The following is an 89841-nucleotide window of genomic DNA, read 5'->3' as shown; positions in this document are numbered from 1 at the left end:
GCAATTATCCGATTGCCGCTCGACTATCCGAAGCGGCAATCGGGAGTCTGCTTACCGACCAGACAGCGTTGACCGTCTCAGCTGAATGCGGTGATGCACGCACTCATGATCAAGCCGGGAGCAAGCCCCAGCACCAGAACAGCGAGACCATTCACGGCCAGTCCGGCAGTGACATCGCCTGCCGGGCTCACTTGCAGCTCGTCCACCGGCTCATCGAAGAACATGATCTTGATGATACGCAAGTAGTAGAACGCACCAATGACCGACATGATGACGCCGAGAATTGCCAACCAGGTGAATCCGGCACTGACAGCTGACTCCAATACCGTCAGCTTGGCGTAGAAGCCTACTGCCGGTGGAACACCCGCCAGTGAAAACATCGCCAGCAACATCACGCTGGCCAGTAATGCATTACGCTTGCCCAGCCCTGCCAGATCGGTCAACTCCTCCACCTCGAACCCTTCACGCGAGACTGCCAGCAGAACACCGAAAGCCGCCAGCGTCGTGAACGCATAGCTGATGGCGTAGAACATCGAGGCACTGTAGCCAGCACTGGTTGCGGAGACCATGCCCATGAGCAGAAACCCTACATGTGAAATCGTGCTGTAGGCCAGCATGCGTTTGATGTTGGTTTGCGCAATCGCAATCAGATTGCCGACAACCATGGACAGGGCCGACATGATGGCCAGCATCTGTTGCCAGTCGGCATTGAGCGTTTCCAGCCCTTCCACCAGCAGACGAACCAGCATGGCAAATGCCGCAATCTTCGGAGCCGTGGAAATGAACATCGTGACCGACGTCGGGGCACCTTCGTAGACATCCGGAACCCACATGTGAAACGGGACAGCACCCAGCTTGAAAGCGATACCCACGATCAGGAATGTCAGTCCAAACCGCGCACCGATAGTCCGTTCGGCGCTCAGCACATCGGAGTTACCCGCCAGGATATCGGCAATGATGTTCAGGTTCAGCGACCCGGTAGCACCGTACACCATGGACATGCCATACAGCAGCATTCCCGACGCAAGCGCCCCCAGCACGAAATACTTCATGGCCGCTTCCGCCGCCCTGCCGTTATCCCTGTGCAATGCCACCATCGCGTATTGCGACAGTGCCAGCAGTTCCAGGCCCAGGTACACGGTCAGCATGTGCGTGGCCGACACCATGATCATCATGCCCGATACGGCAAACAGGCCGAGTACGAAATACTCGCTGCGAGCTATCTTGCGATTGCCCACGTAATCGCGAGAGTACAGAAAGATGCCGATGGCCAACGCCAGCACCCAGCTCTTGAGACTGGCACTGAGCGCATCCAGGGTATAGGCGCCACTGAGTCCGGTGATCGCCGCATCACCGATCTGCGTCAGCGACATGATCAGGGTGATGAGCAGCGATAGCTGAGAGAGCCAGTAGACGGTGTTCGATTTCGCCTGTGTAAACAGGCCGACGACCAACACCGCACAGGTGGCCGCCAGCAGAAAGATCTCGGGCGTCGCGATCTGCAGGTTGTCCATGAGGCGCTCAGTACTTGGAAGTTGAAATTTGATTCACGAGATTCTCCACCGAAGCGTGCATGACGCCACCGATGAGATTCGGCCAGACACCTATCAGCAATACCAGAATCGCCAATATCGCCAGCATCCAGAACTCGCGGGAATTGATGTCAGTCAGCGCTGCCACCTTGTCGTTGCCGATCGGTCCCATGATGACGCGCTTGACCATCCAGAGCGTATACGCCGCTCCGAGTATCAGTGTTGATGCCGCAAGGAAAGCGATCCAGAAATTGGTCTTGAAGCTGGCCAGAATCACCATGAATTCACCCACGAAACCGGATGTACCCGGCAAGCCGGCATTGGCCATGGCGAAGAACACCATGAAGGCTGCGAAGATCGGCATGGTATTGATGACCCCGCCATAATCGGCGATTTCGCGACTGTGTATACGGTCATACATGACACCCACGCACAGGAACATCGCGGCGGAAATGAATCCATGGGATACCATCTGCATGATGGCTCCCTCGATGCCCAGTGCCACGCCGCTCGCATCGTCTTTCGCAAGCAGGCGAAAGGCAATGAAAATGCCCAGCGTCACGAAGCCCATGTGCGAGATCGAGGAATAGGCAATCAGCTTCTTCATGTCACGCTGAGCCAATGCCACGAATCCGATGTACACGACAGCGACCAGGGAGATGGCGATCATGAAGGTATCCATCTGAGCACTGGCGTCTGGCGTGACCGGCAGGGAGAATCGCAGAAAACCGTACCCACCCATCTTCAACATGATGGCTGCCAGTACGGCAGAACCGGCGGTTGGTGCCTCGACGTGTGCATCAGGCAACCAGGTGTGTACCGGCCACATCGGGATCTTGACGGCAAACGCCGCCAGAAAGGCCAGGAAGATCCAGAACTGCTGATCCTTGCTCAGGGCAAGCGCGTGCAGATCGGCAATGGCGAACGAACCGCCCTGGTTGTACATGTAGATCAGAGCGATCAACATGAACACCGACCCCAGGAAGGTGTACAGGAAGAACTTCACCGTGGCGTAAACGCGTCGAGGCCCACCCCAGATACCAATGATCAGAAACATCGGTATCAGTGTCGCTTCGAAGAAGATGTAGAACAGAATGGCATCCATCGCCGAGAACACGCCGATCATCAGCCCCGTCATGATCGAAAAAGCGCCCAGATAAACAGAGGGCCGGTCCTTGATCACTTCCCAGGCAGAAATCACCACGATGACGTTGATGATCGTCGTCAGGATGATCAGCGGCATGGCGATGCCGTCAATCCCCAATGCATAGTTGATCCCGAAGCTCGGCAACCAGGCCAGAGACTCCTGAAACTGCATGGTGGCCGTACTCGAATCGAAACCGAAATACAACGGCAGGCTCACCAGGAAGGTCAGGATGGAGGCAATGCCGGCCACTTTGCGCGCCGGTCTATCGCCCATGGCAATAATCAGAAAACCCGCCAGTATGGGCAACCAGATCGTCAGACTCAGGATAGGAAAGCTCAATGTATCGATCTCAATCGGGCGTGATAATCAGACGAAAAGAAACCAGGTCAGCATGGCCAGCAATCCGAGGATCATGGCAAATGCATAGTGGAACAGCATGCCGCTTTGCACATGACGCGCAATCCCGGCAAGTAATCCGACACTGTTGGCAGTCCCGTTGACCACCGCTCCATCAATGACCTTGATGTCTCCCTTTTCCCACAACTGGCGTCCGAGGTTGACACTGCCACGCGCAAACACCGCTTGGTTGAAGTCGTCAAATCCGTACTTGTTTTCGAGAATGCGACGAAGGAAACCCAGCTTCGAATCCAGAAATGCCGGAATGGATGGCGCCACTATGTAGAACAGGAACGCCGTGGCTACCCCGATCGCCGCGATATAGACAGCAGGAGCATGGAAGGCGTGGCTGATGAACTGCATCGGGCCGTGATATTCCTCGGCCAATGCACCCAGTACATCATGCGCTTCCGTCACGAAGATCACGTCCTTGAAGTAGTCACCGTAGACCACCGCCGACACCGCCACGAACCCGATGATCACGGAAGGGATGGCCAGCAGTATCAGGGGCCAGGTGACTACCCCGGGGGACTCCGTGGCATGTTCTGCCGTGTGCTTGTCCATGCGCGTCTCGCCATGGAACACCAGGAAGAACAGTCTGAATGAGTAGAACGCAGTGACAAACACACCGCCCAGCACCGCCCAGTAGGCAATGCCGGCACCAGGGATGGATGAGGCGTGCACCGCTTCGATGATGATGTCCTTTGAGTAGAACCCGGCAAACCCGGGAAATCCGATCAGGGCAAGTGAACCGATCAGTGATGTCCAGTAGGTGATGGGCATGATCTTTCGCAAACCACCCATCTTCCGGATGTCCTGCTCATGATGCAGGGCGATGATGACCGAACCGGCCGCAAGGAACAGCAATGCCTTGAAGAACGCGTGAGTCATCAGGTGAAACATTGCTGCCGAATACGCTGACACACCCAGTGCCACCGTCATGTAGCCCAGCTGAGACAGCGTCGAGTAAGCCACTACCCGCTTGATGTCGTTCTGTACCATGCCGATCAGCCCCATGAAGAACGCGGTGAAGGCACCGATGATGAGGATGAAGCTCAGCGCAGTCTCGGACAGTTCGAACAGTGGTGACATGCGCGACACCATGAAGATGCCGGCCGTGACCATGGTCGCGGCATGGATCAGTGCCGAGATCGGGGTCGGACCTTCCATGGAATCCGGCAGCCAGACATGCAAGGGTGCCTGAGCCGATTTACCCATCGCGCCAATGAACAGCAGAATGCACAGGACAGTCAGGACATCCCATTCCGCACTGCCCACGATGTTGATGGTCTGCCCAACCAGTCCGGGTGCGGCAGCAAAGGCATCGGTATAGGCCAGGCTGTTGGTGTACATGACGATTCCGGCGATACCCAGTACGAATCCGAAGTCACCCACCCGGTTGACCAGAAACGCCTTCATGTTGGCGAAGATGGCGGTTTCCTTCTTGTAGTAGAAGCCGATCAGCAGGTAGGACACGGTGCCCACCGCTTCCCAGCCGAAGAACAGCTGCAGGAAGTTGTTGGACATGACCAGCATGAGCATCGAAAAGGTGAACAGCGAGATGTAGCAGAAGAACCGCTGGTAACCGTCATCATCGTGCATGTAGCCGATGGTGTAGATGTGCACCATCAGGGAAACGAAATTGACTACCAACAGCATCATCACCGTCAGGTTGTCGACCAGAAATCCGATTTCGAATCGGATATTGCCGCTGATCAGCCAGGTGTAGAGCGTTTCATTGAACGGCGCGGCATTACCGATGACCACATGAAAAAACGCAACGCAGGACAACAGCAGTGAGAACGCCACGCCGGCGATGGTCACACGATGGGCGTTGATGCGACCGATGCGCCGACCGAACAGGCCGGTGACGATAGCAGCGAGTAGCGGTGCCAGCGGAATGAGTGTGTAGAGTAGCTTCACGTTGGCTAGCCTTTGAGTGCGTCGAGATCGGCAACGTTGATGGTGGAGCGATTACGGAACAACACCACCAGGATGGCCAGCCCGATGGCTGCCTCTGCCGCTGCAACGGTCAGGATGAAGAAAACGAAAATCTGTCCGGCACCATCACCCAGAAAATGGGAAAAGGCCACGAAGTTCATGTTGACTGACAGCAGCATCAATTCGATGCACATCAGCAGGATGATCACGTTCTTGCGATTCAGGAAGATGCCAACCACGCTCAGGCAGAACAGCACGGCGCCGAGGGCCAGATAATGAGACAGGGAAATCATGATGTCTGTATGGCCCTCAGGATGAACGCTTTTCAGCCGGCATCTGAACCACGCGCAGACGATCCTGCTTGCGGACTTCCACCTGGCTGGACGGGGACTGATACTTGGTATTGGCTCGCCGACGCATGGTCAGCGCAATGGCCGCAACAATCGCCACCAACAGGATGATGGCGGCGATCTCGAACTGGAACAGGTACTCACTGTAGAGCAGTCGTCCCAACGACTCGGTATTGCTCAGTGCATCGGCACTGACGCGTTCCGGCACCGGAAACTGCTCGGCCTTGTAGTACTTCTGAGTAATCAGGAACACCATTTCCACGAGCATGATCACGCCCACCAGAATGCCGACAGGCAGATACTTCACGAATCCTTCCCGCAATGGCTCGACGTTCACATCCAGCATCATGACCACGAACAGGAATAGCACCATGACCGCTCCAACGTAGACCAGCACCAGAGTGATGGCGAGGAATTCAGCCTCCAGCAACAACCAGATGGCAGAACAGGTAAAGAAGGTCAGCACCAGAAACATGGCGGCATGTACCGGATTGCGCGCGGTGATGACACGCGCCGCCGCGAACACCATGATGGCCGCAAACAGATAGAAAATGAACAGTTCAAATGTCACTGGATTGATCCTTCCTGTCGGTTTGCGCAAACCGGTGTTGCGCAGGCACTGTTGAGGCTTGGGTGACGGCGCATCAGCGGAAAGCAGCGTCTGCAGCCCGATCAGCGGCAATCTGTTCTTCGTATTTGTCACCGATGGCCAGGAGCTTGTCCTTGGTCATGATCTGCTCGCCACGATTTTCGAAATGGTATTCGAATATGCGCGTTTCGACGATGGAGTCCACGGGGCAGGCTTCTTCGCAGAAACCGCAGAAGATGCACTTGAACAGATCGATATCGTAACGCGATGTTCGGCGAGTGCCATCTTCGCGCTGTTCCGAGTCTATGGTAATGGCCAGAGCCGGGCACACCGCCTCACACAGTTTGCAGGCAATGCAGCGCTCCTCGCCGTTCGGGTAACGACGCAACGCGTGCAGACCACGGAAACGATGCGACTGAGGTGTCTTCTCTTCCGGGTACTGGATCGTGATATTGCCCGAAACGAAGTACCTGCCGGTCAGGCTCAGGCCCTTGAGAAGCTCCCACAGTGTGAAGCTCTTGATGTATTTGCTGATTTGTCCTGTCATGTCTGCTGCTCGCCTCTAAAGACCGCCGGAACGCACAGTGCTGAACCACGGGCCCACTTCGAAGTAGATGGCAAAGCCGATCACGGCAATCCACACGATGGTCACGGGAATGAATACCTTCCAGCCGAGTCGCATGATCTGGTCATAGCGATAGCGTGGGAAGGTGGCACGCAGCCACAGGAAAACGAACAGCAGGGCTGCCGTCTTGATCAGAAACCAGTGAATACCGTCACCCCAGCCATCAATGGGTGACATCCAACCGCCCAGAAAGAGGATGGCAGTCAGGGCGGCAATCATGATCATGTTCGCGTATTCGGCCAGAAAGAACAGCGCAAAGCCGAAACCTGAATAATCGACGTGAAAGCCTGCAACGATCTCGGATTCGCCTTCTGCCACATCAAACGGTGCCCGGTTGGTCTCGGCCACACCGGAGATGAAGTACACGATCGCCAGAGGAAACAGCGGAAACAGGTACCAGTTGAAGAACCCGCCGGTTTGCGCTCGCACGATGTCACCCAGGTTCAGGCTGCCGGACATCATCAGCACACCCACGAGGGCAAATCCCATGGCGATTTCGTAGGCCACTATCTGGGCTGCCGAACGCATCGCCCCCAGAAACGCGTATTTCGAATTCGACGCCCAGCCGGCCAGGATGACGCCGTATACGCCCAGCGAGGTCATCGCCAGTACATAGATCAGTCCCGCGTTGATATCGGCAATCTGCCAGCCATCGGCGAACGGAATGACCGCCCAGGCGGCCAATGCCGGGGCAAGCGACAGAATGGGTGCCGTCAGAAACAGAAAGCGCGAAGCATTGGTCGGAATGATGACTTCCTTGCAAAGCAGCTTGAATACATCGGCAAACGGTTGACCCAGCCCCTTGAAGCCGACCCGGTTGGGACCGACACGAACCTGCATGGAGCCGATGACCTTGCGTTCGGCCAGTGTCAGATAGGCAACACACAGAATCAGTGGTACCAGTACCGCGACGATCTTGACCAGCGACCATACCGTGAGTATCAGTGCATCCATCAGGCTTTACTCACCTCGATAGCGCCGAAGAGCTCGCCCAGGGCGGCGGTCTCGGGCAGTCCGGTTGGCACCCAGACGCAACCGTCAGGCACATTGTTGTCGAGCTTGACCGGCAGCGTCACCGCCGAGCCATTCTGTCGGACGCTGACGGGATCACCATCAGCAAGTGACAGTTTCCGTGCCACGGAATCTGCCATGCTGGCAAATGCCTGCTTGCCGTCCAGTGACTTCTGCAGTGGTTGTGAACGACGCACCACGGGGTCGGTCGCATAGATCGGCGTCTCCCCTGCCCGCAGCAACTCGGCATCACGCATTGTCGCAAAGGCTGGTGCTGTCGCAAATTCGGTCAGATTGCCCAACTGGATTCCGCCGCAACGGGATTGCAGTTCTCGTGTGATGTCTTCGGGACTGTCGTACTCGAAACCATCGATCTCCAGTTCGGAGGCGAGCACACGAAAGATCTTCCAGGCAGGACGCGCATCACCTGGCGGATTGGTCACACCACGTGCACTCTGCCAGTTGCCGGTGGCATTGACGTAGGTACCGAAAGTCTCGGTGAAGGTAGCTGCCGGTAAAACCACATCAGCGACCTGACTCAAACCCTCGGACAGGTAGGCTGAAATGGCGACGACACCATTGCAGGCTTGCAGTGTCTTGAGGGCCCGGGCAGGGTTGGCGGCATCCAGCTCGGGCTCGACGCCAACCAGCAGATAGGATTGCAAAGGCTCATCAAGCATCTGCGATGCGTTCATGCCGGTATTGCCATCCTGCACGACACGGCCGCCGGCCTCCCGGTGCGGAACCGCGCCAGCCAGCCAGGCACCTGCCGTATTTGCGCGCTCCGGAAGCATGGACAGTGTCGCGCCAGTGGCTTTCGACAGCGCATTGGCCAGATACTGCAACTGCGCGTAGTCAGGGTGCTGCACCGCCATGTTGCCCAGAAAAACGGCGGCGCGCTCACCACTCTTCAGGCTCTCCGCGATGCGTTGATGACGCTCATCCGTTTGCACTTCGGGAACGTCCTGCATGGCCGAGATGTCGGCACCGGCAGCTCTTGCCACCGCATACAGCTCGGTGACCATGCGATCGAACCGCGTGGCGATATTCTCGGCTGCCTCGAAATGCAGCGGGAAGTTACGCGGATTGATGAAACTGATGGCAGCACCCTTGAGAGCCGACTTGCGCAACCGCAACGCCGCAATGGGCTGATCCTTGCGAATGTTGGACCCGACCAACAGGGCGGCATCAAGGGTTTCCAGATCGTTGAGCCCCATGCCCAGCCAGGGCATGACCGGTGCGGCATCCTGTGCACTGAAGTCCGATTGCCCCAGTCGATGATCGATATTCCTGCTGCCCAGCGCCCGACCGAGCTTCTGCGACAGGTAGAGCTCTTCGAGCGTGTTGTTCGCAGAAGCCAGCACACCCAGAGAGTCGCACTTGAGCCTTGCTGCGGCAGCGGCCAGCGCTGTTGTCCAGTCCGTGGGCTGCAGTTGGCCGTCAACACGAACCAGCGGGGTGCTCAGTCGCTCTGCACTGTTCAGTCCCTGGTAGCTGAAACGGTCACGATCGGCGATCCAGACCTCATTGATGGATTCGTTGTCTCGCGGCACGACGCGGTTGACCGTGGTTCCATCCATGTGAATGAAGATATTGGAGCCCACCGAATCGTGCGGTGATACGCCGGATTGCTGAGACAGTTCCCAGGCGCGTGCCGTGAAGCGCGACGGTCGAGCGGTCAATGCGCCAACGGGACAGATGTCGATGACATTGCCGGATACTTCCGAGACCACCGATTTCTCGATATACGTGCCGATTCGAACATTCTCGCCGCGTCCCGTGGCACCCAGTTCACGAATACCGGCAATCTCTTCGCCGAATCTCACGCAACGGGTACAGTGAATGCAGCGGGTCATTTCGGTGGCAATCAGCGGACCAATGTACTTGTCGAACACCACGCGCTTGCCTTCGGTGTACTGCGAGGCGCCACTGCCATAACCCATGGCAACGTCCTGCAACTCACACTCTCCTCCCTGGTCGCAGATCGGGCAATCCAGCGGATGATTGATGAGCAGGAACTCCATGGTGCCTTTCTGGGCGTCACGGGCGAGCTTTGAATCGGTATGCACGACCATATCGGGCATGCAGGGAGTGGCACAGGCCGGTAACGGCTTGGGGGCTTTCTCCACTTCAACCAGGCACATGCGGCAGTTGGCCGCGACCGATAGCTTCTTGTGATAACAGAAACGTGGAACATCGATACCTGCGGCATCGGTGACCTCGATCAGCATCTGCCCGCGCTTCGCCGTCAGCGGTGTTCCGTCAACGGTTATCTGGATTGTGTCGTCACTCATTTACGCTGTTTCGTCGGGATAACACGAGGGGCCTGAAGACAATCAGATCAGGCAACTGCGCCCAGTTTCTCGGACACGATGCTGCGCCCGTTCTGGATGTAATATTCGAACTCGTGACGATAGTGCTTCACGAAGCTCTGCACGGGCATGGCGGCCGCATCGCCCAACGCACAGATGGTGCGTCCTGCAATCTTGCCAGCCACGTCTTCAAGTTTTTCGATATCTTCCGGCATGCCCTTGCCTTCCACGATGCGAGTCAGCATGCGGTATAACCAACCGGTTCCTTCGCGACACGGTGTACACTGCCCGCAACTCTCCGAATAATAGAATCGCGAGATCCTGCGCAGCGCCTGCACCATATCGGTGGTTTCATTCATGACGATGACAGCCCCGGAGCCCAGCATGGAACCACCAACCTTGGAAATGGAGTCGTAGTCCATATCGGTCTTCATCATGATGTCACCGGGCACTACCGGTACCGATGAGCCTCCCGGGATGACCGCCTTCAAGGGTATGCCGTCTTTCATGCCACCACACAGCTCCAGCAGCGTGGCGAATGGCGTACCGAGATTGATCTCGAAATTGCCGGGCTGGGCCACATGACCGGAAACGGAGAAGCATTTCTGCCCGCCTGCAGTCTCGATACCCATGTTCTTGAACCATTCCGCACCATTGCGGATGATTGCCGGAACGCTGGCTACCGATTCTGTATTGTTGATGGTTGTTGGACGACCATACAGACCGAAGCCTGCCGGGAAAGGCGGCTTGAAACGCGGTTGTCCCTTCTTGCCTTCCAGCGATTCGAGCAGAGCCGTTTCTTCGCCGCAGATGTAGGCCCCTGCGCCCAGTGTACCGATGACCTCGATATCGATACCCGAGCCCTTGATGTCCTTGCCGGCCCAGCCATTGGCATAGGCATCCTTGATGGCTTGCATGAAATTCCTGTACACCTCGTCCATGAACTCGCCACGCATGTAGTTGTAGCTGACAGAGGCACGAATGGCATAGCTGCCAATCAACATGCCTTCCACCAGCGCATGCGGATTGAAACGGATGAGGTCACGATCCTTGCACGTGCCCGGCTCCGATTCATCGGAATTGATGACGAAATAGCTCTGCCCGCCGTTCTTCGGCATGAAGCTCCACTTGAGACCGGTGGGAAATCCCGCACCACCGCGTCCGCGCAGGCCAGAGTCCTTGACGATCTGCACGACATCATCGGGCGAGAGTTTCTCGTCGAGAATCTTCTGCCATGCCTGATAGCCACCGATCTTCAGGTAATTTTCATACGTCCAGGGCTCATCGAACTGCAAGGTCGTGTAGCAAACCTGGTTCATCGGCGCCAGGGACGCAGGTATCTGTCGGTCGCTCATCGAGTTTTCCCGTTCTCCCGTTCGTCGAAGTTATCAGTCAAGCCCATCCAGAATCTCATCCACTTTCTGTGGCGTGAGCTGGGTGTGGTAGACGTGGTCCACCTGCATCATCGGACCGCCGGCGCAGGCAGCCAGACACTCCTCTTCGACCTTGAGGTAGATCCGCCCGTCTTCTGTGGATTCACCCAATTTGATACCGTACTTCTCCTGCACGTGATTGACGATGGAGTCCGATCCCATCAGCATGCAACTGATGTTGGTGCAGATTGCCACGCAATGACGGCCCACCGGCTTCGTCTCGAACATGGAATAGAAACTGGCCACTTCGTACACTGCAATGGGTGGCATGTCGAGCTTGGCTGCCACAGCGTCCATCAGTTCGGTCGACAACCATCCCTGATTCTGATGCTGGGCAATGCTCAGCGCAGCCAGCACGGCGCTTTGCTTGCGATCTTCCGGGTAGCGCGTCAGCCATTCATCGATTTCATGAATCGAATGCTCGCTCAACACCTTCTCGGGGTCGGGCAGCTGGACGTCGGCAGGTACAGAACTCATGAATTTTCTCCGGCAATCACGCTAGCGGTCAATCTCACCGAAAACGATATCCTGGGTACCGATAAGGGCAACGACATCAGACAGCATATGTCCCCGGGCCATTTCGTCGAGTGAGGCGAGATGAGTGAACCCCGGTGCCCTGACTTTCAGACGATACGGCTTGTTGGCGCCATCGGAGACAAGAAAACAACCAAACTCACCTTTCGGGTGCTCCACGGCTGCATAGGCTTCGCCTTCGGGCAGACAGAACCCTTCGGTAAACAGCTTGAAGTGATGAATCAGGGATTCCATGTCACCCTTCATCTCGCCGCGGCGTGGCGGTGCAATCTTGTGATCCTCTGTCAGAACCGGACCTTGGTTGACTCGCAACCAATCCACGCACTGCTTGATGATGCGGTTGCTCTGGCGCATTTCTTCCACGCGTACCAGATATCGATCATAACTGTCCCCATTGGTACCCACAGGAATGTCGAAATCGAGCTGGTCATACACTTCATAAGGTTGCTTCTTGCGCAAATCCCATTCGATATTCGACCCGCGCAACATCGGACCGGTGAATCCCAATTGCAAGGCGCGCTCGGGAGTGACCACGCCGATGCCAACGGTACGCTGCTTCCAGATGCGGTTATCCGTCAGCAGGGTCTCGTATTCATCGACATACCCGGGAAATCGCTTCGTGAAGTCTTCAATGAAATCCAGCATGCTGCCCTGGCGAGTCTCATTGAGTTTGGCAGCGGCCGATTTACTGGTAAAGCGGGAAGCCTCGTATTGCGGCATGCGATCCGGCAAATCACGCGCGACGCCACCGGGGCGGTAGTAGGTAGCATGCATACGTGCACCGGAGACGGCTTCGTAGCAATCCATGAGATCTTCGCGTTCACGGAAGCAATACAGAAACACGGTCATGGCACCGATATCCAGCCCGTGGGCTCCCAACCACATCAGGTGATTCAGGATTCGGGTGATTTCGTCGAACATGACGCGGATGTACTGGGCACGCAATGGCACCTCGACACCCAGCAACTTCTCGATGGCCAGAACATAGCCATGCTCGTTGCACATCATGGAAACGTAGTCCAGACGATCCATGTAACCGATACTCTGATTGTACGGTTTGGACTCCGCCAGTTTTTCAGTACCGCGATGCAGCAATCCGATATGCGGATCGGCACGTTCCACCACCTCGCCGTCCATTTCCAGCACCAGTCGCAACACCCCGTGGGCTGCCGGGTGCTGAGGACCGAAGTTCAGCGTGTAATTGCGTATCTCAGGCATCGTCTTTCTTCGGGGTTTCACCAGCGACATAACGCGAATCCTCACGGATGACTCGCGGTACCAGCACTCGAGGTTCGATACTGACCGGTTCGTAGATCACGCGCTCCTTGACCGAGTCATAGCGCATTTCCACATTGCCGATCAACGGGAAATCCTTGCGGAACGGATGACCGATGAATCCGTAATCAGTCAGTATTCGACGCAGATCCGGATGCCCGTCGAACAGGATTCCGAACAGATCGAATGCTTCTCGCTCGTACCAGTTGGCGTTGTTCCAGATGGCAATGACCGACGGCACCACCGGCATGGCATCATCAGGAGCGGCACAACGCACACGCAGCCGCACGTTGTGATCCAGCGACAACAAGTGATACACCACGACAAATCGCGGCCGATCACTGGGCGGCAGTTCCAGACCTGTATTGAAGGTCAGACTGCCAGTTGAAGCCGCGTTCACTGCCCGACTGAAGCTGGCATTGTTTTCCGTATCGGTGGCCCATTCATCGTGACCGTAGGTCGCGTAATCCACACCGGCAAGATCGCTCAGTTGCCGAAAGGACAGCGTCTCGTTGTCGCGCAGCTCTGTCGCCACGGCAATCAGCTCCGACGGGGCGACATCCATGACAATCAGATCGAGGGAGTGCTGGATACTGGCGTTGTCGGGAAATACCGCCTGCAGAGCTTCCAGCATGTTCTGTTCACGATTTGCCATGGTGATCAGCGCGCAATGGTGTTGGTGGTGCGAATCTTGTTCTGCAGTTGCAGAATACCGTAGAGCAACGCCTCGGCTGTTGGTGGACAACCAGGCACATAGACGTCTACCGGTACGATGCGATCACAGCCACGGACCACTGCGTAGGAATAATGATAATAGCCACCCCCGTTGGCACAGCTCCCCATGGAGATGACCCATTTGGGATCTGGCATCTGGTCATAGACCTTGCGCAAGGCAGGAGCCATCTTGTTGACCAGGGTACCCGCCACGATCATGACATCCGACTGGCGTGGACTGGGTCTGAATATGATGCCGAATCGATCCAGATCATACCGGGCAGCTCCCGCATGCATCATCTCGACCGCGCAACAGGCAAGACCGAAAGACATCGGCCACATGGACCCGGTGCGCGCCCAGTTGATCAATTTGTCGGCTGAAGTGGTGACAAACCCTTCTTCAAGAACGCCTTCTATACCCATGATGCTATTCCCACTCGAGTGCGCCTTTCTTCCATTCGTAGATGAAACCGATCACCAGAATGAACAGAAAGATACCCATGGCGGCGAATGCCGTTCCTGAAATGGCATCCAGCGAGATGGCCCAGGGAATCAGGAAGGCGATTTCCAGATCGAAAATGATGAAGAGGATGGCAACCAGATAATAGCGAACGTCGAACTTCATCCGCGCATCCTCGAATGCCTCGAAGCCACATTCGTACGGGGAGTTCTTGTCCTTGCCCGGATTGGAGGGCCCGACCAGACGCCCGGCCGTGAGCAACAGAATGCCCAGTCCGAGACCTATCAGGATGAACAGCAAAACCGGGAAATAGTTGGCTAGCACTGTAGGCTCCGCACGCAACCACCCAAAGGCAGCTACCTGGCTGTTTGTGGCTTGAAACCGAATAATCGTGGACGTCGCGCCTGACAGAACTGACACAACGCGGAAGATTCAACACAACAATTATCGCAGATATCCAACCACTTTGGCTTCCAAACAGGATCGGATTTCTTTACCTGCCAGACCGAATGTGCCAAAGATCCCTTATGGTGCCGTCACCCGGACTCGAACCGGGACAGCTTGCGCCACTACCCCCTCAAGATAGCGTGTCTACCAATTCCACCATGACGGCATAAGGGAAAAAGGCCTGCAAGGCCAGCCGAAGATGATAACGCATATCTTCGGAAAAGTGGTATTACTCAGCAGCTTTTGGCAAATCGGATTCAGCACCGGTTGCCCCTGCCTCGTCGGCAGCCGCATCACCAGGGAGATCCGAGACCGGAGCTGGCACATCGTCCTGCACACCACCCGGCAGATCGGTCGAGACAGCAGGCGCCTCTTCCACAAGCCCGGGAACATCAGTCACTGACCGAACCGAACCATCACGATGCGCGGCAAGATAGAACAGAAAGATGCTGGTGGCAAAAAACAGCGAAACCAGGATGGTAGTGGCGCGTGTCAGAAAGGAAGCCGAGCCACGAGCGCCGAACACCGTGGCTGATGCGCCACTGCCAAACGCCGCACCGGCATCAGCACCCTTGCCATGCTGAATGAGGACAAGACCGATGACACCAACGGCCAGGATCACGTGAATTACTAACGCCAGGGATTGCATACTTGATCAGATATCTCTTGGATCCGCCTTCAGGAGGCAGTTTTTTCGACTGTAGAGGCAGCTGCCTCACAAATGGCCAGAAAGGACGTTGCATCCAGCGCAGCACCACCGACAAGACCACCGTCGATATCTGCCTGACCAAAAAGACTGGCCGCATTGTCGGCCTTGACACTTCCACCATACAGAATGCGCAGTGCGCTTGCGATATCGGCATTCTGCGACGATATCTTCTGGCGAATCATGGCATGTACGGCCTGCGCTTCTTCAGGCGAAGCCGTCTTGCCGGTACCGATGGCCCACACGGGCTCGTAGGCAACGACCATCTGTCGGAAGGCATCAACCCCACCCGCTTCGAGCATGGCGTCGAGCTGCGCAGCAATGACAGCCTCGACCTGCCCTGCTTCACGCTCCTCCAGGGTTTCACCCACACAAAGCACGGGGGTCATACCCGCCTGCTGCACCGACAGGCACTTCTGCGCAATCTGCTCACTGGTCTCGTGATAGAGCGCTCGGCGCTCGGAATGACCCAGGATCACGTATTCGCACCCGAACTCCTGCAGCATGTCGGCAGACACTTCACCGGTATACGCGCCCGTCCTGGCCTCCGAACAGTTCTGTGCTCCCAGATGAACCGGGGAGTTGCCGACGACAGCCAGCACATCGGCCAGATGCACGACAACCGGGCACACAAGCACCTCGACCGGAAGGCTTGCAGCTCCTGCGGAAATCTCGCTGGCCAGCTCGACAACGGAATTGCGTGTACCGTTGAGCTTCCAGTTTCCTGCTATGAGTGGCTGGCGAATGGCCAAGACAATCTACCCCCTTGAGTTAACCGCAGGATCATACCTTCTCGGCAGCCCTTAGTCCAGCGCATCGCCAACCACATTGGCGACGCGCTGACAGATTTCCTGCACGTCATTGGCCACCTTTCCCTCGACCATGACTCGAACCAGCGGCTCGGTACCCGATGGCCGGAGCAACACTCGCCCATTACCATCCAGATCCTGCTCCGCCTGCCGGACTGCAGCCTGAATCACTTCGTTGTCATCCAGATTCACTTTCTTCGCCACGGGCACGTTGAGCAACACCTGCGGGTACAGCTTCATGTCTGCACGCAGACCTTCGAGCGTCTCCCCTGTCGACCGCATGACGGCCAGTACCGCCAGAGCCGCCACGATGGCATCTCCCGTGGTAACCCGATCCAGACAGATGATGTGTCCGGAGTTCTCGCCACCCAGCTCCCAACCACGCTCACGCAGCAGCTCCATGACATAGCGATCTCCCACACCGGCCCTGGCAAACGGGATTCCCAGCGCATCAAACGCGTGCTCCAGCGCCAGATTGGTCATCAGCGTACCGACAACGCCGCCCTTGAGCGTACCTGCCTGGTGACGGGCCTTGGCCAGCACATACAGAATCTCGTCACCATCGACGATATCTCCACGATGATCCACCATGATGAGTCGGTCGCCATCACCATCCAGAGCGATACCGACATCCGCCCGCTCCAGCAGCACGTGAGCGCGCAGATTGTCAGGCGCAGTGGCGCCACACTCCTTGTTGATATTCATGCCATTGGGGTCAGCTCCTACCGCAATCACATCCGCACCAAGCTCATCGAAAACCTCACGCGCTATGTGATACGCCGCGCCATTGGCAGTATCGACCACGATTTTCATGCCGTCGAGACGCAACGAAGACGGGAAGGTGCTCTTGCAGAACTCGATATAGCGACCGGAGGCGTCCTCAACTCGTCGTGCACGCCCCAGATCCTTGGAGTCGACCGTGGTCATCTCTTCCTTCATCATTGCCTCGATCTCGAGCTCCAGCTCGTCCGGCAATTTCGTTCCTTCCGTGGAGAAGAACTTCAGACCATTGTCGTAGAACGGATTGTGCGAGGCACTGATCACGATACCGGCCGCGGCTCGGAATGTGCTGGTCAGATAGGCCACTGCCGGCGTTGGCATCGGACCAAGCATGCGACTGTTGATACCCGCCGATGCCAGGCCGGCTTCCAGCGCAGACTCGAAGAGATAGCCTGAAATTCGCGTGTCCTTGCCGATCAGAACCTCACGATTGCCTTTCGATGCCAGTACCTTGCCTGCTGCCCAGCCCAGCTTCATGACGGTCTGTGCTGTCATGGGGTATTGCCCGACACGGCCTCTAATGCCGTCGGTTCCAAAAAACTCTCTTGCCATTGTCATCAGTCCTGTAGTCCAGCTATCGGCACTCTTGCACCGCCTGTAGTACTGCCAGCGCCTGTACGGTTGGTGCAACATCATGCACGCGTACGATAGACGCACCGCGCTCCACACAAAGCAACGCCGCACTCACGGATGCCGCCACCCTGTCCGTGGAATCGTCACCCAGAATCTGGGCAAACATGCGCTTCCTTGACAGACCGACAAGCAATGGTGAATTGCCGCAAAACCCGGAAAGATGTTTGAGCAATTGCAGATTGTGAGCCAGCGTCTTGCCAAATCCGAAACCCGGATCCAGCAGAATCTGGGAAGCGTCCATACCGGCATCGATACAAACCTGTCGGCGTTGTATCAGAAATTCTCCGACTTCGGATACCACATCTTCATAAACCGGCTCGCGCTGCATGCTGCGAGGCTGTCCTTGCATATGCATCAGACATACCGGAAGCGCAGAATCCAATGCGACCTCCAGAGCACCTGGTTCACGCAGTGCCCTGACATCGTTGATCAAGCCCACACCGTGAGCCGCGCCTTCACGCATGACGGCTGCCTTGCTGGTGTCCAGCGAGATGATGGTGTCAAAGCGACTGTTGATACCTTCCACAACGGGAAGCACCCGGTCCATTTCTTCCTGTTCGGACACATCCTCGGCACCCGGACGAGTCGATTCTCCACCGATATCGATGATATCCGCACCGGCCGCCAGCATCGCTTCCACTTGTTCCAGCGCCTTGCCCAGTTCGTCGAAGCGCCCACCGTCGGAAAAGGAATCGGGCGTGACATTGAGAATGCCCATGACTCGTGGCCTGTCCAGACTCAGCAAATGTCGGCCGCAGCGTAGGTCGGGTTGCACTGTGAAGAAAATCCGAAAGGGGAACGAGAAAAAGGTCCGCCCGAATCAGGCAGACCCTTGAACAGTTTGCATCAGAGAAAAATCCTGTCCGGAACGGCAGCTACACCGTTCCGGATTCGATATCAATGCAGACTCGGTGTCGGATCGGCCGCGTCGTCATCCGCAGACTTGTCATCTGCATCACCCGACTTTCCTTCCACCTTCTTGTCGGCCTTGTCATTGGATTCCGTTGCAGGCTTGCCGGAAACCGACTTGCCACTGGAATCGTCGCCACCCCAGTCAGCTGGTGGTCCCGGCTCGCGGCGATCCATCAGACGATCGATCTGACCCAAGTCGATGGTTTCGTACTTCAGCAAGGCCTCCGACATGGCATGCAGAATATCCATGTTGTCCTTCAGAATCTTTTCCGCAGCCTGGTAGTTATCGTCGATCAGCTTGCGAATCTCGATATCGATGCTCTGCACGGTTTCACCAGACATCGGGTTCTGCTTGGACGATGAACGACCCAGGAAGACTTCACCTTCCTCCTCACTGTAGGCCAACGGCCCCAACTTGTCCGACAGCCCCCAGCGAGTGACCATATTGCGGGCAATTTCGGTGGCTCGCTCGATATCGTTAGAAGCGCCGGTGGTGACCATGTCTTCACCGAAAATCAGCTCTTCCGCAATCCGCCCACCGTAGAGCGTGGCAATCTGGCTCTGCAACTTGCGCTTGCTGTGACTGTAGCGATCTTCCTCTGGCAGGAACATGGTGATACCCAGAGCCCGTCCTCGCGGAATGATGCTGACCTTGTACACGGGATCGTGCTCCGGTACCAATCGACCGACAATGGCGTGACCCGCCTCGTGGTAAGCCGTCAGTTTCTTTTCCTGATCGTTCATGACCATGGACTTGCGCTCGGCACCCATCATGATCTTGTCCTTGGCGCGCTCGAAATCACCCATGTCCACCTGACGCTCATCGGCACGGGCTGCAAACAGCGCGGCCTCATTGACCAGGTTGGCCAGGTCTGCACCGGAAAAACCGGGCGTGCCACGGGCAATCAGCTCAGGCCGTACGTCATCAGCCACCGGCACCTTGGCCATGTGAACTCGCAGAATCTGTTCGCGACCACGAACGTCGGGCAATGGCACCACGACCTGTCGGTCGAAACGACCCGGACGCAACAGGGCAGGATCGAGTACATCCGGTCGGTTGGTCGCAGCAATGACAATGACACCTTCATTGCCTTCGAAGCCGTCCATTTCGACCAGCAACTGGTTGAGAGTCTGTTCACGCTCGTCATGACCACCACCCAGACCCGCGCCACGATGCCGACCGACCGCATCGATCTCATCAATGAAGATGATGCACGGAGAATGCTTCTTGGCCTGCTCGAACATGTCGCGCACGCGACTGGCACCCACACCGACGAACATTTCGACAAAGTCGGAGCCCGAGATGGTGAAGAAAGGCACCTTGGCTTCGCCGGCAATGGCCTTGGCCAGCAGGGTCTTGCCCGTACCGGGAGAGCCGACCATGAGCACACCGCGCGGGATCTTGCCACCGAGTTTCTGGAACTTGCCCGGATCTCGCAGGAACTCCACCAGTTCCGACACTTCCGACTTCGCCTCCTCGACACCGGCAACATCCGCAAAGGTGACCTTGACCTGGTCTTCATTCAGCAGACGCGCCTTGCTCTTGCCGAATGACATGGCACCACGACCACCGCCGCCGCCTTGCATCTGGCGCATGAAGAAAACCCACAGACCTATGAGGAGTATGAACGGGAACCAGCTGATCAGTATGCTCAACAGCATGCTGGGGTTTTCCGGAGGCACACGCTCGAATTCGACATTGGCGCGGTTCAATTCGCCGATCAGTGAGCTGTTGTCGGTTTCCGGGCTGTATGTGGTGAACGGCTGGCCGCCACTTCGCGTGCCGGTGATTTCCACACCATCGAACTTGACCTGATCCACCTGGCCACTGTTGACGCTCTGCAGGAAGTCCGAATACGCGATGGTATCCGTCGCCTGTCGCTGCCCGCCGAGGTTCTGAAAGACAGTCATCAGGATGACCGCTATCACTACCCACAGCAGAACGTTTTTCAATAGATCGCTCAAAGACTTACCTCGCAGTTCGGCGTCAGCCGCTTGTTCCGTTGACCACTGAATGACGGTCTCGCCATCATGATATCAATTTCCTTGCTACTACATAGACTTCACGACTGCGCGCGCGCGAGGCAGCCGGCTTGCGTACTTTTACGTTACGGAAACTATTTCGTACCTCTTTCATGTACGAATCGAAACCTTCACCCTGAAAGACCTTGACAACGAAGGCCCCTTCCGGTTGCAAAAATTCTCTGGCGGATTCCAGTGCCAGCTCCACGAGCCCCATGGCACGGGCCTGGTCAGACACACCTACTCCACTCAAGTTGGGAGCCATGTCAGACAAAACAAGGTCTGCCTTGCGATTTCCCATGGCTTCACTGATGGCGTCGGCAGTTTCCTGCTCGGTGAAATCACCCAGCACGAAACTAACATCTGGTAATGAATCCATCTGTAAAATATCCGAGGCGACAATGACAGCCTGCCCACCGGCGCGCCGGGAAAGATATTGAGTCCAACCACCGGGCGCAGACCCCAGTTCCAGTATGACGGCGCCCGGTCTTATCAGTTTGTCCTTTTCATCAAGCTCGATGAGCTTGTAAACTGCACGCGACCGGAACCCGTCGATCGCTGCCTGTTTGACGTACTGATCGCTGGCATGTTCCTGCAACCAGCGATTGCTGCTCTTGCTGTTTGCTCGACCCACGACACCCCAGCCCATTAGAATGACCACCCCATGGCGGCCTGCAATCCGTGATTGTAGGGCGTTTATCGCCTTCCGCCACACAATCAGACCTTCACATGACTAAAAAACGCGAACTCGACAAGCCTACAGTGAAATATCTGCGCTCATTGGCACATGCTCTCAAGCCTGTCGTTCGTCTGGGCCAGCACGGCCTGACCGATGCAGTGACTCGCGAACTTGACGGTGCCCTGAGCCACCATGAGCTCGTCAAGGTGAAACTGAGCGAATCCGGCAAGGAGGCCCGTCAGGAGCAGCTCGACAAACTGTGTGAATCGGTAGACGCGGTCAGTGTGCAACAGATCGGGCATACCGCTACGCTGTTCCGACGCAACCACAAGAAGCCCGTCATCGAATTGTCGCTGGCGAAACGCTAGCGACTGCGTGCCGGTAGAAAGACGGTAGCGCGCAGACCGCCCAGGCGAGTCGAGGCCGCCAGTTCCAGGCGCCCCTCATACATGTCCACGATATCCTTGACTATCGACAAGCCGAGGCCGTGACCTGAAACGGACTCATCCAGGCGTACGCCCCGCTGGGTCAGCCGTCCCAGCTCTTCCGCGGAGCACCCGGGGCCGTCATCCTCGACATCGATGAGAATGCCTCTGGCGCTCCGCAGATTGACAACCACCACCGATCGGCTCCATTTCACCGCGTTGTCCAGCAGATTGCCTATCAGCTCCAGCATGTCCTGCCTATCGTGCACCAGCTCCACACCCGGTCCGATGTTGTAGCGGACATCCACCGATTTTTCGGAATAAACCTGTTCCAGCAGACCTATCAGCGCCGGCAGTTCGGTGTCCAGGTCGAAGCGCTGCCCGACGGTGCCTCGCCCAGCCAGTCGGGCACGCTTGAGCTCGCTCTCGATCAGCTGCCGTATGGCTTCCGCGTTCTGTCCGATGACGTCACGCTCGTGTTTTTCGACACGGACCGACTCGGTCTCCCGCAGCAGCAGGTTCAGAGGACCCTTGAGCGAGTGTGCCAGATTGCCCACGGCGTTGCGCGACTGGCGCAATCGCTGGTCGTACCGCCTCAGCATCCGGTTGAATTCACGTACCAGCGGCAACACCTCAGCCGGGACATCCTCTGACAAGGCCACCGCCTTGCCATGCTCCAGGCGCTTCATGTCGCGACGAATGGTGTCGAGCTTGTCCACGGAGCGCTTGACGATCAGGCGCTGAACCCCCAGCAATGCCAGCAGCAGCACCAGTGCAATCGCAGCAGAGAACCACTGGAACACCTGCAATTTGCTCTTGATGTCACTGACGTCCTCAGCAACGGCAATGGTGAATTCCAGTCCGTGACGCGAATACCCGCCGTACCAGAACAGCAACGGCTCCCCGGCAACACCCGTCCCACGCCTCAGCCGCTGCTCACCCGGGGCCAGCAGCGGCACCCGGAAGAACTGCTCCCAGGCAGACCGGGAAGACACTGTCCGATCAGCCGTCTGCACCACGAAATAGTGACCTGAGGCGGGTTTGCCGTAGGCTGGATCGAGCCGGTAATTGCCCAGCTGGATACCCGGTGTCAAAGGATCCTGAACCAGTACCGATTCGACACTGCCGGCCGAGGCTGCCAGCCGCTCGAAAACGAACCGTTCGGTCAACAACCTGCTGGCGAGCGTGGCACTCCACCAGAAAATGAACATGATGATGCACAGGCTGCTGACCAGCCCGATCTGCAGACTTCGTTCGAGAGAAGAATTCAAACGGATGGATCGTTGAAAATGTAGCCTTGGCCACGCTTTGTCAGAATCATCTGCGTACCGATCTTTTCACGAAGTCTTCGAATGTAGACCTCTATCAGATTGCTGTCCCGTTCAGAGTCCTGATCGTAGACATGCTCGGACAGATGCGTCTTGGAGAGAATGCGCCCGCTGTTGAGCATCATGTAACGCAACAGTCGGAATTCTGTCCCCGTAAGCTGATGTGTCACATCACCGACCTCGACCTGCTGCACGTCTTCGTCCAACCGCAGACAGCGCGTCTCGATCTTGTGCGAAGTACGTCCGTGTCGTCGGTAGATCAGCGCTCGAATGCGGGCAATCAGTTCCTCGATATGGAATGGCTTGCCAAGATAGTCATCGGCTCCGGCCTTGAACCCGTCAACTCGCTCGTACCAGGCATCTCGAGCAGTCAACACGATTACCGGTACGCGGTTGCCTGCGGTTCTCCAGGCCTCCAGCACCTCCATTCCGGGTTTCTGAGGCAGCCCCAGGTCGAGTACCACGGCATCATAAGGCTCCGTATTGCCCAGATGCTCGGCATCAATGCCATTGTCTGCCACATCAACGGCAAAACCGGCGCGTACGAGGTCGCTGCGTACATAGGACACCAGTTCGGGATCGTCTTCGACAACAAGAAGCCGCACGATGGGTTTACTCAGCAGAATGCAAGTGAGACAAGTATAGCGTTGATACCGGGTCAACCCTTGACGGGTAAAGTCGGCACAAAATTGGCTTTTCTTTCACAAATCGTCCTTCTTGGGTCTGATTTCAACGATGATCGATAACTGTGACCAGCGATGCAACCATAAAATTCCTCTGTTGGACCGGATGACACTGGTAATTCATCTCAGTTTCAGTAGGATATGGAAAGCGCGCGGGTAGCGTGCGCCAACACGAAAACCTTCAGGAAGATGGCCCGAAATCACAAGTTTTTCTTTGACAAAGACGGCAGCCCCAAAGCCCGAGGACCGGCAGCCGAGAAAATGCTGATGAGCTTTCTCGAGACAGATGTCCAGGGAAGTGATCACATATGCCGAGATCTCATGGATGATCTGACCGCCATAGAGGATGGATCGGATGATTCCCGCGAGTTCATCGGCAATGCGCATCAGGTGGTCATAGACACACAGGGTGTGACGCTGTCCCCCATTGACTCTGCGGACTCGGCGAGCAGCAGCCCATCCGCTGCAGACGCTGACAAGGTTCCCGCCGGTGCCTATCACGTAGCCCTGAAACATTTCAGGGAGATTCTGGAGGATTGGGAGGCGTTCATCATGGATGATCAGGTAGACGACTCCATCGTCGATGATGAGTACCTGTAGACAGTCTTGCCCGCGGCATTGACACGTACTGTTACAGCGGGAATGTTCGATAGCTGACGGCTCGGCGGTTGGTGTTACGCTTGTGTTACGCACACAGGACACGAACATGAGCAATCTTCTCGACGTACTCTTCGCCGACGAAAACAAGGCAGCCATGGATGAAGTTCAGAAGAACTTCAACCTGAGCGAACAGGAAACCCGGGCAGCCGTGGAAGAGCTGATTCCGGCGCTGTCGCGTGGTCTACAGAAGAACACTGAAGCCACACCGGGCATGGATGAACTGCTCGAAGCCTTGCGTACCGGCAAACACGAGCGCTACATGGAGAAGCCCGGTACGCTCGGAGCGCCGGAAACCATCAAGGATGGCAACGACATACTCGGGCATATCTTCGGTTCCAAGGAAGTCAGTCGTGAAGTTGCCACTCGAGCCTCGGGTAAATCCGGGCTGAGCAGCAGCCTGTTGAAGAAGATGCTGCCTGTGGTCGCTTCTCTGGCCATGGGCGCCTTGAGCAAGCAGGTGCTTGGCAGCAGCGGCCGCACGAAAACCACTCGCGCCGGCACGGGTGGCTTGCTGTCATCGTTGCTGGACAGCGACAAGGACGGCTCGATCTGGGACGATGTGCTCGGAATGGCAGCACGCACCCTGCTGCGTTGAACATTTCTGCGGCATTACCGCCGTGTAACTGCATTCGGCTCAAGGTCTTGCCGATCTGGTAATCCTGATGACACATTGTATTCACTGGAAAACGGTCTATAAATTCGCCATATTTCAGTGAAATCGCTATCTGCCACCGAGGTGACCCCTTGCTGGCAGGAGCAACCAGGAGCCAAGACTTGAAGAACAAACTGCAAAACGTAACCCGCAACCTGCACGACCTGTTGAAGACACTGCCAACGGTCAAGGCAAACTGCAGCGCCGAAGTGATCGATCGGCACCTGCAACTTATCGCCTATTTCCAGCGGCAGTATGATCAGTTGATACTGATTGAGCAGCCGTCTCCCACCGCTGGCTGAATGCTAATGATAATGGTTATCAGTTACAATAAGTAATTGATTTTTATCAGTTAATCATTGATAAAAATCACGGGCTAGCGTCCAAGTCATCAAGCTGGTCGTATAGTATGTCGCTGTAGGACAAAGCTAAGATTTCGCCCAAGGTAAATAATCTGATGACTGATATCAAACGTCGTAAATTCGTATCCATGCTGGGTGCAAGCGCTGCGGTAATCCCTGTCAGTGCTCTGGTGGCCAGCCTGCCCAGCCGCGCTGACGATGCGCCGGTTGTAGATCCTGAATCCGCACAGGCTCAAGCCCTGCAGTACGTGTCGGAAACCGAGATACCGGAGCAGATGTGCTCGAACTGCACGCTCTACACCGGTGCTGAAGGTGAAGATAAAGGTCCCTGCCCATTGTTCCCTGGCAGTTCTGTCATGGCAGCCGGCTGGTGTAGCGCTTACGTCCCCAAGGCGTAAGCTTCCGTCCGTCGAGTTTCCCGCGCCTGCCTCTCACGAGGCAGGCGTTGTCGTCTTGATTGCCGGAATATCAGTGATCGAGACCATTCGGTGGCCATGAATGTCAGGCCATGAATTCCCCTCAGGCTGAATACCATCCCATTCCGATCGCCAAAGCGTCAGAAGCGGTTCATCACCGACGCAAGAGCGATCTGATGAACGCGACCTGAACTCGCGGTGAATGGCGCAAATCGTCTCTGCCTGGCGGCACTGCCGGTCCATTTTCATGCCCGGAGTGACAACGCTGCAGATTAACGTCGGTACGCCGCTATAATCCTGTTGCAATGCAGCCAGGACAGCCGCCTGGCCCACGAATTCGGCTGTCTGCAGCCTGCCCGAACAACAGACCACTCCCGAGACCTGCCTATGGCTACCAGCTTGCTTGCCCTGTTTGATGATGTTGCATCGATTCTGGACGATGTGGCCGCCATGACCAAGATCGCGACGAGGAAGACAGCAGGCGTTCTGGGGGATGATCTGGCCCTGAATGCCCAGCAGGTTACCGGTGTCAAAGCAGACCGAGAGCTACCGGTGGTATGGGCCGTGGCCAAGGGATCGGCCTTCAACAAGGTGATTCTGGTACCGGTGGCACTGGCCATCAGCGCATTTGCCCCCTGGTTGATTACCCCGCTGTTGATGCTCGGTGGGCTCTATCTATGCTTCGAAGGCGTTGAAAAGCTGTCGCACAAATTCCTGCATCCGGCGGAAGCCGAAGCAGAGAAGAAAGAGCTGCTGGCCGCGGTGACCGACGAACAGGTCGACATGGTCGAATTCGAGAAGAACAAGATAAAGGGTGCTATCCGGACCGATTTCATCTTGTCGGCCGAAATCATCGTGATAGCTCTGGGTACTGTCGCGGCGGCGTCATTCAGTGTACGGGTTGCCACCCTCATTGCCATTTCATGCATCATGACCATTGGTGTCTATGGTCTTGTTGCCGCCATCGTCAAGCTTGATGACCTGGGGTTGCACTTGACGGCTCCGGCGGATGGCAGCAAACCAGGCGCAGTCGCTCAGTCGGTGGGCAAGGGCATTCTCTGGTTTGCACCGCTTCTGATGAAATTTCTGTCCGTTGTCGGTACGGCTGCCATGTTCCTGGTCGGCGGAGGCATTCTGACCCACGGTTTCCACTGGTTGTCGGTACAGGTCGAATCGGCAGCCAGCGGCGTGTCCGGACTGCCGGTCTTCAATGACATCAAGGGCATCGGCACGGTCGCCGAACAGTTGACCGCCAGTCTGCTCAACGGTGTCGTTGGTATCGTGGCCGGTATCATCGCACTGATGCTGTTCATGACCTTCCAGAAATTACGTGGAGCTCCGGCGGGCCACGAGTAGTCCCCGCCCCGTCTCTCTTGACCCGTCAGGTCTGACCAGGACGGTCGACCAGCGGGTCCAGCTCGCTTTCTAGATCGGTTTCGGATTCCAGTAGCCCGACATTGCGGGCTCGCTCCTCCCACTGCTTGCGGGCCATCTCCTGCATGTCCGAGGAGTTATCGGTTTCGTCGACAATTTCCAGACCGAGGAGAGTCTCGATGACGTCTTCCATGGTCACCAGACCGGCAGTACCACCGAAATCATCGACCACGATGGCAATGTGCTCGCGCTTTGCCGTGAAGTGATTGAACAGGTCCGGAATGGGGAACGACTCTTTCACGGCCAGCACATCACGACGAATGGAAGACAGCGGCTCATCACCCTGCCCGTCGATCAGCTTCTTGAGTATCTGATGCTTGAGCACATAGCCGGTTATCTTGTCCTGGCTACCTTCGTAGATGGGTATGCGCGACACACGCAGGTGCGGGTGGGTTTCGTGAAATTCGCTGATGCTGGTGTCCTGATCCGATGCCACCATGACCGTTCGTGGCGTCATCACGTTCTTGGCAAAGACTGTGTTGAAGCGCAGCAGATTACGCAGGATATTCGACTCCCCTTCATCGAAGACACCCTGCTGAGAACCGAGCTCGGCCATGGCACCAAAATCGGCACGACTGAATACCGACGCATCCTTGTCCTTCTTCAGGGCCTTGGTAATGATCTGACTGAGAAAGACCAGCGGAGCCAACACCCAAAGGACGATATTCAGACTTCGGACAGTGAATCCGGCCAGCTCTTTCCAGTAATTGGCACCAATGGTTTTCGGAATGATTTCCGACAACAGCAGAATCGCCAGCGTCATCAGCACGGGAACGATGGCCGTAGCCATGATCGACGCCCCCCAGATACTGGTGGCCTGAGCGCCGACGCCAATGGCCCCTACTGTATGAGCAATGGTATTGAGCGTGAGGATGGCCGCCAACGGGCGATCGACATTTTCCTTGAACTCCTGCAGGGACTTGCCCAGATCATTGCCTTCCTGTACCTGCATCTGAGTAAAGGAAGGGGTAATGCTGAGCAATACCGCCTCCCAGATGGAACACAGGAACGAGAACACGATCGACAGCAGTAGAAAGACTATCAACAAGGTATACATGTGGGCTTTACGAACCTATTCTTGTGCATTGGCGCATGGGCACTGATAGTACCTGAAGTCATGCGCGACTACCGCGAGCAACCGAGTAACACATGACACCTGACACCCGAGATTTCTGGTTTCTACCCCTGGGCGGCTGCGGAGAGATCGGCATGAACATGAGCCTGTACGGTCATGATGATCAATGGCTGATGGTTGATTGCGGCGTTACCTTCCGTGATGCCGACGGCGGAACCAGCAGTGGCTATCACGTGCAGATGCCCGATCCCGAGTTCATTGCCGAGCGACGAAAGAACCTGCAGGCCATCCTGCTGACACATGCCCATGAAGACCATATCGGTGCAGTGGCTCATCTCTGGCCTCGATTGCGGTGCCCCATCCATGCCACTGTCTTCACCGCCGAAATGCTGCGACGCAAACTGGCCGAACACGGTCTGCTGAACAAGGCGGAAATTACCATCGTGGAACCCGGTGATCGCCAGCAGGTAGGTGTCTTCGATGTCGAGTGGATACCCAATACGCACTCGATACCCAACCCCTGCGGTCTGGTCATCCGTACAAGCGCCGGCAGTGTCTTTCATACTGCGGACTGGAAGCTCGACCCTCAGCCGGTCGTCGGGCATCACTACAGCCCGTCTGTCTATCAACGCGTGGGAGATTCAGGCGTGCAAGCGATGGTATGCGACTCGACCTGTGCCGACCAGGCCGGCCATTCATTGTCCGAGGGTGAGCTGTACGATGGGCTGTTTCACCATGTCAGCCAGGCGCCGGGACGAGTCGTCGTCGCCTGCTTTGGCAGCAATATCGCACGTCTGCACACCTTGTCGCGCGTGGCGGAAGCGACCGGGAGACACCTTGGTCTGCTGGGCCGCTCGCTGATCAACACGGCTGCGGCTGCCAGAGCCTGCGGTTTGTGGCCGAACTCTCCTGCACTGGTGGAATCGGACCATCTGGGCTATCTGCCGCGAGAAACCGTCCTCCTGGTGGCCACAGGCAGTCAGGGTGAGCCTCGTACCGCCTTGAACAGGTTGAGCCATGACAGCTTCCGCGATATGGCGCTCGAGGCCGGCGACATGGTGATCTTCAGCGCTCGAACCATTCCCGGCAACGAGCGCGCGATCGAGAGCATGACTGAGCGCCTGCGGGCGCGCGGCATCGAGGTCATCACACCCGATCTGTCACCTCTTCCCATCCATGCATCCGGGCATCCGGGAGCGCAGGAACTGACTCAACTGTATGAATGGATTCGTCCCAAGCTGCTGATTCCGGTACACGGTGAACCGCAGCACCTGGAGGCACAGATAGAAGTTGCCCGCTCGGCAGGCATCGATTACCAGTTGAACGGTCGCAATGGAGATCTGTTCATGATCGGTCCGACCACCAGCATCCGTCGCCGCGCCGTTCCGGTAGGCCGTCTGGGTCTGGGCCAGCGATCACTGGAAAAGATAGCCAGCTGAGCAACGGACACGCCACAGCCTCGGATCGGTTCCGCATCCGGGTTTGTGTCCTCTCATTCTGCATCGGCGTTGATCAGACGGTAGCCGACACAGCGCAAGCGCCTCAATTGCCAACCATGGTCTCCGGCAAGCCGCAGCTTCTTGCGCACGCGACAGGCTGCGGTATCGATGCGGCGGGTATCCATGCCGGGAGGCAGTGACCAGATGGATGTCATGAGCTCACCGTTCTCCACCACCCGGCCGAAATTGGAGAAAAGATAATAGGCCAACTCGAATTCCTTGGGCGACAGGTCCACCTGCTTCCCTGCCCTCGTGACTCGTCGCTTCTCCAGATCGAAGCGGATATCGCCCCGCGTCAGTTGCTTCCTCATCAGTCTGCCGTGGCGACGCAAGGCCGCTTCCAGGCGAACCTGCAGAATGCGAGGTGGCTCATGCAGGTCGAAACACTGATGCGCTCCTTCCTGCAACAGAGACACCACGGTATCTTCGGCCATGCAGTCCGATACCGCGATGATTCGCTTGCCATGCAGCTGATCAGGCAGATGACCGGGACGGTTGACCCAGCTGACACCGGTCTTCTCCTGTGTCAGGCGGGTTCGATGGCATATCACCGTCGCCAGCAAGTCATCCGCAGAAACCTGCTGTTGCAGCGCCATCTCCAGAGACTCGAAATTCTGGCATCCCTGTGGACTGTAACCGGCTTCGCTCAGCAGGCGGCAGACGGTATCGGAGTCCGATTGCAAACCGGCAACAACCAGCACTCTGTCGTTGACGGCAATCGTCTGATCCTGTTTTGCAACCACCATCGTCTGACGAGCTACTGTATCTACCATGCACCAACCCCGGCAAGCCATCCATGCACGCGCCGCGCGATCGGCAAAGCTCTCGCTTGTCCAGAAACGGGCACTCGGATCATTCAGGAAAAGGCACAACACACCGGATACAGCACGGTTCCATGCTTGCAGTCTGCCATTGGTCAGCGACTGCGCATGCATGCCCTGACAGAAGTATACACCTTTGGGAGCCTTTGTAGACAAACAGGTATGTTTTCCTACCTGCCCGAATCTGACATATCAGGCGTCCTGTTTGTCATCCTTGCGGGGTGTTGCCGCCTTTCGCCGGGCTTCAACCATTTCATCGAAACGGGCCAGTTGCAGCTCCGTCAGACGCCCCGGCAGAGTCATGGACAGAATGAACGCCATGCAGGCACACGACAGATAGGCACACTCGATATATCGCAGAAACCCGACATTGCTGTACTCGCCCTTGAACAGATTGGAGACGAACACGAGGGCCAGTGTCACCAGATAGAGAATGAACAGAATCTTCTGCCGAACCAGACGACGATAGACATTGCTACGCCGGACTGCGTCCGCTCGCCAGCTTCTTCCACGGTACAGGCTGGGCTCCCCCAGCAACGTCATGATGGTGATGAGCACCCCGGCCATGATGGAGAACACATTGACGATGATGCGTGACGCCTCGGCGTTGCCGTGAACCAGCGGCTGGCCATACCAGCCGGCGATGCAGGACACCACGGCAGCCAGCACGAATCCGAGAACCCGTGGCCAGTCAATCGTGATGTCGGAAATGCTCATGTCTCTAGCAACTTGCCCTCTTGCAGTTCACCATAATAGACCGTCAGGGAGTTCCAGGCAGAACCATGCTCCATCGAATTGTTGGATGATGCCACTTTGACCCGCTTGTGCAATCGCACGGACAGGTCGGACAGGCGATTGCCATCACGAGTGATGATGGTGAAGCCCTGATTATCATGATCCTCTGCCAGCAAGGCAACGGCCATCTGGTCTATCGAGCGCTGGGCCTCGATGTCGGCAAAGGAATTACCCTGCAGCTTGAGTTCCACATTGACGATCAGGTCTTCCATCACTCGTTGTTCGAGCACGGTATCGTCCCGGGCCACCAGCGCCGATACCTGATCGGAAACCGACTTCAGCATGCGACGACTCATACTCTGGTTTTTCGGCAACAGTTTACGGCTGGCTTCATAGGCAACGCTACCCAACTGGATGGACGACACGCCCCGCTCCCGAATGATGGCCAATCGATCGAGGTCGGCTGCCGGTCGCAGATCGAACCGGCAGAGATCCGGCTCCACCCCACAATCGGCAAACAGCCTGGCGAGATAGTTTCTGGCGGCCGCCTGGGTGATTCCATTGCCGCAGAACAGCACATCGGCATCCTTGACCAGCAGAAAACATTCGCCCGCCTTGAACTCCTTGCCCTTGGGCGGACGCTCGGAGTCTCCATTATCCTCCGGTCCTTCCGGGTCCGGATCGATGGTGGCTGCCTTTTCGCCCGGCACATAACTGACCAGATGCAACAGGACCGGCTTTCTGGAGGTCGACGCCTGCCGGTGTTGAACACGCATGATCGACAAGTCGCCCGGATCCAGCTCGGTGTCCTTGCAGACTCGCCGACGTCGCAGCATCAGGCGAATGGAAGCTTCGATATTCTGCGGTTGGCCATCATGCACAGAGCGCAGATAATGCAGCGTTTTCGACTTGGTAGGGTCAGACACCTGCGTCATTTCCGGGTTGCCCAGGGAGCAGACACTATACTATAAATATATACGGCATTCTGCCTGCCAGATTGTGGAGGCGTTACCAGCCCGGCTGCCACCGCCAACTGCATCGGGCCGGGAAACGGCTGACCCGACAGTCCGCTTCACCCTGCTGCCAGGCCTCGATCAGGCTGTGAGAATCGCCTTGATACAGGTCGGCAATCTTCAGCCTTTCTTCCCAGAGTGGCATGATGCGCCGCTGCCCGCGCCGTGCACCGACAAGGCGAAAACAGAACACACACCAGAGCAACTTCCCCCAGGATTGAACATGTCAGCTTCATCGCATACCGGCCTCGAAAGCGGCCGGACAGGACCGTTCGGCTCACTCTACAGGGTCTTGCAACATCATCGATCCGGACCGTCAACCATCTGCTGACGATCCGGTATCGACGAGCTGCGAACTGGCCCTGTCAGGCCGTTTGAAGCCTACTCGTGTGACTTGGGAATTTCGATTGCCACATAGCGGGAATGCTCGCCGCGTTGAATCAACACCGCTACCCGCTTGCCTGCTTCAAACTGGTCGATCTGTTCGATGAACTGCTCAGGACTGTCGATGGACTTGCCGTTGAGAGTCAGTATCACATCGTCAGCCAGAATGGCTGCCTTGGCCGCGGGCCCAGTCGGATCCACTTCGATGACGCGAACGCCGTGAGCGATACCGCGCTCTTCGCGCATGGCGCTATCCAGTTTGCCTACCACGAGACCCAGTCGACTGGCGTTCGTATCAGCCGCGCTGTTCATGGCAACCGTCTGTGTCTCGAACTTGCCGATGGTCACATTGAGGTTGCGCTCCTTGCCATCACGCAACAGGGTCACGGCCACGACCTCTCCAGCGGGAACCACACCCACCAGACCGGGGAGCTCACCTGACTGATGAACCGTGGAACCGTTGAACTCGGTGATGATATCGCCTGGTTGCAGACCTGCGGCTGCGGCCGGACTGTCCTCGGACAGGCTGGAGACCAAGGCTCCTGTGGGAGCATCCAGACCGAAGGCGTCAGCCAGCCCCTGGTCCACATCCTGGATGGCCACACCCAACCAGCCACGGCTTGCGTGTCCCGTTGCCTTCAGCTGCTCGGCAACATGTCTGGCCACATTGATGGGTATAGCGAAAGACAACCCCTGATATCCGCCGGAGCTTGAGTAGATCTGCGAGTTGACGCCAATGACGACACCGTCGGTATTGAACAGCGGCCCACCGGAGTTACCCGGGTTGACGGCAACATCCGTCTGAATGAACGGCGCGTATCCACCTGAAGGCAGGTTGCGCGACACGGCCGATACGATACCCTGGGTTGCAGTATGATCAAGTCCGAAAGGCGAACCGATGGCCAGCACCCACTCACCCACCACGACTTCATCCGAATCGCCCAGCTCGGCCGATGGCAAGTCGGAGGCATCGACTTTCAACAAGGCAATGTCTGTCGATTCATCGATGCCGACAACCGTTGCTGGCAACTGGCGCCGATCATCAAGAGTCACCATGACCTCGGAGGCACCATTGACCACATGTGCATTGGTCATGACATAGCCATCTTCCGAAATGATGAACCCCGAACCGATGCCTCGTCCGGATCCGCCTGGAGGCTGCTGGCGAGGATCCTGTTGGAAGAAGCGCCGCAGTTCTTCGGGCATCTGCTGGAGCGACGGCGATTCTGCAGCGGTCGGCTGCAGGGATTCTCGCATCACCGCGATACTCACGACTGTATCAGCCTGTTCTTCCACCAGGGTTTCGAAATCGGGCAAACCGTCGGCATTGGCAACTGATGTACCTGCAACCGCACCAGCCAGAGCGACAGTGGCCAGCGCTTGCCTGAACACATGTCGAGGTTGTCTGAACATTCTTACTGTATTGACCATGGTTTTTCCTGTATTGGAGAGATTCCACACAGAAGACGAGACCATCAGGCATTCATGCCAGTTTCATTGCAAATCCGAAAGGTATCAAGCCATTGTTGATCTGACGAGCAGTCGCAAAGCCAGCAGCGTCAGTATCACCTTGAATATCTTCTTGAAAGAGTCTTCGGAAAAGCGCCGCAACAACGTTCCACCGAAATGTGTTCCCAGCAAGCCGCTGATGATCATCGCGACAACCAGAGGCAGCCACTCGGCAAGAACAAACCCCAGGAATCCGAATGCAAGGAGTTTGAGCAGGTGTTGCAGCGTCATGCAAGCGGCATGAGTGGCTACTGTCCTATCCCGTCCATACAGTGATGGCGACAGGAACGCGGCCAGCAATGGGCCGGTAGCGCCGAGAAACATGGTGGCAAAACTGGTCACAGCGCCAACGGCAATGAAAGCAGGATCACTCAGCTCCCGTTTTCCCATGCCCGGTGCCCAGACACTCCAGAGGATGAATATCGCCAGTGCCACTTGCAGGACGGTCGTGGGCAAACTCACGATCAACTGACTGGCGATCAGAATACCGAGAATGCTTCCGGGCAGGAACCACAGAAAAACCGTGCGCATGATGTGAGGACGCAACATCCAGGCGCGGCCGGCGTTCGAACCGACCTGCACCAGCGCGTGCACCGGCAAGGCCACGATAGGTGGCACCAACGACAACAGGGCAATCAGCATGGCGACACCGCCTCCCAGGCCGAATGTCGCACTGATGGCCGAGGTCACGAAACTGATGACGACAAGCACCAGCGCAGTGCCTGCCTCAAGCTCAGGGGGAAGCCACTGCAGGTTGATCATGTGGGTACACTACATGAAATATATCTTGATAGGCAGGGCTTCCTGATGCCCTCCCCCATGCAACCATTGAACCCACTGCCTACCAATCCATTTCATGGTGTGTCGGAACCAGTCAGGCCTGCCGAGGTGTCGAGAATCAGGCGTGGATCACCTGTTCCAGAAAACCGCGGGTCCTCTCGTGCTGCGGATTGGAGAAGAAGGCTTCCGGTGCGTTCTCTTCCACGATCTCTCCAGCGTCCATGAAGATCACCCGATCGGAGACTTTTCTGGCAAATCCCATTTCATGAGTCACGCAGATCATCGTCATGCCCTCCTGTGCCAGGGTGATCATGACCTCCAGAACCTCACCGATCATTTCCGGATCGAGTGCTGATGTGGGTTCATCGAACAACATGATTTCCGGTCGCATGCACAAGGCACGGGCGATAGCCACACGCTGTTGCTGACCTCCCGATAATTGCCCGGGATACTTGTTGGCCTGATTACCGATATGCACCTTGTCCAGATAGTGCATGGCCTGGGCTTCCGCATCAGCCTGGGACATCTTGCGTGCCTTGATTGGCGCCAGCGTGCAATTTTCCAGAATGCTCATGTGCGGAAACAGATTGAAGTGCTGGAACACCATGCCGACATCACGTCGCATCACCTCGATATTCGGCAGATCGGCACTCATGGGTTTGCCATTGATCCTGATCTCCCCTGACTGGTGCTCCTCCAGCTGGTTCATGGTACGAATCATCGTCGACTTGCCGGATCCCGAAGGTCCACAGACGACGATCTTCTCACCTCGAGCAACGTCGAGATTGATGTGCTTCAGTGCATGGAAATCACCATAGTACTTGTTGACGTCACGCAGCTGTACGGCAGGTCTGTCACTCATTTCCTACTCCCGAATCAGAATACCTTCTCTTACCAGAGCCTCTGTGATTTCAGTCAGACTCTCCGGATCATCGATTGCCGCAGGCAGCTTCCAGTCGGCACCATCACCGATCTTCTGCATCGTGCCCCGCAGCACCTTTCCCGAGCGCGTCTTTGGCAGACGGGCAACCTCGATAACTGTCTTGAAGGCTGCGACAGGTCCGATCGCCTCGCGCACGCCTAGTATCAGTTCAGCCTGCAGTTCACAGGGATCTCTGTTGACACCATCGTTGGTGACGTAGAATCCGATGGGTATCTGCCCTTTCAAGGCGTCAGCCAGTCCGACAACAGCGGACTCGGCAATATCCGGGTGTTTGCCCATGACCTCTTCCATGGCGCCGGTCGAGAGTCGATGGCCCGCCACGTTGATGATGTCATCGGTTCTGGCCATGATGAACACATAGCCGTCTTCGTCGATGATTCCAGCGTCGGCCGTCGCGTAGTAACCCGGAAACTCTCTCAGATAGGCACTGTGAAACCGTTCTTCGGCGTTCCACAGTGTCGGAAACCCCGACGGTGGCAGTGGCAGCTTGCAGACGATATTGCCCAACTCGCCACGCGCTACCGGATGTCCGTCATCATCGAGCACCTGAACGTCGTAACCGGGCATGGGCACACCGGGCGAACCAGGCTTGACCGGTAACAATCCCAGCCCGACAGGGTTACCTGACATAGGCCACCCCGTTTCGGTTTGCCACCAGTGATCAACCACCGGACGCTGCAACTTCTCCTGTGCCCATTCGATGGTGGCAGGGTCGGAACGCTCACCGGCAAGGAACAGGGTCCGAAACGCATCGAGGTTGTATTCGGAGATCAATCTGCCCTGCGGATCGACCTTCTTGATGGCACGAAACGCGGTGGGAGCTGCAAACAGGGCAGCAACCTTGTGGTCCTGGATGACTCGCCAGTAGGCACCCGCATCGGGTGTGCCAACGGGCTTTCCCTCGTAGAGAACGGTGGTACTGCCATTCAACAGTGGGCCATAGCAGATGAACGAGTGGCCAACGACCCAGCCAACATCGGACGCCGCCCAGAATACCTCTCCCGGTTGCACACCGTAGTGGTTCTCCATCGCCCAGCGAAGCGCGACCATATGCCCTCCATTGTCACGAACGACGCCCTTCGGCTGACCCGTGGTGCCGGAGGTGTACAGAATATAGAGTGGATCGGTTGCCGCTACCGGTACGCACTCACTGATGCGCCCTGCCGCTTTGGCAGCCCCTATCAGTTCAGCATAATCACCGTCGCGTCCCGGGATCAGCTCGCAGCGCAACTGCTCACGTTGCAGTATCAGGCAACCATCGGGTTGATGCGCCGAGAGTTCGATCGCTTCGTCCAGCAATGGCTTGTACTCGACAATTCGACCCGGTTCGATTCCGCACGAGGCAGAAATGATGTATTTCGCCTTTGCATCCTCGGTGCGTGTGGCCAGTTCCGGCGCTGCAAAGCCACCAAAGACAACGGAATGTATTGCACCGATTCGCGCACAAGCCAGCATCGCAATGACGGCCTCTGCCACCATGGGCATGTATATGACAACTCTGTCTCCCTTGGCAACACCGTAGTCCTGCATGACAGAGGCCAGGGCGCCGACCTCGATCAGCAGTTCATCATAGGTGTAACGTCGGACCTGACCGGTCACCGGACTATCATGAATCAATGCCAGACGTTCACCATTACCGGCCTCGACATGACGGTCGACACAGTTTTCACAGGTATTGCACAAGGCCCCGTCGAACCATCGCCCATAGGCACCTGCTTCGGCATTGAAGACATGAGTGGCCGGGCGTATCCAGTCGATTTTTTCGCCTGCCGCTTGCCAGAAGGCAACAGGGTCCTGCCGCCATTGCGCATAGACTTCCGGGTAGTGACTTTTCATGTGTTTGCTCAACAGGTGTAGTTCATGCCCAGACGGCCACCATCGACATAGATGGTCTCGCCCGTCACATAGCTGGCCTTGCTGCTCGCCAGGAAAGCCACGACATCACCGATTTCCCGGGCGCGCCCGACCCGCTTCAGTGGCGTACGCGACATCACCATGTTCATTGCTTCCGGGTTGGCGTTGACGCCTGCCATCATGGCGGTATCGATCGACCCCGGTCCGACAGCGTTGACACGAATATTGTGCGGTGCCAGCGCCAGCGCCGAGGCCTTGGTCAGCTGCATGACTCCCCCCTTGGATGAACAATAGGCGGCGATCGACGGAATGGCGACAACGGCATTGATGGACGACATGTTCACTATCGAACCCTCGACCTTGTTGGCAACCATGCTGCGTGCTGCACGTTGAAGTGCTGCAAAGGTACCGATGAGATTGACATCGATCACCTTGCGAAACTGTTCCAGCGAGGTGTCCAGAAAATCACCCGGCAAGGCGATACCGGCGTTGTTGACCAGAATCTCCACCACACCGTGCTCAGCTTCGATGGAATCGAACATGGCTTCTATCTGATCGGTATCACCCATGTCGCAGGTGAAGGCTACAGCCCCTCCTCCCAGTTGATCTGCCGCTGTCTGCACACCGTGCTCGTCAATGTCACACAGGATAAGCCGAGCACCCTGCTCGGCCAGCGCCTCAGCGCAGGCATAACCGATGCCCTGAGCAGCCCCCGTTACCAATGCCAATGGTTTGTCTGTCATGTCCTTGTTCCGAAAGTGTTGAGTGCAATAGTGAGGTTCACGTGATGCGACAACCGGTGTCAGCCTTCAAAGCCATAATCGGCTCTGGCCTTGTTCACCGAGATCAGTCCGGCATCCATGTCTGCCTTGAGAAGGTCAGGATCTCGCGCCTTCGGATCACCGTAACCGCCGCCCCCCGGCAAGCTCAGCTTGAGTCGTTGACCATTGCCGATCTGTTGCTTGCCCTTGCTTTTCAGCGGCGTTCCATCTGCCAGTTCAACCATGCCTGCGGCACCGTCGTGCCCACCATCACGACCGCGCGCCGGGTTGGACACACGATCAAACATGGCATTGAAGGAAAAGTCGAAGCCTTCACGCGCTTCTATCTCGATGGTTTGACCAAAGCCGCCTCGAAAGCACCCCGAGCCCGCTGAATCCGCCCGCAGATCCTTGCGCCAGACAGTAATGGGCCCGACGTGTTCAGTGGCCTCGACGCTCATGGTGGAAACACCCGAAGGGAAGGCTGTTGCCGACAGACCATCCAGTTGTGGTCGCGCACCCGTCCCACCCGAATTGAACATCAGCACTTCCGAGTTCGCGATGGAGGAATCCCCACTACTGGCCCGCACGGAGATCTGGATATTCCACAATGCACTGGCACCCTCGGCCGGTACTGTATCGGGCATGGCCTGGTGAAGTGCGCCGAGTACCACATCGGGCACCAGGTGACCCAGAACATGCCTGACGGACACCGGAGCGGGTCGACGCGCCGCCAGAATACAACCCTCGGGAGCCGTGATTCGAAACGGCTCGAGGGAGCCGGTATTGTTGGGAACCTGAGGCGCAATCGCGCACTTCAGGCCATAACAGGCATAGGCACGCGTATAGACTTCAGGCACATTGACCCCATGGGGGCTCATCCCCGAGGTGCCGTCAAAATCAGCAAGCAGCGACTCACCATCAACCGTCAGGCTGACTGCCATCATTACCGGCTCGTCGTAACCATCCACCTGCATGGTGTTGTGAAACACGCCATCAGGAACAGCAGCAATTGCCTTCAGAGTCGCATTGCGGCTGTTGTCGATGATGAAATCGGCAAGACCTTGCAACTCATCGAGTGAGAATTCATCCAGCATGGCCTGCAGGCGACGATCCCCTGCCTCGTTGCAGGCCGCCAGAGAATACAAGTCCCCCACCACCTGGTCTGGCACCCGCACATTGGCTCGCACCAGTCGCACAAGGTCATCGGAAACGACGCCCTGGTTGGCGAACTTCATGATCGGAATCTGCAGGCCTTCCTCGAAGACCTCGTTGGCATCAGGCCCGAATCCGCGCCCGCCGATGTCCACCACATGCGCCGTACAGGCGAAGAATCCGATATGTTCCGACGCCCGGAATACCGGCGATACCATGGTGATGTCATGCAGATGTCCGGTACCGAACCACGGGTCGTTGGTGACGAAGACATCGCGTTCACGAATGTTGTCGGCACCAATCTCACGCACGAAGTGAGTGACGCTTTCGGCCATCGCATTGACGTGTCCCGGGGTTCCGGTAACGGCCTGAGCCATCATTCGGCCCCGCTTGTCGAACAGCCCTGCCGAGAGATCACCTGCCTCCCGCACCGAGGTGGAAAAGGCGGTTCGGATCAACGTCGTTGCCTGCTCTTCGACCACCGCGATCAAGCGGTTCCACATGATCTGAAAATCGATATTCTGCCGGTTCATGCGCTGGCTCCCTTTCGCAGTATCAGCAGGCTCCCGTCAGCCTGACCGATGGCGTTGTAAGCTGAAGTGACAATGGTGCTCGTTTCACGCTCGACGATGACGGCCGGCCCCTCGACCATGACTCCGCCACGCATCTGCTCGCGCGTCACTTCTCGCGCGGACACTCGGGCACGCTGGGCGGCATCGAAGAATTCACGCGTGGCGAATGAATTCACGGCCGAACCTTGCGTTACTTGCGCAACCGGTTCAGCGGCTGCCAATTCGGTACTGATCGTCAAGGACCAATTGGTGATCTCGATACCCAGGCCATCAATGGTGCGACCGAACAAGGTACGATAAGCCCGTTCGAATGCCTGTCGTATCGTCTGCTCGTTCAACGAAGCCTCTGCACCGTCTTGCAGCGGCACCGGAATTTCCCAGCCCTGTCCGGAGTAGCGCATGAAAGCCGTCAGGCTGCGCGTTGTCTTCTCCCCCGCGGCGCCCTGGTTCACGAACGACAGAGCCTCTTCTTCAAGGTTTCCGATCGTGTCACGTACTGCCGACACATCGAAATCGACCAGCCGTTGAAACAGTCCTCGCGTGGCTTCATAGCTGAAGGGCGCCTTGAGGAAGCCGATGGCCGAGCCAACGCCAGCACCCGGAGGAATGATCAGACTGCCGATATTGAGCTTTTCGCACAAGCGGCAGGCATGCAAGGGCGCACCGCCGCCAAAGGCGATCATGGTGAAATGCTCGATATCTCGGCCATTTTCGACGGTATGAACACGTGCCGCATTTGCCATGTTCTCATCAACCATCTCGGTAACACCGAACGCTGCATCTTCCACGGAGAAACCGGTAGCTTCGCAAAGTCTTTGCTGCACAACGCCATCGGATGCCGCTGCGGACAGCAGCAGAGCGCCACCTGCAAAGTTATCGGGGTCAAGGCGACCGAGCAACAGATTGGCATCGGTGACAGTAGGTTCCTGCCCTCCCCGCTGGTAGCAGGCAGGTCCCGGTTCGGAGGCTGCCGAGCGTGGTCCGACCTGTATGCGGCCCATGGCATCGATGGAGGCGATGGATCCCCCGCCAGCACCGATCTCGACCATCTCCACCACTGGCGTGCTCAGGGTCATGCCAGAGCCCTTCTTGAACCGATAGGTACGTGCCACTTCAAAGGAATTGGCAGTTTTTGGATAACCGTCTTCGATCAGACAGATCTTGGCAGTGGTCCCGCCCATGTCGAATGACAGGACGCTATCCAGCGAATAGGCGCGAGCGAAATCAGCCGCATAGATGGCGCCACCGGCTGGCCCTGATTCCAGCAGACGTACCGGTTGCTCACTGGCTGTCTGCACGGTGATCAGGCCGCCGCCAGAATGCAGCATGAATACCGGTGCCGCCACACCGCGTGACTTCAGGCATTTCACCAGGCGACCCAGATAGTCGGCCACCTGTGGCTGAACATAGGCATTGGCAATCACGGTATTGAAACGCGGCAACTCACGCATCTGCGGCGAGACCACGGAGGAGAGTGACACGGGTAGTTCAGGCTTCAGCGCCTTGATGGCATCGGCCATCTGTCGCTCATGGGTGTCATTGGCATAGGAATGCATGAAGCCAATGGCAACCGCCTCATAGCCGGCATCGACGATGCGTCTGGCCAGCTCGTCCATCTCTGATCGAGCGGGTGCCAGCAGGACACTGCCATCGGCTGCCAACCGTTCAGAGACGGTAAATCGATGCTGCCGTGCAACCAGAGGGCTTGGCAACTGCAGGTTCAGATCATATTGCTCGAAGCGATTTTCCGCACGCATTTCAATCACATCGCGGAAACCTTCTGTGGTGATGAAGGCCAGATCGGCTCCGCGCCGTTCGATCAATGAATTGGTGACCAGCGTCGTACCGTGAATGACCTGGCCGATATCCTTCAAGGCCACTCCAGCCTGGCTTGCCGCCTGCTCGATACCGATGACAATGGCCAGCTCGGGGTTGCTGTAATCGGTCAGCACCTTGGCGGTGGACAGCTCGATCCGTCCCTCGTCATTGATGACTTGCAGTGCAACGTCGGTGAACGTTCCCCCGACATCGGCGCCAACACGAATCGACTTGTTCATGAGTGTTCTCCCTTGCTCACTAGACGATGCTCCTGATGACTTGGTTGGCCGTGAATGCCGACTGGTAAAGACGAGAATGAATGGGCGCGCTGGGTACTGTGGTCAGAGTGCTTATCGGTAACGGCAGATCAACAGCGGGCATGCCTGTCAACAGGTCGGCCATTGACTTGCCGAACAATGTTCCGGTGGTGATACCCCGACCGTTGTAGCCGATGGACGTAAACAGGTTTGTGTCCAGCTCGTGTATACGCGGCAGATGATCGGGGGTCATGGCAATCTGTCCGTGCCAGGCTGCCTCGAACTCGACCGGTCCGAGCTGCGGAAAGATCTTGCGAATCTGATGACTGGCCCAACGTTGTGACAGTCCACTTTCCAGGGTTCCCATGAACTTGCCCATGCTGCCAACCAGCAACCGGTCGAAGGCATCGCGGCGAATATTGAACATGATGGGAGCGGTATCCCACAAGCCTTGCTTGCCCGGCAATATCGAAGACGCCCTGCCATCCAGTGGGCGTGTAGCCAGCTGAAAGTAATGGATCATGGTAAAGACACGCTTCAATCCCGGCCACAGCTCATCGGTATAGGCGTTGGTACCCAGTATCACGTTCCTTGCGTGAATCTCGCCCTGATCGGTCTCCACCATCCAGGCCCTACCTTCCTTTCGCAAGCCTGTCACTCGAATGCCTGTCGAGATCACGGCACCGGCACCATCCGCAGCACGTGCCAGTCCGCGGCAGTAGCCCATAGGGTTGATCGTGCCGGCTCGGTGATCGAGTAGCCCACCATGGAATCGGGTGGTACCGATCATGTCGGATACTTCTGCACGGTCAAGCAATTCGACAGGTTCACCCAGGCGCTTCCATTCTGCCATGCGCCCCTGCAGATCCTTCATGCCTCCGGGAGAATGCGCAGCGTGAATGGTTCCGGTGCGAGTCGTCTCACAACGCATCTGATGCTTCTCTATCAGGGAGAAGACATATTCCGGCCCCTTTCCGAATTCCCTGATGAACCTTGGCCCATAGGTATTGCCAAGTTGCTCGCGAACCTTGGCGGGGGGCAACCACAATGCTGCATTCACCAGACCACAATTGCGACCTGAACCTCCGTAGCCAATCTGTTCCGCTTCCAGCAACTGCACCGACAAGCCTTTTTCAGCGCAATGCAAGGCGGTGGACAGACCGGTGAAACCGCCGCCGACGATAGCGACATCCACTGTCGATGCCGCCTGAAACGGCCGTGATATTTCCTCTTCCTCAGCTGAAGCGTCCCACAGGGAAACGGGATTTGATTTCATGTTCGACAACCGTTGGCAGTCCTGTTGAAAGGATGCATCCATGTTGCACATAAAATCCTATCGTGTCAATATATAGAATCCTTGTTTCATATATCAGCACAGGAAAACAGTAATGAAATCCCTGACTACAACATCCGCGCAGCTGGTTGCCGCAGCAAGAAGCCGTATAGAGGAGATCGAGACCGTGGATCTGATTGCCATGGTGGGCAATCCAGACGTCGTTATCGTCGATATTCGCGATGTACGAGAGCGCCAGCGCAGTGGCTACATCCCGGGCAGTTTTCATGCACCACGCGGCATGATCGAATTCTGGGTTGATCCGGACAGTCCCTATTTCAAGGACATCTTTGCGGCCGACAAGAAATTCGTCTTTCACTGCGCATCCGGCTGGCGTTCGGCACTGACGGTGGCAACGCTACAGGATATGGGCTTCGAGGCGGCTCACCTGAAGGAAGGTTTCTCTACCTGGGCGAGCCAGAACGGACCGGTGGAACGATCAACGGAAAGCTGAACGATTCAGAAGCGCTGCAGCCTGGCTGAGACTCTGGCTGCAGCTTCCACCACCAATGCTCCCAACTTGTCCTGACCGACATCCTTCAGGTTCACTTCCGGCAACGAGATACCTACCGCTGCTATCGTTTCCCTGTCAGGCAGACTGATGGCAGCACCCACACTGACGATCCCTTCCCGGAATTCACCGGCATCGTAGGAATAGCCTCGCTTCAGGGACTGTTCGACATCCGCATCCAGATCGGTGATACGGGTCAGCGTCTTGTCGGTATAACGCGTCAGGCTACCTTTGACCGCGTCTCGCAATGTCGAGTAGTTGGCAGCCAGTATGGCCTTGCCCGTACCCACACAATGCAGTGGCGCACTGCCGCCTATCGGATTCCAGGAACGAATGGGCTTGAGACTATCGATCTTGCTGACATAGACCACGGACAGGTTCTCCTGTACCGCCAGATACACGGTCTCCCCGGTCTCCCTGGACAAGTGCTGCATCTCGTCATTGGCGAGATCTCGCAGATTGAGATTTTCAATGGTATGGCGACCAATCTGCCATGTTTTCAAGGTCGCTGTGTAGCTCTTGTCCTCGCGATGCCGAACATAGCCGAGGTGCTTGAGTGTCTGCAACAGACGAAACACATTGGACTTGGTATAGCCCAACTCACGCGATATGTCAGTAACCCCCTTGCTTTCATCAGCGGTGGCCAGCAACTCGAGTATTGCCAGACCCTTCGACAAGGTCGAGTCGACCTTTGTCTCATTCTTCTCGTCAGCCATGCCACATCAAATGCTATTGCAAAGAGCATCGAATATACAGAAATCGACAGCCTGGCGACACAGTTCAGGTCAAGCTTGAGAATATCGGCGGCTCATGCACGGTGACAACCGGCAACGTCTCGTCGAATCGTCGCATCTGTACTTGTGTGGAATGTGCCGCAGGCCCCTGCGCCAGTGAGGAGGTACGCTCATCGTGGGTCAGTACGTTGGGATTACCGTGCCGATCACGGCTGTCCGGGGCATCATAGTCGGGATCGTGCCAAGCCCCTGTCCATAGAAAGATGCAGCCCTGCCGCACTTCATCGGTGACTCTGACGCCGGCCAGACAACGGCCACGGTCATTGTACAACTCCACCACATCGCCATCCTGCAACTGACGGCTTGCGGCATCCAACGGATGTACCAACACCGGCTCCCGTTGTCTGATCTTGTGCTGCTTGCTGTACGCTCCATTATCGAGCTGACTGTGCAAGCGAGTCGCGGGTTGACCGGACAGTAGAAACAAGGGAAATCGCTCATGCCCCGAACGTTGCTGATCTCTGGTTTCAAACCACGAGGCATGGCCGCGACAGTCAGACAATGCAAAACCCTCGATGGCATCGGAGTACAGCTCGATCTTGCCGCTGGGTGTTGGCAAGGGATTGAGCTCCGGATCAGCACGATAATCTGCCAGAAACACCTGATCGGGAGAGGGATCCGGAATGCGCAACATATCTCCTGCAATGAAAGTGTCCCAATCAGGCAGGGAAACACGCGCCTTTTGCGCCGTATCACGCGTCTGCTCCCATAGCAGCCGAAGCCACTGATCGGCATCACGGCCTTCGGAAAATGCAGTCAGACTGTCCAGACGTTCGGCCAGATCGCAATAGATGTCGTATTCGATCCGCGCCTGACCCGCAGGATCTGCATGCGCCGGCATGGGAATCAGCGCGTCGTCGGATTTGCCTGCGCCGAAATCACAGCGCTCCTGAGCAGCTGCCACAGGAAGCACGATATCAGCATGACGCGCCGTGGCGGTCCAGTTGAATTCATTGACGATAACCGTTTCCGGTTGCTGAAATGCCCGGTGCAGGCGATTCAAGTCCTGGTGATGATGAAACGGATTGCCGCCGGCCCACCAGACCATCTTGATGTTCGGAAAGGTTCGCAGTTGACCATCATAGGGGTATTGCTCACCGGGCTTGAGCAGCATCTCGCTGATCATCGCCACCGGAATGAACGCATCAACAGGGTTACGACCCTGCGGTAGAGTGGACCAGCGAAACAGCCTTTCTGTGTTACCGATATTGGCGTTGACGCCGTAGCCGATGGTGTAACCACCTCCGGGCAAACCGATCTGCCCCAGCATGGCAGCGAGTGTGACCGTCATCCACAACACCTGTTCGCCATGGTCGGTTCGCTGCACGCCGGCTGCCGTGCTGATCATGGTGCGCTTGCTGGCCATTTCGCGGGCCAGTTCCCGGATCTGTACTGCCTCCAGACCACTGATCCGCGCCGCCCATTCCGCTGACTTGACCTCGCCATCATCGTCGCCATTCAGGTAGCGCAGGAATTTCCCGAAACCGACCGTATAGCGCTCGATGAAGTCTGCATCGTGCAAGCCTTCCGAATACAGGGTGTGGGCCAGGCCCAGCATGATCGCTGTATCCGAACCCGGCCTGGGTGGCAGCCATTGTGCATCGAGCTCCTGCATGCAGTCGGTGCGCAAGGGACTGAGATTGACAAATCGGACCCCGGCCCTGGCACAGGCGATCAGATTTTCGGCCGCCCTGTGCCGGGATACTCCACCATCGCTGACCTGAGTATTACGCTCGGCCAGACCGCCAAACAGTACAACCAGACGGGAATGTGCCGCGATGACGGTCCAGCGCGTGGACTGTGCCACATGCTGCCGATAGGGACCGACGATGTACGGCATCATGACCAGAGCTGCATTATAGCTGTAGTTTCCCTCAGAACGTACAAAGCCACCCTGAGTATTCAGGAAACGTTTCAACTGACTCTGGGCATGATGAAACCGACCGGCACTGGACCACCCATAGGAGCCTGCAAAGATGGCTTCATTGCCGTGCTCACGCCGTACTCGCGTCAATTCACTCGCAATCAGGTCAAGAGCCTGATCCCAGCCCACTTCGACGAAACGATCCCTGCCGCGTTCCACTGTGGTATCACCAGGCCCATTCTCCAGCCAGCCTTGCCTGACGGCAGGACGCAACACCCGTGCTCGCCCATTGAGACTACCGGCAATGTTGTCGTTGATCCGCGACCCCTTCGGATCCTCTGGATGTGACTCCACGGAGCGTACTCGTCCGTTCTCGACCGTAACGATGCCGGCCCCCCAGTGGCTGGCGGTCAGCCTTCCTGTTATTGGCTTCATCTGTTTATGTTCTGATATATGAAACGCATATTCCAAATATTGACACAATATACGAACAATGTCATCCTCGACATGAACCCAGACAACGGAAATTCCCGTGCCGGAAAACACATCATGCATTGCCAACACACTGGTGCAGGCTGGTCGGCCCGAGCATCGTCAAGGCCGTCAGGTGAACCTGCCCATCGAGCTGGGTTCAACCGTGGTCTTCGATACCATCGAAGCCTTCGAACAGGCCCGCGACCACCGCTACGAAACCGGCGTGAACTACTACGGACGCTATGGCAATACGGCCAGCTTCGAACTCGAACGGATGCTGGCAACACTGGAGCACGCTGCCGGTGTGACTCTCACCTCCTCCGGCGTGGCAGCCATTTCCCTCTCCTTGCTGGCCTTGCTCAAACCCGGTGATCATTTACTGGTTGCCGATCATGTCTATGGCAATACCCGAGCATTCTGCGATTCGGTATTGGCGAGAATGAACGTGAGCGTCGAGTATTTCGATCCGATGACCGGTGCCGGTATCAGGAAACTGCTTCGTCCCGAGACTGCCGTCATCATGTTTGAAGCGCCAGGCTCAGGCACCTTCGAATTTCCGGACATTGCGGGCATTGCCAGGGTGGCACGTCAGGCTGGGGTATCCACGGTGCTCGATGGCACCTGGGCTGGCCCGGTCTTCTGCCAGCCACTGGATCTGGGCGTGGACGTCCTGGTGTATTCCGCATCGAAATACATCAGCGGACATTCCGATTGCATGATGGGCGTCATCGCTTCAGCGGATGCAGACATGCACGGAACACTGCGACGTACCGTCATGGCCATCGGTGACAAGACGGGATCGCAAGAGGTCTTCCTGGCGTCAAGAGGTTTGCGGACATTGAAGATGCGTATGCTGGTTGCCCAGCAAGCCGGGCTCGAGATGGCTCGGTGGCTGAACCAGCAGGATCAGGTCAAACGCGTACTCCACCCGGCCTTGCCAGACTCTCCGGGTCACAGATTCTGGAAACGCGATTGCACTGGCGCAGCCGGCCTGTTCGGCGTGATATTCCACCCTTGCAGCGACACCCAGGTCAACAATTTCGTCAACGCTCTGGAGCACTTTGCCATCGGCGTCAGCTGGGGCGGATTCGAAAGCCTTGTCTTGCCAGTCAAGCCGGTGAGATCAGCCAGAGCCTGGGATGAAGCCGGACAGCTGGTTCGTTTCAACATCGGCTTTGAAGATACCGAAAGCCTGAAGGCGGATCTGCAGAGCGCGTTACCACTATTGAACTCTCAAACTGACACTGCAACACAGGAAGTCGACACATATGTTGAACAGGATTGACCACTTTGCCGTTGGCACCGATTCACTGGAAAACGGCATGCTCGCCATGAAAGAGGCACTGGGTGTACAACTCAGCCCGGGGGGCAAGCATGACCTGATGGGCACACACAATTGCGTCATGCAGTCGGGTGATGAGAGCTTCTTCGAGTTGATAGCCGTTGATCCGCAAGCGTCATCTCCCGACAGACCACGCTGGTTTACTCTGGACGACCCGGCGACCACCGCTCGCCTGGCACAGCGCCCGCGTGCCCTGTGCTGGGTGGTCAACACGAACAACCTGGACGGGATCGTCGCAGCCTCTCCGATTGACCTGGGAGACATCATCACGTTCACACGAGGCGATCGCTCCTGGCGACTCACCGTGCCGCCGGATGGGCACTTGCCGGAACAGGGCGTATTTCCCGCTTTCATCGAGTGGTCACCCGGTCCGCACCCGAGCACAGGACAAGCCGATCTGGGTGTTCGACTTCTCGAGGTAAGCCTGAGTCACCCGGACTTCGAGAACATCAACAAGGTACTTGATACACTGCAGGTGTCTCATCTGGCCCGGGCGACCGAGGGCGATATCGGATTGGCTTTCAAACTGCAGACTCCCACCGGTGTCGTCATCATCGACTAGACAGTAATCAGTGCGGTGGCGTCGCCATGCCAACGCGACGTTCCGCACTGACCGGGATGTAGGTTCAACGCTGCGCAACCGCCATTCGCTTGCTCAGATACTCTCCATACTGGCCGAGAGAGAAGATGAACAGCCAGTAGATGGTCGCAACGAAAGCATACACTTCCATGTAATACGGCGACCACTCACCCGTTCCGAATGCCGCATTGGCCGAAGCCAGCACATCGAAAAATCCGATGATTATCACGATGGCGGTTTCCTTGAAGGTGATCACGACCATGTTGATGGTTGATGGCAGCGCTTGTCGGAAGACTTGAGGCAGCATGATGCTGAAAAGTATTGTCCAGTAGCCCAGACCCAGGGCCTTGCCCGCTTCAAACTGACCCTTCGGTATCGCCTGAAACCCTCCCCGAAACACTTCCGCCTGGTAGCAGGCAAAGAACAGGGCGAAGGCGAATATCACTCTCCAAATCTTGTCGCCCTGCAGCCAGTCGGGAAGCAGCAGCGGAAAGACCACCGCTGCGGTGAACAATGTGGTCAACAGCGGCAGGGAACGAATGAAATCGATGAGCAGGGATGACAACAGGCGCACCATCGGCATGTCGGATCGTCGCATCAGCGCCAGTCCGAGACCCATCGGCATTCCCAGTAATACAACACTGGAAAACAGGAACAAGGTCAGTGCCAGCCCACCCCACTGGTCAGTCGTGACCGTTGGTAAACCGAGCAGGCTGCCGTGCATCAGGAGATAGTAGGCAGCGAAGCCGGAAATCCACAGAGTGACCAGCCGAGTGGTTTTCCAGGACCAGGGGATGCATGACAAGACAACGGTTGCGATGATGACAAGGCAGGCGAGCGCAGACCGCCAGTGTTCCTCGTAGGGGTACAGGCCGAAGAATATGAGCCTGTGTCGCGCATCGATGACCGACCAGCAGGCTCCCGCAGTCTCGCCGCAGGCCTCGACACTCTCCTTTTTCCATACCGCGTTGAAGACAGCCCAATCCAGGCTCAACCAGAGCACATGAGCAAGAGCGCCGAAGACCAGTAGCGACAGGAGCGCATCGCCTGGAGTGGCAAATGCCCGTTTCTTCAAACTCGCAACATGCCTTTGCATCCGATATCACCTCCGCTTGATGATGTGATGGGTTATCAGTGGGATTTCAGCGCTATATGCTGATTCAGCCAATTGACGAACTGCGCCAGACTGAAGTTGACCAATAGAAACCCTCCCATGAGGATCGCGATCAGTTCCAGGGTTTGCCCTGACTGAGTGATGGAGGTGGACACCAGCATGAACAGGTCACTGAACCCGATAGCCACACCGATGGTGGTCGCCTTCATGATGAAGATCCACTGATTGCCCAGAGGCGGAACAATGCTTCGCAAGGCAATCGGCATCTTGATGTCCGACAGGATGACCCTCTGACTGAGTCCCAAAGCCTTGCCCGCTTCAACCAGAGACCCCGGCACTCGCTCCAGACCACCGCGAACCACCTCGGCGATGTAGGCCGAGCCGTACAACACTATGGCCACGATCATCGCGACCAGCTCCACCGAAATGGTCAGTCCCCCACGAAATCGCAGCCCCTTGAGCTCGGGTAACGATATGAAGGTGTCGCCTTCCGGGGTTGTGAGAATACTGGCGATAACGAACAAGAATATCGTGCTCGACACCCAGATCATGATGCCACGTAATATCGCCATCTTTCTGTTCAACAACACAAAGCCCAATGCCAGGGACACCCCCGCGAGGCTGATTGTCAACCAGACCGGAATATTGAGTGTCGGCAGCAGCAAGCCGCGATTGGACAGAAACACAGCATCCATGACCGTATAGGCCCCTCGAGGCCCCGGAAGATGAATCAGAACCGAGTACCAGAAAACCAGTTGCAGTATGAGCGGGATATTGCGGAAAACCTGTACATACAGGGTAGCCAGCACCTGAAATCCCAATCGACGGGAGCTGCGCAAACTGCCTATGGCGAATCCAATGACAGTGGAAAGAAGAATACTGATGAACCCGACAAACAGCGTGTTCATGAATCCGATTGAAAGAGTTCGCGCATAGCTGTCATCGATGGAACGAGGAATCAGCGAGAACGAATACGCCCAACCCGTTGCCCGATCCAGAAAGGCGAAGCCGCTGGTAATTCCCAGAGCTTCAAGATTGCCTCGGGCATTGCCCAGTGCCGACCAGACGAGAACCAGAGTGCCGACAAGCAACAGTCCCTGAATCAGGAGACTACGCTGCCGAACACGCGAAAACATTGATTTTTTCATGGCAATCAAAGCCTCCTGTGGGTCGGGCTACCCGAATCGGTAGCCCTGCCGAATCGACGTCTCTAGTCCAGTACCGGTGCGTAAAGCACACCGCCATGACTCCAAAGATTGTTCAGACCACGATCAAGTTTGTAGGGAGAGCCTTCACCCAGGTTTCGATCGTAGATCTCGGCAAAGTTGCCAACCGCTGCAATCATCTCCTTCGCCCAGGTCTCCCGGAGTCCGAGTCGTTCACCGATGCCCGGCGTACTGCCCAGCAAACGGCCAACCGTGGGGCTTGGCGGTGCCGCAGCCATTTCCTCGACGTTGGCCTGTGTGACCCCATACTCCTCCGCCAGCAGCAGCGCTGCAAGGGTCCAGTTGGTCATGTCCACGAAAGCTTCATCGCCCTGTCGCATCGCCGCAGCAATGGGCTCACTCGACAGTTGATCACTGAGAATGATGTGCGCATCGGGATCATCGATCTCGGTTGCACGAAGCACTGCGAGGTTCGGGCCCCAACCGGCGAACGCATCGCAGCGATTGGCCAGGTAGGCGGCGCGCAACTCGGCCGCCTTTTCATAAGACACCATCTCATGTTCAACCCCGAGCGTCTGCAGATAGTCAGCGGTAATACGCTCGATGGTGGTTCCAGCCTCGACACAGATGGTGCCACCGTCCAGACCGCTGGCATCGGTGACACCCAGATCCCCGTGCGCCATCAGCTGAGTGCCACCAAAGAAATACGGCAGACTGAATTGCAGGCCCAGCTCGGTGTCACGCCCCATTGTCCAGCCAGTTGCCTTGATGATGATATCCACATCACCCGACTGCAAGGCCGGAAAACGTTGCGCCCAGCTCAAGGGGACAATCTGCGCCTTGTCAGGGTCTCCCAGTATGGCTGTGGTCATCGCACGACAGATGTCGATATCAAGACCCTTCCATTCGTTCTTGTCGTTGACCTCGACAAAGCCGAAATAGCTCCCGTTGTGACCAGAGCACAACATGGTTCCTCGATCCTGAATCTTCTGCACGGTTGGACCTGGTTCGGCAGCGTTCGCAAACAGGGGGAGCGCCAGAGCAAGCGCGGTAAGGCCGGTCAGTTTCATAAACATAGTGTCCTCATCAGTTGTTCCGTTATATGGCACGCAAGTGCTGACATATAGAATGACAGTTTTTCCAAACGGATGTCAACACTGATTCACGGATCACGCAGATGCGCGCGCGCCGGTATACATCCGGCGAACTGCAATGCACGCCAGACATGCACTATTTTTATGCATACGAAGAAAAGTCAGTGCCATGCGAAAACACGACCGCAAACGGTCCGAGCACGGTTGGATGTCTATTGGTGCAGTACGCACCGGATTCGACGCATGGCGCTTGATGCCTGACCTGTCGACAGGATTCCCGAGGTGGGTAATCGGTAGCTACCGAAATATCGTGCGCACCATGAAAGGGCACTCCGATCATCACCACGGTCCAGTCACGTGGTGGTACAGTCCTTCGGCCATGGAATCATGCTGCCTACGACGCGTGGAGCCGCCACGAGCATCGGGTTGTCTGCTCAAGAGAACCAGAACCGTACTATCCGTTGATTGCTCTGCCGGCAGCGCCATTGCCGGGAAGCTTCGTTACTCGTTGTAAAGAATGCCGGGATTCGTGGCAAGCGATGAAACGAGGTCTTTCACTATTACTTACTGCCTACTTCAATTTGTACTACTGCCTGTTGCCTGTCCTTTGTTGCTTGTAGAGAAAGACCCTGCCACCCCCAAACAGAACAGCTACTGCCAGAAGGCAGTAGCTGTCGATGAAGTCTCAGTCGCTCGGTTGCAGTTTCGCCTTGCCGAAGACAGAGGGATTCTGCCAAGCCTCATCCGTGCCGATCGGAGCCCACCATCCCCACTTCACATCACGATCACCACCATCGTTATCGGTATTGACCGCAACCTCCAGGCCGAAGGTGTCGCCCGGTACAAGACCGATGGACGAGAGCTTGACTCGAATCTCATAGAGTTGCTGATAGACCGAGCTTGCATTGTTCTCGTGACGATAACTGGTCACGTGTTCCGTCTCCATGCCAGCTGCCGAATAGTAGCCATCGATGGTTGGATCTGCCACATCGTCGCGGAACCGGAACAATCGCTGGAAGTCGTCATCGCCGAAGGCTTCTGCCTGGTCGTAACCGACGTCGAAATACAATTCCACGGAGTCATCATCCCACATGTCGACGGAATCGTTGAACCAGTCATCCAGCTCTTCGTCACCAATGGTGATCTTCACGTACAGATACTCACCATCATGCATCATCTCGAAGTAGTTGCTGGAGTAGCTGTATTGTCCATAGCGCCCCGTATTGTCAACCTGCAGATTTCCCAGTCTCAGGCTGTAACCGTAAGTATCATTGTCTACGGCCTTGCCCCATTCGTCGTAGTACTGATTGTTCTGGTAGCCGGTTTCCCAACGACCATCGACGTTGATGCTGGCATTGTCGACATAGGGCACGATGATCTGCGAGCCCTCTCTGTAGTCATGGATACCGTCGTTGTTGTCGTCGGGGTCGGCGTTATCACCAATTCCGTCGCCATCAGCGTCCGCTGATTCGTAGTAGTCGTTCGGGAACAGATCTATCGGATCCGGCACCCCGTCGTAATCCGAGTCTTCCTGATCGTCTTCTATGCCATTTCCATCGGCATCCGTGTCCATGTTGTCACCGATGCCGTCTGCATCCGTATCCCGCGTTTCGCTGGCGTCAGTCGGAAAGGCATCGTTTTCATCCGGCACACCATCATTGTCGTCGTCACGATCCGAGCGATTGCCAATGCCATCGTTATCCGTATCCTCGAACTCCTGGCCGTTGAACGGAAACGCATCGAACTCATCGGCAACACCATCGTTGTCATCATCACGATCACTGTCGTCCGGCAGGCCATCGGCGTCGAAATCCAGACTGAGACTGGTGGGCGACGTGCCACGCTCGATCTCCACGATATTGTCTACGCCATCACCGTCCTGATCGAAGGCATAGCTGAACAACTGTTCGGGCAAACTGATCGTGCTGCCTTCGTCCCCCAACCACGCAGTGGTGTCGGCTGCCGCCAGCAACAGATCGTCCTCTGCACGGCGAACCCCGACATACACCTGCAACTGCTGATCTCCGGGCAGACCGAGGGTCGACTCGAAGGTGCCGTCAAGTTCTTCCATGTTCTGCCCCGTTCCACCGGCCGTCACGGTTGCAGTGAGTGCGACACCGATCTGCTTCAGCCGCTCGGGAATCGAGAAAGACACATCGAGCGGCCGCAGATTCGAATCGTCATCCAGTGGCAGAAACCCCGGATCAGCGCCATTGCCGCCAGAATCCGATGATCCGCCACAGGCCACCAGTGAGGCCACCGAGAGCGAAATGGCGGTTGCCAGAAGAGTCCTGGAAAAAGGCTTGCCTTGATACCGATATGATGTCGCTGATGCGTTCATTGAATTTCCATGGCGGATTGCCGCCTGATGACTGTTGTCACAGTATGCGGTGAACGCTTGCTTGCATTCTGGCAACAATCACCTCGCCGAGTGCGTAATATTCACACTTGCGGCATCAGTCCAGTGTCTGTTAGCCAATACCCTGCAATAGCATCATTGACGACGGCACACAGCGATACTCAACGACGCTTCTTGATGGCCATGTGCTGCTTGACCATCTTGCCGAAGGCCTTGTCCTGCTGTCGCTGTTCTGCCAGAGTTGCCGAGTTCCTGGCGTCTTCCCGAGCCAGCTTCTCGTAATTTCTCAGTCGTCGTTCATCCAGCTGACCACTGCTGATTGCCAGCCGAACCGCACAGCCGGGCTCGTCGTGATGCCGGCAATTGGAAAACCGACATTGCAGCGACAAGGCTTCGATATCCTCGAAGACGTCCCTTACCGCATCGCCGACCTCAGCAAGCCTGACTTCACGGATACCCGGTAAATCCAGCATCAATCCGCCTGACGGCAGAATATGCAGTTCTCGGTAAGTGGTTGTGTGCCGGCCTTTGGCATCCTGTTCGCGGATTGCCGCAGTTTGTGCCAGCGTCCGCCCGGCCAACGAGTTGAGCAGTGTGGACTTGCCGACGCCAGAGGAACCGGCCAGCGCGATCGTCGAGCCTCTGCTTGTCCATGATTTCAGGTTTTCCAGAGAATCACCATCCAGTGCGTTGACCCGTTCGATGGGCACACACTCGCTGACACGCAGCGCTCGATCGACATAATCCCTGGAATCTTGCGTCAGGTCCGCCTTGGTGAGGACGATAACGGGATCGACGTCGGCCTCACGCGCCAGTGCCAGATAACGCTCCAGTCTGGATTCCTTGAATTCCTCATTGCAGGAAGTCACTACAAACAACGTGTCGATATTGGCCGCCAGCAGTTGTACTTCGACTTTCGTTCCCGGAGCCATGCGTTTGAAAACGCTTTTACGATCCAGTAGTCGCAGCAGCCTGTTGCCCGATTCATCGAGCACGAGCCAGTCACCGACAGTTACACGCTGTTCCGCTGGCCGGTCGTACCAATCCTGCCCCGGCGACAGTGCCCATGTGGTGGAACCGTTTCCGAGAACCAGTCCGGAGCGTTGCACCTGAAACACTCGCGCCAGTTGGCCATGCTCCATCTCTTCCAGCGTCAATTGCCGGGTAAAAAACGGTGACAGGCCCAGATCAGAGAGTTCTGCGTTCATGCCTGACTATATCAGTCCGGACCCACATGCTCCAAACAGTCTTGTGCCACTTCAGAGACGTCCAGCGCACACACTCGAGAACGATCATTCTGCAGACAACATATTCATGATCAAGCGGATCAGAAGGTCCTTCTGACTCGGGTCGGACTCCGCCACCAGCAAGGTGATGGCGGCCAGACCGGTGTCGTTGATCACGGCTTCACCCCGATCATCGCGCAAGCGTTGGTTGCGATACAGGAAGTCGACAAACAGAAATGCGCCACTGCGCTTGTTGCCGTCGGAGAACGGATGATTCTTGACAACGAAATACAAGAGGTGCGCCGCCTTGCTCTCGATCGTCGGATACGCGGGCTCACCGAACACGGTCTGATTCAGATTGCCAAGGATTCCCTGCAAGCCGTCCGCACGTGGCTGGGCAAACAATTCGCTTGCCTCGCCCCGCGCCATCAATTGATGCTTGAGCTCCCCCAGGGCAAGCATTGCAATCTCCGGCGTGGGCAGCAGACCACCGGACAGCCCCTCCGGTTCTTCCAGCAAGCCTTCGTCATAACGCTGCAGCCAGGTAAAGGCGCGGGAATAGCAGGTAATGATGCCGGTCGGACCATGAAGTTCGGCAGATTGGCTCGAATCATCGTCGGTCTGCATGCTGCGTCTCCCTGTAGATAGTCTCGATCAATCTACCATCTCCCCCGTTCGCCCCGTTCGCCTACTCTCCAACCCGAGAGCCACCCGAGCAACAACAACCAATGCCCGTCGTCAGTCGGATGCAGCCAGGCCGGCGTGTACGAAGGCTGTCAGCCACGACCGATTCCAGGAACACGCTGACAGACAAAAAAGTGTGTCTCGGGCAAGCATCCGGACGCATGCCGTGCGAAACTCCCTGTTCACAGACGTAAAGAGGGTGCCGTGTCCAACAATTTTCAATATGAGTTCAACGACGTTGCTATCGTATCGATAGAGGCCTGTGATGCACCCATCGTGGTCAGTTCTACGGCCATAGACGAGGCTCTTGCACCGTTTCTGCAACGTGTAGGTGCCGAATCCGGCCTGTTGCAGAAACTCGCGGGTATCGAAGAGCGCCGTCAATGGCCTGAGGACATATCCTTCATAGAAGCGTCGGCGCTGGCTGGTGAAAAGGCCATCGCCGCCGCCGGTATCGACCCTGCCCGTATCGGCATGATCACCAATACCAGTGTCTGCCGGGATCGCCTGGAGCCCTCCAGCGCGGTGTCCGTACACGATCGGTTAGGTCTGTCACCGCACTGCATCAACTTCGACATGTCAAACGCCTGTCTGGGCTTTGTCAATGCCATGCATATGGCGGGCACCCTGATCGAGGCTGGACAGATAGAGTACGCACTCATCGTCGATGGCGAAGGCACGCGGGAAATCCAGCAGAACACGATCAATCGCCTGCTGGATGAAAATTCCACAATGGCGGATCTTTTCTCGAATTTTGCCAGTCTGACGCTCGGTTCCGGCTCCGCTGCCATGGTTCTGGGCCGTCACTCGGATAACCCCGGCAGTCATCGGCTGGGACGAGGTGAATTTCGCGCCGCCACGGAACACCACGATCTGTGCGTCGGCTCGCTGGAGAGCATGCGCACCGACACCAAGGCCCTGCTGGCAGCCGGCACACAATTGGGCAAAGTCTGCTGGGACAAGGCCGACAGTGACGACTGGGGCGATATGGATCGCTACATCATCCACCAGGTGTCGCGAGTCCATACAGCGGCCATGGTCGAGATACTCGGCATTGATCACACCCGTGTGCCCCTGACCTTCCCGACCTACGGCAACATCGGTCCAGCGGCCGTGCCATTCACTCTGGCAAAGGAGACCGCCTCGCTCAACGCAGGCGATCGCGTGCTCTGTGTCGGCGTGGGTTCCGGCCTCAACGCTGCCTTCCTCGAAATCAGCTGGTGAACACCCGGCCCACTGCTCCGGCAAGTCTGCCTCCCGCAGGCATCATCGGTCTTGACCCCGCGTGGTCACGTCTGGTGCATGTTCCGGCAATCGATGCAGTGGGCCGCACATGGCACATCCTTGATAGCTGGATGGGCAGAGAGCACTCACCAGCGCTGACGCTGCTCTGTGTACATGGCAACCCATCCTGGTCGTTTCTGTGGAGAAAGTTGCTGGCTCGCATGGCCGACTCGCACCAGAATCAGGTGCGCGTGATTGCGGTCGACCAGCTGGACATGGGCTTCTCTGAGCGTACCGGCCTGAAACGTCCGCTCGCAACGAGAATCGACGACCTGTGCCAGCTGACCGACGCGCTGGATATCCGTGGACCGGTGGTGACAGTTGCCCACGATTGGGGAGGGCCGATTTCGCTGGGTTGGGCGCTGCGTCACCTGCCCCATGGCGGTGCAAACACACCGACTCACACTGATTCTGCGCAGCTCGCCGGTGTGGTGCTGACCAATACAGCCGTGCATCAGCCCCCGGGATCGCCGGCTCCTGCCGTGATCCGCCTGACGCGTTCTTGGCCGTTTCTGAGAAATGCCACGGTGAATTCACGCGCCTTCATTCAGGGTGCTATCGAGATGTCCCGGCCGAAACTCTCGCCGGGGGTGCGCGCCGCATTCCATGCCCCTTACCGCAAACGCTCACAACGCTTTGCCATTGCAGATTTCGTCGCCGATATTCCACTTGATGCCCATCACGAGAGCGCAGCCGCGCTCGATGCCGTGGCCAACGGCCTGACGCAGCTGGAACACGTGCCTGCCCTGCTGTTGTGGGGGCCACGCGACAAGGTATTCAGTGACCTCTATCTGCACGATCTTGAACAGCGCCTGCCTCACGCCGATGTTCACCGCTTTCCGGGAGCGGCACACTTCGTCGCAGAAGATGCCGATGTCGCCGGCGCCATCATCGTCTGGCTGGAGCAGTATCGACTGACCACCGATGAATCGAACAGCCCTGCTTCACCATTGACGGAGCAAGCTCCCGCACGGGCAGAAGAAACAACAACCATGGTTCGGCGCGCTCTTGCGGATTTCTCTGACGTATCGAAGACCAAGGAGGCGGTTGTCGAAATTGCCCCCGAAAACCGCTCCATCACCTTTGGCGAATTGACCGAGTGCGTCGAACATCTCGCGGCAGGCATGCAGGCCTTCGGTATTCGTGCAGGTGAACGTGTTGCCGTCATGATCACTCCCGGTATCGATCTGTGTCTGGCTGTTTATGCGTGCTGGCGGCTCGGTGCAACGCTGGTTCTGGTCGATTCCGGACTTGGCAGATCCGGCATGCAGGGCGCACTGCACAGTGCCAATCCTGCGTGGTTGATCGGTATCGACAAGGCCTTGCTTGCCGCCAGACTTCTGCGCTGGCCGGGCAAACGTATTGCTGTTGGCAAACGCTCCGCTTTCATGAACCGCTCCCTGGGAATCGTTACCGATATGGAAACCCTGGGCGAACAGGGTCATGTGGCACCCACGCCGTCGTTTCCAGCACCCGAGGCGGTAGCCGCCGTGGCCTTCACATCAGGCTCCACCGGGCCTTCCAAGGGCATCATCTATCGCCACCATCAGATCCAGGCTCAGCGGGATGCACTGATGTCCCTGTATCGGATCACGGAGAACGACCGTCTGGTGGCGGCCTTCGCCCCCTTCGCCCTGTACGGGCCGACCATGGGTATCACCTCCATCGTTCCGGATATGGACGTGACCGCTCCCGCGACACTGACCGCCCGATCACTGGCGAATGCAGTGGAACGAGTCAATGCAAGCCTGGTGTTCGCCTCTCCTGCGGCACTGACCAATGTAGCGGCCGGCAAGTCGACAATGAGCGATAACCAGCTGGCAGCCTGCTCCGGGGTGCGATTGCTGCTCTCGGCAGGCGCACCGGTTCGTGCAAGCCTGTTGACGCAGGCGACATCGATATTTCCTGCGGCAGAAGTACACACACCCTATGGTATGACTGAAGCACTCCCCGTTGCCGACATCGCGCTGTCCGATCTGCAACAGATCGACACGGAGACCTCGGTGACTGACTCTCATGCAAAAGGCGTCTGCGTCGGTCATCCGGTTGCTGGAGTCAATGTACAGATCGACCCACTCGACTCCCTCGGCGATCCGACAGGCTCCTTGCGCAGCGATCCCGACTTGCTGGGCGAAATCGTGATTCAGGCGGCTCATGCACGCGATAGCCATGACCGGCTGTGGCTGACCGATTATCGTGCTTCACAGCCAGCGGGCTGGCACCGTACCGGCGACATCGGCCAGCTGGACGACTGCGGCAGACTGTGGGTCGGTGGACGACTGGGTCATGTCATCACGACACCTCGGGGCATACTGGCACCAGTGGCCAGTGAGCAACGCATAGAGACCCTGCAGGATGTCAATATGGCTGCCGTGGTGGGTGTAGGACCAAGCGGTACTCAGGTGGTCGTGGCCGTTGTACAACTGCAGGTGACACCCACGGCAACCGGTGGCGCCTCGATGGAGCTGACAGACAGGGTCAGACAGGTCGTGGGCAATGATGTCGATATTGCGGCGGTTCTCGTGGTGAAGAAGTTGCCGGTGGATCGTCGTCACAACTCCAAGATCGATCGTGCAGCCATTGCCATCTGGGCATCTCGAACCCTGGCAGGAGACTCGGTCGCATCGCTGTAAGGGTGGTGAGCGAGTCGATGAACCAGTACTCTTGTACACTGAAAATTGATCGAGTGAGGCTGCGATGATCGGATCAAGTCAGGTGTTTGCATGAAAGTGCTGGTCACAGGCGCAACAAGCCTGATCGGTCGCCACGTGGTCTCTCGTCTTGTCGAACGTGGTGACCAGGTGACCGTACTGCAACGCCGTCCGTCCGGGTTGAACGGCGTTGACGAGGTGTGCTGCGACATCGCCGGTTCCGGCAATGCCCTGCCCGCAGGGTCGGACCATGAAAAGACAGCCGATAAAGGTAGCGATGAATTGCTGGCTGCGGCCATGGAAGGCCGGGACGCCGTCATACATCTGGCTGCCAAAGTCAGCATTGCGGGTCGTTGGGAAGCCTTTGAAGCCATCAATATCCGGGGCACTGAACGACTCATCAGGATGGCCGGACACTGTGGTGTGGAGAGGTTTGTCCACGTATCGACGCCTTCTGTCGCTCATGCGGGCCAGTCACTGACGGGGGCTCCCGCAGGCCCGGCAGACCCCGAGCATGTTCGCGGGCACTATGCCCGATCAAAGGCCATTGGCGAACAGATTGCGCTGGCTGCCAATACACAGGACATGAAGGTGATTGCCTTGCGCCCTCACCTGGTCTGGGGCCCTGGCGATACGCAGCTGATTCAGCGCATTGTCGACAGAGCCCGAGCCGGACGCCTGCTTCTCGTGGGCAGTGCTCTGGCGCTGATTGATACCACCTATATCGACAATGCAGCCGATGCCATTGTTGCCGGAGTAGACAACGCTGATCGCGCTGCGGGCCATGCGCTGGTCATCTCCAATGGGCAGCCGCGTACAGTGAGCGAGATCATGCAACGCATACTGCACGCCGCTGGCATGGATATCCCGCTACGGCATGTGCCTGCCGGGATCGCGATTACTGCAGGTACGGTGATCGAGAATCTGTGGCAACTACTGGACAAACAGGATGACCCACCCATGACCCGATTCCTGGCGGAGCAACTGGCCACGGCTCACTGGTTTGATCAGCGTGAGACCCAACGCTTGCTGAACTGGCAGCCCACCATTGGTATCGAAGAAGGTTTCCGGCAACTCGCAGCCTCCTGACCTCCATGAGACAAGAATCCTGCTGAATTCGGGTCATCTCATCGGCGTGGATCGACGAGGATCTTCCAGAGGGCTGACAGAACGGTTCACGGTTCAGTGAAGAATGAGCTGATGAGCCGTTGCACCAGTGACTCGAAGTGTGCCAGCAGCAAGCACAGAATGGGCTATCCTCCACAGCCGGTCTGACGGAGCAATCACATGTCTGACAATCAAATCTGGGTAGACGCCGACGCCTGTCCACGCACGGTGAAGGACATCCTGTTTCGGGCAGCAAAACGATTGGAGCTGACTGTCACACTGGTGGCCAACCAGTCGATTCCGATACCCAAATCCAGATTCATCAAGGCCGTCAGGGTCGGCAGTGGTTTTGATGTGGCGGACAACTACATTGTGCAACACGCCACGGCTGGTGATCTTGTGATCACGGCAGACATTCCGCTGGCGGCAGAGCTGGTGGAGATGGACTGTGCCGTCATCAACCCCAGAGGCGAACTGTACACCGCTGACAATATCCGAGAGCGACTGAACATGCGCGACTTCATGGACGACTTGCGAAGCAGCGGTGTGGATACGGGTGGACCACCGGCATTGAATCAGACCGATCGGCGTAATTTTGCCAATCAGCTGGATCGCTTGCTGATGAAGCTGGTTGCCGGCAAGCGACCATAGAGAATCACCAGCGAACATCTGTATGGTGAGCGCTGATCTGTTGACACACGACTGCAAGACACCCACCTTCACTCATACCCGTCATTTCACTCATGAACACCCTGCGGGGTGACGATGTGGCCACCGGTGGATCATCGAACCGGCATCAGCAGACCAGAAAATCACGGGGAATCCTGGATGCCAACTGCTTTTCGCAGTAATCCAGCAAGGCATCAGTGGTATGTCTTCTGTCTGCAAACTGCGTGCTGATATACAGGTGACGCGCCAGCGACAAGGATTCGAGCAGACAGATCCGACGTTCATCGACCAGCGCCCCTGCGGCCGCATAGCCTTGCACAAATGCCTGCTCGAGAGGCTGTAATGCCGATACGCAGCCATATCGACGCAGGGCAAATTCCTTGATGTGCGCAAGGAAGTTGCCGACATCGATTGCAGGGTCACCTTGCGACACCAGATCCAGATCGAGGAGCCAGATACGATCGCCATCGATCAGTAATTGATCCTGGTAGAAATCACGGTGAATCAGGCGGTCACGGGTTTCCGGCAAGGATCCAAATGCATGCATGGCTACGTCCCGCAAGGTCATGAGCCTGTCGGTCAGGTCTGGCCGCCCTGAAATCGCCTTGTCCAACGCCCCGGCAAGGACTTCCGCCTCGCTCTGCAGGGACCAGCGACGAGAACTGCTCACCGGCGTCGAATGAAGTACGGATAACGCTCGTCCGGCCTTCTCGAATGGCGTGGAGTCGGCACCGGGTTCGAGAGACAGACTCAACTCCTTCCCCGGCACCATGGCCTGGAACCAGATGTTCAGCAGGGTGTGAACCCCCAGGTTTTCCGGTACACACACACCCTGAGGATTGCTCTCATTCAGTCCGGCGTCACGTAGCAGATCATGCAGAGCCGGCGTTTGCACATCCGGTTTGCGGAACCTGAGCTTGCCCAGCACGACGAGCGGCTTGCTTACCAGCGAACGGCTTGTCTGTCGCAAGTCATACCGTATCAATGCCCGTCGCCCTGGCTTGTGACGCAACAAGCGGGCGGATGCCAGCGTCAAGGCACCGGACGTTGGCGCCAGAAGCTGCATCATGGGCTTTCGCATTGCATCGATATCCAGCGCCGACGTCAGCATCGCCGTGGCCTCGCTCTTCGATTCATGATGAGGCCGGACTCTGGCTCTCTTGAGCAGTGACTCCACTCTGCCGAGCAGCACCTCGGCCATATCATACCAGTTGGCATGCCGCTGACGAAAACCGTCAAAAATCAGCAACAACAAGGCCCTGGCATGAAACGCCTGAATCAAGCGCATATCGGTATCCGGCAACACCTCCTGATACCCATCGATGAAAGCCTGTTGGGCGCATCGCGCAACAGGCAGATCGAGACTGCCATCCAGCGATTGATGCTCCAGCCGCGCAAGAAAGCAACCTACATCCCGCAGTGGATTGCCGATCATGGCACGGTCCCAATCAATGACCACCGGATGAATTCCCGTGCTTTCGATTCCGGCCGCATTTTCATCGGCAAGGATTACCTGATCGGCACTGAAGTCTCCATGAATCAGTGTCAGGCGCGAAGCTGAACCAGAACAGACCTCATTGGCCAGACTGGCAAGCCGATTCAATCTCGGAGACAGTCGGGGTGCCAAACGTGTGTAATCCTCCGAGATATCGAGCAAGGGCCTCATCAGCGAGTCGTGAGTCTCTCTGGTGAACGGCAATCGAACCTCGGGCTGTGACTCATGGAACTGTGCAAGCCAACTACCGGTCGTGAATAGCGCCTCACGATGCAATTCTCCAGACAGGACCGGACACAGCGAAGGTCCCGGGGTCCAGGCACTGGCAATCGAGTGGCGCCTGTCATTGATGCCCAGAATCTGCACCCCTGACAGCAGTGAGCATAGTCTCGCTCCCACCAGAGCCTTGCCGAAACCTCGAGGGTCAACACACTTCACCAGAGCTCGAGGGTATCCGTTTACATGCAGTCGCGACACGATGCGACGATTCGGCTTGTAGCGCAACATTACAGTCTCCAGTCGACCGATTGACCCGGATTTCGGCAGCAACTTTTGCAAGAACCGACCCCGCTGTTCAGCCAGGGTCAACTTGCGGGCGGCTCTGAGATGTCGATCAAGTGCCATCGGCACCAGCGCTACACAGGCATCATCCAGCAAGATGGCCTGCGACTCCCCCCCGTTCAATTCACTGCGAGCCTTCACCTTTGCAAAGCGCTCAGGCGGGTATGCCATCACTGCATGGGCATTGCCGATACCATCCACGACACCAGCTGTACAAGAAGTACCGGGCTTGTAGTTGAAGTAGCTTGTCTTCTCCAGATTGATACCCAGGCGTTGCGACAACAGCTCATTGTCCAGCATCAAAGCCAGGCCGGGGAGCCTGCTTTCCCGTTTGATGATTTCCAGGTCAGCGTGTGACGGCATGCATCTTTCCCTGTCGTTGCTCGGAGCTCTCTGAAGAAGCCCATAAACGGGCATACTGCCCACCTCGTAGCACCAGCTCCTGATGCCCTCCATCTTCCGGTATACCTTCGCGCGAGAGGCACACGATGCGCTCGCAACACGACGCCAGTTTCAGATCATGTGTGATCAGGAAGCTGGTTCGTCCGGTGCAGATGCGTTCGATGGCATCGATCACCACCGCCTCACTGTTGCGATCAAGTCCCACAGTCGGCTCGTCAAGCAACACGATCGGGCAGTCACGCAACGCAGCTCTGGCAATGCCGATGCGCTGCCGCTGCCCGGCACTCAAGGATGTGCCACGTTCCGAAACCACGGTAGCGTAGCCATCCGGCATCGCCATGATGAATTCATGCGCATTGGCCAGGCGTGCAGCCGCCTCGATCTGCTCATCGGTCACTTCCCCTTCTGCCCCCAGTGCAATATTCTCTCGCACACTGGTCTGGAACAGCAGGTTCTCTTGCGGCACCAATGCGATTCGCTTTCTCAGGCTGGTCAGTTCGAAATCCCTGATATTCAGACCATCGAGCAGAACACGTCCTTGCTCCGGATCGTAGAAGCGCAGTACCAGACTGATGAAGGTAGACTTGCCGACTCCGGACGCACCGGTAATGGCAACACGGGTACCGGGATCGATCGACAGAGAAAAATCGTCGAGAACAGGCAGAGCATTGCGCCCGTACCGAAAAGAGACGTGATCGAACTGCACTCTGCCGCTGAAGGAGGGGGCACGCTCGGCCGCCCGCCCATTCCTCACCTCCGGCACTTCATCCAGTAGCTCGATGACACGCTCGCCCGCAGCGGTCGCCTTGGCCAGGCGACTGCTGTACTTGGCATAATGGCGTACTGGTCGAAACGTGTTTTTCAGGTAGGTGATGAACACCAGCAGATCGCCCGGGCTCAGTCGCCCGGCCTGAATCTGCAGGGTACCGAACCACAACACAATGGCCATGCCAATGGCGAGCAGCAGATCGACGCTGCGCTCCATGGCTGCGGCCAGCTTCTTTGCCTGGACCCCCTCTTTCAGACTCTTCCGGTTCTTTCCCTGAAAACCTTCGGCCACACGCTCTTCCAGCGTGAATGCCTGTACGGTACGAATGCCGGCGAGCGATTCGGCTGCTATGGATGCCATATCGCCTTCTCGCTTGCGTTGCTTCCGACTGATCATCTGAATCTTCCTGCCGATTCGCCGGGTGTTCAGGCACAACAGAGGCAGCGGCAGAAGTGCCAGTAGTGTCAGCTGCCAATTGAGCATCAGCATGACCGTGATCATCCCCACCAGCATCAGCAGGCTGACAGCTAACGGAAGAGCCGCGGTGACCATCGTCTCCTTCAGCATGCCAACATCGCTGATGAGGCGCATGGTCAGATCTCCGGTCCGCACACGCGTATGGAACGACAGAGACAATCGCTGCAGATGGTCGAACAGATCCCGGCGGATATCAGTCAGCACCCGATTGCCGATCAGCGCAAATCCGACGGTCGCCATATATTCGAAAGCGGCCTTGAGGGCAACGATGACAACAACGGCGATGCAGCACCAGGCCAACAATTCGCCAGCCCCCAAACCGGAAAACCAGGCCTGCCCGTTCATGACAGGAATACCAAGCATGCTCGGCACTACCTGATCGATGATGTATTTCAGTGGCCAGGGTTCCAGCAATCTGACCAGCGTGGCAAGTACCAGCGCCAGCGTCGATCCGGCGAGCAACACTCGATGCTCGCGTAGATAGGGGGAGAAACGCACCAGCACCCGCCGCAGTCCGGGAACCGTCTGGCGAACAGAGGTTGGACGGTGACCCTTCCTGTCACTCACGATGCAACCGTCAACCGCCGATCGGGATTCGCCAGTCTCAGCACGTGGCTGGCTACCTGATTCCAGTCATGATGGGTGATAACATGCTCGCGTGCTGTAACACCGAGACGCCTGGCCAGTTCCGTATCACTCGCCAGATGTTCCAGCTTCGAGGCCAGAGCCAGCGGATCACCGGGGGGACACAACAGTCCATTGTGCTCGTCCCGTATCACGGATTCCAGGTGACCGACGCGACTGGCCACCACAGGCAAACCGGCTGCCATGTATTCATGGATTTTCAACGGAGAGAAGTAGAACGGCTGATCACCTCGATAAGGGGCGACAGCCACATGCATGCGAGCCAGTTGTCGCGGCACCTCTGAGGGAGTCTGCTTGCCGGTGAATTCCACACAATCTGCCAACTGCAAACGTCCGACCTGTGCTTCCAGGGAGCTTCTCTCAGGACCATCACCGACAATGAGCAAACTCGCATCAAGACCGCGCTGACGTAGCAACAGAAACGCCTGTACAAGCGTTGTAACGTCGTGCCAGGGTTTCAGAGTGCCCAGAAACCCGATGGTGAAAGGGCCAGCCGGCTTGCGAGTCTCTGGAAAGCGACGAGGATTGACGCCATTTTCCACGACATGAATGCGATCCGGCTGCGCCCCGAGTGACCTGGCATATTCGCTGACCGCCGGTGAAACCGCTGTGACGACCTTTGCGCAGCGCATGGCCCGGCTGGCCATGGAGCGCGCTTCAAGCGCCAGAGGCAATTGTCGGTGGCGTGACTGTTCTTCGATCAATGGCGCATTGACTTCGAGTACACCCGGAATGCCTTTGCGCAAGGCCACGCTCATGGGAGCGTGTGTGAACAGTGAATGACGTTCGTAAACGAGGTCACAGGGTGCGGGTCCGGACAGTGCACGGGAAATCAGTTCATTGCTCTCCATCGTCAGTCGCGCTCGCCGCGTGGCGTTCCTGTTCTCATGTCGTGGCAGAGGAATACAGGCCAGATGTGCAAGATCGCGTGGCGGAGTTCCTTCCAATCGCGGTGACATGATCGTGACACGAATACCCTGCGCCAGAAAGGCTCGAACCATTTCCTGAACATGAACCGAGGCGCCCTTGCAGCCGAATACCGGGATACCCTGATCGGCACAGACATATAGCAAATGCATCACGCGGCTCCCTGCTCTACCCTGGCATGGGCACCGATGGCAGTGTCGAAGACGGATCTGAGGACGGCCGAGTTTCGTTTCTGATCGAAGTTCCTTTCGACTCTCCTGCGCCCGGCCCTCGCCAGCCGCTGCCGGAGCGCCTTGTCATCGAGTATTCTGAGCATCGCGGACGCCAGTGCCTCGGCGTCTCCCTGCGGCACGCACAAGCCGGTTTCATTGTCGAGGACAAGCTCCGGAATACCCGTCACATCGGTGCTGATGCACGGTACCCCGAGAGCCATGGCCTCGATCAGAACAGTCGGCAGGCCATCCCGATTACCATCATCTCCGACGATACAGGGGCAAGCCAGCAAGGCAGAGCTGCGCATGGCAACGAACACCTCGCTCTGTGGTCTTGCTCCCAACAGGCGCACACTGTCGCCGAGCTTGCCGGAATCAATCTGCGCCTGAAGATTGCGCATTTCATCGCCGGTACCCACAATCTCGCAGTTCACTTGCCTGCCGGCATGCACCAGAATCCGAATGGCTTCCACCAGGATGTGAAATCCCTTCTTTTCCACCAGACGCCCCACAGCCAGCAAACGAGTGGCCGTCGGTTCCGGATCCTGATAGGCAAATCGCGTCAGATCCAGACCGTTGTAGATGCGTACGATACGATCGGAGTGACATTGGTATCGCTGCCGCAGGAAATCGACGTTGAACTCTGAGACTGTTACCACGTGAGACGCATCGTCAATTTTCGACTGCAGCTGTTGGGGGACATCGTAGTGGTAATAGATGTCCTTGGCATGGGCGGTGAAACTGTAGGTAATACCGGCCAGTCTGGCCGCCAGTCTGGCAACACTGGTTGACACCGTACCGAAATGAGCATGAAGATGAGTGACTCCCCGCTTCTGGCACTCCATGGCCAGCATCATCGACTGCGCTACATTGCGTGCATTCTCACCCTTGAAGGACGCGAGTATTTCCCACGCCTTCGGCAGTGCTCGCAGCGTCTGTACCATGAGCTCCCACAAGGAATCGGCACTACGCAGTTTGTCCGGTAGCCGTGTCACCGGCGCCCTGACCTGACCCAGCGTATCCTGGAAATGGGTCTCTTCCACAGGGCGAAGCGCGAAGATCTCGACAGGCAGCCCAGCGGCCTCGTGCGCCAGAATCTCATTGACGATGAACGTCTCTGAAAAGCGTGGATAGCGCTTCACGACGTATCCGACTTTCACCCCGCGCGACGGTGATTCTCCCTCGGTGTTCCGAGTCATATCCAGCGTCAGGTCATGACCGTGCGAATGATCGTTGGTCTCGGAAGACAAGTGGTATGTATCCATTGGTATCAGCCTGCCTCACTCAGGGGAGCAACAAGGTCGCTCAGAAATCGCTCTGCCAATGCAGTCACTCGATCCAGTCCATTCAAGTCCACGATCGAGCGGGCTATCGTATTCGGTTTGCCATGAAGTGAAGTCATCCATCGAGACAGGCTCTCCGCATCCAGTCGCTCGGGATGAAGCAAGTCGACCAGGGAATGGGCTTGCAGTAACCCTGCTCTCAGCCATTGTTCCTGGCGAGGTGCGACGCGCGGCACTATCAGAGCAGGCCGACCCAGCGACAGCACCTCACACACCGTGTTGTAGCCCCCCATCGACACGATGCCGGCAGCGCCCTGCATCAGCGCGATCGGCTCTCGGATGAAATCCACCAGGGTGAGATCAGGGTTTGCATCCACCATTTTCTGTATCGAGTAGCGCCTGTCCTTCGCCATCTGCGAACCCGTGATCAGTATTCCGCGATATCCGGCAGGGAGCGAGGCAGCGGAGAAGGCTTCACACAAGGCCCCACCATCCTTTCCACCACCGACGGCGCAGAGCACATAGGGACGACAATCATCTCCCAGTATCGAGTCACGACAATGCCAGGCAGCCGGATTGTTCAGCCTGGCTGATTGATCGAGAAACCCGGTATGACTGGCCTTGCGGCGAATATCCTCTCCAAACTGGCAGTCATCGATCAGGTCATAGATGCCTGGATCGCCATAGACCCAGACCTCATCGTAGAAATCCCTGATGGCCTCGAAATTTCGTTGCCGGAGCCACTGCTTGCGAACCGTGGAAGGGGAATCGATGACATCGCGCAACCCCAGCACGACGCTGGTTCGCGGATTGCTGCCACGTAAATGCTGGAGCGTGCTGTTCAATTCCGATTGCGCTCCTCTGGGAACATTGTCCACGATCAGCAACTCCGGTTCGAAACTCATGATCGCCGCCTTGATGATGCTGGCTCTCAGTTCCGTCAGTTCGCCAAGATTGCTGCCAAGGTCTCGCGGCTGATATTGCCCATCACTGCCCTTGCTGTAGGCTGGCAAGGTCAGGCAATCAACGCCCGCGGGGATCTCGAATGCACCGGCTTCACGCATGCCTGCAATCAACAGAATCTCCGCTCGACTTGCGCTACGCCGCAATGCATCAGCCAGCAACAGATTGCGACGAAGATGCCCGAAACCCAGCGTATCGTGCGAATACAATACAATGCGTGGATGCCGTACGGTGCTGGCTCTGTTGCCTTGTCCAACCTCTGTCGGTAGAGATCTTTCCTTTACGCTGATTGCAGGAGTTTCCATGAGCTGCACTTGTCCCTGGTCTACGAATCGAGTGACGACAATTACAGTGCCGCATCTGCACGCGCTGCGGAATTAGAATTCGATAAGAACGCTTACTTTCCCGTTTCAGATCGGCAATGATTACAAAGTCAAAATGCGCTACAACAGTGCAACAGAGAGAACTCTTACTCGCTCGTTCAACGGGTTCTTCGCAGAAACGATCCTTCATGAACGGCGTCCGGGAACCTGACAGGCATGCGTGCAAGATCCAAGATCATCCTGAGTAATGCCGCGTTGTTTCTGGGCGTTTCGAGCACTTGCCTGATCATCATTCACGCGGTCATTCTGTCTAATGCGAATCGACTACACCTGCAGGAGTCGTACGATCAGTTGCAGAATGTTCACGTCATGGCCAGCGCGGCCAATCAGTTGTCTGAACAACTGGCTGAGCTCACGGTCCTGGGGCTTGAAGAAATCGCGGCGGTCGATGAAGCAGATCGTGAGTTATCCGAGGCGATCGATCAGCAACTCGACTTCGTCAACGCAGAAATACAAGGTATCGAGGACGACCCCGAAGAATTGCAACAGGAACAAGGCGAAATAGCCAAGATCCACCTGTTGCAGGATATTCAGACAGATCTCATGACGAATTCCCGGCGAATCATCGACAAGCTGACGGTCAACGATCAGGTGGCGGCAACACGAATCTATCGTGACGATATCGAACGTTCCCTGGACAATGAGATGGACGAGCTCATCGCACTGCTGCTCGAGGAAGAGAGCAGGGAAATCCAGCAAGCGCTGGTCGATTCCGACGAACTGGCCTGGCGCTCACTGGTTCTGCTGATGGCGGTCATCGCCATCGTTGCCTTGATGACGATGACCAATGCCTACCTGATCAACAGAACCATTGCCAGACCTCTCGTTTCGCTGACGCGAGCCACAGAGGCCGTCACACGAGGAGAGCTCACTCACGCAATCCGTATTCCATCAACCGACGAGTTCGGCGAGCTCGGCAATCGATTCAACCACATGCTGAATCAATTGGCGGCGGAACGGGAACGAGTCAAACAGGCCCAATCCGTACTGGAACAACAGGTCATGGAGCGCACCAACGAGCTGGCAACGGCCAATCTCAAACTCCGGGATATCGATGCGAGCCGCTCGAACTTCCTCGCCGACATCAGTCATGAACTGCGCACACCCTTGACAGTGCTACGCGGTCAGGCCGAGATCGCATTGCGTGACCCCGAGCGAGAGGTTGACGACATGCGTCATACCCTGCAGCGCATCGTCACCAAGTCAGCACAGATCGGGCGTCTGGTAGACGACCTGTTGCTGTTGTCTCGCTCTGAAAGCGGCTCCATCGGCATTGAGGATGGTGATGTGAAATTACAGGACGTCATCGCCGATGTCCTTCTGGATAGCGAACAGCTTTCCCGTCGTGGCAGAATATTCATTTCTGCCAGGCAACCCGAAGAGCCTGTCCTGATCCGTGGCGATGCGCAGCGACTTCGCCAGGCGATCCTGATCGGCCTGGACAATGCCGTCAAGTATGCGCCTGATCAATCCACGGTCAGCATCGAACTGCTTTGCGACGATCAGCATGCCCACATATTCCTTCGTGATCAGGGACCCGGCTTTGGCGAACAGGAACTGCTGTGTGCCTTTGATCGCTTCTATCGCGGCACTGATCCCAGCGGACGTTCCAGTCGCGGACTCGGGCTGGGCCTGTCAATTGCAAAATGGATCACGGAACAGCACCAGGGCAGCATTGGCATTGAAAACGACGAAAACGGAGCCGTCATCCACCTCCGCTTGCCTCTGACAGAGAACATGACATGAGCGAGAAGACAGGTATTCTCATCGTTGAAGACGACGAAGAAATTGCCGAGTTTCTTCAGATAGGATTGAGTGCGGAAGGCTATCAGGTGAGCGTCACCCACAATGGCCACAACCTTCTCGAACGTGTCGCTCGCGATAGCCCCGCCCTGCTGATTCTCGATCGCATGCTGCCAGATGACGACGGAGTCGATCTGTGCAAGCAACTGCGCGGTGCCGGGCTCGATACCATGGTATTGATGCTCACAGCCAAGGACACAATGGATGACAAGATCGATGGTCTGCGAGCAGGCGCCGATGACTACCTGACCAAACCGTTCGGTTTCGGTGAGTTGCTCGCACGGCTGGAAGCCCTGTTGAGGCGCACCAGCCATGCGGGTGATGCGCAGAGCATCAACATCGATGACCTGCGGATAGACTTGTCAATCAAGGCTGCGTTCCGTGCCGAGATGCCACTGTCCCTCACCGCAACTGAATTTTCCTTGCTGCGTTTCCTGGCCGAAAACGCGGACATGGTCATGAGTCGGGAAGAGATACTCAAGGCTGTGTGGGGCTATGATTTCGATCCGACCACCAATGTCGTGGAGGTCTACATCAGCTATCTGCGCAAGAAAGTCGACAGCCGACACGAAACCAAACTGATCGCGAATGTACGTGGTTTCGGGTATGTACTGCGGTCGCCGAAGGAAGCTTGAACTACAGCGAGTGGTCAGAACCTTTCTGATCGTCGAGTCTCTCGGTTGCCGCCGGAACGTCGATGGTACCGATCGTCGGCAGCACCGCTCCGAAAATGATGGTAGCGTGCGCCCATGCTCGATATCCTCCATCAAGACGATCACCTGGTCGCAATCAACAAGCCCAGTGGCCTGCTCGTTCATCGCAGTCTCATTGATACAGGAGAGCAGGAATTCGCCCTGCAATTGACTCGCGATCAGATCGGGCAACGTGTCTATCCGGTACACCGCCTCGACCGTCCCACCTCGGGTGTTCTTCTGTTTGCCCTGAACGGCGAGATCGCCAGACAGTTGTCCGCACAATTTGTTGAGCGGCAGGTTCACAAGCAATACCTTGCTCTGGTTCGCGGCCATATTCAGGACACTGGCCGGATCGATTATCCACTCAAGGAGGAGCAGGATAAGATGACGGACAAACTGGCCGACAAGCACAAGGATGCGCAGAGTGCCGTCACCGACTACCAGGTCATCGAAAAACGCGAACTGCCCCATGCCGTGGGTCGCTATGCCAGCGCTCGCTTCACACTGGCAAGCCTGGTACCACACACCGGTAGAAAGCACCAGCTCAGACGCCACATGAAACATGTGTTTCACCCGATCGTCGGCGATACCACGCATGGCGACGGGAAGCAGAATACCTTCGTGCGCCAGCAGTATCACTGTCAACGGCTCATGCTGCACGCAGCCAGTCTGCGTTTCTCACACCCGGTCAGTGAGAAAACCATCGATCTTCAGGCACCGGTGCAGCAGGACATGCGCGAGGTTCTGACGGCGATGGGCTTCGCCTGGCGTCACAAGACTTGTCCGGCACTCCTGTGACCTGAACGGTGGACTTCATCGCCAGTCTTGACGCATCCTGAGCTCGCGACGTTCATCTGCAGGATCGCCAGGTTACATTGAACCCATGCCCACACCCATCGTCCTGAATCAGCCGCAACCGAAACACAGCCCGCTCGAAGACGTGCAAGGCTTTGCGATCTCTCTGGTCACCACCGCCATCGGTCTGTCCATCATCGCGCAACTGGGGTTCATCACGGGGCAGACGGCAGGTCTGGCACTTGTCATCTCCTACCTGACAGGCTGGTCGTTCTCCTGGGTGTTCTGGTTGATCAATCTGCCCTTCTATGCACTCGCCTGGACGCGAATGGGTCGGGAATTCACGCTGAAGTCGATTGCCTGCGTGACGATACTCAGCCTGCTGATGGCGCTGATTCCGAACTGGCTGAGCTTTGACCACATCAACCCGCTCTTCGGCATCATCACATTCGGAATCCTGACAGGATACGGACTGCTCGGCACCTTCAGGCACAAGGGCAGCCTCGGCGGTCTGGGGGTCGTTGCACTCTATGCTCAGGAGCATCTCGGGGTGCGCGCCGGCCTTGTACAACTGGCATTCGACGCCGTCCTGTTTGCCGTTGCCTTCACCCTGTTCGAACCTTCGCGCGTGCTGTACTCACTGCTGGGTGCACTGATCCTGAGCGCCGTCATCACCTTCAACCATCGACACGACCGCTATATTGCCGACTGACACCGGCGTGGCTGATTCCGCAACGCCTGTCCGCTGTTGCCATCGCGCCACACTGTTACAGCTGGCTTCGTGACCCTGTCACTGGTAGGCTGGAGTCTGCCGCGTTCATTGGTCTGGATCGCACTCTGCGGCCGTGCATGGATCTGACGCAATGTCGGGAGGCTCTGCATCATGGACACTGTCGAATTCACTCGCATGCAGGACGGCACAGCCGAGGAGTATGCCTTTCTGGAAGGCCTCGAACAGGAATACGCTGCGCAGCTGCCGAGACGCATCGAGGCACAGCTGCAGAATCTGGCGAACTCATTGAGCGGTTATCGGGTGAACCGCCTGGAGCATTCGCTGCAGTCAGCTACCCGTGCCTGGCGCGATGGTCGATCAAGGGATTACATCGTGGCGGCACTGGTGCACGATATCGGCGATGAGCTGGCTCCATACAGCCACAGTGAGCTGGCTGCGGCCGTACTGCGTCCGTTTGTCAGTGAGCGCCTGTACTGGATTGTCAGAACACACGGCGTCTTCCAGATGTACTACTACGGCGAACAGACCGGGCAGGACAAGCATGCGCGTGATCGTTACCAGGGACATGTCTGGTTCGATGATGCCGTCGAATTCTGTGAACTCTACGATCAGAACTGCTTCGATCCGGCATACAAGAGCCAGCCGCTGTCATTCTTCCGACCGATGCTCGAGGAAGTATTCACCCGTGAACCCTGGACCGTCGAGGGCAACCGTTCCTGACAGGTGAGAGCTGCGCCTGACTGTCCGGTGTCATTGGCATGGGTTATGATCAACCATCATGATTCACTGTTGCCACTACGAGACCACCACTGGCCAACGGCTGCAGATTGTCGTTGGTGACAAATTCATTGACCTGACCTGGACCACCGATCACTGGTGGAAGGGTGAAGTCGAAATCAGCGGCGCCTACCGTTATCGGCTTGTGGAAGGCGACACGATAGTTCGACAGGAGTCAGGCCCGGATCACGAGCCACCACCGGGGCTGGCTCACGGCGCACAGGTAGTCGATCGCTGGCAAGACCAGGACGCGCTTCGTACCTCACGCCGTTCCAGCCTGTTCTCCCGTGCACGTGCGGTTCATCATCGAGCTGAACCCTGCACAGTTGCGGAGAATTCTGACCGGGTATGCTTCCGCCTGCTGGAACCGGACGTACCTTCCGGCTGGCACCCCGTGGTGCTGGTAGCGGGCGACACGAATGGCAACACGATCCCGATGCGCCCCGCGCGCGACGGCTACCCCTGGTGGGAGGCCGTACACGATACGGCACCAGCGGCTGGTTATCGCTATGCCCTGCGACGACCTGACGGAGGCCTGGAGCCTGAAACCGGACAACAGCGAATCGTGCCGCCAGACGCCACCCGGATGGTGGTGGTCGACGAAGCCATTCGAGGACGCCGCGGTTGGCGCGGCGCTGGCCTTGCTTTGCCGGTGTTCGCGCTGCGCGGCGAGCACTCCCTTGGTGTTGGACAATTCAGCGACCTTCCCGCTTTCATCGACTGGGCTGCCGACGCCGGCATGAGCCTTGTCCAGCTACTGCCCATCAATGACACGACGGTCACGCACGATTGGCACGACTCCTACCCTTATGACCCGGTATCGGTTCACGCCCTGCACCCCTTGTATATCGATGTGCTCGACCTGCCGGGTGCCGGCGCCGTGGTTGACGAGGTGACACGGCTTCGGGGCGAACTCGACGGCCTTCCCCAGATCGACTATCTGCGGGTCATGAGCGCCAAATGGGGCCTGTTGCGCAAGCTCTACGCCGCCGACAGGAAGTATCAGGGCCTGCAGGCCTTCATGGAAGCCGAGTGGGACTGGCTTGGCCCCTACGCCCTGTGGTGCCTGCTTCGTGACCGTCACGGCACGGCTGATCGCAGTGCATGGGGCGTCGATGCAGGCTTCGACTCTGCTCGTGTTCTGGCTGTACGGCAACCGGATCATCCAGATCATGACGAATTCCGGTTTCACGTCTGGTTGCAGTTCCACCTGCACCGCCAGCTAGAGGCTGCCGCCGAACACGCCTGGAGCCGCGGTGTTGCCCTGAAGGGTGACCTTCCCATCGGCGTCTCTCCGCACAGCGTCGAGACCTGGGTGCACCCCGAGTGGTTCAACATCGGCACCCAGACAGGCGCCCCGCCGGATGACTTTGCTGTCGATGGGCAGAACTGGGGCTTTCCGACCTACGATTGGGAGGCGATGGCAGATGATGGTTACCAGTGGTGGCGGCACCGATTCGCAGCGCTTGCGCGAACCTTCGATGCCTATCGCATCGATCATGTGCTCGGCTTCTTTCGAATCTGGGAAATTCCCGAAGGCCAGCCCTCCGGGCTGCGTGGTCGCTTTCTACCCTGCCTGCCGCTGACCGAGCCCGAGCTGCGCGGCTGGCTGGATGACATCGACCTCGCCCCTCTGATCACGCCTCTCGGTGACGATCCTCGCAACCAGACATTGCTGGCGGTTCCGGGTGGCTGGCACCCACGAATCCAGTGGTGGAAGACAAGCGGCTACGAACAATTGTCCGCCGCGAATCGCTCGGCGTTTGACGACATGGCCAATGCCTTCTTCTACTCCCGTCATGATGCGCTGTGGCGAGGCCGAGGCCGGATGGCGCTGCGCGGGGTGGTCGAGGCAACCGACATGCTCGCCTGTGGCGAAGATCTGGGCATGGTTCCACCGCAGGTCCCGGAAGTGATGCGCGAACTGGGCATGCTGTCACTCGAGATCGAGAGAATGCCCAAGCAGCTGGGACACTGGCGAACCGATCCAGCCACGGTCCCGTATCTGTCCGTCACCAGTACAGGAACACACGACATGGCCGTGCTGCGTGGCTGGTGGAGAGAATCGCCCGCAACAGCCGCTCTCCTCTGGAATGAAGTGCTCGAGCACGGTGGCCAGGCACCCCTCGAGCTCCCCCCTGCTGCCGCCGAGCATCTGGTGGCCGCGCAATTCGCCTCGCCGGCAATGCTGGCAATCCTGCCTCTGCAGGATCTTCTGGCAATCGATGCGGAGCTTGCGCATGAAAACCCCGATGCCGAGTGCATCAATGTGCCCGCGGATCGCCATCATCGATGGTGCTACCGCTTGCATCTGACTACCTCGGAGTTGCATTGTGCAAGCACCCTCACCTCGCGACTGCGACTGCTGGTGGAACGTGCCGGTCGGGCCACATCCTGAATTCAAGACTTGCAGCAGCAATCTGAAGGCTTCTACTGGTAAAGGAAAATCGCCAATCGGAAAGCTGTTCTGTCAAACAACACCCGCCATCCTCTGCCGGAACAACTCAGACGACAATTGGTTAAGTCAGCCGGAGGAATCGTACCTCCGGCTTCTCGCAGAATCTGGCATGAACGCCTCCGCTCACCAGGCCTCCATCGATCCGCCTCTATATCTGCCATCTGAAACCCAATGTGGGAACAGACCAGGATGACTCCGTTCTTGTGCCCGAAGCCACCGATGGGCGCGTAACCAGTGTCCCTCCATTTATTTGAATTTCCTCATAACCCATTGGATCACGACTTGTATTTCACTCGGCTTTGTGAGCATCCTCTGGAACGATGACGGCGTTCTGAGGTGTCTTGTGAGAAAGTCGACAGGCAGGAAACACGGTGCTACTTCACCGTCAAGTGCTAACAGAATATAGTGGGTCTGGTGGCGCGTGGGGAAAGAACAGGAGCCCCGCGCTCTTAAGCAAACATAATTTGCAACATCGCCGCGGTGTCGCCCATCCGCTGGATTGATGACAGCGAAGGACTTTCTCTATCGGGATTCGGTCCACTCCCAAACTGCAACACCGAGCGAGCACTACGAGTTCGAGTCACCGAGCGAGCATCCCATGTAAACGTCTACAGCAAATCCCCGCCAAATTGTTCGTCTATCCAGATATTGACCCGCGGCCGTTCAGACCATCGAATCGCGTACGAAGTCCATGACTGAAATAGCGTGTCAATGGCGATCCTCGTGGGGGGATCCTCGGTGGAGTATTTCTTCAGTCATCGTCACCCCTCTAACACGAAGGATATCGACTGATTTTCTGGTGCCACAAGCAGACTGAATATAAATGAGATATTGACAAATTCATATGCATGTTTGTCCCTGTTGATCTCTACATCAAGACACCTTGCAACAGCCTGCACAAGGCGTCTCTATCAAACAATTAACGCAAGACAGGCTCTAGTTGAAAATGAGGGCTTTCATCTCTCCAGAACAAGATGACATAGGTGATAACAACGACTCATTAGTCATCGGGATACCAGGTTAGACAGACAACAGATCTAACCACCTGGAAAGTCTGTCTGACAAAGCAGAAGAATACTGCCGGAGTGTGAATCTGCAGTTCATGTTTCCACCCGCTCTGACGAACATCACAAATTCCACTTAGCGGAATTGTTTGACTAATCAGACCAAATCTATTGACTCCACTCCATCAATTACGGAATAATTTCTACTCAGCAGAACATGATTCCACTCAGCGGAATTTATAGAAAGGTATTTAAAACAAAATGACGGCGATTTTGAAAAATTATGCTGCAGACGGAACACAGGCTCTTCCCCTGTACCACTGGCCTGCAACCGAATCTGCAGTGAAGCCTCCTGTCGTCCTTCTGCACTCTCTTTTCTTTGACGGAACAATGTTCGAGAACTGTGTCCGTTTCCTGAGCAAGCAACGCGACTGCTATGCGCCAACCTTTCGCGGTCAATGCAACGTTGACACCGGTAACGTGACCCCGACTATCGAGAGACTTGCTCTTGATATCGCCTATCTGGTTGACCAGCTGGAATTGGACAAATTCCATCTGGTCGGCAGCTCAATGGGTGCATACGTCGCAATGGAAATGATACGACGACACAATCAACAAATTGCTTCGCTGACCTTGTCTTGTTGCACAGCTGAAGTCGAGAAAAATCCGGAGCGCTTTGCCCAACTGAGCCAGTACCTTTCGGACGGCCCACAGAATGACAGCAAAGAAAGAATTTCCCGATTGATGATGGGCCAAAGCTCGTTGCGAAACCCGACATCAATCATCAATCACTGGGTTAACAAGTTTGCGAACATCAGTAGAAACATGTCCGTCGTCGTTGATTGTGTGTTCGCCCACCCTGGTTATGAAGATGTTCTTGCGACCTATACAAGCCCAGCCTTGCTCATTGCCGGACGGGAAGACAGAGCGAAGTCGGTTGAAGATATGACGCGCATCGCGAACCAGTTAACTCAAGCACAAACACTGGTGTTCGAAACATCAGGTCACACACCCGCGGTCGAGGCGCCCGAGTTGTTTGGTAGCGAAATAGGCCGATTCTTGAACTCTGTCGATTCGACACAACCCACAACTACGAAAAGGAATTAATCCATGCGTGCCCACGATAGTGAAGCCGTCATACTCGGAGAAACCTGCGACGCAAGCACCTCGCCGCTTCCGGACCTGATTGTTGAATCTCGCCAAGATTACATAGAAGAGGCTGGCAACGTCCTGCTTGTAGGTTGCCAATCTGAGTCATCTGGCAGCATGGCATTTCCAGCACGTGAGTTCTGCCCTGTATCAGGTGCACGTGATATGAAGCCGATGACGTTCGGTCCGGAGGGAATACTGTATTCCTACTCGAAAATTCATGTTTCCTCATCTCGTCCGACGCCTTACACGATTGGCTATGTGGATTTCAGGAATGGTCTGCGAGTTCTTGCGCACATCAGAAATGTAAACGATCAGGATCTGACTTGTAATATCCCCGTTGAGTTGAAGTCCGATGATCAAGGGTGGTTTGTAAGTCCTATATCCCACCAAGGGAGCAAACAATGAATAACACAGTGGTCATTGGTGCTTCCATGATTCCGATGGGCAAACACAAGACGTCAAGTTACACCGGCCTTGGAGCCCCAGCGGCCATGAACGCGATCAAGGTGTCCGGCATTGAACTTGATGAAATCGACAGCGTAATCTGCGGACACGCCTTTGGAGGAATGCTCACGGCCCAGCGGATCGCCAAGGAAATCGGAATCGGATCTATCCCGATGATCAACGTTGATAACGCATGTTCTAGCGGAGCTACCGCCATGAACATTGCGGTCTCCGACATAGCCAGCGGAAAATCCGACGTCGTTCTTGTGATCGGTGTGGACAAACTTACTCAGTTTGGCGGTGGGACCCTGCCCCTGGTCGTGGAAGATCCAGAGGTCCAAGCCGGCATGGTAATGCCCGCATTATATGCAATGCGAGCAAAGAGATTTCTCTATGAGCGAAGCGAAACTGCCGATCTGCTGGCCGCAGTCAGCGTCAAAGCTCGCAATCACGGAGTACAGAACCCATTCGCACAGTTTCGCAAGCCTGTTACTGTCGAAGAGGTATTGGCCTCACGCTCCATCTCTGACCCTCTGACACTCCTGCAGTGTTGTCCGACGGGAGATGGTGCGGCAGCACTGATCATGGTATCCGATAGAAAAATGAGAAAAATGGGGATTTCTGGCATCAGGGTTTCTGCGTCCGTACTCCATTCAGGAAAAGCAACTTCAGGTTTTCGCAATATGTTGCATCCGGAGATCACTTATCAATCTGCAAGGGATGCCTATGAACAAGCCGGCCTGGGCCCTGATGATATCGATATGGTGGAACTTCACGACGCTTTCACCATTGCGGAATTGATCTATTACGAAGCTCTTGGCTTGTGTCCTGAAGGAGATGCCGCCGGCTTCCTCAGAGATGGAAACAGCACCTATGGCGGCAAGGTCGTGGTCAACCCCAGTGGCGGACTGTTGGCAAAGGGCCACCCCGTTGGCGCATCGGGCGTTGCTCAAGTTGTTGAAGCCTACTGGCAATTGACTGGACGAGCGGGGAAACGGCAAATTGAAGGTGCAAGGACAGCAATGACTCATGTGACTGGAGGTGGTATTGCAAACATGGACCATGGTGCCTGTACGGTTCATATCTTCGAGACTACATCATGAGCAACTCGAGCGGAGGCAAGGATTCGACGGAAAACCCGGTAAGCACCGGGACTGTAAGTCGAGCCCTCAGACTTCTTTCCATACTTGCCGATGCCGACAAACCAGTGACTATCAAGTACGCGTCCGAGAAGATGCAGCTGGCACCTTCAACTGTACACAGGCTGCTTGGCCTGCTCAAGGAAGAAGGCTTCGCCGTGGATGTCATTGACACACGCTGCTATGCGGTGGGGCCTCAATTCTACAGAGTCAGTGCGCGGGTCATTGAGAACTCTAGTCAAATGGAATTCATACGACGAGTCCTTCAGGATACAGTTGCGACCTATGACGAAACAGTTCTGTTCGGACAGTACCTTCCCTCTGAAGGCAAGCTGAGCTTTGCGCTTCGCTGCGATGGTCATCAGAAACTTCTTTACCAGATTGAGATGCACAGACCGCTCTCACTTGTCTGGGGCTCCTCGGGAAAAGCTGTGCTGGCACACCTGCCACCACACAGGGTTGCAGACATCCTGAGCAGAGAGGGGAATTCGCCGGGCGATTCCTCTCCACCGCCCGACTATGACGACTTGATGCAACAACTGAGTGTCATGCAAACCAAGGGTTATTGCATCAGTCACGGAGAGAAACTCCCCGGGTCTCGCGGTATCGCAGCTGCCGTTTTCGATCGCTCTGGCGTAATAGGATCCATATGTCTGACTTCGCCCGAAACTCGAATGCCGGATGCGGATCTCGATGAAATAGGCAGAGACCTGGCAAGACGCGCTGAATTGTTATCGCATGAATTAGGGGCAAAATCGTGAACGATCATCCAGCAGATTCAGATCCGCTGTCGAGTTACAGGGTTCTCGACATGACCACTTTCCTGTCAGGTCCGTTCTGTACACAAGTACTGGCAGATCTGGGTGCGGATGTGGTCAAGATCGAACCCCCCACTGGGGACTCCAGTCGCCACATACCACCTCACTTTGTCGAGTCGGACAGCGCATACTTTCTTGCGAACAATCGGAACAAGCGTTCGGTTTCAGTGGATCTGAAGTCACCGGACGGGCGCAATCTGGTCAGCAGACTCATCACGCAAGCAGATGTTGTGATAGACAACTACCGCCCTGGTGTACTGGCTCGCTTGCAGCTGAACCCTCTGGATTTTTGCAAAAAAGACTCTCGACTCATATGGGCCTCAATCAGCGGCTTCGGGCAGACTGGACCGGCCAGGGACCGACCGGCATACGACATGATTGTGCAAGCGGAATCCGGCGTCATGAGCCTGACCGGCGAACTCGATAGACCCTCAGTACGACTTGGCATTCCGGCGGGAGATACAGTAGCTGGTCTTTACGCAACGATTGCGGTAAACGCCGCTCTTGCTGATAGAGAAAGAACAGGACGAGGCCGGATGATCGATGTCTCCATGCTCGATTGTCAACTAGCCATGTTGTCCTATCAAAGCGCCTATGCACTTATCGGTGGTGTTACACCAGGACATCAAGGAGCGAGGCACGACTCGATTCCGACTTACCGCTCCTTTAGTGCCGGTGATGGACGAGAAGTCGTCATTACAGCCAATACCGAGCGAATGTGGCAGGGCTTGTGTCGCGCGGTAGAACGAACGGAGCTCTGTAGTGATCCGCGCTTTTCGTCCGGCGAGCTCCGATTGGAGAATCGCGATGCCTTGTGGGAAATCCTGGAAGCAGCCTTCCTCCAACGAGCTGCTGAAGACTGGATTTCCATACTGGAGAAAGAAGACGTTCCTGTTGCCCTGATAAAATCGGTGCCCGAAGCCTTGAAAGACGCTCAACATTCCGATCGTGGCATGATCACCTCGATGAAGAGCCGACACGGCTCGGCAATCGACGTAGTCGGCAACCCCATCAAGATGTCCGGAATAACTTGCAAAACGCCCAGCTACCCCCCTGCGCTTGGTGGTGATGCTGCAAGTGTGATGAAGGATTGGTTGAATATCAGTGAAAGTGAAATTCAACAGATGTCGGCAAATGGCGCGTTCCTGAGTCCTTCGGCGCGCACATGAATACCAATAGCCATTATTCCGAGACAATTCGAACCGAGGATACGGTGGATCGTTCAATCTCCAAAGTTGCGACGAAGGACGTCTTCGCTCTGCATTCACTGGGTCTTGACCGTAACTGCTGGAAAGGGTTGGCCGATGCGGTAGGGACGGATTGGAAGATTCACGGCCATGATCAGCGAGGACACGGAAAGGCTGCTGAATATCCCCCAGAGGATTTCTCCGACTTCATTGCGGATGCTCGTGCTGGAATGCAGAGGTTGAATACTCATGAGGTGCATTTGATGGGTCACTCACTTGGTGGAGCCGTTGCAGCCAGCCTGGCAGCCACGACACACTATCCCAATATTGCATCTCTGACTCTATTGGCAACCCCATTTGAAGGATCACCGAAATTTTCAGAACGCGCTCGAGCCTCGCTGGTCGGCAGCATGCAAATTGCTTCCGGAGAAACGCTGGCGAGGTGGTTCGGCAATGATACCCACTCGCCTGCATATCAACTTGCCGCTGACTGCTTGTCTCGAATGAATCCTGCCAGCTATGACGCGAGCTGGGTCGCGCTCGGTCAGTTTCCCGGTTACAACAGACTTCATGGCTTGCTACCCAATACTTTGATCATTTCATTCGGCGATGACCAGTCCACACCGCCAGATGTTGGTGAAAAGATTCATACGACATTGCAGAACCGCGGCATCAAATCAAGGCACTTGGTGCTGGAAGGTCACGGGCATATGGGTTTGCTCACGGCAACAGATGAGTTGAGTTCGCATCTGACCACTCACTGGGATTTCTGTTGTCCAGAGCCAACATCGAGAAAATCGAAATCATGAACACTACAATGAGAGTTGCACTTGTAACAGGTGCTGCATCCGGAATAGGGCGATCCATTACCGAATCTCTACTGGAAAACGGGTATATAGTCGGCGCGCTTGATCGGAACCGAGATGGAATTCCAGAAGGGGCGATTCCACTGATTGCAGATGTTCGCGAAACTGCGTCCATCACACTTGCGGTAGATAAATTCTCACAGGGGCAAGGACGACTGGATCTTCTGGTCAACAATGCAGGTATCAGTTTTGTCGGAGGTATTGAGGCTGGCAGCGAAAATGACTGGCACAACGTGCTTGACATAAATGTTCTGGGCCAAATGCGCGTTCTGCGAGCCGCCCTTCCCTGGCTACGCAAGTCCGATTCCGCGTCGATAGTTGCACTCTCCTCATGCACGGCTACCAACGGGATTCCCGAGCGGGCATTGTATTCGGCGAGCAAAGCCGCAGTGCAGGCCATGATGCTCTCCATGGCCACTGACATGCTGCACGAGAACATTCGTGTCAACTGTATCGCACCTGCAACGGTGGACACTCCTTTCATGACCGAACTCGCCAATAGATCAGACGATCCGATAGCAAAGAGAAGAGAGTTCGAGGTACGTCAACCGACTGGTCGCATGATTCATCCTGATGAAGTTGCCAGTGCCGTTCTGTACCTGGCAAACCCTGTCAATCGATCTGTTACCGGTACGACCTTGATACTGGACGGAGGCATGGGAAGCCTTCGACCTACAATTCCACTTGAAGCAACAAAAAAATGAAAGAGAAATCCATGCACTTCGAAGACAAAGTCATCATTATTACTGGTGCGGCTCAGGGAATTGGCCGCCAGTACGCCATTGCCTTTTCCAAGGCCGGAGGCAAGGTTGTCGTTGCCGACCGAAATCAGGAAGCGGCGAACAGAGTAGCCTCCGAGATAATCGATATGGGTTACCAGGGCCTGGCCATTGCAACGGATGTCTCCGAAAAAACATCCGTCAATCGAATGGTTGGCGAGGTACTGACTCGCTACGGGAGAATCGACGTTCTCGTAAACAATGCAGCAATCTTTTCCACATTGAAGATGAAGCCATTCGAGGAGATCGAACCTGAAGAGTGGGATCAGGTCATGGATGTAAACGCACGAGGTGTTTTCTTCTGCGCACAGGCTGTCGCAGACACAATGCGAACACAAGGTAAAGGGAAAATCATCAATATCTCTTCTTCTGTCGTGGTGACCGGGCGCGCCAACTACGCACACTACATTGCTTCCAAGGGAGCTGTCATAGGCCTGACCAGAGCATTGGCCACTGAACTCGGGCCAGACAATATAAATGTCAATGCCATCAGCCCACATGGCATTGTCACCGAAATCCCTCGAGAGACCATTCGCCCGGAACAATGGAACGACATCATCGCCGGACAGGCTCTGAAAAGAAAAGGCTCCTCCGAAGACATGATCGGCAGTGTGATGTTCCTCGCGTCCGATCAAAGCGACTACATGACAGGTCAAACGCTGAACCTGGATGCAGGCCTGAGATACAACTGAGAGAGAAGAACAACATGTCAAATGATTTTGAATACACTATTTCACGCCGTGGAAATCATAACCACCGCATAGCCGTCATCGACGGTCCCAACATGTCGAGCCTCGGTAACCGTTCCAGGAAAGTATATGGAGCTATCGCTTCGCTGGACAATCTGAAACAGTACGTCAAGGATTACGGCATCGAACTCGGTGTAACAGTAGAGAGTTTTTCATCGAATTACCAAGGTGCGATTCTGGAATTCATCCATGAAAGTGCGTCACGCGTAGACGGCTATCTGATTAACCCGGCTGGATTGACCACCGTTGGTGAAGGTGTTCGTCATGCCTTGGAAGATACCGAACGCCCAGTAGTCGAAGTCCATTTCGCCAATATCGCAGCCAGCGCCGGCAGTGCCCGAGGATTGGGCGGTGGAAGTATCAACTCCAGCTTCACGCACACAGCCACTGGAGTGGCTATGGGGCTGCGCCACTACAGCTATGTAGCCGCCCTGACAGGGCTTGTATTCGCCCTGGACGACCCGGACTTCCTGGGAAAATCCTGATCTACCACACTGGTGGTCTGTGTCCGAATTACGTGCAGATCATCTCGATTCAATAACTGGAGGAACAATCATGTTCAGAAAAATACTGAGTGTCGTAACAATAGTCGCTGCTGGCTGGGGTTCACCTGTCACTGCCATCGAACCGATAACGTTGCAGTTTGCGCACATCTACAACACAGAGGATCACTGGGGACAAGTAGCGGAAGAATTCAAAGCAGCTGTCGAAGAACGCTCGGCTGGCGCCATCACTATCAAGATATCTCCGAGCGGAACAACAGGCGACTGGCCACAATCAATCGAAGGCCTCCGTATCGGCACCAACCATATCGTTCTTCAGAGTATTGGAGCTCTTGATCGCTATGGCTCGATTGCAGGTATAGAGGCCTTTCCATACCTCATTCGTGATATCGACCACTTCAACAAGGTCTATTACGGGTCGGTTGGCAAAGACCTGTTCGAAGCCATCGAAGAGCAAAGTGGCTTTTACATCACCGGGGCTGCCTATCGAGGTGCGCGACACCTGTCTGCCAACAGGTCTACGCCAACGCTCGATGAACTGGCGGGTCTGAAGTTGCGCGTCCCTCCGCTGAAAATGTATCGCCAGACTTGGGAAAACCTTGGTGCAAGCCCGGTACCCATGGGATTCGCAGAAGTATTCACTTCTCTGCAACACGGGCTGATTGATGGGCAGGAAAACCCGTTGGAGGTTGTCAGAAATGCCAGTCTTTACGAAGTTCAGGATTATCTCATGGAAACCAGCCACGTCATTGGCGCCATGACTCTCATCTTCTCCTCCAACTACTTCAACAAGCTTCCAGAGGAAACCAGAACCATACTGACGGAAGAAGGCGCCAGAGTCATGCAGGCTGCCAGCGCCAGAATGATCGACACTGAGGCAGAACTCAAGGCAGATCTCATCAGCAAGGGCATGGAGTTCGTCGACGTTGATCTGACGGAATTCAGATCAGCATTGTCAGACTATGCAGCCAAGGAATTCCCGGACTTGCAACCTTGGGTCAGTAGCATCCAGTCTGTGAAATAGCCTCAACGAGACTGGCAGTTCTACTGCCAGTCTCTCTCACATTCACAAGCAGGAGCTAGCCATCAAAACCATACTCGGAACCAAGGAATCACTGTCAATGAATATTGCTGACAGACTGTCATCGGCAATTGCTGCATGTCTAAATGTGTTGATTGGGTTGATGCTTCTCGTCATGTGCTCAGTCACCGTATGGCAGGTGTTCGCGCGATATGTACTTAATGATGCATCTTCCTGGTCTGAGGAAGTCGCTCGCATCATGATGATCTGGATAGCCATGTTGGGGTCTGCAGTGCTCATCAAGTCTGGAGGCCATATCACTGTCACCGTTCTACTCGACCGAGTGTCAGACACGACAAGGCAGATATTGCTCATGACACGAGACCTTTTCATGCTGTTCACGCTAAGCGTCATGACATGGAGTGGCTTCGGCTTTGCCCGCATGAACGCAGTGCAGTTGTCAGCTGCCATGGATATTCCCTTGTCCTGGGTCTATGCAGCTCTCTGGATTGGCTCAGGCTTGATGATCGTCATGCTTGTCCTCGTGAGGCAGTCCTCCCGTACAAGCGATTGGACTTCTGACGCCGACGGTTTTGAATAAGCGGGATAACTACAGTGATTACAGTTTCAATTCTTCTGATTACAACTTTCGGCTTGATGTTGATCGGACTTCCGATAGCATTCGCCATCATTTGCGGCTCCATCATCACATTGTTAAGTATTGGTGACATACCACTTCTCGTGATTCCACAAACCATATTCACTGGTTTGGATAGCTTCTCGCTTCTCGCCATACCGTTTTTCGTATTGGCAGGCAGCCTCATGACGACAGGAGGTATTACGGAGAAACTGCTGGAATTGGCCAACTCACTGATGGGGCGGTTCCGAGGAGGCCTGGCAATGAGTGCCGTACTATCGTCGGCGATGTTTGCCGGTATCTCAGGATCAGCAGTCGCTGATACGTCAGCTCTGGGCAGGATCATGATCCCCTCCATGATAAAGGCCGGCTACCCCGCTAACTTCTCTGCAGGTGTGCTGGCGGCTGCCAATGTGATGGCACCAATCATTCCACCTTCAATCCCCTTTATTGTCGTTGCGACACTAACCGGTCAATCGGTAACCACTCTTTTTCTGGCCGCGATCGTTCCCGGCCTGTTCTATATGACAACGATGCTGGGAATGTGCAGCTGGATCAGTCGTCGACACAACTATCCACTGCATGGCAAGTCTTCTGGCAGGGATATATTAAAAGCATTCAAGGGTGCCGTTTTCGCACTCGCTCTTCCCGTATTTGTGCTGCTGGGAATTCGCTCGGGAATTTTCAATATCACGGAATGTGCAGTAGTCGCAGCCGTCTACGCTTTGCTCGTTGGTGTATTCGTCTATCGAAAGATCACATTGCGTGTATTTTTACAGAGTTTGAGCTCTGCGGCGAGAACAACAGCTGTCATCATGATCATCGTCGCGGCGGCAAAGACTTTCAGCTGGGTGATGGCCTATGTGGGAATCCCTGCTGTCATTGCAGAATTCGTCATGACCAATATCAGCGACCCCCTGGCCTTTCTTGTCTTCATCAATGTCCTGCTGCTGATCGTAGGAATGTTCATAGAAACCAATGCGGCCATCGTGATGTTGATTCCCGTGTTCTTTCCGATTGCAAATGCATTGGGTGTTGATCCCACTCATTTCTCGGTTCTGGTTGTCATCAATCTTTGCATCGGCCTCATAACTCCTCCTGCCGGTCTTTGCTTGAACATTGCCACGATACTGGCAAAGACCTCACTGGAAGACGGCTTCAAAGGCGTATTGCCGTTTCTCGGCATGGCACTGTTCGTTATTACCGTTCTGACTCTGTTTCCACCTGTCATTCTATGGCTGAGCTGAAGCAAGAAACCGAGGTTGCGGGAATAAGGGAATGGCATGCATCGTCATGCCCGGAAGGTGCCAACCTCTAATTCATGATTTGTGAAACGATCAATTTGCATTTGCCTGATTTCCGGCAGCATGAAGCATGGGAAGGTTTCCTCCCCTGATTCGTGACTGCCCTGTTTTTGAAATGAGATCAGCCGGGATTCGCACCTGTCGGAATCAACTGTCAGACGCTGG

78 protein-coding genes, 1 tRNA gene and 1 pseudogene are annotated in these 89841 nt (G+C 56.4%); 32 read left to right on the top strand and 48 right to left on the bottom strand.

The annotated features are described in order from the left end of the window. Window positions 1-77: 77 nt before the first annotated feature. From nuoN to rlmE, 21 genes are all read right to left on the bottom strand, one after another. Complete coding sequence (gene nuoN, locus ACUNV4_RS06020; RefSeq protein WP_430877600.1) at window positions 78-1514, bottom strand: NADH-quinone oxidoreductase subunit NuoN; 1437 nt, start codon at window positions 1512-1514, stop codon at window positions 78-80. Window positions 1515-1521: 7 nt separating this feature from the next. Continuing rightward, window positions 1522-3018, bottom strand: coding sequence for an NADH-quinone oxidoreductase subunit M (locus ACUNV4_RS06015; protein ID WP_430877599.1), 1497 nt, complete (start codon window positions 3016-3018; stop codon window positions 1522-1524). Window positions 3019-3045: 27 nt separating this feature from the next. Beyond that, window positions 3046-4998 carry an NADH-quinone oxidoreductase subunit L gene (gene nuoL / locus ACUNV4_RS06010; protein WP_430877598.1) on the bottom strand — a complete coding sequence of 651 codons (1953 nt, stop codon included), beginning with the start codon at window positions 4996-4998 and terminating at the stop codon, window positions 3046-3048. 5 nt (window positions 4999-5003) lie between these two features. Next, window positions 5004-5309: an NADH-quinone oxidoreductase subunit NuoK gene (gene nuoK, locus ACUNV4_RS06005; RefSeq protein ID WP_430877597.1), complete on the bottom strand. Its 306-nt coding sequence runs from the start codon at window positions 5307-5309 to the stop codon at window positions 5004-5006. 16 nt (window positions 5310-5325) lie between these two features. Next, window positions 5326-5937, bottom strand: coding sequence for an NADH-quinone oxidoreductase subunit J (locus tag ACUNV4_RS06000; RefSeq protein ID WP_430877596.1), 612 nt, complete (start codon window positions 5935-5937; stop codon window positions 5326-5328). Between the two features lie 73 nt (window positions 5938-6010). Continuing rightward, a complete protein-coding gene (nuoI, locus tag ACUNV4_RS05995; RefSeq protein ID WP_430877595.1) occupies window positions 6011-6502 on the bottom strand; it encodes an NADH-quinone oxidoreductase subunit NuoI in 492 nt (163 codons plus the stop codon). A 15-nt stretch (window positions 6503-6517) separates the two neighbouring features. Next, window positions 6518-7534 carry an NADH-quinone oxidoreductase subunit NuoH gene (nuoH, locus tag ACUNV4_RS05990; protein WP_430877594.1) on the bottom strand — a complete coding sequence of 339 codons (1017 nt, stop codon included), beginning with the start codon at window positions 7532-7534 and terminating at the stop codon, window positions 6518-6520. Further along, window positions 7534-9885 (bottom strand): NADH-quinone oxidoreductase subunit NuoG, encoded by a 2352-nt coding sequence (gene nuoG, locus ACUNV4_RS05985; protein ID WP_430877593.1) that lies wholly within the window; start codon window positions 9883-9885, stop codon window positions 7534-7536. The genes nuoH and nuoG overlap by 1 nt, the downstream gene beginning before the upstream one ends. Window positions 9886-9932: 47 nt before the next feature. Then, window positions 9933-11222: an NADH-quinone oxidoreductase subunit NuoF gene (gene nuoF / locus ACUNV4_RS05980; protein WP_430878291.1), complete on the bottom strand. Its 1290-nt coding sequence runs from the start codon at window positions 11220-11222 to the stop codon at window positions 9933-9935. Between the two features lie 69 nt (window positions 11223-11291). Further along, entirely contained in the window at window positions 11292-11813 is a 522-nt protein-coding gene (locus ACUNV4_RS05975) for an NADH-quinone oxidoreductase subunit NuoE family protein (protein ID WP_430877592.1), read from the bottom strand. A 21-nt stretch (window positions 11814-11834) separates the two neighbouring features. Beyond that, window positions 11835-13088 carry an NADH-quinone oxidoreductase subunit D gene (locus ACUNV4_RS05970; RefSeq protein WP_430877591.1) on the bottom strand — a complete coding sequence of 418 codons (1254 nt, stop codon included), beginning with the start codon at window positions 13086-13088 and terminating at the stop codon, window positions 11835-11837. Next, on the bottom strand, window positions 13081-13800 hold the full coding sequence (locus ACUNV4_RS05965) for an NADH-quinone oxidoreductase subunit C (RefSeq protein WP_430877590.1): 720 nt from the start codon (window positions 13798-13800) through the stop codon (window positions 13081-13083). The genes ACUNV4_RS05970 and ACUNV4_RS05965 overlap by 8 nt, the downstream gene beginning before the upstream one ends. Before the next feature lie 5 nt (window positions 13801-13805). Continuing rightward, window positions 13806-14282 carry a NuoB/complex I 20 kDa subunit family protein gene (locus ACUNV4_RS05960; protein ID WP_430877589.1) on the bottom strand — a complete coding sequence of 159 codons (477 nt, stop codon included), beginning with the start codon at window positions 14280-14282 and terminating at the stop codon, window positions 13806-13808. Between the two features lie 4 nt (window positions 14283-14286). Next, a complete protein-coding gene (gene ndhC, locus ACUNV4_RS05955; RefSeq protein WP_430877588.1) occupies window positions 14287-14643 on the bottom strand; it encodes an NADH-quinone oxidoreductase subunit A in 357 nt (118 codons plus the stop codon). Window positions 14644-14847: 204 nt separating this feature from the next. Next, window positions 14848-14932, bottom strand: a tRNA-Leu gene (locus ACUNV4_RS05950). A 63-nt stretch (window positions 14933-14995) separates the two neighbouring features. Next, a complete protein-coding gene (gene secG, locus ACUNV4_RS05945; RefSeq protein ID WP_430877587.1) occupies window positions 14996-15415 on the bottom strand; it encodes a preprotein translocase subunit SecG in 420 nt (139 codons plus the stop codon). A 29-nt stretch (window positions 15416-15444) separates the two neighbouring features. Beyond that, window positions 15445-16218 carry a triose-phosphate isomerase gene (gene tpiA, locus ACUNV4_RS05940; protein WP_430878290.1) on the bottom strand — a complete coding sequence of 258 codons (774 nt, stop codon included), beginning with the start codon at window positions 16216-16218 and terminating at the stop codon, window positions 15445-15447. A gap of 57 nt (window positions 16219-16275) precedes the next feature. Continuing rightward, window positions 16276-17613: a phosphoglucosamine mutase gene (gene glmM / locus ACUNV4_RS05935; protein ID WP_430877586.1), complete on the bottom strand. Its 1338-nt coding sequence runs from the start codon at window positions 17611-17613 to the stop codon at window positions 16276-16278. 22 nt (window positions 17614-17635) lie between these two features. Then, a complete protein-coding gene (gene folP / locus ACUNV4_RS05930) occupies window positions 17636-18412 on the bottom strand; it encodes a dihydropteroate synthase (protein WP_430877585.1) in 777 nt (258 codons plus the stop codon). Between the two features lie 179 nt (window positions 18413-18591). Beyond that, complete coding sequence (ftsH, locus tag ACUNV4_RS05925) at window positions 18592-20571, bottom strand: ATP-dependent zinc metalloprotease FtsH (protein ID WP_430877584.1); 1980 nt, start codon at window positions 20569-20571, stop codon at window positions 18592-18594. Between the two features lie 64 nt (window positions 20572-20635). Beyond that, window positions 20636-21277 carry a 23S rRNA (uridine(2552)-2'-O)-methyltransferase RlmE gene (gene rlmE / locus ACUNV4_RS05920; protein WP_430877583.1) on the bottom strand — a complete coding sequence of 214 codons (642 nt, stop codon included), beginning with the start codon at window positions 21275-21277 and terminating at the stop codon, window positions 20636-20638. A gap of 80 nt (window positions 21278-21357) precedes the next feature. Here rlmE and yhbY point away from each other — a divergent pair, with 80 nt between their 5' ends. Continuing rightward, on the top strand, window positions 21358-21675 hold the full coding sequence (gene yhbY / locus ACUNV4_RS05915) for a ribosome assembly RNA-binding protein YhbY (protein WP_430877582.1): 318 nt from the start codon (window positions 21358-21360) through the stop codon (window positions 21673-21675). On the opposite strand, the gene ACUNV4_RS05910 is transcribed toward yhbY, so the two are convergent. Then, a complete protein-coding gene (locus ACUNV4_RS05910) occupies window positions 21672-23003 on the bottom strand; it encodes an ATP-binding protein (protein ID WP_430877581.1) in 1332 nt (443 codons plus the stop codon). The two genes, yhbY and ACUNV4_RS05910, sit on opposite strands and share 4 nt — an antisense overlap. Beyond that, window positions 23000-23665: a response regulator transcription factor gene (locus tag ACUNV4_RS05905; protein ID WP_430877580.1), complete on the bottom strand. Its 666-nt coding sequence runs from the start codon at window positions 23663-23665 to the stop codon at window positions 23000-23002. Before ACUNV4_RS05905 ends, ACUNV4_RS05910 begins: the two co-directional genes overlap by 4 nt. 399 nt (window positions 23666-24064) lie before the next feature. On the opposite strand from ACUNV4_RS05905, the gene ACUNV4_RS05900 reads away from it, so the two are divergent. From ACUNV4_RS05900 to ACUNV4_RS05880, 5 genes are all read left to right on the top strand, one after another. After that, window positions 24065-24343: a hypothetical protein gene (locus ACUNV4_RS05900; protein ID WP_430877579.1), complete on the top strand. Its 279-nt coding sequence runs from the start codon at window positions 24065-24067 to the stop codon at window positions 24341-24343. 106 nt (window positions 24344-24449) lie between these two features. Next, entirely contained in the window at window positions 24450-24998 is a 549-nt protein-coding gene (locus tag ACUNV4_RS05895; RefSeq protein ID WP_430877578.1) for a DUF937 domain-containing protein, read from the top strand. Window positions 24999-25177: 179 nt separating this feature from the next. Continuing rightward, window positions 25178-25357, top strand: coding sequence for a hypothetical protein (locus ACUNV4_RS05890; protein WP_430877577.1), 180 nt, complete (start codon window positions 25178-25180; stop codon window positions 25355-25357). 155 nt (window positions 25358-25512) lie between these two features. Next, complete coding sequence (locus ACUNV4_RS05885) at window positions 25513-25815, top strand: high-potential iron-sulfur protein (RefSeq protein ID WP_430877576.1); 303 nt, start codon at window positions 25513-25515, stop codon at window positions 25813-25815. 405 nt (window positions 25816-26220) lie between these two features. Then, window positions 26221-27189, top strand: a complete 969-nt coding sequence (locus tag ACUNV4_RS05880) for a DUF808 domain-containing protein (protein ID WP_430877575.1) — start codon at window positions 26221-26223, stop codon at window positions 27187-27189. A gap of 25 nt (window positions 27190-27214) precedes the next feature. Here the strand turns inward: ACUNV4_RS05880 and ACUNV4_RS05875 are convergent, their stop codons facing one another. Then, a complete protein-coding gene (locus ACUNV4_RS05875) occupies window positions 27215-28324 on the bottom strand; it encodes a hemolysin family protein (RefSeq protein ID WP_430877574.1) in 1110 nt (369 codons plus the stop codon). Window positions 28325-28416: 92 nt separating this feature from the next. On the opposite strand from ACUNV4_RS05875, the gene ACUNV4_RS05870 reads away from it, so the two are divergent. Beyond that, window positions 28417-29781: a ribonuclease J gene (locus ACUNV4_RS05870; protein WP_430877573.1), complete on the top strand. Its 1365-nt coding sequence runs from the start codon at window positions 28417-28419 to the stop codon at window positions 29779-29781. Window positions 29782-29834: 53 nt separating this feature from the next. Here the strand turns inward: ACUNV4_RS05870 and ACUNV4_RS05865 are convergent, their stop codons facing one another. The 11 genes from ACUNV4_RS05865 to ACUNV4_RS05815 all read right to left on the bottom strand — a co-directional run bounded on the left by ACUNV4_RS05865 (window position 29835) and on the right by ACUNV4_RS05815 (window position 43719). Beyond that, window positions 29835-30614, bottom strand: coding sequence for a response regulator transcription factor (locus tag ACUNV4_RS05865; protein ID WP_430877572.1), 780 nt, complete (start codon window positions 30612-30614; stop codon window positions 29835-29837). Window positions 30615-30854: 240 nt separating this feature from the next. Then, a complete protein-coding gene (locus ACUNV4_RS05860) occupies window positions 30855-31379 on the bottom strand; it encodes a hypothetical protein (protein ID WP_430877571.1) in 525 nt (174 codons plus the stop codon). Continuing rightward, window positions 31376-32323 carry a hypothetical protein gene (locus ACUNV4_RS05855; RefSeq protein WP_430877570.1) on the bottom strand — a complete coding sequence of 316 codons (948 nt, stop codon included), beginning with the start codon at window positions 32321-32323 and terminating at the stop codon, window positions 31376-31378. The genes ACUNV4_RS05860 and ACUNV4_RS05855 overlap by 4 nt, the downstream gene beginning before the upstream one ends. Before the next feature lie 468 nt (window positions 32324-32791). After that, on the bottom strand, window positions 32792-34225 hold the full coding sequence (locus ACUNV4_RS05850; protein ID WP_430877569.1) for a Do family serine endopeptidase: 1434 nt from the start codon (window positions 34223-34225) through the stop codon (window positions 32792-32794). Between the two features lie 84 nt (window positions 34226-34309). Beyond that, window positions 34310-35065: a sulfite exporter TauE/SafE family protein gene (locus ACUNV4_RS05845; RefSeq protein WP_430877568.1), complete on the bottom strand. Its 756-nt coding sequence runs from the start codon at window positions 35063-35065 to the stop codon at window positions 34310-34312. A gap of 136 nt (window positions 35066-35201) precedes the next feature. After that, the gene (locus ACUNV4_RS05840; protein ID WP_430877567.1) at window positions 35202-35945 is read right to left on the bottom strand and encodes an amino acid ABC transporter ATP-binding protein; all 744 of its coding nucleotides are present in this window, start codon (window positions 35943-35945) and stop codon (window positions 35202-35204) included. Between the two features lie 3 nt (window positions 35946-35948). Beyond that, window positions 35949-37862 carry a propionyl-CoA synthetase gene (locus tag ACUNV4_RS05835; protein ID WP_430877566.1) on the bottom strand — a complete coding sequence of 638 codons (1914 nt, stop codon included), beginning with the start codon at window positions 37860-37862 and terminating at the stop codon, window positions 35949-35951. 8 nt (window positions 37863-37870) lie between these two features. After that, complete coding sequence (locus tag ACUNV4_RS05830; protein WP_430877565.1) at window positions 37871-38623, bottom strand: SDR family NAD(P)-dependent oxidoreductase; 753 nt, start codon at window positions 38621-38623, stop codon at window positions 37871-37873. Between the two features lie 59 nt (window positions 38624-38682). Further along, complete coding sequence (locus ACUNV4_RS05825) at window positions 38683-40329, bottom strand: hydantoinase B/oxoprolinase family protein (RefSeq protein WP_430877564.1); 1647 nt, start codon at window positions 40327-40329, stop codon at window positions 38683-38685. Further along, window positions 40326-42425 carry a hydantoinase/oxoprolinase family protein gene (locus tag ACUNV4_RS05820; RefSeq protein WP_430877563.1) on the bottom strand — a complete coding sequence of 700 codons (2100 nt, stop codon included), beginning with the start codon at window positions 42423-42425 and terminating at the stop codon, window positions 40326-40328. The genes ACUNV4_RS05825 and ACUNV4_RS05820 overlap by 4 nt, the downstream gene beginning before the upstream one ends. A gap of 19 nt (window positions 42426-42444) precedes the next feature. Continuing rightward, window positions 42445-43719, bottom strand: a complete 1275-nt coding sequence (locus ACUNV4_RS05815; protein WP_430877562.1) for an NAD(P)/FAD-dependent oxidoreductase — start codon at window positions 43717-43719, stop codon at window positions 42445-42447. A 112-nt stretch (window positions 43720-43831) separates the two neighbouring features. On the opposite strand from ACUNV4_RS05815, the gene ACUNV4_RS05810 reads away from it, so the two are divergent. After that, a complete protein-coding gene (locus ACUNV4_RS05810) occupies window positions 43832-44230 on the top strand; it encodes a rhodanese-like domain-containing protein (RefSeq protein WP_430877561.1) in 399 nt (132 codons plus the stop codon). A gap of 5 nt (window positions 44231-44235) precedes the next feature. Here the strand turns inward: ACUNV4_RS05810 and ACUNV4_RS05805 are convergent, their stop codons facing one another. Continuing rightward, window positions 44236-45003 (bottom strand): IclR family transcriptional regulator, encoded by a 768-nt coding sequence (locus ACUNV4_RS05805; protein ID WP_430877560.1) that lies wholly within the window; start codon window positions 45001-45003, stop codon window positions 44236-44238. Window positions 45004-45067: 64 nt separating this feature from the next. Further along, window positions 45068-47380 (bottom strand): molybdopterin-dependent oxidoreductase, encoded by a 2313-nt coding sequence (locus tag ACUNV4_RS05800; protein WP_430877559.1) that lies wholly within the window; start codon window positions 47378-47380, stop codon window positions 45068-45070. A 97-nt stretch (window positions 47381-47477) separates the two neighbouring features. On the opposite strand from ACUNV4_RS05800, the gene metC reads away from it, so the two are divergent. Then, a complete protein-coding gene (gene metC / locus ACUNV4_RS05795; protein ID WP_430877558.1) occupies window positions 47478-48704 on the top strand; it encodes a cystathionine beta-lyase in 1227 nt (408 codons plus the stop codon). Next, complete coding sequence (locus tag ACUNV4_RS05790; protein ID WP_430877557.1) at window positions 48688-49323, top strand: VOC family protein; 636 nt, start codon at window positions 48688-48690, stop codon at window positions 49321-49323. Before metC ends, ACUNV4_RS05790 begins: the two co-directional genes overlap by 17 nt. Window positions 49324-49387: 64 nt before the next feature. On the opposite strand, the gene ACUNV4_RS05785 is transcribed toward ACUNV4_RS05790, so the two are convergent. The 6 genes and pseudogenes from ACUNV4_RS05785 to ACUNV4_RS05760 all read right to left on the bottom strand — a co-directional run. Beyond that, on the bottom strand, window positions 49388-50437 hold the full coding sequence (locus ACUNV4_RS05785) for an amino acid ABC transporter permease (protein WP_430877556.1): 1050 nt from the start codon (window positions 50435-50437) through the stop codon (window positions 49388-49390). Window positions 50438-50472: 35 nt separating this feature from the next. Further along, the gene (locus ACUNV4_RS05780; protein ID WP_430877555.1) at window positions 50473-51603 is read right to left on the bottom strand and encodes an ABC transporter permease subunit; all 1131 of its coding nucleotides are present in this window, start codon (window positions 51601-51603) and stop codon (window positions 50473-50475) included. 62 nt (window positions 51604-51665) lie between these two features. Next, entirely contained in the window at window positions 51666-52697 is a 1032-nt protein-coding gene (locus ACUNV4_RS05775) for an amino acid ABC transporter substrate-binding protein (protein WP_430877554.1), read from the bottom strand. A 703-nt stretch (window positions 52698-53400) separates the two neighbouring features. Then, window positions 53401-55056: a sugar-binding protein gene (locus tag ACUNV4_RS05770; protein WP_430877553.1), complete on the bottom strand. Its 1656-nt coding sequence runs from the start codon at window positions 55054-55056 to the stop codon at window positions 53401-53403. A gap of 179 nt (window positions 55057-55235) precedes the next feature. After that, complete coding sequence (rsgA, locus tag ACUNV4_RS05765) at window positions 55236-56282, bottom strand: ribosome small subunit-dependent GTPase A (RefSeq protein WP_430877552.1); 1047 nt, start codon at window positions 56280-56282, stop codon at window positions 55236-55238. A gap of 84 nt (window positions 56283-56366) precedes the next feature. Beyond that, a pseudogene (locus tag ACUNV4_RS05760) lies at window positions 56367-56852 on the bottom strand (type II toxin-antitoxin system death-on-curing family toxin); the annotation flags it as partial. A 336-nt stretch (window positions 56853-57188) separates the two neighbouring features. Here ACUNV4_RS05760 and ACUNV4_RS05755 point away from each other — a divergent pair. From ACUNV4_RS05755 to ACUNV4_RS05740, 4 genes are all read left to right on the top strand, one after another. Beyond that, window positions 57189-58208 (top strand): 3-oxoacyl-ACP synthase III, encoded by a 1020-nt coding sequence (locus tag ACUNV4_RS05755; RefSeq protein ID WP_430877551.1) that lies wholly within the window; start codon window positions 57189-57191, stop codon window positions 58206-58208. Continuing rightward, the gene (locus ACUNV4_RS05750; RefSeq protein ID WP_430877550.1) at window positions 58205-60901 is read left to right on the top strand and encodes an alpha/beta fold hydrolase; all 2697 of its coding nucleotides are present in this window, start codon (window positions 58205-58207) and stop codon (window positions 60899-60901) included. The genes ACUNV4_RS05755 and ACUNV4_RS05750 overlap by 4 nt, the downstream gene beginning before the upstream one ends. 90 nt (window positions 60902-60991) lie before the next feature. Continuing rightward, window positions 60992-62008, top strand: coding sequence for an NAD-dependent epimerase/dehydratase family protein (locus ACUNV4_RS05745; protein ID WP_430877549.1), 1017 nt, complete (start codon window positions 60992-60994; stop codon window positions 62006-62008). A gap of 198 nt (window positions 62009-62206) precedes the next feature. After that, window positions 62207-62677 carry a YaiI/YqxD family protein gene (locus ACUNV4_RS05740; RefSeq protein WP_430877548.1) on the top strand — a complete coding sequence of 157 codons (471 nt, stop codon included), beginning with the start codon at window positions 62207-62209 and terminating at the stop codon, window positions 62675-62677. Window positions 62678-62822: 145 nt separating this feature from the next. Here the strand turns inward: ACUNV4_RS05740 and ACUNV4_RS05735 are convergent, their stop codons facing one another. Genes ACUNV4_RS05735 through ACUNV4_RS05715 form a run of 5 tightly spaced genes read right to left on the bottom strand, consistent with a single transcriptional unit; the run spans window position 62823 to window position 70734 of the window. Beyond that, window positions 62823-65114 carry a phosphotransferase gene (locus ACUNV4_RS05735; RefSeq protein WP_430877547.1) on the bottom strand — a complete coding sequence of 764 codons (2292 nt, stop codon included), beginning with the start codon at window positions 65112-65114 and terminating at the stop codon, window positions 62823-62825. Next, window positions 65098-66966, bottom strand: a complete 1869-nt coding sequence (locus ACUNV4_RS05730; protein ID WP_430877546.1) for an ABC transporter ATP-binding protein — start codon at window positions 66964-66966, stop codon at window positions 65098-65100. The genes ACUNV4_RS05735 and ACUNV4_RS05730 overlap by 17 nt, the downstream gene beginning before the upstream one ends. Then, window positions 66963-68123: a glycosyltransferase family 4 protein gene (locus ACUNV4_RS05725; RefSeq protein ID WP_430877545.1), complete on the bottom strand. Its 1161-nt coding sequence runs from the start codon at window positions 68121-68123 to the stop codon at window positions 66963-66965. The genes ACUNV4_RS05730 and ACUNV4_RS05725 overlap by 4 nt, the downstream gene beginning before the upstream one ends. Then, window positions 68123-69448 carry a glycosyltransferase family 4 protein gene (locus ACUNV4_RS05720; RefSeq protein WP_430877544.1) on the bottom strand — a complete coding sequence of 442 codons (1326 nt, stop codon included), beginning with the start codon at window positions 69446-69448 and terminating at the stop codon, window positions 68123-68125. Before ACUNV4_RS05720 ends, ACUNV4_RS05725 begins: the two co-directional genes overlap by 1 nt. Before the next feature lie 5 nt (window positions 69449-69453). Further along, window positions 69454-70734, bottom strand: a complete 1281-nt coding sequence (locus tag ACUNV4_RS05715; protein WP_430877543.1) for a glycosyltransferase family protein — start codon at window positions 70732-70734, stop codon at window positions 69454-69456. Window positions 70735-70968: 234 nt separating this feature from the next. On the opposite strand from ACUNV4_RS05715, the gene ACUNV4_RS05710 reads away from it, so the two are divergent. The 18 genes from ACUNV4_RS05710 to ACUNV4_RS05625 all read left to right on the top strand — a co-directional run bounded on the left by ACUNV4_RS05710 (window position 70969) and on the right by ACUNV4_RS05625 (window position 89619). Then, complete coding sequence (locus ACUNV4_RS05710) at window positions 70969-72558, top strand: sensor histidine kinase (RefSeq protein ID WP_430877542.1); 1590 nt, start codon at window positions 70969-70971, stop codon at window positions 72556-72558. Next, window positions 72555-73250, top strand: a complete 696-nt coding sequence (locus tag ACUNV4_RS05705) for a response regulator transcription factor (protein WP_430877541.1) — start codon at window positions 72555-72557, stop codon at window positions 73248-73250. Before ACUNV4_RS05710 ends, ACUNV4_RS05705 begins: the two co-directional genes overlap by 4 nt. Window positions 73251-73364: 114 nt before the next feature. Continuing rightward, a complete protein-coding gene (truC, locus tag ACUNV4_RS05700) occupies window positions 73365-74108 on the top strand; it encodes a tRNA pseudouridine(65) synthase TruC (RefSeq protein WP_430877540.1) in 744 nt (247 codons plus the stop codon). A gap of 85 nt (window positions 74109-74193) precedes the next feature. Next, entirely contained in the window at window positions 74194-74817 is a 624-nt protein-coding gene (locus ACUNV4_RS05695) for a YitT family protein (protein WP_430877539.1), read from the top strand. Between the two features lie 171 nt (window positions 74818-74988). After that, window positions 74989-75558, top strand: coding sequence for an HD domain-containing protein (locus tag ACUNV4_RS05690; RefSeq protein ID WP_430877538.1), 570 nt, complete (start codon window positions 74989-74991; stop codon window positions 75556-75558). Between the two features lie 58 nt (window positions 75559-75616). Further along, the gene (locus ACUNV4_RS05685) at window positions 75617-78013 is read left to right on the top strand and encodes a 4-alpha-glucanotransferase (protein ID WP_430877537.1); all 2397 of its coding nucleotides are present in this window, start codon (window positions 75617-75619) and stop codon (window positions 78011-78013) included. Window positions 78014-79338: 1325 nt separating this feature from the next. Further along, on the top strand, window positions 79339-80184 hold the full coding sequence (locus ACUNV4_RS05680) for an alpha/beta fold hydrolase (RefSeq protein WP_430877536.1): 846 nt from the start codon (window positions 79339-79341) through the stop codon (window positions 80182-80184). Between the two features lie 3 nt (window positions 80185-80187). Further along, complete coding sequence (locus tag ACUNV4_RS05675; protein WP_430877535.1) at window positions 80188-80634, top strand: Zn-ribbon domain-containing OB-fold protein; 447 nt, start codon at window positions 80188-80190, stop codon at window positions 80632-80634. After that, a complete protein-coding gene (locus ACUNV4_RS05670; RefSeq protein WP_430877534.1) occupies window positions 80631-81776 on the top strand; it encodes a thiolase family protein in 1146 nt (381 codons plus the stop codon). The genes ACUNV4_RS05675 and ACUNV4_RS05670 overlap by 4 nt, the downstream gene beginning before the upstream one ends. Then, entirely contained in the window at window positions 81773-82573 is an 801-nt protein-coding gene (locus tag ACUNV4_RS05665; RefSeq protein ID WP_430877533.1) for an IclR family transcriptional regulator, read from the top strand. Before ACUNV4_RS05670 ends, ACUNV4_RS05665 begins: the two co-directional genes overlap by 4 nt. Further along, the gene (locus tag ACUNV4_RS05660) at window positions 82570-83799 is read left to right on the top strand and encodes a CaiB/BaiF CoA transferase family protein (RefSeq protein WP_430877532.1); all 1230 of its coding nucleotides are present in this window, start codon (window positions 82570-82572) and stop codon (window positions 83797-83799) included. The genes ACUNV4_RS05665 and ACUNV4_RS05660 overlap by 4 nt, the downstream gene beginning before the upstream one ends. Continuing rightward, entirely contained in the window at window positions 83796-84626 is an 831-nt protein-coding gene (locus tag ACUNV4_RS05655; protein WP_430877531.1) for an alpha/beta fold hydrolase, read from the top strand. Before ACUNV4_RS05660 ends, ACUNV4_RS05655 begins: the two co-directional genes overlap by 4 nt. Next, the gene (locus ACUNV4_RS05650) at window positions 84590-85387 is read left to right on the top strand and encodes an SDR family NAD(P)-dependent oxidoreductase (protein WP_430877530.1); all 798 of its coding nucleotides are present in this window, start codon (window positions 84590-84592) and stop codon (window positions 85385-85387) included. Before ACUNV4_RS05655 ends, ACUNV4_RS05650 begins: the two co-directional genes overlap by 37 nt. Next, window positions 85384-86154 carry an SDR family NAD(P)-dependent oxidoreductase gene (locus ACUNV4_RS05645; RefSeq protein WP_430877529.1) on the top strand — a complete coding sequence of 257 codons (771 nt, stop codon included), beginning with the start codon at window positions 85384-85386 and terminating at the stop codon, window positions 86152-86154. Before ACUNV4_RS05650 ends, ACUNV4_RS05645 begins: the two co-directional genes overlap by 4 nt. A gap of 14 nt (window positions 86155-86168) precedes the next feature. Continuing rightward, on the top strand, window positions 86169-86696 hold the full coding sequence (locus ACUNV4_RS05640) for a type II 3-dehydroquinate dehydratase (RefSeq protein WP_430877528.1): 528 nt from the start codon (window positions 86169-86171) through the stop codon (window positions 86694-86696). Then, entirely contained in the window at window positions 86653-87738 is a 1086-nt protein-coding gene (locus ACUNV4_RS05635) for a TRAP transporter substrate-binding protein (protein ID WP_430877527.1), read from the top strand. The genes ACUNV4_RS05640 and ACUNV4_RS05635 overlap by 44 nt, the downstream gene beginning before the upstream one ends. Before the next feature lie 97 nt (window positions 87739-87835). Further along, the gene (locus tag ACUNV4_RS05630) at window positions 87836-88336 is read left to right on the top strand and encodes a TRAP transporter small permease (protein WP_430877526.1); all 501 of its coding nucleotides are present in this window, start codon (window positions 87836-87838) and stop codon (window positions 88334-88336) included. Window positions 88337-88350: 14 nt separating this feature from the next. Then, window positions 88351-89619, top strand: coding sequence for a TRAP transporter large permease (locus ACUNV4_RS05625; protein WP_430877525.1), 1269 nt, complete (start codon window positions 88351-88353; stop codon window positions 89617-89619). The last annotated feature ends 222 nt before the right edge of the window (window positions 89620-89841 follow it).

The sequence above is a fragment of the Granulosicoccus sp. 3-233 genome (genome assembly GCF_052681095.1).
The sequence above is the reverse complement of the archived record's forward strand: the minus strand, read 5'-3'. Positions and strand labels throughout refer to the sequence as shown.

What these genes read in the sequence shown, in the direction of transcription:
- nuoN (WP_430877600.1), bottom strand. Translation starts at nt 1,514, where the DNA reads ATGGACAACCTGCAGATCGCGACGCCCGAGATCTTTCTGCTGGCGGCC.
- nuoK (WP_430877597.1), bottom strand. Translation starts at nt 5,309, where the DNA reads ATGATTTCCCTGTCTCATTATCTGGCCCTCGGCGCCGTGCTGTTCTGC.
- nuoI (WP_430877595.1), bottom strand. Translation starts at nt 6,502, where the DNA reads ATGACAGGACAAATCAGCAAATACATCAAGAGCTTCACACTGTGGGAG.
- nuoH (WP_430877594.1), bottom strand. Translation starts at nt 7,534, where the DNA reads ATGGATGCACTGATACTCACGGTATGGTCGCTGGTCAAGATCGTCGCG.
- nuoG (WP_430877593.1), bottom strand. Translation starts at nt 9,885, where the DNA reads ATGAGTGACGACACAATCCAGATAACCGTTGACGGAACACCGCTGACG.
- nuoF (WP_430878291.1), bottom strand. Translation starts at nt 11,222, where the DNA reads ATGAACCAGGTTTGCTACACGACCTTGCAGTTCGATGAGCCCTGGACG.
- ACUNV4_RS05975 (WP_430877592.1), bottom strand. Translation starts at nt 11,813, where the DNA reads ATGAGTTCTGTACCTGCCGACGTCCAGCTGCCCGACCCCGAGAAGGTG.
- ACUNV4_RS05970 (WP_430877591.1), bottom strand. Translation starts at nt 13,088, where the DNA reads ATGCCTGAGATACGCAATTACACGCTGAACTTCGGTCCTCAGCACCCG.
- ACUNV4_RS05965 (WP_430877590.1), bottom strand. Translation starts at nt 13,800, where the DNA reads ATGGCAAATCGTGAACAGAACATGCTGGAAGCTCTGCAGGCGGTATTT.
- ACUNV4_RS05960 (WP_430877589.1), bottom strand. Translation starts at nt 14,282, where the DNA reads ATGGGTATAGAAGGCGTTCTTGAAGAAGGGTTTGTCACCACTTCAGCC.
- secG (WP_430877587.1), bottom strand. Translation starts at nt 15,415, where the DNA reads ATGCAATCCCTGGCGTTAGTAATTCACGTGATCCTGGCCGTTGGTGTC.
- glmM (WP_430877586.1), bottom strand. Translation starts at nt 17,613, where the DNA reads ATGGCAAGAGAGTTTTTTGGAACCGACGGCATTAGAGGCCGTGTCGGG.
- folP (WP_430877585.1), bottom strand. Translation starts at nt 18,412, where the DNA reads ATGGGCATTCTCAATGTCACGCCCGATTCCTTTTCCGACGGTGGGCGC.
- rlmE (WP_430877583.1), bottom strand. Translation starts at nt 21,277, where the DNA reads ATGGGCTGGGGTGTCGTGGGTCGAGCAAACAGCAAGAGCAGCAATCGC.
- yhbY (WP_430877582.1), top strand. Translation starts at nt 21,358, where the DNA reads ATGACTAAAAAACGCGAACTCGACAAGCCTACAGTGAAATATCTGCGC.
- ACUNV4_RS05900 (WP_430877579.1), top strand. Translation starts at nt 24,065, where the DNA reads ATGGATGATCTGACCGCCATAGAGGATGGATCGGATGATTCCCGCGAG.
- ACUNV4_RS05895 (WP_430877578.1), top strand. Translation starts at nt 24,450, where the DNA reads ATGAGCAATCTTCTCGACGTACTCTTCGCCGACGAAAACAAGGCAGCC.
- ACUNV4_RS05885 (WP_430877576.1), top strand. Translation starts at nt 25,513, where the DNA reads ATGACTGATATCAAACGTCGTAAATTCGTATCCATGCTGGGTGCAAGC.
- ACUNV4_RS05880 (WP_430877575.1), top strand. Translation starts at nt 26,221, where the DNA reads ATGGCTACCAGCTTGCTTGCCCTGTTTGATGATGTTGCATCGATTCTG.
- ACUNV4_RS05875 (WP_430877574.1), bottom strand. Translation starts at nt 28,324, where the DNA reads ATGTATACCTTGTTGATAGTCTTTCTACTGCTGTCGATCGTGTTCTCG.
- ACUNV4_RS05870 (WP_430877573.1), top strand. Translation starts at nt 28,417, where the DNA reads ATGACACCTGACACCCGAGATTTCTGGTTTCTACCCCTGGGCGGCTGC.
- ACUNV4_RS05865 (WP_430877572.1), bottom strand. Translation starts at nt 30,614, where the DNA reads ATGGTAGATACAGTAGCTCGTCAGACGATGGTGGTTGCAAAACAGGAT.
- ACUNV4_RS05860 (WP_430877571.1), bottom strand. Translation starts at nt 31,379, where the DNA reads ATGAGCATTTCCGACATCACGATTGACTGGCCACGGGTTCTCGGATTC.
- ACUNV4_RS05850 (WP_430877569.1), bottom strand. Translation starts at nt 34,225, where the DNA reads ATGGTCAATACAGTAAGAATGTTCAGACAACCTCGACATGTGTTCAGG.
- ACUNV4_RS05845 (WP_430877568.1), bottom strand. Translation starts at nt 35,065, where the DNA reads ATGATCAACCTGCAGTGGCTTCCCCCTGAGCTTGAGGCAGGCACTGCG.
- ACUNV4_RS05840 (WP_430877567.1), bottom strand. Translation starts at nt 35,945, where the DNA reads ATGAGTGACAGACCTGCCGTACAGCTGCGTGACGTCAACAAGTACTAT.
- ACUNV4_RS05835 (WP_430877566.1), bottom strand. Translation starts at nt 37,862, where the DNA reads ATGAAAAGTCACTACCCGGAAGTCTATGCGCAATGGCGGCAGGACCCT.
- ACUNV4_RS05830 (WP_430877565.1), bottom strand. Translation starts at nt 38,623, where the DNA reads ATGACAGACAAACCATTGGCATTGGTAACGGGGGCTGCTCAGGGCATC.
- ACUNV4_RS05825 (WP_430877564.1), bottom strand. Translation starts at nt 40,329, where the DNA reads ATGAACCGGCAGAATATCGATTTTCAGATCATGTGGAACCGCTTGATC.
- ACUNV4_RS05820 (WP_430877563.1), bottom strand. Translation starts at nt 42,425, where the DNA reads ATGAACAAGTCGATTCGTGTTGGCGCCGATGTCGGGGGAACGTTCACC.
- ACUNV4_RS05815 (WP_430877562.1), bottom strand. Translation starts at nt 43,719, where the DNA reads ATGAAATCAAATCCCGTTTCCCTGTGGGACGCTTCAGCTGAGGAAGAG.
- ACUNV4_RS05810 (WP_430877561.1), top strand. Translation starts at nt 43,832, where the DNA reads ATGAAATCCCTGACTACAACATCCGCGCAGCTGGTTGCCGCAGCAAGA.
- ACUNV4_RS05805 (WP_430877560.1), bottom strand. Translation starts at nt 45,003, where the DNA reads ATGGCTGACGAGAAGAATGAGACAAAGGTCGACTCGACCTTGTCGAAG.
- ACUNV4_RS05800 (WP_430877559.1), bottom strand. Translation starts at nt 47,380, where the DNA reads ATGAAGCCAATAACAGGAAGGCTGACCGCCAGCCACTGGGGGGCCGGC.
- ACUNV4_RS05790 (WP_430877557.1), top strand. Translation starts at nt 48,688, where the DNA reads ATGTTGAACAGGATTGACCACTTTGCCGTTGGCACCGATTCACTGGAA.
- ACUNV4_RS05785 (WP_430877556.1), bottom strand. Translation starts at nt 50,437, where the DNA reads ATGCAAAGGCATGTTGCGAGTTTGAAGAAACGGGCATTTGCCACTCCA.
- ACUNV4_RS05780 (WP_430877555.1), bottom strand. Translation starts at nt 51,603, where the DNA reads ATGAAAAAATCAATGTTTTCGCGTGTTCGGCAGCGTAGTCTCCTGATT.
- ACUNV4_RS05775 (WP_430877554.1), bottom strand. Translation starts at nt 52,697, where the DNA reads ATGTTTATGAAACTGACCGGCCTTACCGCGCTTGCTCTGGCGCTCCCC.
- ACUNV4_RS05770 (WP_430877553.1), bottom strand. Translation starts at nt 55,056, where the DNA reads ATGAACGCATCAGCGACATCATATCGGTATCAAGGCAAGCCTTTTTCC.
- rsgA (WP_430877552.1), bottom strand. Translation starts at nt 56,282, where the DNA reads ATGAACGCAGAACTCTCTGATCTGGGCCTGTCACCGTTTTTTACCCGG.
- ACUNV4_RS05745 (WP_430877549.1), top strand. Translation starts at nt 60,992, where the DNA reads ATGAAAGTGCTGGTCACAGGCGCAACAAGCCTGATCGGTCGCCACGTG.
- ACUNV4_RS05740 (WP_430877548.1), top strand. Translation starts at nt 62,207, where the DNA reads ATGTCTGACAATCAAATCTGGGTAGACGCCGACGCCTGTCCACGCACG.
- ACUNV4_RS05735 (WP_430877547.1), bottom strand. Translation starts at nt 65,114, where the DNA reads ATGCCGTCACACGCTGACCTGGAAATCATCAAACGGGAAAGCAGGCTC.
- ACUNV4_RS05725 (WP_430877545.1), bottom strand. Translation starts at nt 68,123, where the DNA reads ATGCATTTGCTATATGTCTGTGCCGATCAGGGTATCCCGGTATTCGGC.
- ACUNV4_RS05720 (WP_430877544.1), bottom strand. Translation starts at nt 69,448, where the DNA reads ATGGATACATACCACTTGTCTTCCGAGACCAACGATCATTCGCACGGT.
- ACUNV4_RS05715 (WP_430877543.1), bottom strand. Translation starts at nt 70,734, where the DNA reads ATGGAAACTCCTGCAATCAGCGTAAAGGAAAGATCTCTACCGACAGAG.
- ACUNV4_RS05710 (WP_430877542.1), top strand. Translation starts at nt 70,969, where the DNA reads ATGCGTGCAAGATCCAAGATCATCCTGAGTAATGCCGCGTTGTTTCTG.
- ACUNV4_RS05705 (WP_430877541.1), top strand. Translation starts at nt 72,555, where the DNA reads ATGAGCGAGAAGACAGGTATTCTCATCGTTGAAGACGACGAAGAAATT.
- truC (WP_430877540.1), top strand. Translation starts at nt 73,365, where the DNA reads ATGCTCGATATCCTCCATCAAGACGATCACCTGGTCGCAATCAACAAG.
- ACUNV4_RS05695 (WP_430877539.1), top strand. Translation starts at nt 74,194, where the DNA reads ATGCCCACACCCATCGTCCTGAATCAGCCGCAACCGAAACACAGCCCG.
- ACUNV4_RS05690 (WP_430877538.1), top strand. Translation starts at nt 74,989, where the DNA reads ATGGACACTGTCGAATTCACTCGCATGCAGGACGGCACAGCCGAGGAG.
- ACUNV4_RS05685 (WP_430877537.1), top strand. Translation starts at nt 75,617, where the DNA reads ATGATTCACTGTTGCCACTACGAGACCACCACTGGCCAACGGCTGCAG.
- ACUNV4_RS05680 (WP_430877536.1), top strand. Translation starts at nt 79,339, where the DNA reads ATGACGGCGATTTTGAAAAATTATGCTGCAGACGGAACACAGGCTCTT.
- ACUNV4_RS05675 (WP_430877535.1), top strand. Translation starts at nt 80,188, where the DNA reads ATGCGTGCCCACGATAGTGAAGCCGTCATACTCGGAGAAACCTGCGAC.
- ACUNV4_RS05670 (WP_430877534.1), top strand. Translation starts at nt 80,631, where the DNA reads ATGAATAACACAGTGGTCATTGGTGCTTCCATGATTCCGATGGGCAAA.
- ACUNV4_RS05665 (WP_430877533.1), top strand. Translation starts at nt 81,773, where the DNA reads ATGAGCAACTCGAGCGGAGGCAAGGATTCGACGGAAAACCCGGTAAGC.
- ACUNV4_RS05655 (WP_430877531.1), top strand. Translation starts at nt 83,796, where the DNA reads ATGAATACCAATAGCCATTATTCCGAGACAATTCGAACCGAGGATACG.
- ACUNV4_RS05645 (WP_430877529.1), top strand. Translation starts at nt 85,384, where the DNA reads ATGAAAGAGAAATCCATGCACTTCGAAGACAAAGTCATCATTATTACT.
- ACUNV4_RS05640 (WP_430877528.1), top strand. Translation starts at nt 86,169, where the DNA reads ATGTCAAATGATTTTGAATACACTATTTCACGCCGTGGAAATCATAAC.
- ACUNV4_RS05630 (WP_430877526.1), top strand. Translation starts at nt 87,836, where the DNA reads ATGAATATTGCTGACAGACTGTCATCGGCAATTGCTGCATGTCTAAAT.